Annotated in this window: 87 protein-coding genes, 3 tRNA genes, 1 rRNA gene, 1 other RNA gene and 1 pseudogene; 71 read left to right on the top strand and 22 right to left on the bottom strand. The window is 54.3% G+C overall.

Annotated features, from left to right (window positions below):
• Positions 1–388: 388 nt before the first annotated feature.
• Positions 389–1738 (top strand): DNA (cytosine-5-)-methyltransferase, encoded by a 1350-nt coding sequence (dcm, locus tag ALMA_RS05815; RefSeq protein WP_094726776.1) that lies wholly within the window; start codon positions 389–391, stop codon positions 1736–1738.
• Positions 1739–1795: 57 nt separating this feature from the next.
• The gene (locus tag ALMA_RS05810) at positions 1796–3220 is read left to right on the top strand and encodes an MvaI/BcnI family restriction endonuclease (RefSeq protein ID WP_244568893.1); all 1425 of its coding nucleotides are present in this window, start codon (positions 1796–1798) and stop codon (positions 3218–3220) included.
• Between the two features lie 72 nt (positions 3221–3292).
• On the opposite strand, the gene dcm (ALMA_RS05805) is transcribed toward ALMA_RS05810, so the two are convergent.
• Positions 3293–4558 (bottom strand): DNA (cytosine-5-)-methyltransferase, encoded by a 1266-nt coding sequence (dcm, locus tag ALMA_RS05805; protein ID WP_094726775.1) that lies wholly within the window; start codon positions 4556–4558, stop codon positions 3293–3295.
• Positions 4559–4628: 70 nt separating this feature from the next.
• Positions 4629–6146, bottom strand: coding sequence for a MutH/Sau3AI family endonuclease (locus ALMA_RS05800; protein WP_094726774.1), 1518 nt, complete (start codon positions 6144–6146; stop codon positions 4629–4631).
• 640 nt (positions 6147–6786) lie between these two features.
• Between ALMA_RS05800 and ALMA_RS05795 the strand changes: the two genes are divergently transcribed.
• The 3 genes from ALMA_RS05795 to ALMA_RS05785 all read left to right on the top strand — a co-directional run bounded on the left by ALMA_RS05795 (position 6787) and on the right by ALMA_RS05785 (position 16112).
• Complete coding sequence (locus ALMA_RS05795) at positions 6787–13005, top strand: beta-sandwich domain-containing protein (RefSeq protein ID WP_094726773.1); 6219 nt, start codon at positions 6787–6789, stop codon at positions 13003–13005.
• Between the two features lie 948 nt (positions 13006–13953).
• Complete coding sequence (locus tag ALMA_RS05790) at positions 13954–15480, top strand: APC family permease (RefSeq protein ID WP_094726772.1); 1527 nt, start codon at positions 13954–13956, stop codon at positions 15478–15480.
• Positions 15477–16112: a trimeric intracellular cation channel family protein gene (locus ALMA_RS05785; protein WP_094726771.1), complete on the top strand. Its 636-nt coding sequence runs from the start codon at positions 15477–15479 to the stop codon at positions 16110–16112. Before ALMA_RS05790 ends, ALMA_RS05785 begins: the two co-directional genes overlap by 4 nt.
• Here the strand turns inward: ALMA_RS05785 and ALMA_RS05780 are convergent, their stop codons facing one another.
• Together ALMA_RS05780 and ALMA_RS05775 are read right to left on the bottom strand one after the other, a co-directional pair.
• A complete protein-coding gene (locus ALMA_RS05780) occupies positions 16113–16934 on the bottom strand; it encodes an alpha/beta hydrolase (protein ID WP_094726770.1) in 822 nt (273 codons plus the stop codon).
• 7 nt (positions 16935–16941) lie between these two features.
• Entirely contained in the window at positions 16942–17961 is a 1020-nt protein-coding gene (locus ALMA_RS05775; RefSeq protein ID WP_158520670.1) for a LacI family DNA-binding transcriptional regulator, read from the bottom strand.
• Positions 17962–18174: 213 nt separating this feature from the next.
• Between ALMA_RS05775 and ALMA_RS05770 the strand changes: the two genes are divergently transcribed.
• From ALMA_RS05770 to ALMA_RS05725, 10 genes are all read left to right on the top strand, one after another.
• Complete coding sequence (locus ALMA_RS05770; RefSeq protein WP_094726768.1) at positions 18175–19500, top strand: ABC transporter substrate-binding protein; 1326 nt, start codon at positions 18175–18177, stop codon at positions 19498–19500.
• A gap of 82 nt (positions 19501–19582) precedes the next feature.
• Positions 19583–20473, top strand: a complete 891-nt coding sequence (locus ALMA_RS05765; RefSeq protein ID WP_244568892.1) for a carbohydrate ABC transporter permease — start codon at positions 19583–19585, stop codon at positions 20471–20473.
• A gap of 1 nt (position 20474) precedes the next feature.
• Entirely contained in the window at positions 20475–21299 is an 825-nt protein-coding gene (locus ALMA_RS05760) for a carbohydrate ABC transporter permease (protein WP_094726766.1), read from the top strand.
• A 3-nt stretch (positions 21300–21302) separates the two neighbouring features.
• Complete coding sequence (locus ALMA_RS05755) at positions 21303–22970, top strand: glycoside hydrolase family 13 protein (protein WP_094726765.1); 1668 nt, start codon at positions 21303–21305, stop codon at positions 22968–22970.
• 90 nt (positions 22971–23060) lie between these two features.
• Positions 23061–24122, top strand: a complete 1062-nt coding sequence (locus tag ALMA_RS05750; RefSeq protein WP_338023192.1) for a LacI family DNA-binding transcriptional regulator — start codon at positions 23061–23063, stop codon at positions 24120–24122.
• Between the two features lie 158 nt (positions 24123–24280).
• Entirely contained in the window at positions 24281–25585 is a 1305-nt protein-coding gene (locus ALMA_RS05745; protein WP_094726763.1) for an ABC transporter substrate-binding protein, read from the top strand.
• Between the two features lie 100 nt (positions 25586–25685).
• Entirely contained in the window at positions 25686–26636 is a 951-nt protein-coding gene (locus ALMA_RS05740) for a carbohydrate ABC transporter permease (protein WP_094726762.1), read from the top strand.
• A 2-nt stretch (positions 26637–26638) separates the two neighbouring features.
• Complete coding sequence (locus ALMA_RS05735; protein ID WP_094726761.1) at positions 26639–27514, top strand: carbohydrate ABC transporter permease; 876 nt, start codon at positions 26639–26641, stop codon at positions 27512–27514.
• Between the two features lie 127 nt (positions 27515–27641).
• Positions 27642–30071 carry an alpha-xylosidase gene (yicI, locus tag ALMA_RS05730; protein ID WP_094726760.1) on the top strand — a complete coding sequence of 810 codons (2430 nt, stop codon included), beginning with the start codon at positions 27642–27644 and terminating at the stop codon, positions 30069–30071.
• A 282-nt stretch (positions 30072–30353) separates the two neighbouring features.
• Positions 30354–31820 carry a GH1 family beta-glucosidase gene (locus tag ALMA_RS05725; RefSeq protein ID WP_244568891.1) on the top strand — a complete coding sequence of 489 codons (1467 nt, stop codon included), beginning with the start codon at positions 30354–30356 and terminating at the stop codon, positions 31818–31820.
• A gap of 462 nt (positions 31821–32282) precedes the next feature.
• Here the strand turns inward: ALMA_RS05725 and ALMA_RS05720 are convergent, their stop codons facing one another.
• On the bottom strand, positions 32283–33050 hold the full coding sequence (locus ALMA_RS05720; protein ID WP_158520669.1) for a hypothetical protein: 768 nt from the start codon (positions 33048–33050) through the stop codon (positions 32283–32285).
• A 690-nt stretch (positions 33051–33740) separates the two neighbouring features.
• Between ALMA_RS05720 and ALMA_RS05710 the strand changes: the two genes are divergently transcribed.
• From ALMA_RS05710 to ALMA_RS05675, 8 genes are all read left to right on the top strand, one after another.
• Positions 33741–34529 (top strand): sulfite exporter TauE/SafE family protein, encoded by a 789-nt coding sequence (locus ALMA_RS05710; protein WP_158520668.1) that lies wholly within the window; start codon positions 33741–33743, stop codon positions 34527–34529.
• A gap of 254 nt (positions 34530–34783) precedes the next feature.
• Complete coding sequence (locus ALMA_RS05705) at positions 34784–35845, top strand: uroporphyrinogen decarboxylase family protein (protein WP_094726756.1); 1062 nt, start codon at positions 34784–34786, stop codon at positions 35843–35845.
• A gap of 17 nt (positions 35846–35862) precedes the next feature.
• Positions 35863–37056, top strand: a complete 1194-nt coding sequence (locus tag ALMA_RS05700) for an ABC transporter substrate-binding protein (protein ID WP_094726755.1) — start codon at positions 35863–35865, stop codon at positions 37054–37056.
• A gap of 12 nt (positions 37057–37068) precedes the next feature.
• Entirely contained in the window at positions 37069–38967 is a 1899-nt protein-coding gene (locus ALMA_RS05695; RefSeq protein WP_094726754.1) for an ABC transporter permease, read from the top strand.
• Positions 38967–40706 carry an ATP-binding cassette domain-containing protein gene (locus ALMA_RS05690; protein WP_094726753.1) on the top strand — a complete coding sequence of 580 codons (1740 nt, stop codon included), beginning with the start codon at positions 38967–38969 and terminating at the stop codon, positions 40704–40706. The genes ALMA_RS05695 and ALMA_RS05690 overlap by 1 nt, the downstream gene beginning before the upstream one ends.
• A 186-nt stretch (positions 40707–40892) precedes the next feature.
• A tRNA-Lys gene (locus tag ALMA_RS05685) sits at positions 40893–40965 on the top strand.
• Positions 40966–41144: 179 nt separating this feature from the next.
• Positions 41145–41798 (top strand): hypothetical protein, encoded by a 654-nt coding sequence (locus ALMA_RS08090; RefSeq protein ID WP_148140272.1) that lies wholly within the window; start codon positions 41145–41147, stop codon positions 41796–41798.
• Between the two features lie 157 nt (positions 41799–41955).
• Positions 41956–42032: transfer RNA gene (locus ALMA_RS05675), tRNA-Met, on the top strand.
• Positions 42033–42091: 59 nt separating this feature from the next.
• On the opposite strand, the gene ALMA_RS05670 is transcribed toward ALMA_RS05675, so the two are convergent.
• A complete protein-coding gene (locus tag ALMA_RS05670; RefSeq protein WP_244568890.1) occupies positions 42092–42427 on the bottom strand; it encodes an addiction module antidote protein in 336 nt (111 codons plus the stop codon).
• Positions 42424–42738 (bottom strand): type II toxin-antitoxin system RelE/ParE family toxin, encoded by a 315-nt coding sequence (locus ALMA_RS05665; RefSeq protein WP_094726750.1) that lies wholly within the window; start codon positions 42736–42738, stop codon positions 42424–42426. Before ALMA_RS05665 ends, ALMA_RS05670 begins: the two co-directional genes overlap by 4 nt.
• 308 nt (positions 42739–43046) lie before the next feature.
• Between ALMA_RS05665 and ALMA_RS05660 the strand changes: the two genes are divergently transcribed.
• The 5 genes from ALMA_RS05660 to ALMA_RS05640 all read left to right on the top strand — a co-directional run bounded on the left by ALMA_RS05660 (position 43047) and on the right by ALMA_RS05640 (position 49119).
• Complete coding sequence (locus ALMA_RS05660; RefSeq protein WP_094726783.1) at positions 43047–44246, top strand: tRNA-dihydrouridine synthase; 1200 nt, start codon at positions 43047–43049, stop codon at positions 44244–44246.
• A gap of 272 nt (positions 44247–44518) precedes the next feature.
• Positions 44519–45841 carry a UDP-N-acetylglucosamine 1-carboxyvinyltransferase gene (gene murA, locus ALMA_RS05655; protein WP_094726749.1) on the top strand — a complete coding sequence of 441 codons (1323 nt, stop codon included), beginning with the start codon at positions 44519–44521 and terminating at the stop codon, positions 45839–45841.
• A 119-nt stretch (positions 45842–45960) separates the two neighbouring features.
• Complete coding sequence (locus ALMA_RS05650) at positions 45961–46926, top strand: lysophospholipid acyltransferase family protein (RefSeq protein ID WP_094726748.1); 966 nt, start codon at positions 45961–45963, stop codon at positions 46924–46926.
• A gap of 3 nt (positions 46927–46929) precedes the next feature.
• The gene (locus tag ALMA_RS05645; RefSeq protein WP_094726747.1) at positions 46930–47928 is read left to right on the top strand and encodes an NAD(P)H-dependent glycerol-3-phosphate dehydrogenase; all 999 of its coding nucleotides are present in this window, start codon (positions 46930–46932) and stop codon (positions 47926–47928) included.
• 18 nt (positions 47929–47946) lie between these two features.
• Positions 47947–49119, top strand: coding sequence for a D-alanine--D-alanine ligase family protein (locus ALMA_RS05640; protein ID WP_094726746.1), 1173 nt, complete (start codon positions 47947–47949; stop codon positions 49117–49119).
• 364 nt (positions 49120–49483) lie between these two features.
• On the opposite strand, the gene ALMA_RS05635 is transcribed toward ALMA_RS05640, so the two are convergent.
• The 8 genes from ALMA_RS05635 to ALMA_RS05600 all read right to left on the bottom strand — a co-directional run bounded on the left by ALMA_RS05635 (position 49484) and on the right by ALMA_RS05600 (position 63202).
• A complete protein-coding gene (locus ALMA_RS05635) occupies positions 49484–52366 on the bottom strand; it encodes an SNF2-related protein (protein WP_094726745.1) in 2883 nt (960 codons plus the stop codon).
• A 7-nt stretch (positions 52367–52373) separates the two neighbouring features.
• Positions 52374–55322 carry a restriction endonuclease gene (locus ALMA_RS05630; protein WP_094726744.1) on the bottom strand — a complete coding sequence of 983 codons (2949 nt, stop codon included), beginning with the start codon at positions 55320–55322 and terminating at the stop codon, positions 52374–52376.
• A gap of 11 nt (positions 55323–55333) precedes the next feature.
• Positions 55334–57205 carry a site-specific DNA-methyltransferase gene (locus ALMA_RS05625; protein ID WP_094726743.1) on the bottom strand — a complete coding sequence of 624 codons (1872 nt, stop codon included), beginning with the start codon at positions 57203–57205 and terminating at the stop codon, positions 55334–55336.
• A 68-nt stretch (positions 57206–57273) separates the two neighbouring features.
• On the bottom strand, positions 57274–58497 hold the full coding sequence (locus tag ALMA_RS05620; RefSeq protein WP_094726742.1) for a Fic family protein: 1224 nt from the start codon (positions 58495–58497) through the stop codon (positions 57274–57276).
• Positions 58498–58809: 312 nt separating this feature from the next.
• Positions 58810–59724: an Abi family protein gene (locus ALMA_RS05615; protein ID WP_148140271.1), complete on the bottom strand. Its 915-nt coding sequence runs from the start codon at positions 59722–59724 to the stop codon at positions 58810–58812.
• A 326-nt stretch (positions 59725–60050) separates the two neighbouring features.
• On the bottom strand, positions 60051–60881 hold the full coding sequence (locus ALMA_RS05610; protein WP_244568894.1) for a carbohydrate ABC transporter permease: 831 nt from the start codon (positions 60879–60881) through the stop codon (positions 60051–60053).
• Positions 60882–61009: 128 nt separating this feature from the next.
• Complete coding sequence (locus ALMA_RS05605) at positions 61010–61906, bottom strand: carbohydrate ABC transporter permease (RefSeq protein ID WP_244568889.1); 897 nt, start codon at positions 61904–61906, stop codon at positions 61010–61012.
• Positions 61907–61918: 12 nt separating this feature from the next.
• Entirely contained in the window at positions 61919–63202 is a 1284-nt protein-coding gene (locus ALMA_RS05600) for an ABC transporter substrate-binding protein (protein WP_094726740.1), read from the bottom strand.
• A gap of 259 nt (positions 63203–63461) precedes the next feature.
• Here ALMA_RS05600 and ALMA_RS05595 point away from each other — a divergent pair, with 259 nt between their 5' ends.
• The 11 genes from ALMA_RS05595 to nrdH all read left to right on the top strand — a co-directional run bounded on the left by ALMA_RS05595 (position 63462) and on the right by nrdH (position 72959).
• Positions 63462–64505, top strand: coding sequence for a homoserine O-succinyltransferase (locus tag ALMA_RS05595; RefSeq protein ID WP_094726739.1), 1044 nt, complete (start codon positions 63462–63464; stop codon positions 64503–64505).
• Between the two features lie 109 nt (positions 64506–64614).
• The gene (atpB, locus tag ALMA_RS05590) at positions 64615–65439 is read left to right on the top strand and encodes a F0F1 ATP synthase subunit A (protein WP_094726738.1); all 825 of its coding nucleotides are present in this window, start codon (positions 64615–64617) and stop codon (positions 65437–65439) included.
• A gap of 193 nt (positions 65440–65632) precedes the next feature.
• Entirely contained in the window at positions 65633–65863 is a 231-nt protein-coding gene (atpE, locus tag ALMA_RS05585) for an ATP synthase F0 subunit C (RefSeq protein WP_086106133.1), read from the top strand.
• Positions 65864–65950: 87 nt separating this feature from the next.
• Positions 65951–66469: a F0F1 ATP synthase subunit B gene (locus ALMA_RS05580; RefSeq protein WP_086106132.1), complete on the top strand. Its 519-nt coding sequence runs from the start codon at positions 65951–65953 to the stop codon at positions 66467–66469.
• Positions 66470–66481: 12 nt separating this feature from the next.
• Positions 66482–67300, top strand: coding sequence for a F0F1 ATP synthase subunit delta (locus tag ALMA_RS05575; protein ID WP_094726737.1), 819 nt, complete (start codon positions 66482–66484; stop codon positions 67298–67300).
• 50 nt (positions 67301–67350) lie between these two features.
• Positions 67351–69021: a F0F1 ATP synthase subunit alpha gene (atpA, locus tag ALMA_RS05570; protein WP_094726736.1), complete on the top strand. Its 1671-nt coding sequence runs from the start codon at positions 67351–67353 to the stop codon at positions 69019–69021.
• The gene (locus ALMA_RS05565; RefSeq protein ID WP_094726735.1) at positions 69021–69968 is read left to right on the top strand and encodes a F0F1 ATP synthase subunit gamma; all 948 of its coding nucleotides are present in this window, start codon (positions 69021–69023) and stop codon (positions 69966–69968) included. Before atpA ends, ALMA_RS05565 begins: the two co-directional genes overlap by 1 nt.
• An 11-nt stretch (positions 69969–69979) precedes the next feature.
• Entirely contained in the window at positions 69980–71434 is a 1455-nt protein-coding gene (atpD, locus tag ALMA_RS05560; protein ID WP_086106128.1) for a F0F1 ATP synthase subunit beta, read from the top strand.
• Positions 71434–71703: a F0F1 ATP synthase subunit epsilon gene (locus ALMA_RS05555; protein WP_086106127.1), complete on the top strand. Its 270-nt coding sequence runs from the start codon at positions 71434–71436 to the stop codon at positions 71701–71703. The genes atpD and ALMA_RS05555 overlap by 1 nt, the downstream gene beginning before the upstream one ends.
• Before the next feature lie 121 nt (positions 71704–71824).
• The gene (nucS, locus tag ALMA_RS05550; RefSeq protein ID WP_094726734.1) at positions 71825–72544 is read left to right on the top strand and encodes an endonuclease NucS; all 720 of its coding nucleotides are present in this window, start codon (positions 71825–71827) and stop codon (positions 72542–72544) included.
• 178 nt (positions 72545–72722) lie between these two features.
• Entirely contained in the window at positions 72723–72959 is a 237-nt protein-coding gene (gene nrdH / locus ALMA_RS05545) for a glutaredoxin-like protein NrdH (RefSeq protein ID WP_169712320.1), read from the top strand.
• 48 nt (positions 72960–73007) lie between these two features.
• Here nrdH and ALMA_RS05540 read toward each other — a convergent pair whose 3' ends face one another.
• From ALMA_RS05540 to ALMA_RS05520, 5 genes are all read right to left on the bottom strand, one after another.
• The gene (locus tag ALMA_RS05540) at positions 73008–73883 is read right to left on the bottom strand and encodes a hypothetical protein (RefSeq protein WP_094726733.1); all 876 of its coding nucleotides are present in this window, start codon (positions 73881–73883) and stop codon (positions 73008–73010) included.
• A gap of 209 nt (positions 73884–74092) precedes the next feature.
• Positions 74093–75289, bottom strand: a complete 1197-nt coding sequence (locus tag ALMA_RS05535) for a cobalamin-independent methionine synthase II family protein (RefSeq protein WP_094726732.1) — start codon at positions 75287–75289, stop codon at positions 74093–74095.
• A gap of 332 nt (positions 75290–75621) precedes the next feature.
• Positions 75622–76302: a thymidine phosphorylase gene (locus tag ALMA_RS05530; RefSeq protein ID WP_094726731.1), complete on the bottom strand. Its 681-nt coding sequence runs from the start codon at positions 76300–76302 to the stop codon at positions 75622–75624.
• Positions 76292–77362, bottom strand: a complete 1071-nt coding sequence (locus ALMA_RS05525; RefSeq protein WP_094726730.1) for an NUDIX domain-containing protein — start codon at positions 77360–77362, stop codon at positions 76292–76294. The genes ALMA_RS05530 and ALMA_RS05525 overlap by 11 nt, the downstream gene beginning before the upstream one ends.
• Positions 77363–79615, bottom strand: a complete 2253-nt coding sequence (locus ALMA_RS05520; protein ID WP_086106120.1) for an RNA degradosome polyphosphate kinase — start codon at positions 79613–79615, stop codon at positions 77363–77365. It lies immediately after the preceding gene.
• 516 nt (positions 79616–80131) lie between these two features.
• On the opposite strand from ALMA_RS05520, the gene ALMA_RS05515 reads away from it, so the two are divergent.
• From ALMA_RS05515 to leuA, 14 genes are all read left to right on the top strand, one after another.
• Positions 80132–81220 (top strand): CpaE-like family protein, encoded by a 1089-nt coding sequence (locus tag ALMA_RS05515; RefSeq protein ID WP_094726729.1) that lies wholly within the window; start codon positions 80132–80134, stop codon positions 81218–81220.
• Positions 81217–82368 (top strand): TadA family conjugal transfer-associated ATPase, encoded by a 1152-nt coding sequence (locus ALMA_RS05510; protein WP_094726728.1) that lies wholly within the window; start codon positions 81217–81219, stop codon positions 82366–82368. Before ALMA_RS05515 ends, ALMA_RS05510 begins: the two co-directional genes overlap by 4 nt.
• Positions 82365–83003 (top strand): type II secretion system F family protein, encoded by a 639-nt coding sequence (locus ALMA_RS05505; protein ID WP_148140270.1) that lies wholly within the window; start codon positions 82365–82367, stop codon positions 83001–83003. Before ALMA_RS05510 ends, ALMA_RS05505 begins: the two co-directional genes overlap by 4 nt.
• A 56-nt stretch (positions 83004–83059) precedes the next feature.
• Entirely contained in the window at positions 83060–83614 is a 555-nt protein-coding gene (locus ALMA_RS05500) for a type II secretion system F family protein (protein WP_094726726.1), read from the top strand.
• Between the two features lie 77 nt (positions 83615–83691).
• Positions 83692–83949, top strand: a complete 258-nt coding sequence (locus tag ALMA_RS05495) for a DUF4244 domain-containing protein (RefSeq protein ID WP_094726725.1) — start codon at positions 83692–83694, stop codon at positions 83947–83949.
• The gene (locus ALMA_RS05490) at positions 83927–84382 is read left to right on the top strand and encodes a TadE/TadG family type IV pilus assembly protein (RefSeq protein WP_094726724.1); all 456 of its coding nucleotides are present in this window, start codon (positions 83927–83929) and stop codon (positions 84380–84382) included. The genes ALMA_RS05495 and ALMA_RS05490 overlap by 23 nt, the downstream gene beginning before the upstream one ends.
• Positions 84366–84749, top strand: a complete 384-nt coding sequence (locus tag ALMA_RS05485) for an Rv3654c family TadE-like protein (protein ID WP_158520667.1) — start codon at positions 84366–84368, stop codon at positions 84747–84749. The genes ALMA_RS05490 and ALMA_RS05485 overlap by 17 nt, the downstream gene beginning before the upstream one ends.
• 9 nt (positions 84750–84758) lie before the next feature.
• Positions 84759–87011 (top strand): DNA polymerase III subunit gamma and tau, encoded by a 2253-nt coding sequence (locus ALMA_RS05480; protein ID WP_094726722.1) that lies wholly within the window; start codon positions 84759–84761, stop codon positions 87009–87011.
• A 2-nt stretch (positions 87012–87013) separates the two neighbouring features.
• Positions 87014–87637, top strand: coding sequence for a recombination mediator RecR (gene recR / locus ALMA_RS05475; protein WP_086106111.1), 624 nt, complete (start codon positions 87014–87016; stop codon positions 87635–87637).
• A 114-nt stretch (positions 87638–87751) separates the two neighbouring features.
• The gene (locus ALMA_RS05470; RefSeq protein ID WP_086106110.1) at positions 87752–88516 is read left to right on the top strand and encodes an aspartate kinase; all 765 of its coding nucleotides are present in this window, start codon (positions 87752–87754) and stop codon (positions 88514–88516) included.
• A 52-nt stretch (positions 88517–88568) separates the two neighbouring features.
• Entirely contained in the window at positions 88569–89141 is a 573-nt protein-coding gene (locus ALMA_RS05465) for an ACT domain-containing protein (protein WP_086106109.1), read from the top strand.
• The gene (locus tag ALMA_RS05460; protein ID WP_094726721.1) at positions 89141–90211 is read left to right on the top strand and encodes an aspartate-semialdehyde dehydrogenase; all 1071 of its coding nucleotides are present in this window, start codon (positions 89141–89143) and stop codon (positions 90209–90211) included. The genes ALMA_RS05465 and ALMA_RS05460 overlap by 1 nt, the downstream gene beginning before the upstream one ends.
• A 27-nt stretch (positions 90212–90238) precedes the next feature.
• Positions 90239–90877, top strand: coding sequence for a DUF5701 family protein (locus ALMA_RS05455; RefSeq protein ID WP_094726720.1), 639 nt, complete (start codon positions 90239–90241; stop codon positions 90875–90877).
• Positions 90878–91024: 147 nt separating this feature from the next.
• A complete protein-coding gene (gene leuA / locus ALMA_RS05450; protein ID WP_094726719.1) occupies positions 91025–93031 on the top strand; it encodes a 2-isopropylmalate synthase in 2007 nt (668 codons plus the stop codon).
• 158 nt (positions 93032–93189) lie between these two features.
• Here the strand turns inward: leuA and ALMA_RS05445 are convergent, their stop codons facing one another.
• Positions 93190–95487: a transglycosylase domain-containing protein gene (locus tag ALMA_RS05445; RefSeq protein ID WP_094726718.1), complete on the bottom strand. Its 2298-nt coding sequence runs from the start codon at positions 95485–95487 to the stop codon at positions 93190–93192.
• A 194-nt stretch (positions 95488–95681) separates the two neighbouring features.
• On the opposite strand from ALMA_RS05445, the gene ALMA_RS05440 reads away from it, so the two are divergent.
• The 17 genes and pseudogenes from ALMA_RS05440 (at position 95682) to ALMA_RS08315 (ending at position 113386) form a co-directional block, all read left to right on the top strand.
• Positions 95682–96824 carry an inositol-3-phosphate synthase gene (locus ALMA_RS05440; protein WP_094726717.1) on the top strand — a complete coding sequence of 381 codons (1143 nt, stop codon included), beginning with the start codon at positions 95682–95684 and terminating at the stop codon, positions 96822–96824.
• A gap of 90 nt (positions 96825–96914) precedes the next feature.
• Positions 96915–98936: an LTA synthase family protein gene (locus ALMA_RS05435; RefSeq protein ID WP_094726716.1), complete on the top strand. Its 2022-nt coding sequence runs from the start codon at positions 96915–96917 to the stop codon at positions 98934–98936.
• A gap of 72 nt (positions 98937–99008) precedes the next feature.
• Positions 99009–99105, top strand: an RNA gene (gene ffs, locus ALMA_RS05430) — signal recognition particle sRNA small type.
• A gap of 389 nt (positions 99106–99494) precedes the next feature.
• The gene (locus ALMA_RS05425) at positions 99495–100682 is read left to right on the top strand and encodes a phosphatase PAP2 family protein (RefSeq protein WP_094726715.1); all 1188 of its coding nucleotides are present in this window, start codon (positions 99495–99497) and stop codon (positions 100680–100682) included.
• 75 nt (positions 100683–100757) lie between these two features.
• Entirely contained in the window at positions 100758–103598 is a 2841-nt protein-coding gene (gene topA, locus ALMA_RS05420; protein WP_094726714.1) for a type I DNA topoisomerase, read from the top strand.
• 5 nt (positions 103599–103603) lie between these two features.
• Positions 103604–104236, top strand: coding sequence for a dTMP kinase (gene tmk / locus ALMA_RS05415; protein WP_094726713.1), 633 nt, complete (start codon positions 103604–103606; stop codon positions 104234–104236).
• Positions 104233–105390 carry a DNA polymerase III subunit delta' gene (locus ALMA_RS05410; RefSeq protein WP_094726712.1) on the top strand — a complete coding sequence of 386 codons (1158 nt, stop codon included), beginning with the start codon at positions 104233–104235 and terminating at the stop codon, positions 105388–105390. The genes tmk and ALMA_RS05410 overlap by 4 nt, the downstream gene beginning before the upstream one ends.
• Positions 105391–105426: 36 nt before the next feature.
• Positions 105427–105981, top strand: coding sequence for a YbhB/YbcL family Raf kinase inhibitor-like protein (locus ALMA_RS05405; protein ID WP_094726711.1), 555 nt, complete (start codon positions 105427–105429; stop codon positions 105979–105981).
• Between the two features lie 38 nt (positions 105982–106019).
• Entirely contained in the window at positions 106020–107552 is a 1533-nt protein-coding gene (locus ALMA_RS05400) for a C69 family dipeptidase (RefSeq protein WP_094726710.1), read from the top strand.
• A 334-nt stretch (positions 107553–107886) separates the two neighbouring features.
• Positions 107887–109443, top strand: a complete 1557-nt coding sequence (locus ALMA_RS05395) for a formate--tetrahydrofolate ligase (protein ID WP_094726709.1) — start codon at positions 107887–107889, stop codon at positions 109441–109443.
• 133 nt (positions 109444–109576) lie between these two features.
• Positions 109577–109650: transfer RNA gene (locus ALMA_RS05390), tRNA-Lys, on the top strand.
• A 108-nt stretch (positions 109651–109758) separates the two neighbouring features.
• Positions 109759–112455, top strand: coding sequence for an InlB B-repeat-containing protein (locus ALMA_RS05385; protein WP_158520666.1), 2697 nt, complete (start codon positions 109759–109761; stop codon positions 112453–112455).
• 74 nt (positions 112456–112529) lie between these two features.
• Positions 112530–112652: pseudogene (locus ALMA_RS08375) on the top strand (PLP-dependent transferase); the annotation flags it as partial.
• 54 nt (positions 112653–112706) lie between these two features.
• Positions 112707–112868, top strand: a complete 162-nt coding sequence (locus ALMA_RS08150) for a hypothetical protein (RefSeq protein WP_158520665.1) — start codon at positions 112707–112709, stop codon at positions 112866–112868.
• Positions 112865–113125, top strand: coding sequence for a PLP-dependent transferase (locus ALMA_RS08320; protein WP_158520664.1), 261 nt, complete (start codon positions 112865–112867; stop codon positions 113123–113125). The genes ALMA_RS08150 and ALMA_RS08320 overlap by 4 nt, the downstream gene beginning before the upstream one ends.
• Positions 113126–113151: 26 nt before the next feature.
• Positions 113152–113265 carry a hypothetical protein gene (locus ALMA_RS08370; protein ID WP_158520663.1) on the top strand — a complete coding sequence of 38 codons (114 nt, stop codon included), beginning with the start codon at positions 113152–113154 and terminating at the stop codon, positions 113263–113265.
• Positions 113240–113386: a PLP-dependent transferase gene (locus ALMA_RS08315; protein ID WP_148140268.1), complete on the top strand. Its 147-nt coding sequence runs from the start codon at positions 113240–113242 to the stop codon at positions 113384–113386. The genes ALMA_RS08370 and ALMA_RS08315 overlap by 26 nt, the downstream gene beginning before the upstream one ends.
• Before the next feature lie 698 nt (positions 113387–114084).
• Here the strand turns inward: ALMA_RS08315 and ALMA_RS05360 are convergent.
• Positions 114085–114258, bottom strand: coding sequence for a PLP-dependent transferase (locus ALMA_RS05360; RefSeq protein ID WP_244568888.1), 174 nt, complete (start codon positions 114256–114258; stop codon positions 114085–114087).
• A gap of 486 nt (positions 114259–114744) precedes the next feature.
• Between ALMA_RS05360 and ALMA_RS05355 the strand changes: the two genes are divergently transcribed.
• Positions 114745–115343: ribosomal RNA gene (locus ALMA_RS05355) — 16S ribosomal RNA — on the top strand; the annotation flags it as partial.

Raw genomic sequence — 115343 nt, 5'->3', positions numbered from 1 at the left:
TTACCAGTCAATCAATCAATAAACTGGGTGAAATACGCTCGTCGAGTATCGTAGACTACAGTACGAAAAACTCGACACGTAAAACATTTTCATTGCTTGGCTGCACGAGCCACAGTTGAGTATTTTCCTACAAACGAGCATACCCATACCATACTCGCAGATTTAAACCAGCTCTCACACCAGTAAACACAATGCCTCACGAGGGTTATATACACACATACTGTCCAAAGTTTAAAAACCCATCACCGATTTAAAAACCCGACACGCCACGAAAAAACACGCCAAAACAAGAAAACTATACACACAAAATGTCCTATAGGCCTGCTCCTACTTTACAAATTCAATTACTCTGGGAATTTTAGTCATCATATTGATATATAATATTTCCATGAATATTGAGGTTGAAGCTAGAAGAAATGCAGTTCGAGATATTAAAGATCCCCTTGAACTTATTGCGTTGCTAAGAGAAGCTATGACGCGTAAGCAGCTTGCAGAAGCATTGCATCTCTCTACGTCTACCATAGAGCGTTGGGAAACAGGAAAAGTGGAATGTAAGCAGGCTTATATACCAGCGTTACGGGAGCTTTATGTGGGAACTACACATGAAGATGGTGCAGATTTCCGCGTAGTAGATTTATTTGCTGGTATTGGCGGTATACGTCGTGGTTTTGCTTCAGCTGGAGGACATGCAGTATTCTCGTCCGAATGGAATGAATATTCTGCAAGGACATATAGGGTTAATTATGGATTTGCAGAAGAAGTAGCGGGGGATATTACTCAGGTATCTGTAGAGGATATACCTGACTGTGATGTTCTTTTGGCAGGGTTTCCATGTCAGCCTTTTAGTCTTGCGGGTGTTTCGAAGAAAAAGAGTCTCGGTCGGGAAACGGGTTTTCGAGATAAAACACAAGGTACGTTATTTTTTGATGTAGCACGCATTATAGCTGCTAAACGTCCTGCTGCATTCCTGCTAGAAAACGTTAAGAACTTGACTTCTCATGATAAAGGAAAAACATTTAAGGTAATTCTTGATACGCTTCAGGATGAACTTGGCTATGAGGTTCATTGGAAAGTAATCGATGGGCAGAATTTCGTTCCTCAGCATCGAGAGAGAATCTATATAGTAGGTTTCCGCTCAAAGACAGACTTTACATGGGATGATTTGCAGTATCCTGCGCATAATCCGGTGCTATCTGATATCCTTCATAAGGAGGATGGTAGTGAGCCGTATCTTCCGTGGGATGGAGATAAGTATTTTAACTTTGAAGAAAATAAAGTACAAGATAAATACACTTTAACACCGCGCTTGTGGCAGTATCTACAGGATTATAAGGTAAAGCATGAAAAGCTCGGTCATGGTTTTGGCTATGGTCTGGTAACGCCAGATATGGTAGCTAGAACGTTATCTGCTCGATACCACAAAGATGGTTCAGAGATTCTCGTACGGCAAGAGGGTAAGAGGCCTCGTAGGTTGACTCCTCGTGAATGTGCTCGGCTGATGGGGTATCCAGATGAATTTAGGATACCGGTATCAGATACGCAAGCATATAGGCAGTTTGGTAATTCAGTAGTAGTTCCAGCGATTGCTGAAATATCAAGGATTATGAAGCCTCATATTCTTGCAGTAATGTCTAAGAGGGAGCTAGATACCAATAATGGTTTTTCCCAAATAGATACTGCTCTTCATGAGGTAAAAACTAATGCCATAGAAAATGCGGGAAGTATAAAACAAGAATAATGGAATAATAGCATGGCACGCGTTATAAAGTATGTAAAAAGTATGTAAGGTAGACATATGGATAGTGTGGATAATACGCAAAATATGACGAGGGCTGTTGCTTGGTACGACACTATAGATATCCAAGGCGTGTCGGATATTCTTAGGCGTGCAGGGGTAGAGACTATATGGGTTAAACGACTTGTCCCAAATAATAACTCTAAGCAGCAAATTTATTTGGGTAGTGATCCGTCTGATTTAGGTTTTCTTCCGCTAGGAGTGCCGGTATATACTGAGGCAAAATCTCAGAAAAAACGTGCTGGTGCACCCGTGATACAGATACCAGTGCCATGGTACTGGGCTGCGCCACATGGAGTGTTTGAAGCTCCGTTTGCGAAAATGTGTTTTTATCCGCAGTATCCGGAAGTGCGATTCTCGGGATTTCTAAGGGGCTGTAAAGAATCGCCGAAGGTATTGTTGAGTGAAACGCAACGTGGTCATGAATTAAATCGGTGCATGTTCTTTGGTACTGCTCCAAATGTAGATGGTCAGAAGGAACGTGTAATTAGCCTCGTGGTGGGGGCAAAATCTCCTGCTGCAGAGTATGTATTAAAATCGACGAACTTTGAAGAGGGGAGAGTTTTTCCTCTCATCATTGATGATGCGCAGACTGTAGGAGAGTTTAGTTCACTTGAGCGTGCACTTCAGAAAATTATATTGCGGAAGATACTACCGTGGAGACTTAAGAATGATGGTGAAGTGGTCCGTCCATACACTGCTCCTAATGCTCCTGGGCTTACATTAGAAGCTGAATTAGGAGTAGGGGAAAATGCTATTCCAGGTCCAGACTTTGATATTTGGGAAGTGAAGGCTGTTAAGCAGAATTCATTAAGAAAGAGGAATAATCATAAGATTACGCTCTTCACTCCACAGCCAGATATGGGGTGGGTGACAAGCGTTAAACAGGTAGATTTTGTCCTTAAGTATGGGCATGTGAGTAAAAAAGATTCTACAGGAAAACCAGTAGAGTATTATTTTACTTCCACCGATATTTCTACCGATTCTATTGTGAAAGAAAATGCTAAACTAGCTCTAAAGTTAGAAGGTTTTACAGATTCTAAGCATTTTGATCCGAATGGATATATTGCACTGATTGATAAGGAAACTAAAGAATTAGTTGCAGGCTGGTCATATTTGAAGCTCCTTAATCATTGGCAGAGAAAGCACAATCGCGCAGTTTATGTACCATACCAACGAGGTAAAGAAAATGAAGTTCCTTTTGTGGAATTTGGTGGTCTTGTTACTTTAGGATTATCTACGAGTTTTGGCCTCTTCTTGCAAAGTTTTAATGATGGAAGTACAGTGTATGATCCGGGCGATAAGGCTTCTCTTGTGGACGGTCAATGGAAACCGCACTCGCGTAGCCAGTTCCGCATCGGCTTCCTTGATTTAAAATCTATTTATATAGATGTGGAAGAGCGGGAGATACATAGGTTAGACTAGGGTATGTTTTGTTCCTGATGTTAAAAAGAATCAGGAACAAAACATGAAATTACAAGAGAGATATGTTGAGGACTATATCCCATACAGCTTCACCATAGCTATCCCTATGCGATGCGGCACTGTCGTTACGAGAGCATTTCCCATGCAGAAGGCACGGTGGCCGTCAGTCATGCCGGTATTTGTCCAGCCGCGAGGGAAGCCCTGGAGCTGGTCGAGTTCGTCGGGGACGAGACGGCGGTAGCGGTCACCTACTTTGATGACGTGCTTGAAACGCGATGCTCCACGTCCACCTTCGCCCGTAAGTATGGTGCGAGACGGCTTTTCTAGGGAATCAGGGAATGCCATCTTACCCTCGGAGTAGTGGTAGGTAAAGCCTGTAGCTTTATTTACGCGCTCTTCGCTCTTACTACCTTTCAGATACTCCCATTTAGGAAGGTCTGCAGCATCGATATAGAACTCTTCCGGTACCTCGTCTTCAGGGATGAGAACATCGCCTAAAGTACGGCGTTCCCCCTCATAGTTCTCTGCGATAGCGCAAGTCACCACAGAGAAGTTCTGCATCACGCCAGCTACTTCGAATGGAGACTTTTTCATCCCCTTACCGAAGTCTTGAGTGGCCTCATAAGGATCAGTAGGTACGGAAAACTCTGTGAGGTTTTCAGGTGTATGAATGGGGAAGGCTTCATACATGACTCCGCTCGTCATACGTTCACGAAGATTCCACGTGTCACTTGTCTTCTCGGCAAAGATGTACACGCGCTTGCGGCGCTGAGAGCAGCCGTATTCTGCGCTGTTTACCACACGCCACTCCACAGCGTATCCGAGGGAAGCGAAGCATGAGAGGATAATGGCGAAGTCGCGTCCTCGCTGTGCCGCAGGACTCTTCAGAAGTCTGTCTACGTTCTCGAGCAGAACAAAGCGTGGTGACTTATGCTGAAGGAAGCGGTAGATGTCCCACCAGAGGACTCCCTTTTTTCCTTCTATTCCGCCAGCTTTTGAGAGAGGTTTTGCCACAGAGTAGTCCTGGCAGGGGAATCCTCCCACGACCATGTCTACGTCTGGTATGGTTCTTTCTCCCGCTTCAAACTCGTCCATAACTTTATGGATGTCTTCGTTTACTATACTTCCTTCACCGAAACGAGTTTCGTAGCAGCGTGCAGCAAACTGACGGGACGCTGTCCCAGGTGGCTCCCAGTTATTCGCCCATATGGTCGTGAAAGGGCCGGCTGCTGGCATCTCGAACTCAGGAAAGGCATCATTATGATACCCATCTAAGCCGAGACGGAAGCCGCCCACTCCTGCAAAGAGTTCGGCTATCCGAATCTGTGATGTAGACACGTTTCTCCTATCGCTGCTGTGTCATCTGTGATAGTGATCTTAGCACATTTGTTCGAACATCGACACGCTGTTAGCGTGGAGAGGAAGAGCTGATGAGTTGCTGAATGTACTGCTTCTTCATCCAGAAATACTGAGGGATCATACGGATTCCATTCACCTCTTCTGTTTTCGCGGAATCGTCAGAGTTCGCAGCTGATCCGCGGATAAAGAGAGGGTTCTGAGATGACTTCATGAAGTTCGGGGCAGTACTGTCGCCAGAAGTCTTCTTTCGTGTTCCTGTAGGTACATCTTCGAGAGAATCTGTCATGATGAGAGTACGCGTATGATTCCAGAGCTTCTCACCATATTTCTCGATATCTTCATCAGGAATGGTGATGCGTCGAAACCCGCGGAATACACTTGTCCCATCCTCCTTACGCTGCTTCGGATCAGTGAACTGGAAGAGAGTGAAGAAGAAGGACTGTTCATGAAGGTACGCATAGAGCTCAGAATCGGAGAATGTGTACGCGCGCGAGATGATAGTCTCATCGGTGTCGGTATCGTCGATGCTCTCCTGAGTGAAGTCGCTGAAGTCGATGTGGTAGAACTTCGTGTCTTCCTTCGGAAGACCATTTGCAAGCAGAGGGATAGTCTTCGCTATCAGTCCAGTGCGTGCGAAAAGCTCGAGACTGTTGAGTTTCGACTTTGGACTTCCGAGCATAGCGGTAGTAATCTGCTCGTGAACGTTCTTTGGTAGTTTTCCTGTGGAGTTCAGGGGTATGCCGAATTCTTCCATGAGCTCGAGAGTGGTCTTTCCTGAGTAACGTGCAGTAAGGTGGTCACAGAGTTTGTCGAGAGACTCGAGGTCGTTCACATCATTTGGAAGTATGGTGAACTCAGTGCCGAGGTACTTCTGATACATAGTGTCCACCACACTGCGCTTGAGACGGAAGCGTGGAGGGTGAGGATACTTCGGGGCAGTATCTATCATGTTAAGCTTGCTGCGCAGCTCAGAAGAAAGGCGAGGATACTCAGCCTCAGGATTTTCTGAGTTCTCATTAATGTCTGTGAGGAAGTCATGAACGAGCTGCCAGTCCTTGCGTAAATCACGCAGTTCATCCTCGTCAAACCGGTGGAACTGGTATCCGAGGATAACGAAATCCGCATAGTCTGCTGCCTGAACCGTCGTGGCAGAGTCATACAGGTAGTACACGATGAGCATTTGCGAGACTTTATGCCAGAATGGCGAAGTCTCGAATGTCTGACTGCTTATCTTATCTGGCTGCACGGCTGTAATGCTCATCGGTTCTTTCGCGTGGAAGGTGTCACCCTTCTTCTTTGTACGCTTGAGACCGGTTACCTTCAGCTCTGTGGGTGTGCCATCGACGTTCAGGTCAGGAGCCTGTTTAGAATCTGGCGGATACCGGAGTAAAGACTGCTCGACTACATCACCTGCTATTCCCGTAATCTTAGGGTTCGTGAGCGTCTTCGAGAACACATGTGCCGAGTCTACTTCGCCGAGAGTCTTTCCTGTGGCATGGGTGAATATCTCGTCGAGTTCTGCTCGCGTGAAGGAGTGGTTGCCTTCATAAACCGGGTCGCATCCCATACTCTCTCCTTAGTGTCAGACGGTATGCACCAGTATAAAACACATGAGGCCCCACCTCGAAAGGTAGGGCCTCACATTCAGAGAGAAAGAGAGAAGAAAGAGATTAAGTTTTCTTGGGGAAGTGGCCTGCTCAGCGTCTGACAAAGTTCCTGTGCGGTGTGTTCCTTGCGGTAGTTATTATGTAACCGCACGAACCTGAGTAACACTCCAGAAGAAAGCTGGGAGAATTCTGAGAACGGCGCGCGACGGATAGGCTCTATACGCAGAATGTTACGGATATGTTAGGGATATAGACGAAATCTCAGCCTCGCCACGGAGCGTGTCGAGCCTAGAATAAGGCGTGCGGAGTCGCCCTAAAAAAGTGAGTTGCATTACATTTGTAAGAGAAGTAAACTATTTATCACGGTACATGGCAGATTATGCGTTTAACCTAGCGGCAGTACGCTCTGTGAGCGTTTCTGAAGGCGGAAGAGCAGAAGTGCTCCCTGCGCGAAGACCGAGAAAGGGAAACCGCACAGTCTGAAGGCTTGCACGATGTGGCGAGGGTGTCACCTCGAGCAAGCCGCCACGAACCTCATCCTCCTCACGAGGGTATAACTGAATAGGCATAGACACGAGAATAGAGAGACGAGGGAGTCTCATGGATAGGAAAAAACCAGTACTGGGCACCTTAGCGACCACGCTGACGGTCTCCATGCTCTCGGCAGGGCTTTTCGCCCTTCCGAACAGCGCCACGCCGGCCTGGGCTGCAGAGGCAGCGCCTCCAGCCGCGGCGGCAGCGGCGGCCCCAGCTCCAGCGGCCTCAGCCGAAGCCACAGAGCCATACACCCCATGGGTGTGGACTCTGGACCCGACCACGGCGAAGGGCGGAGAGCAGCTGCAGGACGTGGATGGCTGGACGTACTTTAAGGCGAGCAGCCGAAATGGTAACGACCCGAATAAGCCAGCGAGCTACCCAGCAGTGGCAGTAAAAGACGGCACGTATGATTTCACGAAGCCGGGCGAATTCAGCGCTACTATAGCCTCTCCGCAGGAGGGCGCGAAGAACCGCTTCGGGTTCTACCTGGGATATAAGAATCCAGGCCATGGCCTGTTCATCGGCTTTGATAAGGATGGCTGGTTCTGGCAGCGCTATGGCGCAGACGGCCAGTGGTACAGCGACAGTCGCGTGGCAGCGCCTGAGGCGAACGTGGACACGCAGGTGAAGATCAGCTGGACGGGCTCGGTGGCTACGCTCACGGTGGACGGTCAGAAGGCCTTCGACGTGGACTATAGCGCGTATGCGGGAGATAAGGCTCTGACAGATAAATTGGCCATGAAGGCAAGCGGATACAGTACAGAGCTCACGCAAATGTTCGTGCGCGACCCGAAAGCGCCTATCCCTACGTATGCCGTCACGGGAAGCGTGGTCAGCGCGCAGAACGAGCCGCTCGCGGGCGCGACCGTCCGCGCGGGCGAGGTCAGCGCGACCACCGAAACGGACGGCACCTTCCGCCTCGAGGGCCTCGAGTCCGGCGAGTATACGCTGAACGTGAGTAAGGCGGGCTACGAGGACGAGACGGTGAGCGTCACGGTCAGCGGCGCGGATGCGAAGGCCGGCGCCATTACGCTCAGCCCACAGGTGGACGTGCAGACCGAAACGCTGAGCACGCCGGATATGGACGTGGCGGTGAAGACGAATTTCCCGTCGGTCTACCAGTACACCATGAAGAAGCTGGACGGACGCGTGCTGTACGGGCAGACGAAAGACGTGCGGACCGTGAACATAAACGGAACGGACGTCACACTGACAGAGAACGACGTGAAGTTTACGAAGGTCAGCGAGACGAAAGCCACGTATGAACTCACCGTACAGAACGCGGCGAAGCACGTGGACGCCGTCGTCACGGTGGACCTGACCGTCGAGGCGAATAAGCTCCACCTGAACGTGACGAAGATAGAAAACAAGCTGGGTGACGAGCAGTACCCAGTCCAGACGCTCGCCTTCCCGAACCACAGCATCATCTCCATGCGCAGCAGCCAGGAGGGAGCGCAGTTTACGGGCGCGGTCATCTCTTCGGACACGAATAAGGTGGGAGACACGAATTTCGCCATCGAACGCGGGATGAAGGCGCTGCCAGAAAGCAAGAGCGACTTCATGTACGCCTTCCTCTCGGGCGGCCAGCTCAGCGCGAGCATGTGGAGTAACTCCGAGCATGAAGGCCGCGTGGTGGCAGCTCCAGTGCGTGGTGGAAGCCATAACACGCGCATTCTCACCACCCTGCAGACAGTGAAGGGCGAGGCATCGCTCGGACTGGCCAGTGCGCCGTGGTACTACCACCGCGTCGTCACGGACTCGAAGGGGAAGAGCTATACCGTTCCTGAGACCGAGATGCCGAAGATGAGCGTGGTCATCACCGGAGACGCAAACGAGGATAAAACCGTGAACTGGCAGGATGGCGCGCTCGCCTTCCGCGAGATCATGAATAACCCGTATAAGTCCGAGGAAGTGCCAGAGCTCGTGGCATGGCGCATCGCCATGAATTTCGGCTCGCAGGCGCAGAATCCATTCCTCACCACGCTGGATAACGTGAAGAAGGTGGCTCTGCACACGGACGGCCTCGGTCAGTCGGTGCTGCTGAAGGGCTACGGCAGCGAAGGCCATGACTCGGGTCACCCGGATTACGGGGACATCGGCACGCGCATCGGCGGAGCGAAGGACTTTAACACCCTCATGACGGAGGGCTCGAAGCTCGGCGCTCGCTTCGGCGTGCATGTGAATGCATCTGAGATGTATCCGGAGGCGAAGGCCTTCAGCGAGGATACCGTACGGCGTAATGCCTCGGGAGGCCTGAGCTATGGCTGGAACTGGCTGGACCAGGGCGTGGGCATCGACGGCATTTATGACCTGGCCACGGGTGCGCGCGTGAAGCGTTTCGCAGACCTGAAGAAGCAGGTGGGCGAGAACATGGACTTCATCTACCTCGACGTCTGGGGTAACCTCACGTCTTCGGGCTCCGAAGACTCGTGGGAGACGCGCAAGATGTCGAAGATGATAAACGAGAACGGCTGGCGTATGACCACCGAGTGGGGCTCGGGGAACGAGTATGATTCCACCTTCCAGCACTGGGCGGCGGACTTGACGTACGGCGGCTCCACCTCGAAGGGTGAGAATTCGCAGGTCATCCGCTTCCTGAGGAACCACCAGAAGGACAGCTGGGTGGGTGACTACCCGAGCTACGGCGGGGCTGCGAATGCACCTCTGCTCGGCGGCTATAACATGAAGGATTTCGAGGGCTGGCAGGGTCGAAACGACTACGACGCCTACATCCGGAACCTCTTCACTCACGACGTGTCCACGAAGTTCCTGCAGCATTTTAAGGTCGTGCGCTGGGTGAATAACCCGCTCGACCCGACTAGCGTGCAGGATCCGTCTACGAATGGCGGGAACGAGCAGATAGTGCTGAAGGATGCGGCTGGGAATGAAGTAGTAGTCTCGCGTGAGTCCAATTCTTCCTCTACTGCTGCCTACCGCAACCGTACCATCACGCTGAATGGGCGCGTCATCGCTGCGGGAGCAGTCTCCCGCGGAGATAATGGTGCGAACGGCACAGAATCCTACCTGCTGCCATGGCTGTGGGATGCGCAGAGTGGCCAGAAGGTGGGCGCTTCGGACGAAAAGCTCTACCACTGGAACACGAAGGGTGGCTCGAGTACGTGGACTCTTCCAGCAGGCTGGGAGAATCTCGCTTCGGTGAAGATTTATAAGCTCACGGACCTCGGAAAGACTGAAGAAAAGGTGGTGCCAGTCAGCGGTGGCCAGGTGACTCTCACGGCTGATGCGCAGACGCCTTATGTGGTCTATAAGGGTGAGGCTTCGCCTCGCCAGCTGAGCGTGGTCTGGAGCCAGGGCATGCACCTCGTGGATGCTGGTTTTAATGGTGGTGAGGAGAGTCTGAGGAAGAATTGGGCTATATCAGCAGAAAACGGAGCCAGCGCGAGCGTGCAGAAGAGCCAGCACAGTAACCCTATGCTGAAGCTCACCGGCGAGGTGCGCGCCCAGCAGAAGCTCACGGACCTGACGGCCGGAAAGAGGTACGCGCTCTACGTGGGCGTGGATAACCGCAGCCTCGCGGACGCGCGCATGACGGTCACTGCGGCGGACGGCACGGTGCTCGCCACGAATTCGTCGGGACGCTCTGTAGCGCGAAACTTCGTGAAGGCGTACTCGCATAACACGAACTCGTCCACCGTGGGCGGCAGCAGCTACTTCCAGAACATGTACGTCTTCTTCACAGCGCCAGCGTCGGGTGACGTTACGCTCACGCTTTCGCACGAGGGCGCGGGAGACGTGTACTTCGACGACGTACGCGTGGTGGAGAATGACTTCGACGGCCTGAAGACGGACGCACGTGGCTACGTGACCTCGTTCACGAATAACTTCGAAAAGAACGTGCAGGGTATCTGGCCATTCGTCATCTCCGGCGCAGAAGGCGTGGAAGATAACCGCATCCACCTGTCTGAAAAGCATGCGCCATACACGCAGGCAGGCTGGGACGTGAAGAAGATGGATGACGTGCTCGAGGGCACGTGGTCGGTGAAGGTGAACGGCGTGGCCGGCGGGAACACTCTCGTCTACCAGACCATTCCGCAGAACCTGAAGTTCGAAGCGGGCCGCAAGTACCGCGTCTCCTTCGACTACCAGTCGGGCACGGATAACATCTACGCCGTGGCACTGGGCGCGGGCGAGTACTCGCCGAGCTCTGTGCAGCTGACGAACCTGCCGATGGCACTGGGGACGACGCGGCACTATGAGTTTGAGTTCACCGGTGGGGTGAATGACGACTCGTGGTTCGGCATCGCATCGACTTCGGCTCAGCCGGATACGCAGGGCACGCGGAACTCGGCCGCAGCCTTCGGAGGGTATAAGGACTTCGTGCTGGATAACCTGAAGGTGGAGCGCGTCTCGGATGCTGCTTCGGGTGCGAAGCCGGGTGCGGGCGGTACGGAGCCGGGTGCTGAGCCGGGCGCTGAGCCGGGCGCGAACGCCGGACACACGCTGAAGGACGCTCAGGCGAAGATAGCAGAGGTAGCCGCTCTGTATGACGGCCGTCGCGCGGACTTCGCGGACGAGGCATGGTCGTCCTACACGCACGCCATGGCCATGGCACGCACTCTCGTGAATAAGAACGGCGCTACAGCTGACGATGCTGAGCATGCGTATGGCCTTATGGTCGCGCTCGCCGAGTTCATGAGCACTGCTCCTGGAAATGAAGCCTCGGATAAGTACGACGTTTCGGGTGAGGATGTGCGCGCTGGTACGGCGGGAAGTTCGCAGCCGAACTATGGAGACATAGAAGGCCCGGCGGACTTCGCCCAGGATACTGATCCGGGGACTTACTGGCATACCGCTTGGGGTGAGAACGCTCTGCGTCTCGGAAAGGCGTGGTACCGCATCGACTTCGCGAAGCCTACTACGGTAAATGGCGTGCGCTACCTTCCTCGTCCAGGTGCGGCAAACGCGAATGGTAAGCTGAAGAAGGTGAAGGTCGAGGTCATTACGGAAGACCGCGCTGTGCAGGTGGTGGCTGAGGCTGCTGAGCTGTCCACGAATACGGTCTGGCAGAAGATATCCTTCCCGGCTGTGGAAGGCGTGCGGTCTGTGAAGATCACTGCGCTGGAGACGGCTGGTCAGACGGCTTCTCGGGCGAATACTTTCGCGTCTGCGGCTGAGCTGCGTGCGACCACGCCGCTGGATGCGGGGGCTGGTGCTGGTACTGGTGCGGCTGCGGAGCCTACGGAGGCAGACGTGGCGCACATGACCGCGGCGAAGAAGAACCTCGCCATGTGGCTGGGTGCTATTCACGAGATCGAGGAAGGGCACGTGCCGGACGGGCTTTCGGCTTCTGCTCTGGCGGCGCTGAAGAAGCGCGTGGCTGATGCTTCTGCTGCTGCTCGTGAGGTGTCCGCGAAGGCTGAGGCTGGGACGGCGTCGGAGTACGAGGTGGCGCTGGCTGCCGCGAACCTCGAGTCTGCGTGGCGTGGGCTTGCTGTCAATGGTTCCGGTACTTCGGCTGAGGCTCTGCCGGTAGCGCCATTCGACATGGGGGATGCTGCTGTAGCTGAGGCTCTGCCGGAGGGCGTGCCTTTCGAGAAGGGCGAGCCTGCTACTGCTGAGAAGCCGTCTCGCGAACCGTTCGCCTTTGGTGAGCCGCTGGTGGAGATGAAGCCAGAGTTCATGTTCAACCATGGCGTTCCAGAAACTGCTTCTCGCGAGGAGGGCGTACCTCCTGCGGCTGAAGCTACCGAGTTCCTCGCTGCGAAGCAGAATCTCGCGAAGTGGCTGGAGACGGCTGCTGAGCTGGATACGGCGAAGTTTGATCCTGCTGAGATCTCCGAGGCAAGCGTGGCAGCGATGAAGGCTCGCCTGGCGCCTGCGCTGGCGGCTGCACGTGCTGCAGCTGCTCAGGAGACGGCCACAGTTTCTGAACTGAATGAGGCAGCCGCTGCTCTCGAGAAGGCGTGGAAGTCTCTCGGGGCTAATCCTGCCTTCGCAGTCCTCGCGGGTGAGAATGAAAAGCCAGAGTTCCAGTGGTCTCTCGGCGAGCCAGCTACGGCTGAGGCTCTGCCAGAAGGCCAGCCACCTGCGCTCGTCGTTCCGGTGACACCGCAGCCCAATACTGCGATGCCTACGGTGCCTCCGGCGCCTATGGGTAAGCAGGGTAAGCTCGGAAAGCTCGGAAAGCTCGCAGCGACGGGCGTCACCATCAAAGGCATAGCAGCAGTACTCCTGCTGTGTGCTGCAGGTGCTGCAGCAGCCTTCCAGACGCGCAAGCGCAAGCAGGTTGACTCGGAGAATGAAGAAAATAAAGAAAGCTGAGGGTAACACCAGATAGAGGATAGTGTGCCGAGCCGGTGCGCGCTCGCGAAGAAAATAAGGGAACTCAGGCAGTGCTCTGCTGGGCTTACAGAGCACTGATCCCGAGGAGGTGGTCTTCGTGGGCGGCGCCAGGCTCGGCACACGTTATTTTCGAGGGAGAAATCGAGGGAGAAATCAAGGGAGAAAAAGAAGGCCCGCTTCGTAACCGACAGTGTGTGGTCGAAGCGGGCCTTCTTCAGAGAGAAAGAGAAGAAAGGAGTTTAAGTTATCTCGGGGAAGGCTGTGATGTATGCTACCTTCCTTGCGTTAGCATCTATATAACACTACGAACCTGAATGACACCCCCAGTAAAACCTGAAAGAAAGCTGGGAATGGCTGTGGGGTGGGTGGGGAGGATGGGGTGGGGATGGGGAGGTCCAGATACCCGCGCTGTGCAATGAGAATTTTTCCGCGGAAATGGCCTGTTTGTAGTCACGAATGACCGTTCGATTCATAAACTCAAGACAAGCTTTCGCAGAATCCCGCCGATTTTCGCTTTTCGGGCAGTGTCATTCGTGACTACAAACAGGCCATATTCACACCGCGCACACAAATGGGGTGGAAACCTCGTCACAGAGATTCCCACCCCGAATGCTTTAGGTTAGTCTATGAGCACAGGGTGTGCTGTGTAGTACTCGCGCATGCTTTCCTTGGAGATAATGTGGTCAGAGTTCTGTCCAGGCTCCAAGCCCACGCGCATGTTTTTCCAGGGGTCTTCGGCGTGTGTGCGTTCGCTGAGCTGGTTACTTGTCAGAGAAGAAAGAAGCTGCCGAGTGGATGCCCTGTAAGCGTCGCATTCCACACTCTACGCGGCTTGACTCGCCTCGTCTCACGCTTCCCCGCACCGTGTTTTCCTCGCTCAGGCTCCCGCGCCCCTACGCGTACGGGGTCTCCGATACAGTAAGACTCGTGAATCTATTTAGAGTTAAATCCATAGAAACTGCACTGGAGCAGACGCACTCCGAAGGCCACTCCCTGAAGCGCGGACTCGGTGTGTGGGACATGGCCACTCTCGCTGTAGCGGTGGCCGTGGGCGCCGGTATCTTCTCCGTGGGAGCACAGGCTATAGCCTCCCATGCGGGGCCGGGAGCCATCCTCAGCTTTATCATCGCAGGGGCAGTGTGTGCAGGTGTGGCACTGTGTTATGCAGAGTTTGCCTCCATGGTGCCAGCCGCCGGCTCGGCATATACGTTTACGTATACTACGCTCGGCGAGTTCATAGCCTGGATTATAGGCTGGGATCTTATCCTCGAGATGCTCATGGCTGCCTCGGTTATAGCGAAGTACTGGGGACTGTACCTCAGGGACTTCTTCCATCTTATGGGTGTAGATCTCGTGACGCAGTGGCAGATTCCTGGAGGTCTTACCATAGACTTCGCGCCGGTGGTCATCGTAGCCTTCTTCACAGCCCTGCTCGTGGTGGGCACGAAGATATCCAGCCGTTTCGACGCCATACTCACTGTGGTGAAAGTGGGCGTAGTGCTCTTCATCATCGTGGCAGGCTTCTTCTACTTTAAACCGGAGAACCTCGTGCCGCTCGTTCCGGACGCCCAGCCTGTGGCGGCATCTGCGTCATCTGCGGCGGCGGGATCTGGAGCTTCTGGAGCGTTAGCTACTCTCGAACAGCCTCTCCTCCAGTGGCTCACGGCCAGCCAGGCCACCATGTATGGATGGAGTGGAGTGCTTTCTGGTGCAGCTCTCGTTTTCTTCGCCTTCGTAGGATTCGACATCATCGCTACGGCTTCGGAAGAAGCGAAGGATCCGAAGCGCACGGTACCACGCGGAATCATGCTGGGCCTGGGCATCGTGGTTCTGCTCTATGTGCTCGTTACGCTCGTCACTTCCGGCATGGTGTCCTACACGCAGCTGGCCGCTGTAAAGAACCCATCTCTGTCTACCGCTTTCGAGCTCGTGGGGGCGAGCTGGGCGGCGAAGATCATCTCCTTCGGCATCCTCGTGGGCCTTACCACGGTAGTGATGGTGCTTCTGCTGGGTCTTACTCGCGTGGTCTTCGCTATGAGCCGCGACCACCTGCTTCCAGAGAAGATCTCGCGCACGAATGAGCATGGCGTGCCGGTGAAGCTGCAGATAGTCTCGAGCATCGTGGTGGCTCTCATCGCCTCCACGCTGGACCTGAGTGTGCTCGCGGACATGGTGAATATAGGTACGCTGTCTGCCTTCGTTCTCGTGTGTGTGGGAGTGCCTATCATGAGGCGTAAGCGTCCGGACCTCGAGCGTGCGTTTAAGGCGCCTGGCTCGCCATGGTTCCCGGTGCTCATAGCGCTCGCCTGCCTGTTCGTTATGATGTACCTGTCCGTGCTCACCTGGATCCGCTTCCTCGTGTGGCTGGCTGTGGGCATAGTCATCTACTTCGCGTACTCGTACCGGCATTCGCTGCTCGAAGGAAACTTCGAAGGAGGTGCTGAAAAAGCATGAATCAGTCCATCTTCGCCCTCGAAATGATAGGCACTGTAGCTTTCGCCATTTCGGGTGCCCTCGTGGCCATGAAGTCGAAGATGGATTTCTTCGGAGTGGTGGTCATAGGCGTAGTCACGGCCACGTTTGGCGGCATGATTCGCGATGTGATGTTGGGCAGCTTCCCGCTCGGAGCGTTCGTGAATCCCGCGTATGTGGTCGTCTCGGCACTGACGTCTGTCATCATTTTTGCTATCGCGTATTTCGACGTGAACACAGACATCATTAAGCGCCGCGTGGCGTACAGTAAGCTGCTACTCGTAGCCGATGCCATAGGTCTGGGCATTTTTACTGCTGTAGGCATCCGCGTGGCGTACGCGCTGTATCCGCAGAACATCTTCCTTCTCGTCTTCTGTGGCGTGATGACGGGCGTGGGAGGTGGCCTCGCTCGCGACATTTTCGTAAACCAACTTCCGCAGATCTTTCATACGGACATTTACGCGGTGGCATCACTCGTGGGGGCGGTGCCGTGTGCTTACCTGATGAGTGCAGGCTACGTGGCCTGGGGCATATGGGTGGGTATGCTCGTGGTCATCCTCGTGCGCGGCATAGCCGTGTATAGGAAGTGGAATCTGCCGGTGGCGAGAAGCTAGCTAAGCGAACTCTCTCTGAAACCATGCAAGTGCTAGGTTTATCCATGATTTCACGCTTGGCTCTGCATCTGCGGGATCGCCCCTGCGAGCAGTTTCCACGCTCCCTAATGACTGGCCGTGGCCGCCGCGTGGATAGAGGTGCGCTTCCACTTCTACGCCAGCTGCCTTACACGCCTGAATAAAGAAAAGGGAATTTTCCACAGGCACTGTCTCGTCTGGCATGGTGTGCCAGAGGAAAGTCGGTGGAGTCTTCGCATCGACGTGATGTTCGAGGCTGAGCTTCTCGAGCATCTTCGAATCGTCTGCGCGCTCGCCGAGGAGAGCTGCGAAGCTGCCGCGGTGTGCATACTCGCCGGAAGATATCACTGGATAGGCGAGCAGAAGGCCGTTTGGACGTACAGCATCAGGGTCGAGACCGTGAGCGCGAATATCCTCATCTCCGGCACTCGTCGCGAGATTCGCAGCGAGGTGACCGCCAGCAGAAAAGCCCAGAACAGCCACCTTCTGGGGATCGACATGGTACTCGGTGGCGCGCTCGCGGATGAGCTGCATGGCGGTGGCAGCCTGTACGAGAGCCGTAGGGTAGAGCGATGGCTTCACGCTATAGCGCAGGACGAACGCCTGGTATCCTGCTGCGAGGAACTGCATGGCTATAGGCTCTGCTTCGCGGTCCGAGGTCATCTCGTATCCGCCTCCCGGAAGGATGAGAACTGCGGGACGCGTGCGGTCGAGGGATATTTCGGAAGAATTGTCCAGAATATAGGCGAAAAGCGTGCCGTTTGTGCCGTCGATGCCGGCGATGGACTCAGAAAGATACTGCATGACACTCCTAGCGGGTCGGGGGAAGGCATGTGCTGGTCGTATCTAATGGTATAACACGTGTAGGGAGAATGAGATGATTCTCGGTTACGTCCTTCTTATTAAATAAATCAAGCGCTATCTGAGCTGCTTGAGCTCCTATTTCGCGTGCAGGCTGCTGGACCGTAGATAAACCAGCGTCCAGAGCGGCAGGTTGCCCATCGAAGCCTATGACAGAAATATCTTCAGGACAGCGTATGCCCATCCGGCGAAGTTCATGAACGGCTTTTAAAGCGTATGTGTCTGACCAAATGCACAGTGCTGTAGGCGGATCTGGCATAGCTATGATTTCCGCTATAATACTGCGCATATTTTCGGCGCTTTCTTCATTAAGTTCGAAAGTTCCGCGATTATTCAGGTGTAGTTCGGATACTGCGTTCTGATAACCGAGTAAGCGCTCATCGTCTCCCCAGGTGTATGTGCGGTTTGCGCGTCCTATGTAGGCGAAACGAGTATGACCTAATGCCGCAAGGTACCGCACTGCGGATTCTTCCCCTGCGATGTCATGTATGGATACTGATGCATGTGCATATTCTGCGTGTGAAGCATTAATAGATACTATGGGCATGTCGAGTTTAGCGAGGGCATCGCGTTCTTCTTCATTCGGTCCGAAGCCCGAGATAATGAGCGCATCTGCATTCTGATTAGCTCTGCGCCTGCGGAAGAATTCACTACGTTCGTTCTCGTTACCGGCACGGTAGAGTATGAGGTCATATTCCTGGGGGAATAAGGTGTCGTATATTCCCTCTGTTATCTCACCCGTGAACCACCCACTGAGATTTTCACGGACGAGGAGTGCTATACGGTTCGTACGTCCTGTGGCGAGGGCTGCAGCGGTAGGCGATGCTGAATAGTTCAGCTTCTTTGCGGCCTCGAGGACTTTCTTTCTGGTCTCTTCGTTAACATGCTTGAGTCCTCGTAATGCTCTCGAAACGGTATAGGTGGATACTCCGGCAGCTTCTGCTACATCGGCTATGGTGGCTTTTTTCATGTATCCTCCTTGATGATGGGTCATCATGATTATACCAAGTCTGAGATGAGTGCTTTCTCTATCTACCGTATCATAAGGCTAAACGCTTATGAAATATTTTGGATAATTTTTTCTTTAAAACTTGCGCATTAAGAAATATATGGTGTATATTGATACCTAAGCGCTTAGCTAAAAAGTTAAGTGTGGAACAAATCGGTGTTAAGGAGAGAATCAATGACGATTAGTCGTATAAGTAAAGTGGCTATCAGTGCACTGTCTGCATTAGCGTTTATAGGATCCGTGGCTGCGTGTGCTCCTGGTGGCACGGCCAGCTCGTCGAATGTGAAGTCCGAAGCAGCGAGCAAAGATCTTGGCTCAGAGAAAATCACTCTTACTCTCTGGAATGGTGCTGGTTTGAAGAGTTTTGATGAAGATCTCATTAAGGCATTCGAAGCGAAGTATCCGAATATTACAGTTAAAGGAACGTGGGATCCGGATAATGTTTCTGCTCAGAATGGTCCACGTGTCATCTCGTCTGCTGATTCTCCTGATGTGGCGGCGATTACAGATATTACGTCAGCGGTACGGGGCAAGCATGTGATCAGTCTCGAGGAATATGCGAAGCTGTATGGATGGGATATCCCTGAATCTCAGACGGTGTACTACCGTGCCTCCAGTGATGGAAAGGTAGGGGCCGGCGATCTCTATGCTGTTCCAGATGCTGTGTCCATGACTGGTATGTACTGGAATACGAAAGTAGCTGCACAGCTGGGTATTACGGAAGCACCGAAGTCTGTAGAAGAGCTCGAGGCTGATATGAAGCTTGCGAAGGACGCTGGCATTACCCCTATGATTATGCCGGCGAAAGAAGGTGGAACATCCTTTATTTATCAGGCTTTGTGGACGAATAACTCGGGTAAAGATGTTATAAATAACTGGATCCTTCAGAAGAGTGGGTCGAGCATAGATGAAAATGGCGCTGTGAAGGCTGCGGAAAAGATTCAGGAGTGGGCTAAAGCGGGGTACTTCAGTTCTGATGCCGTAGCACTGGATGGTACTACTGCTCTCGGTCGTTTTAATAAGGGGGAAGGCTTGTTCTTCCCTTCAGGAAGCTGGTTCTCCTCGAGCATTAATGAAGGTCTTGGTGCAGATGCAGGATTCTTCGCATATCCGGGAAACACGACTGACCAAGCTGGTTCGGCTGCTTCGAATGCAGTAACGCCATATGGTATTCCTGCGAACTCGAAACATAAGAATGCGGCAGCTGCTTTCATAGATTTTACCCTTAGTGATGAGGCTCAGCAGCTCGCAGTTAAGCATGGATATCCTGCCATCATGGAAGGTGCATGGAAGTCCGATAACCCTGTACTGAATCAGATTCTCGAGGCGGAGTCTGGTCTTGTTAAGGCTAATAACACGACGAATTACATTAATAACGCGACTGCTGCTATGCAGGCAAGTGGTATTATACCGAACTTCCAGACCCTGATCGATGGTTCACAGGCTCCTGCTCAGTTTGTTCAGGCGATTCAGAAGCAGTGGGATTCTGAAGTAAAGTAATTCTTCCTCGGTCTTCGAAAAAGATTGTGGGGAAGCTGAGAAATAGCTTCCCCACAATAGAGGAACTCACAGTGTAAGGATAATGATGAAACAGCGACGTGTCCGACCGCGGCTTCTTATGGTCAGTCTTCTTTTCCTTTTGCCAGCTTTCCTATTTTATGCAGTCTTCGTACTCTGGCCGATCATTCAGACCATGTGGTACTCGCTCTATGATTGGAATGGCATCGATGTAGCCACGTGGGTTGGTTTAGGAAATTACGTACAGATTTTTACAGATTCTAACCTGTATGGCTCGATTCTGCATTCGTTCTTCCTTATTATCTTCTTCTCCATAATGCCTATCATCGTAGGTCTGATAGTGGCTGTTCTGATTAAGGATATTAAGCTGAAGAGCGTCAGCTCGTTCGTCCAGGTCTGCCTATTTCTTCCGCGAGTTATACCGGGAGCTGCTGCAGGCGTCGCGTGGACATGGATGCTGGCCGATCATGGCGCGATTAACCAGATTTTGCGTTCGCTTGGTTTAGGTCAATTTACACACGTCTGGCTGGGCGAGCAGAGCGTAGCACTGGGAGCTGTCGGAATTATAGGATTCTGGTTACAGCTCGGATTCTGCATAGTACTTCTTCTCTCGGGGATAGGTGGAATAGATGCATCTCTTTATGAAGCGGCATCTCTAGACGGGGCAGGATGGTGGCGTCAGCTCTTCGCTATAACTCTTCCTGGCCTCCGAGGCCAGATAGGTGTGTGCTTAACTCTCACCATAGTTTCTGCGCTTGCCAGCTTTGACATCGTCTATATGTCTACTCAGGGTGGGCCTGGAACCTCGACTATGGTTCCTGGAGTACAGGTATATCGACTCGCTTTTACTCAGCAGTCTGTAGGTCTTGCATCTGCTCTCGCTGTCACGCTGATGGTTCTCGTACTGCTTGTCGTGGGCCCACTGCAGTCATTGGTTAATAAGAAGGAAGATTAATATGCAGCAGTCTCGTACTACACGGTATATAGGTTATGGTGTGCTGTTTCTTACCATAGCATTTACTATCCTTCCTTTTCTGAGCATGCTTTCGGCTGCTCTTCAGCCGCAAGGAAGTACTCCTGAGGGAATAGATTTTAGTGGTCAGCTCCACTGGGAGAACTTTATAGCAGCATGGAATGTGGCGAATATAACTCCTCTTCTTCGGTCCAGCGTTATACTCGTCATAGGAGTAGTGCCAGCGGTTATTATCTTTTCTGCGCTAGCAGGATATGCTTTTGCGTCATTGCGCATCCCATTCGCCTCCGTATTCTACCTTCTGTTCCTCGTGGGGCTGACTATTCCTTTTGAGACCTTGGTGACGCCCCTCTATTATGAAATCAGTGCGATGGGCATACTGAATACTCGGCTAGCACTGATTCTGCCGATGATAGGTTTGAACATGCCATTCGCAGTCATGTGGATGCGGTCATCCTTCGAACAAATGCCTCGAGACCTGATAGAGGCCGCTGAAATAGATGGTGCTGGGCACTTCCGCACATTTATGCATGTGGAGCTCCCGTTAGCGCTTCCAGCTCTGAGCTCACTGGGTATTCTAACCTTCCTTGCTACATGGAATCAGTTCCTTCTCGCGGTAGTGCTCATTAATGATCCCGATAAGCGTACTATGGCAGGTGCGCTGCAGGCTTTCGTAGGACAGTACCAAACAGACGTAGTTCTGCTGAATGCTGGAGCGTTACTTATTATGGCTCCTACGTTAGTTCTCTTCATCTTCCTCCAGCGATACTTCATTCGTGCGATGCTTGCCGGGTCGGTAAAAGGATAATTTATGAATACAGAAAAATGGTGGAGAAACGCTGTTATATACCAGATTTATCCACGCTCTTTTGCAGATGCAAATAATGATGGTATAGGAGATATAGCAGGTGTGACGAGTCGTATGGATTACCTCGAATCCTTGGGAGTGGATGCTATTTGGCTCTCTCCTTTTTATCCATCGCCTTTGAAGGATGGAGGATATGATGTGGTGGATTATCGTGATGTAGATCCGCGACTTGGAACTCTCGATGATTTTGATGAACTGGTAGTCCAGGCTCATGAACGAGGTATTCGTATCATCGTGGATATCGTTCCGAATCATACGAGTGATCAGCATGAATGGTTCCAGGAAGCTCTCGCTGCTGAGCCGGGCTCCCCAGAACGGGACAGATATGTCTTCAGAAAAGGAAAGGGGAACGATTTTTCAGAGCCCCCTTCGAACTGGATGAGCAACTTCGGAGGAAGTGCCTGGGAACCGTGTGGAGATGGGTGGTATTATCTTCATCTTTTTGCGGCTGAGCAGCCAGATTTGAACTGGGATAATCCAGAAGTGAGAGCGGAATTCCTTGATATTCTGCGATTCTGGGCTGATAGAGGGGTAGACGGATTTCGTATAGATGTCTCCCACGCTTTGACTAAAGATTTGAGGGAGCCATTGCGCGACCGTCGTGAGCCTTTAAGTCCAGTACCTGAAGATGCGGAGGGAAACGATCCGCTTTGGGATAGAGATGCAGTTCATGAAATATACCGCGAATGGAGGAAAGTACTCGATTCCTATAATCCTCCACGTTTTGCCATCGGGGAGACGTGGACTCCTATGACGCATCGAGTATTCCAGTATGCGCAGGAAGATGAGCTGGGGTCAGTTTTTGACTTCTCGCTTCTGAAGTCTGCTTTCCGTGCTGATGAGTATAGGTCTGTGATAGAACGCACTTATGAGGGGGCGGTGTCTGTCGGTGCTAGCCCTACATGGGTACTGGGGAACCATGATGTTCCACGAGTGGCGAGTCGGCTTGGTCTTGATACTGGAGATAATACTGCAGTGGAACACTGGGTGACGTCGAATAATACTCGACCTCAGATTAATCCTGATGTAGCTGTACGTAGAGCACGAGCGGCAGCTCTTATAGAGCTAGGTCTTCCTGGTACGGCTTTTATTTATCAAGGTGAGGAGCTGGGGCTTCCGGAAGACTTTGACTTGACTGAAGAAGACATTCAGGACCCTATATGGGAGCGAAGCTCACATACCTTTAAGGGAAGAGATGGATGCCGTGTGCCACTTCCGTGGTCAGCCGATAAAGCTGCATTCGGTTTTAATGAGAGTGGCAAGTCATGGCTTCTGCAGCCCGAATGGTTCGAACAGTATGCGGTAGATAAACAGGGGCGTCCAGGGGATGGCTCTGTTCTGAGCCTCTATCGGTCAGCTTTGAAGCTGCGCGAAACGTATATGACGGAAGACGCTTTAACCTCAGGAATACAGTGGGAGGATACATACCTCAGTCAGGATGTTCTCGAGTGGAGCTTATCTTCGGGTCTTTGTGTCATAGCGAATTGCTCTGGTACATGCGCTTTCCGAATACCAGAAGACTATACCGTCCTTATAGCTTCGAATTCGGAATATAAAGACAATGAGATACCGCCTATGACGACGGTCTGGTGTGTAAAGGAGGTACAGTAGTTTCTCTCAGGTAATGGAATATACGGAGAATGGGTTTTGCTTCGCCTGTTCTCCGTATATATTTTAAGAGGGAACGTCGTAACGAAGGAGATGCATATGGTACGAAAGAAAGCTACCATCACAGATGTGGCACGCGAAAGCGGAGTGTCCATTAGTACCGTCTCTTACGTTATGAATGGGAAACGCAGTATTAGTGAAGAGACGTGTGAAAAAGTCCTCGAAGTAGCTCGGCGGCTTCACTATGTGCCGCGAGATAAGGTGCTAGCGCAAGAATTGGGACTTCTACCCGGACGCAAACATGCACCTACCAAAGTTATAGCGCTCAGCTCTCCCGTGCATCGATACACAGACTATACGAACTATGCATCGTTCTTCTTCGCGCTCGCACAGCGCGCTCGCAGACGAGGATATGACATACTTTTACTTATGCATGAAAAAGGGGATGAGGAGCTCATTCGGGTAGTAGACAGGCACATGGTAGATGGGATACTTCTCCTCGATGTTCTTCTCGAAGATTCTCGTGCCGACGTGGCGAAGGAACTTTCGCTACCTGTGGTGAGTGTAGGATATCCGATTAATACATCAGGCCTGTGGGCAGTGGATCTAGATTTTGCCGGTATGGGACGAGAGTCCATAGATAAATTACGGGAATATGGACATGAAAATGTGCTCATAATAGGTGGTATAGATACAGCGTATCATGATGAGGCAAATTACTTGATGCGGTATAGAGATAGTGCCATAGATTATGCGCGGTGTAAGGGGATTACTACTCAGTTTGCTACCCTTTCGGAATATAACCGTGAGTCGATGGAGCGGACACTCGATGATGCATTCTCGCGGAAGAATTCACCTACGGCGCTTATTTGGATGGGTAGTTCGGCCGGAGCTACGATACTCATGGAGATTCTCCATGATAGAAAGATGAATGTCCCTGAAGATATCTCTGTGCTTGCTGCGTGCACTTACGGGGTATCTCATCTTGCGCATCCTATGGATGAGATACCTATGGACCCATCGAAGACATGCAAACGGGCAGTAGATGTGATCGTCGATGTGCTTGAGGGGAAAAGAACCGACAAGGGAACCGTAGAGCTTTTACCAAGTGCGTATATCTCGCGTGGAACTGTGGGGAAAGTGGTGCATAGATGAGATAATGAATATGCCTTGAAAGAGTCGAAATCTTTCGAAATACTTTGCTTTCCATGGGGAGCTCTCGGTACTGTTAATAACACGAGATATGTTCAGTTTCGTAGCAGATTCTGGATGAATTTCGTGATAATTCAGCAAAGAAGTTGAAGGAGACAGGAATGAAGGGCTTACACAAGGTTCTAGCTGCAGGAGTAGCAGTAGCGACACTTTTCGCTATGGGGGCATGCGGAGCATCTTCTTCTGAACAGGAGAAGGACCCGAAGACTTTGAAAATCTGGCACTATGAAGAAGCAAGTGGTGCACAGGGCAAGGCATGGGATAAGGCTATAGAACTCTTCGAAAAGAAGTATGGTGTAAAGGTTCAGTTTGAGAAGAAGTCATTCGAACAGATTCGCCAGAATGCTTCGCAGATTTTAAACTCTGATCAGGCTCCAGACGTCATGGAGTATAACAAGGGTAATGCTACTGCTGGTTTGCTTGCTAGCCAAGGTCTCCTGACAAATCTTGATGAATATGTGAAGCAGTATAACTGGGATAAGAAGATTAGCGGAAGCCTCGCTGCTACTGGTCAGTATAACGATAAGGGCATCATGGGCTCTGGAAACTGGTACGGTATCACGAACTACGGTGAAGACGTCGTCATGTACTATAACAAGGACATGTTCGATAAGAACGGAATCGCTATTCCTACGACCTATGCAGAACTTGAATCTGCTATGCAGCAGTTTGTCGATAAGGGTATCACTCCTCTATCGGAAGGTGTAGCGGAATACCCACTTCAGCACCTGTGGTGGCAGCTGGCTCTTAGCAAGTCTGATGAGAAGTTCATCGACGCATATGAGATGTATAAGGGTGACGTAGACTGGCAGGGCAAGGAACTGACTTACGCTACCCAGACCATTCAGGACTGGGTGAAGAAGGGTTACATCTCGAAGGACTCTACAGGTGTGAAGGCCGAGGATGCTGGACAGGCCTTCATGAATGGTACGTACCCTATGTTCTTCTCGGGTACATGGTGGTTCGGGCGATTCCAGAGTGATATGCCGAATGTGAACTGGACGTTCTCTACCTTCCCAGAGAGCAAGAAGGTAGTAGGCTCCTCGGGTAATATCTGGGTCGTTCCAGACCGTTCGAAGAGGAAGGATCTCGCTGCGAAGTTTATCGACATGACTTTGAGCCCTGAAGTGCAGAATCTTATGGGTAACTCTGGTGGTCTTCCTATCGCTGCTGATCCAACTGCTATTACTGATGAGAAGTCGAAGGAACTCATCGAATCCTTTAACGCTGTGCTGAAGGATAATGGTCTAGGCTTCTATCCAGACTGGCCTACCTCGACATTCTACGATGAGCTTAACGCTTCCCTGCAGGAGTTGGTGAATGGTACCCAGGATGTGAAGGGTACTCTCGACCAGATGAAGGCGAATTATGATAAAGGTGTCGAAACTGCTGGAGTAAAGCAGTAGTTTCTATGGCTGAGGCTAATGGTGGCCTCATCATTACACAACTATGAGGCCACCAGGAACCTCTGTTCAAGTGAAGCTAATTCGAAGTGGAAGTGATATTATGAGCAAGCCGAAGAGTAAGAATTCTTCTCGAGTAGAAGAATCTTCACGAATTCCAGGAAATCCATCACGCAGATTCTGGCCGTATCTTATACCAGGATTCTTTATGCTGATGTGGATTATTATCATTCCAGCATGCTGGAATATTTACCTCAGTTTTACGGACTATCGTGGTATTAAGCCACCTGTGTGGTCAGGGCTCAAGAACTGGGCGAAACTGATGTCTGATGTGACATTCTGGGTGTCGTTTAGAAACTCTATCTGGATGATCATCGCCATGGTGATAGTACCTATCCTTATCGGCCTTGTCTTATCATCACTGATGTTTGACGTAGTGCAGAAGAGGTTTGGTGCTAAAGCAGCTTCGACCATGCGTGCTATATACTACTTCCCACAGCTTCTTCCTATCTCTGTGGCAGCCCTCGTTATGGGATGGATATTCCGTCCGGAAAATGGTGCGTTGAATGCAGTTCTTAAAGCTGTGGGTCTTGGTAACCTCCAGCACGACTGGCTCGGAAAGCCGGACACTGCACTTATCTTCCTCATGCTCATAATGATATGGATTCAGATAGGTTATCCGCTTGTTATCTTCATGTCTGGTCTGCAGCGTGTGGATCCAGAACTGTATGAAGCAGCAAGCCTCGATGGAGCGAACTGGTGGCAGCGCTTCCTTGCTATCACACTTCCATCTATTCGTCCGGAAATCTTCGTCGTAGCATTGACGTGCACCATCGCTGCGCTGAAAGTCTTCGGTCCTGTCTATATGCTGACTCGTGGTGGTCCTGGAACTTCTACTATCGTTCCGTCGTACTATTCGTATACCCAGTTCTTCCAGTCTCAGCAGGTAGGGTACGGTGCTGCTATTTCTACAGCACTGACCATCGTGGTCGTCATCGTATCGATAGTCTTTACCACGGTTCAGGAAAAGACTGCTAAGGAGGATGAGGAGTAATCATGGCAGCATTAACTAAGTCGGCACAGAATGCTCGTATAGCGCGAGGGCATAAGAATCGTACGGCAGGGGACTGGGCAGCACTTATACTTCTCATTATCGGTGGATTGGTGATGCTTTTCCCATTCATAGTGCTTCTGCTGAATGCGTTTAAGACGACTGCACAGTATAACAGTTCTGGTCCTTTGAGCCTTCCTACGCATCTCCAGTTTGATGGTTTGATGAAGTTCTGGGATCGTGTGAACTATCCAGAAAAGCTCTGGAACAGCGTATGGACGTCGGGGCTTGTGGCAGTTCTTGCTGTAATCCTTTCGATGTTTAATGCATTTGCACTGGGCATAGGCCGAGTAAAGGGACGTCGCTGGATAGTGCTTCTCATCATGCTCGCGAATATGCTTCCGCAGGAAGCCATGCTGTATCCTCTGTACATTATGTTCAAGCAGATAGGTCTGTATAACTCTCCATGGGCTATCGTGATTATTTTTACTGTCATCCAAAGTGCATTTGGTACGTACTTGCTGTCAAGCGTGTATGGAACCTTCCCTAAGGCCATTCTGGAAGCTGCTACCATAGATGGGGCATCACGCTGGACCATCTTTACGAAGATAGTCTTCCCTATCTCTCGTCCTACGCTTTCGGTTATGCTCGTGTTCTTCTTCATCTGGACATGGAATGAGTACATGATTCCTATGGCATTCCTCATAGATAACTCGACGCAGACCATTCCTATAGCGGTGGCATCGCTGTCTGGTGACAGGCTCATGGATGTGACGACTATCGCAGCAGCATCGCTGATTAGTATCGTACCTACACTGGTCTTCTATCTGATCTTCCAGCGTACTCTCGCACGTGGTATTACCACGGGTGCAGTGAAGTAAAAGAAATCGATATTCTCAGCATGGCTTCGCTCGATACGTAAGCCAAGGCGAAGCCATGCTCATATAAAGGATATACAAGCGGAGTATCATCATAGTTGATGACGCTCCATGGAGAAAAGGACATACGATGAAGTTTACAAATGGATACTGGCTCCTCCGTGATGGTGTAGAGGCACTGTACGCGCGTGAGGCATATGAGCTTCGAGCGAATGATGAAAAGGAAGAGTTGGACATACTTGCTACGTGCAGAAATGTCACAAACCGAGCTGATACCTTGAACCTGCCTACGTTTAATCTTACAGTATCTACACCTGCTGAGGGAGTGATACGTGTGCGCGCGCAGCACTGGAAGGGTGCTACTCCTCAGCCTGGATTCCCGCTTCACTACGATGAGCCAGGACAAAGAGATTATGTGACTGTGACAGCTGAAGGAGAAGGAGATGGCGAGGTAGGTGAAAAGGGTGCTACTGTAGCCCTTACTTCGGGAAAGCTCACTGCGAAGGTAGTGAAGGGATCCCCATGGAATCTCACCTTCGAGGCAGAAGGGAAGGAGCTTACCCAGTCCTTCGGGAAATCTCTCGCGCGTTTTAAGCTCAGCCCAGCTGCTGCTGTATCCGCACAGCCTGTCGGAGAATTTGGCGTCTCTCTGAACGGTCAGGCATATGATGAGTCCGACGTTTTTACTGCTATACAGCTTCATCTCGGAGTAGGAGAGCAGGTTTATGGGTTCGGTGAACGCTTTGGAACGTATGTAAAGAACGGGCAGAGCATAGACATCTGGAATGAAGATGGTGGTACCGCCTCTGAGCAGGGATATAAAGACATCCCATTCTATATGACGTCTCAAGGATACGGTGTGCTCGTGAATAACCGAGGTCATGTATCCTACGAAGTGGGCAGCGAGAATACAGAAGCCGTCCAGTTCTCTGTGCCGGGTGAAGAGCTCGACTTCTGTGTGATTTATGGTCCTGAACCTAAAGAGATTCTGCGCCGTTATACTGCTCTAGTAGGGCGTCCAGCAAATGTACCCGCATGGACATATGGACTGTGGCTCACCACATCTTTCACCACGAAGTATGACGAGAAGACTATTACATCCTTCGTAGATGGAATGTCTGAGCGAGATATTCCACTGAGTGCTTTCCATTATGACTGCTACTGGATGCGTGAGTTCCACTGGACAGACTTTGAATTCGATAAGCGGTTCTTCGGAACTATCGATGATGTAGAAAAGACTCTGAAGACATTCCATGAGGAGAAGGGGTTACATATCTGTGCATGGATTAACCCTTATCTCGGCCAAGCAGGCTCTGCTTTTGAGGAAGCTCGTAAGAATGGTTATCTCGTGAAGAAAGCGAATGGTGAAGTATGGCAGACTGACCTCTGGCAGGCTGGCATGGGGCTGGTGGACTTTACGAATCCTTTGGCGCGCGAGTGGTTTAAAGATAAGGTGAAAGGCCTTCTCGCGCATGGTATAGATGCCATTAAGACGGACTTTGGTGAACGTATTCCGCGGGATGTGGTCTGGTGCGATGGTTCTCCTACACTGTCCATGCATAACTGGTACACGCAGCTGTATAACCAGACTGTCTTTGAAGCTCTCGAGGAGACCTATGGTAAAGGGAATGCTTGCCTGTATGCACGTTCGGCAACTGTGGGTGGTCAGCAGCAACCAGTGCACTGGGGTGGAGACTGCGAGTCTACCTTTAATGGCATGGCGCAGACTTTGCGTGCAGGTCTGTCTCTGACGAGTTCAGGCTTCGGCTTCTGGAGTCATGACATCGGTGGGTTTGAAGGTGCTTTTCCAGATCCTGCAGTGTATAAGCGCTGGGTAGCATTCGGCATGCTCGGATCACACTCGCGTTTGCATGGCTCTACAGTCTACCGTGTTCCATGGCTGTTTGATGAAGAGGATGAGAAGAACGGTGTAGTGAATGCTCCTGGACAGACTGCTGTGGATGTCCTCAGAAAGTTCACGCTCCTGAAGCTTTCACTGATGCCATATGTGTATGAAATGGGGCTCAAGCCACATGCAGAGGGTACTCCAGTCATGCGTTCTATGTTCCTTGAATTCCCGGATGATCCTACGGCACGCACGCTGGACCGGCAGTATATGTTCGGACAGTCATTCCTTGTGGCACCGGTATTCACCTATAGTGGTGATGTCGAATATTACCTGCCTGCTGGAACGTGGGTAAACTGGTTTACTGGTGAAAAGGTAACGAGCGCGAGCGGTGTGTGGCGCCGCGAAAAGCATGATTTCGATTCTGTTCCGCTGTGGGTACGTGATAACTCCATTATCGTATCGCATGAGGGAGCTCAGAAGCCTGAATATGCATACGGCGAGAATGCTCTCGTATCTGTGTTCCTCGAAGATGGTGAAGAAGCGCATGCACATGTGAGCGAGATAGATGGTACTGGTGTGGAATTCGTAGCTCGAAAGGATGCGGAAGGACGCATTACGGTAGAAAGCTCTGATGGACGAGAGTTCACAGCACGACTCACAGTCTCTGACGAACTAGTGAAGTCTAGTAATGGGGTAGCAGTACTGAACTAGGCCACTGTCCCACCTATAAATCTGTGCACGGGCACATACTCGTGCACTGTGTGGAAGAGGCCAGAAGGGTCTGCGAGGATATCGCAGGCCCTTCTGCGCATATGGCGCGTGTGACGGGTGTGGTGCATGGGCGCACTCGAGCCAAGCATGTGGTGCATTCTGCTCGGTGGAGAAGAAAACGCAGCACATATTTCGTCGAAATTCGAAAACAGTCGAAAAAGATGCCGCGCGCCCGCGCACAGATATACACTAAAGATAGTTGCAAAGAAGGAGCAGAACACGATGACACGTATGACAGACGCCCAGCGCGCGCTCGCCCACGCGTTCCCGAAGGACTTCATCTGGGGAAGTGCCACGGCCAGCTACCAGGTGGAAGGCTTCGTAGACGAGGAATCGAAGGCGGAAGGACGCGCCACCTCTATCTGGGACACGTATGCACACGTTCCGGGGAACATCGCGGACGGCTCGGATGGATCGCGCGCCTGCGAGCAGTACACGCGCTACCCAGAGGATATCGCCCTCATGAAAGAACTGGGCCTGGACGCCTACCGCATGTCCATCGCCTGGCCGCGCATTTTCACCTCGCTGGAGGATATGCGCGCGGGCCGTGTGAACCGGAAGGCGCTGGATCATTATACGTGCATGCTCGATGCTCTGCGTGAGGCAGATATAAAGCCTATCGTCACGCTCTACCACTGGGATCTTCCTCAGTATCTGCAGGATGAGGTGGGGTCGTACGGTGGCGGCTGGGCGAACCGCGAGACGGCATTGCGCTTCGGAGATTATGCAGCCGCGCTTGCGAAGGGCTTTGGAGATCGCGTGGAGACGTGGACCACGCTGAACGAGCCGTGGTGCGCGGCTTACCTCGGTTATGCGCAGGGGCGTCATGCCCCAGGTGTTCGTGATGATGCGCAGGCCCTCGCAGCCGTCCATCATCTGAATCTCGCGCATGGTCTCGGCGTTGCAGCGGTAAAGGCAGAATTGGGCGAAAAAGCGCAGACATCCGTTACGCTGAACCTGCAGGTAAACCGCGCGGCTACAGACTCGCTGGACGACCGCGCGGCGAAAGCGCAGGCGGACCGCATCGCGAACGAGGTCTGGCTCGGGCCGATGCTCGACGGCGCGTACGATCCGCAGATTTTCGAGGATACGCGCGCCGTGACGGAGTGGAGTTTCATCCAGCCGGGCGACCTCGAGCAGATCCATCAGCCGCTGAATTCGCTCGGCATTAACTATTACTGCACGCAGACCGTCCGCCGCGCGCCGGCACAGGTGCATCCGCAGAACGCGCGCGAAGATCCGATCGTGGGCGGAACGAACATCGACATTCTGCCGCCTGAGGGCCCGCTTACTGCGATGGGCTGGAATCAGGAGCCGGGGGGTCTGCGCGATATCGTCCTCGAGATGAGCGCGCGCTACCCTGAGCTGGACATCATGATTACCGAAAACGGGTCCGCGTGGGAGGACGAGCTGGTGCCGGATGAGGCAGGCGAGGGCGAGCTGACCGTGCATGACCCGGACCGCGTGCACTACCTGAGCGAGCATTTGCGCGCGCTGAACGAGGCGCGTGAGCAGGGCGCCCGCGTGACCGGATACTTCGCGTGGTCGCTGATGGACAATTACGAGTGGGCGCTCGGCTACTCGAAGCGCTTCGGCATCGTCTATGTGGATTATCCGACGCAGCGGCGTATCTGGAAGGATACAGCGCGCTGGTACCGCGAGTTTATTCGCGAGAGCCGCGCTGCGTAAGAGTAGCGCTGTGCTGCGCTCGCGTGTGCTGCGCTGCGCCGCGTGTGCTACGCCGCGCCGGGTGCGCTCCCGTGTATGCCGTGCTGCGCGTCGCGAAAAGCGTGACCGCCCCTGAGCTGTTCTCCTTTGTGGCTCAGGGGTGGCCTTTTTACTTTTTATGTGTGCGTGGGGGCGTGTGGGCGGGGGAGCCGGCACTAATGCAGTTTTGGGCTAAAATCGACGCGTGTGGATACGGCGTTCGGCACTTTAGGGCTAATTTCGACGTCGGTTTTTGGCGCGGACATAAGGCGGGGCCTGAAGTCTCGCATTGAAGCCAGTCTGTGGAGCCTGGAGCCTGCCTATCTGGAGAGCGCGCGTCGAGATTAGCCCTAAAGTGCAGAACGGCACAAACGTGGGCGTCGGGATTAGCCCACAAGTGCATGATTCGCGCATATGAGAGAGCTTCGCACCTGCCGAGGGCAGCTACCTATACAGCGGATCCATAGAGACATGCGATGGCGAGGTTCCGTTATATCCTGCGATAAGCCGTGCAAGCTCTGTGGAGACAGGGATAGTGCGCAGAAGAGTGAGCGTATGCGCATCGAGTATGTTTATGGTGGCGGAGTTTCCGAAGTTTCTGCCGTAGGATATAGCGACGATTCTGTCCTTCGTCTGGCCGAAGAGATACAGGAGACAGTACTGGTTGCTCAGAGAGCAGCGCGCATGTCCTACAGAATACTGGCGAAGCTCTCGTCCGGTGTGCATGTCGAACTGGTGGATGATGCCAGTGGTTCTGCTGAAGAATGTAAACGTAGTACCGCGTACTGATTCAGGTCCATATGCAGCAAGTGCTTCGGAGTCTTCCTCGAAAGGGTGTCCGTCTTTGTCGAGAAGTGGACGATACGAGACTGTGCCTGTGTGAGTATCCCACTGGCCGAGAGTATACCTATTTCGGTAATCTCCCGCACTTGTGGATGTGAGGAAGGTGACCACGCTGCCGGTGGGTCCATCCGTGCAGGGTGCTCCTTCGGATATATCCTCTATGCTCATGTGAGTACCGTGTTCATCAGCATCCTGAAAAGGAATGGGAAAATCAGGCTTTTGTGCATCTGCGCTGAGCGCGTCGAATGCGTAACCATAGATGTCTGGAGACTCAGGAGATGCGGTATCGGTGATGCTATAGAGTCCAGTAGGACAGGAGGCGACGATGTGAGGAACGAAAGAGGCGACACGTTCTGTGCGTCCTTCCACGGGTCTCTCGAGAATGATCTCGTTCTGAGTGTGCTGTGTGAAGCCTAAGTCTTCTATATACAGAGGTGTGCCATGCGGGCTTAGAAGAGCGAAGGATAGGACGTATTCATGCTGCACATTATGAGAACTCGTCATAGATATGCCGGACGAGGTAGCCCGCGGAAAGTAGAAATTTTCTCGAAATCCAGGACTATAGAGTCCGCTTTCCGACCATACTGTCATATGGGTGAAGACGGGGCCTACGGGAAGTATGGCATACTGGCCTTTTTTAGAGATGAACAGAACATAGCTCTCTGTGCTGGATAGGTCGCGTAGCTGCGGATACAGGGAGACAGCCAGGACGTAATCTCGAATATGTATGTCAGTATAAGACGCCATCCGTGGAGGGCGACCGCCCAGGCCGAGAAGCAGTGCTATGAGAAGTATGGAGCATAGTATTCTATGAGCGGTTTTGCGTATCGATGATGTTCGATGGCATGGAGCGGTGTGTGTCGTATGCATCTGCTGCTCCTTACCTCGTTGTGTCATACTTTCTCAGTACGAAAAGTACTCTCATTGTAGTCTTCTTCGCTCCGCACCACGCGGACATCCTCCCCAGACATTCCGCGTCGTTCGCGCTCGCGGCGAAGAATGCCGAAAATCCTCGCCACGCGCTCATCCTGAGATAAAAAGAGGCGTAGAATGCTCCGTATGACGACTGAGACGACTGAGACGAAAAACATGAACGCTTCGACGAAATTCCTCCTTCTCGCCCTCGTAGGCCTCGCCGCGGGCCTGCTGTCCGGCCTGTTCGGCGTGGGCGGCGGCACCATCATGGTCCCGGGCTTGCTGCTCGTGGGCCTGAGCCAGCGCGAAGCGTCCGCGACCTCGCTCGCCGCGATGCCCATCGCCGGTCTCGGCGGCGTCGTGACGTACGCACTCGCGGGGAACGTGCATTGGGGGATGGGCGCGCTCGTCATCCTCGGCTCCATCTCGGGCGCGCTTATCGGCGCTCGGCTTTTGCGCTCGCTGCCCGAAAAGCTGCTGCGCTGGGCTTTCGTGGTCTTCGTTTTCGGCATCGCCGTCGAGCAGTTTTTCGAGGTGCCGTCGCGTGTATCGTCAGTTTCTGTCAATCTTCCCTCTGCCTTCGGTATGGTCGCCCTCGGACTGGTGGCGGGAATCTTATCAGCACTACTCGGAGTAGGTGGGGGAGCTATCCTCGTGCCGGGAATGAGTGGGCTTTTCGGGGCGAGTGACCTCGTGGCGCGGGGGACGTCGCTACTGGCCATTATGCCGGGAGCAGTCTCGGGGACGGTGGCGAATCTGAAGGCAGGACTCGTGGATGTGAAAGCTGCGGGTCTTATCGGCGCAGTAGCGCTGGTATCCACTCCGCTTGGTGGACTGCTGGCTGCCTTCCTCTCACCTCAGGTGAACCAATGGGTGTTTATGAGCTTCCTCGTTCTTCTTATCGTCAAGAGCATTCGCGATGCGCTCAAATAGTGAGACACGCCGCTAGCATTTTTCCTGGCCTGCGCTTATAGTGGGGGCTATGACGAATTTGACATACACCTCTCAGCACAGCGCATCGGTCGCGCTGCGTATGAGCATGTGTAGCTGTCAGTCCCTCTAAACTCTGCGACGTTAAGAGTTTATGGGGATTTTTTCGTTCATCCCTAGTCTTTTGATGACCTTAAAATCTCCGTGCTTAACATCGTATCTTCATACCTTATATCTCACAGCACAGGAGAACTATCATGACATATACAGCACGTCGCCAGGCATTCTATGACATCGCACACGGCACAGCAGATCCAGAAAAGACCCCGTACCTCGTAGCCGCATGGCAGCACATCGTGGGCCATGAATATGGCGCAGAAGAATTCGCCACGGCATACGTGGACTTCGTGAAAAAGTGGGACTGGGACTGGGTGAAGATAAACCCTCGCGCAGTCTACTACTCCGAGGCCTGGGGCAGTACCTATGACCCTGAGCATTATGACGGGTACGTCATCCCACGCAAGGTCTCGGATGCGCTCCAGCACCCTGAAGACCTCGACCACATTGTGAGACTGAGCGTCGAGGACGAGAACACGTTCCACGAGTCTTACGAAGCAGCGAAGCTCATCCGCGAGCAGCTGCAGGACCGTGGCGTCATCCAGACTGTCTTCTCTCCACTCTCTGTCCTTCTCCAGCTCGGAGACCTGCCACTCTATCCAGGTGACGAGTATGCCACTCCTACCACCACGCGTGAAGAAGTCTTCTCTGATCCTGCTCGTGTGAAGACGGCTCTGCAGAACATCGCCGAGACCCTCGCAGACTATGCAGCGCGCCTCGACACCCCAGTAGAGCAGGGTGGTGCCGGACTCGATGGCATCTTCTATGCAGTGACTGGAACGGTATCCCATGGTTTCTTTACGCGCGAGCAGTATAACGAGTACTCGAAGCCATATGACGAGCTCATCATCCGCGCCATCCGTGAGGCAAATCCAGATGCTGTAGTCCTCCTGCATACCTGCCGCGAAGACTCGCACCCAGACTGGTTCGCAGACCTCGCAGACGTCATCCACTGGGATCAGTTCCTTCCAGGAAATCCACAGGTGGATGAGCACATCGGTGCTGTACCAGTGGGTGGAGCGAACTTCACGAAGTTCGCAGGAGATGACCGCGTCGATGTGGAGGGCGTGCGCGAGCAGCTGGCTGAGACCATCGCCGCGCGTCAGGGTCATCCATTCCTGCTCGCCCCGAGCTGCACCGTGCCGACGCCAGCGACCGATGCGGCATTGGAAGAATTGACTAAAGTACAGCGCGTTAAGTAAGAAAAAGAGGAGAAAGAATGAAGAACGCACAGAAGATCCGCCGAGCACTCGTCGCAGCAGCAGCTGCCGCCACCGTCTTCGTCACGTCCGCCTGCTCCTTCGGACTCGGCGGGGAAAGCGCATCCAGCGCAGCCTCCGGCGACACGGTAAACATAGCAGCCATCTACCCAGAAACCGGACAGTATGCCGAATATGGAAAGCTCTTCAAGCGCGGCTTCGACCTCGCGCTCGAGGAGGTAAACGCAGACGGCGGCGTGCAGGGAAAGAAGCTCGGTATCCAGTATTATGACACGCAGTCCGACGCCAAGCAGGACGCGTCCGTAGCGCCGAAGATAGCCGCGGACAGCTCCGTGGTCGCCGTGGTGGGAGACTACGCGTCCTCCGCCTCGGCAGCAGCCTCGCCGACCTTTAATCAGGCGAAACTCGTACACTACGGTTTTAATAACTCCGCCACGAACTTCACGGATACCGGCGAGTATGTGTGGTCTCCGCAGATCACGCAGAACACTTACCAGACGCTGAACGCGCAGACCGTGGCGAAGGCCGTGGGCGCGTCTGCTGGGGCGACGAAGAAGATCTCGGTGGTGTACATCGAGAACGACTGGGGTAAGGAAGCGTATAAGGAATTCGCCGCAGAAGCAGCGCGCGTGGGGCTCGACATCGCCTACGAATCCTCGTACCTCGCAGACTCGACGGATCTGTCACCTATCCTCATTAAGGCACGCGATGCTCAGCCGGAAGCTGTGGTGAACATCGGCTACGGTCCAGACGGCGCTCTCGTGCTGAACACTCTGCGGAACAAACTCAGCTGGACTGGCCCATTCTTCGGAGGCCAGGAAACAGCAGAATTCCTCGATAACGCGGGAAAGAATGCAGAAGGCACTATCATTACGGGCATCTTCAGTGCGACGGGCGTGAAGACCGACGAGCAGAAGCGCTTCGTGTCTGCTTTCGAGAAGAAGTACGGACATAAGCCGGGTAACTTCGAAGTAGTGTCGTACCAGGCCATCAAGGACCTCGCTTACGGTATGAATAAGACGAATGCCACGCGTGAAGGCGTGCAGAAGGCTCTGCAGACCGTGACGGACTTCCCGCTCTATCAGGGCGATGGCGGCACTTTCGCCTTCGACACGGCGACGCGCCGCGCGAAGAACATCGACCCTATCCTGCTCATCGTGAAGGATGGCGCCTTCGTGCGCTATGAGGAGTAGGGCGAGCGCAGAATGATAGACACACTTTTCTCTGGACTCATTCACGGCAGCGTGTATGCCATCGCTGCTGTGGGTATGTCCCTCATCTTCGGCGTCACGAACGTGGCGAACTTCGCTCAGGGCTCGCTCGTCGCCGTGGGCATGATGACCGCATGGTGGATAGGCACGAGCTTCGGCGCGGCTCTCGGCTGGAGTGCAGCTGTGACGCTCACTGTGACTCTGCTGGTCGTTATCCTCGTCACCGGCATACTCGGCTTCATCATGAACGCCGTGGTCATCACTCCACTCGAAGGGCGAAAGCCCATAGCAGCACTGCTCGCCACCATCGGCGTGGGGCAAGTGCTGGATAACTCACTGCAGCTCATCTTCGGCACACAGACCCGTCAGTTCCCGCAGATTCTGCCCACGCATAACCTGCAGATAGCAGGCCTGCGCTTCGGAACATCGGACATCGTGGCACTGATTGTCACCATCCTCCTCATGGCAGCGCTGTGGGCCTTCCTCACGTACGGAAAGACTGGCCAGGCCATCCGCGCCACGAGCCAGGACCCGGAAGCTGCACGCCAGATGGGCATCCCCGTGAAGACCATCCGCCACATCTCCTTCGTCATCGGCGCAGTACTCGCGGGCATAGCGGGCATCTTCGTGGGACTGGCGAATGGGAACATTAACCCGACGAACGGAGCCAGCATAGGCATGACGGCCTTCGTGGCAGCGACCATAGGCGGACTGGGTTCCATACCAGGAGCAGTGCTCGGTGGTCTCGCGCTCGGCATCATCGAGGCGCTCGGCGTCTCCTGGCTCGGCGATGGAGCACATGACCTCATCACCTTCGGCGCTCTCCTGCTCATCCTCATCTTCCGTCCACAGGGCTTGCTCTTCAGCACGAAGAGTGGCACGGGAGCCGTGCGCTCCGAACCGATGACGGGCACCTTCCTCGAAAATGCACGCGCCATCCGCCTGCCACGCTGGGCGAACCTAGTTCTGGCCGTGCTCGCGCTCCTGCTGCCTTTCGTCTCGAATAACGCTCTGGCTGGTGCAGGCACACAGGTGGTCATCTACGCGCTCGCCGCTGTGGGGCTTACTCTTATCTCTGGCTCGGCAGGCCAGACGGTGCTCGGCATGGCGGGACCTTTCGCTACGGGTGCGTATACGAGCGCCATTCTCGTTACGCAGTATGGCTGGTCCTTCTTCGCAGGCTTCCTCGCCGGTGGCGTGGTGGCAGCCGTGACGGCCAGCATCCTCACATTCCCTGTGTGGAAGCTTTCGGGACACTATGTGGCCATAGCCACCATCGGTGTGGGTGCGGTCACCGTGGCCATCATCCGCTTGTGGGAGCCGGTCACGCATGGCTCGCTGGGCATTCAGGGTATTCCGTTCCCGCGTATCTTCGGGCAGGTGCTCGATACGCAGCAGAAGATGTTCCTCCTGGACATCGTGGTGCTGCTCGTGGCACTGTGGGTGGTCTCGCGCATTCAGCGCGCTCACCTCGGCCACGTCTTCGCCGCAGTGGGGGCGGATCAGGAAGCGGCAGAAGCGCTCGGCATTCGGACGAATGCGTATAAGGCGCTCGCCTATGCCATCGCTGGGCTTTTCGCAGGTCTCGCGGGAGCGCTGCTCGCACACCAGTACACGTACATCGACCCGACTATCTTCACGTCCACCATGTCTACGCTGTTCCTCACTATCATCGTGCTGGGCGGCATGAATTCGCCGCTGGGCGCTGTGCTCGGTTCGGCGCTTTTGATAGGTCTTCCTGAGGTGCTGCGCTTCGCATCCACGTGGCGTGGCATCCTGTATGGCATTCTCCTCGTGGTCATCATCCTGCTGCGTCCGCAGGGACTGTGGTCGCGCACCGTGAATGGGAAGAACGTGACTGGGAAGAACGTGACCGGAAAGAAGGCGGCATAATGCAGACTCAGCAGACTCAGACTCTACAGAAAAAGGCACAGAAGGCACAGGCGCTCCTGCGCGTGCGCGACCTGACGAAATCCTTTAACGGCCTGCGCGCAGTGGACGGCATCTCCTTCGACCTCCACCGCGGAGAAGTCCTGTCCATCATCGGTCCGAATGGGTCGGGAAAATCCACCACCATTAACCTCCTCTCGGGATTTCTCGAACCGGATAGCGGCCTCATCGACATCGATGACACGGCCATAGCCGGGCGCTCGGCTGCTGAAGTGGCCGAGAGAGGCCTGGCGCGCACTTTCCAGAATGGTCGCGTCTTCGGATCGCTTACGGTGCGTGAGAACATAGCCCTCGGCTACCATAAGAAGCTCGGCGCCACGCGTCCCCTGAGCGCCCTGCAGAATATGCCGGTGCTGCGCTGGCTCTCGCTGCTCGGTGAGACGGGAGCGGCCCTCTTCGGCGGCCCAGCGGTGAAGCGCGAAGAAAAGGATGTGGCACAGCGCATCGAGCGCGAAGTGGATTACTACCGCGAGCGCCTGGGCTCGCGCGAAGATGATGCCACGTATACGCTGTCCTATGCGAATCGCCGCCGCACGGAGATAGCCCGCGCGCACATCTCGGAGCCGGAGATTCTCCTGCTCGACGAGCCAACTGCAGGCATGAATCAGTCCGAGACAGCCGAAGTGATTCAGCAGCTGCTCTACCTCAAGGAACAGGGCCACACCATCCTACTCGTGGAGCATAAGATGGACCTCGTGGCAGCGGTCTCGGATACGGTCATAGCCATGGATGGCGGGCGCATTATCGCCTCGGGAGATCCAGACGCCGTGCGCACAGATCCTGTGGTGGTCGAGGCCTATCTCGGCAAGCGCGTGGGGTCGGACGCAGATGTGGCGCGGGTGAAAGGGGAGGGGAAATTGGCCTCGCAGACGAACGTCCTCACCCAGCAGAACGCGCTCGACGACGCCGCGACGAGCATCAGCAGCGAACGTCCGGCGCTGCTGACCATGCAGGATGTGAACGTGTATTACGGGCAGGTGCACGCGCTCGAGGACGTGAGCCTGACGGTGCCGGAGGGCGCCATCGTCTCGCTGCTCGGCGGTAACGCATCCGGAAAGTCCACGACCATGAAGACGCTGCTCGGGCTGAATAAGGTGACGTCCGGCGCGCTGCTGTACGGCGGCGAGGACATCACGCATCTCAGCTCGCGCGACCGTGTGCAGCGCGGGATAGCAGCCGTGCCAGAAGCGCGGCGCATCTTCCCGCAGATGAGCGTGTACGAGAACCTGCTGACCGGCGCATACACGCGCGACACGCGGACGTCTGCCGGGCGCGCGGCAGTGGCGGCAGACGTTCAGGCCATGTACGAGCGCTTCCCGCGTCTGGCCGAACGTCGTACTCAGCTCGCTGGCACCATGTCCGGCGGCGAACAGCAGATGCTCGCTTTCGCCCGCGCGCTCATGAGCCATCCGCGCCTCATCTGCATGGATGAGCCGACGATGGGCCTCTCGCCGCGGCTCGTGGAGGACGTGCTCGCGCAGATAGTCGCCCTGCGTGACGAGCTCGGCGTGTCCGTGCTGATGGTCGAGCAGCAGGCGGAGCTCGCGCTGTCCGTGGCCGATTACGGGTACGTGCTGCAGTCCGGCCGCATACGCCTGGCCGGCACGGGGCGCTCGCTTTTGAACGATCCGCGCGTGCAGGAGGCGTATCTGGGCGGCGCGTCGGGTGCTGCGGCGGTTTAGGCTGCGGCTGCGGCTGCGGCGGTTTAGGCTACGGCTTAGGCTGCGGTTTAGGCTGCGGGCTGAGGTCAATTTTTCCTCGAGCGGTGGCGGTGGTGACGGTGCTGTCGCTGCTGTGACGGCGCTCCGACACCGCTCGATTCGAAAGCCTTTGCAGTCATGCGCGTCGTGTGTTAGACTGTGAAAGTTGCCCCTCTAGCTCAATGGTTAGAGCAGCGTCCTTTTAAGTCGTGGGTTGTGGGTTCGAGTCCCACGGGGGGCACTTGGTTTTTTTCTTCTCTTTTCCTTGTGTTTATGCGGGTTTGTGCCGTTTTTCGGGTTCTGTGTTTCAGTGGATATGTCTGGTTTTTCGTATGTGCGATAAGACATGTGATAGCGGTATAATAAGATGGTGCTTTCTGTTCTGAACATGCGAATAGAGAACTTCATGAAGGAGTGAAGATGGGCGAAATGGACTGGACGACTATAACGGAGGAAGAGGTCATAAATAAAGTCGTTGGGTGGCAGGACTTAGATAACTCGTATCGGAGACGGGGAAAGAGCCCATTTTTGGCTCGATACCAGCTGGAGAGTGTAGCGTTTGTGGCAAGTGAGGAAGTGCGATGCTGGAAGTGTGGAGCTAGTGTTCGTGAGTATGGAGTGGGTTTTCATCTGATTCCAGAGGATTCCGGGAAGAATGAGATATGGAGAATAATGTCATTTGCTGAAGTGAATGAAACGGCTGTGTTTACAGAGGTTTTTCTTGAATATCTCAAAGATAATTACTCTATAAAACCTCGGTATTCTAAAACTATGAGAGCAGAGTATCTCTCTTTAGGATGTGCTTACTGTGATGCTCTATTTGGTGATGCGATTGTGTACTGCAATGTCGATAATCGCGGGAAAGGAATATCGGGGCGGGGAGCTGAGGAAAATAAGCTACTACTATGGTTTGATCTTCCGCGTCTCGCAGATAGGAAATATCGAACTTTTGATGAGCTTTGTAATAAAACATTTTATGCCGATGTGCATCCTCACAGAATACGACGAGAGGGTGAACACCCAGTAGGGAAGAGTATGCCTGTCTGGGGAGCTATACCGCGGTCAATGGCATAGAAAGAGAGAATCTAGCTGGGGATTCAGTATCTTTTGTACTATTTTCGGATATGCGAAAGAGAGAAGACAAGTTTGATGCGACACGCCGAAGAAAGTAATCCTTGACTTCATGCATTCAGCCTGTAAACTATATAGAGCTGTCTTAAAGACAAGCCGACGCGGGGTGGAGCAGCTCGGTAGCTCGCTGGGCTCATAACCCAGAGGTCCAAGGTTCAAATCCTTGCCCCGCTACCAGTGCCGTCGCATTCACATCGAAGAATGCGGCGGCTTTTTCTATCTGTGATTCCGAGGGTTTAGGCGTAGGTGAGCTCTTGGTGTTCGTGTTCCGTGCTGTTTTCTTCTTGCGTATTATGAGCAGTAGCGGTCACGCTTATGGTCATGTCGAGAGCGCTGAGGATTTTCATAATGGTGTGAATGCTTGGGTTTGCATTATCTGAGAGACTCTTATATAAGCTTTCACGGCCCACTCCTGCTTTTTTAGCAAGCTGTGTCATTCCTTGGGCCCTTGCTATGGTTCTTAATGCGGCCACGAGAGCGTGCGAATCGTTCATCGAAAGAATTTCATCAAGATAGACGGCTACATCTTCTGGAGTGTCTAGATAACGGCTGGCGTCAAATTTACGAATCATGACCATTCTCCTTTTTTCGTGAGGTCGTGTAAAAGATCTTGTGCTTTCTTGATGTCTTTACTCTGGCTGGATTTGTCTCCTCCTATGAGGAGAAGGATAATCGTGTTTTGTTTATGCGCGTAGTACACTCGGTAGCCTGGTCCGAAAGTGAAGCGGGCTTCATACACTCCATTTTTGATGGGTTTAATGTCTCCGGAGATTCTTCCGCTTGCTTGCCAAGCGTCGAAACGCGCGATGATACGGGCTCTCGCTTTCCGGTCTTTGAGCTTAGTAAGCCATGAGGTAAACTCATCCGTTTCGAATATCTCCATAAAAGAATTGTATCCGATTAGATACGATGATGCAAGATAAGAAAACCAGAGAAGTTTATTACCGAGAAGCTCTATTTGTTAGTGCTGTCCTTCAGCTAGGATAGTTATCGGTAAAAGGGTATTCTGCTGTAAGGTTTTGCATGAGAAAGTTTAGCTTGCGTCACCACTTGACGTCGCTAGAAGCTATGAAGGCACATATGCCAGCAACGTTTGAGATGAATGATAATGAGGCATGCCTTTCGGCGTGGAACGATATTAATCAAGCTCAGAAGGCTCTTGGCTTGAATTTTGAAGAGAAAGACTTAGTAATGGTACCAGATTCCACTCCTATTTATGACGTTCACCGCACCTACGAAGAAAACTACGCAGAAGGTCCGTTCGGCGAGTTCGCCGCGCTCGGAGCACAGGCTTCCGCGCTCGGAGCACGGACTGCACCGCTTGAGGCCACCGCGACCTCCGCGCTCGGGTCTCAGGTTTCCCCGCTCGAGACACCGACTCCGTTCGACACCGACACCCGGCACTACTCCTTCTTCGGCCAGAGCGTGCGCACTCCCTTCGGCATCCCGGCCGGCCCACTGCTGAACGAGCGTTTTACTACGGCAGCTTTCCGTGCTGGCTTCGACATCGCCACGTATAAGACGGTGCGTTCGCGCGCCTGGGCGTGTAATCCTTTTCCGAATGTGCTCAGCGTTCATCCGGCATCCGGCGAGCTGACAGCAGGCGCGCCAGAGACCGTAGACGGCGTTCTCGCTGACGACCAGTTCGGCTCTCCAGAGACCATCTCCATCTCGAACTCCTTCGGAGTGCCGAGTCAGTCTCCAGACGTGTGGCAGCCAGACATGCAGCGCGCCATCCAGAACGCCGGACCAGGCCAGCTTCTTCTCGCGAGTTTCCAGGGCTCGCGTACTCCAGAGATGAGTGAAGAGCAGTACATCGCCGATCACGTAACTACCGCGCGTCTCGCTCTGGAGACAGGCGCTAAAGTCCTCGAGATGAATACGAGCTGCCCGAACGAAGGGAAAGGCCGGCTTCTGTGCCATAATCCTGAGCTCGTAGGCCGCATCACTGAAGCGGTGAAGAACGAGATAGGGGACACGCCGCTGATTATAAAATTGGCCTTCATGCCGGACGATGCAGACGTCGAACGCATGATGCAGAACACGGTGCTGCGTCAGAGCGTGCAGGGCTTCGCGACCATTAATACTATCTCCGCGCGGCTCGTGAACGCGCGCGGCGAGCAGGCGCTGCCGGGCGAGGGGCGCGAGACGTCCGGCGTGTGCGGCGCGGCCATCCGGCACGCGGGACTCGAGATGGTCGAGCGCGTTATCCGCGTGCAGCGAAATCTGGGTATAGCGGATGACGATTTCGCGGTTATAGGCGTAGGTGGCGTCACGTCGGCGCGCGATGTGCAGGATTATCTGAGCCTGGGCGCGCGGGCCGTCATGAGCGCGACCGGAGCCATGTGGAATGCGCGGCTAGGGCAGGACGTCCGTGCGGCGCTACGCTAAACGCGCGCGGCGCTGCACACGCGCGAACGCAGACGCGTGCGAACGGCACACGGGCGACGGCACACGGGCGAACGCGGGCACGTGCGCGAACGTGACGGCGCGCGCGGGTCGTGCCGCCGCCGCCGCGACCGGCTTTTCACGCGTCGCGCATAATACGCATGGCACACTAGAATAAGCTAGAATAAAATACAGAAAACCGGACACGTATCCCGAGAGGCTGAGGATCTCACGCTGAGGGACTCACACGAGGGACTCGGATAGGAAGTACAGATATGACACGCGAGAATGACGTTTTGCACGTAGTGGGCGGAAAGCCACTCGGCGGCGAGATTAAGGTGCGAGGTGCGAAGAACCTCGTGTCGAAGGCTATGGTGGCGGCACTGCTTGCGCCAGGCACATCTGTGCTGAAGAACGTGCCGGAGATTCGGGACGTTCAGGTGGTGTCGGACCTGCTGCGTCTGCATGGTGTATCCACGAACGTGGACGGAAAGACCGGCGTGGTTACCATCGACGCCAGCCATGTGGAGATGCCAGCCGTGGCAGATGTGGAGACGCTTTCGGGCTCGTCTCGCATCCCTATTCTTTTCTCGGGGCCGCTGCTCCACCGTCTCGGCGAGGCTTTTATTCCTACGCTCGGCGGCTGCCGCATCGGCGACCGACCTATCGACTACCACCTCGAGACTCTCCGGAAGCTCGGTGCGGAAGTGGATAAGGAGCATGAGGATGGCATTCACATCACTGCTCCAAACGGCTTGCGCGGTACGAAGATTCACCTGCCATACCCATCCGTGGGCGCTACTGAGCAGACTCTGCTCGCCGCTGTACTCGCGGAGGGTAAGACGGAGCTGTCCGGAGCGGCCATAGAGCCAGAAATCATGGATCTTATAGCCATTTTGCAGAAGATGGGCGCGGTCATCTCGGTGGATGTGGACCGCACTATCCGCATCGAGGGCGTCAAGGAGCTGAAGGGATATACCCACACGGCTCTGACTGACCGCATCGAGGCAGCATCGTGGGCGGCTGCGGCACTCGCCACGCGCGGAGACATCTTCGTCAAGGGCGCTACGCAGCCGGAGATGATGACCTTCCTGAACGTCTACCGGAAGATAGGCGGCGAGTTTGATGTGACGGATGAGGGTATCCGCTTCTGGCATCCAGGCGGGGACTTGAAGCCTGTGGCCATCGAGACGGACGTGCATCCTGGCTTCATGACGGACTGGCAGCAGCCGCTCGTCGTGGCGCTCACGCAGGCGAAGGGCCTGTCCATCGTGCACGAGACCGTGTACGAGAACCGTTTCGGCTTTACTGAGCCGCTCGTGAAGATGGGCGCTACCGTGCAGCTGTATAAGGAGTGCCTCGGCTCGCTGCCGTGCCGCTTCGAGCAGCATAATTTCGAGCATTCGGCCGTGATTTTCGGTCAGACGCCTCTGACTGGCCGCGACATCGACGTGCCGGATCTGCGCGGCGGCTTCTCGCACCTCATCGCGGCGCTGACGGCCACCGGTGAGTCGAACGTGCGCGGCATCTCGCTCATCGACCGCGGGTACGCAGACTTCCGCGGGAAGCTGGCGGCTCTCGGCGCGGACTTTGACTAGTTTTTCTGTCAATTTTCCCTCTTCTTTCGCCCGGCGTTTTCGCGTGTCGTTACGACACCTTCGCGAACGCCGGGCGTTTTGCTGCGCGTTAATAGACCGTCCGCTTTAGAATAGAGCCTATGGTATCTCGCGGAAAACCTAGTCCAGGTAAATCAGTTCCTGCACTGTCCACAGTGCAGGTGGAAAAACTCGCACGCGCACATCATCTCAGTAATCCACTCGAGTATCTGCCTACGGGCACTCCTCGAGCGAATAATGAGGCAGAGATAAACGCCCAGAATCCAGCGAAGACGAAGAAACTGCTCGACATGATCTCGTGGGTGGCGAAGACGCGGATGAAGGCCCTGTCGTGGGGACTCGAAAATGTACCAGAGACCGGTGTCTTTATCACGGCTGCTACGCATGTGACACAGTTCGACGTCTTCGTGCCTATGACGGGCCTGTTCCACCAGGGACGCCGTCCTCGCTATATGGCGAAGGCTGAGATGGGCACGTGGCCCATCATAGGAGACTGGTTTAAAGCTGTGGGTATGCAGCCTGTGCCGCGCCGCAGTGGAAAAGCCTCGGACATCATCCATGAATCTGTCCGTATCCTCGTCGAGGATGGGCGTCCTCTGACCATCTGGCCTGAAGGAACAGTAACGCGTGATCCACTCAAATGGCCTATGAGCCTCAAGCCGGGCATGGCCATCATAGCGCTCGAAGCCTCACGCGCCCTGGGGTACCAGGTTCCGCTCTATGTCTCGGTCACGTGGGGAGCGGCCAGTATAAACCATTTCTTCCCATGGCCTCGTAAAAATGTGGTCATGGCCTATGACATGGCGCTGGATTATTCTGACTTACTCGAAGGCTCGGAGAGCTGGGAGGAGTATGGCGCTCCTTCTGAAGCAGTGGACGAGCTCACGGAGCGTGTAGCGCTGCGCATGGAAGAACTCATGGAAGAAATTCGCGGCGAAAAGCGACCAGAAGAGGGGCGCTGGGACTTTAGGATGATGCGCCGCACGCCACGCGGTGTGAAGGCTGGTGTGGACATCACCGAGACAGCCGCCGTGGACACCGCACAGACAAGCGAAAAAGGGGAGTAACTCATGACGAACATAACCGTACTCGGAGCTGGAGCGTGGGGTACTGCCTTCGGACAGGTCCTCGCAGATGCTGGTAACGATGTGACCATGTGGGCCATCGAGCCAGACATCGTGGCAGATATAAACGAGAACCGCCGTAACTCTGCACGTCTGCCTATCGTGGATCAGCTTCCTGAGCGTATGCATGCCACGGGAGACCGCGCCGAAGCAGTGCGCGATGCTGAGATAGTGGTGGTCGCTATAGCTGCCCAGTTTGCCCGCGTAGCACTCGAAGAATTCCGCGGCCTCATCCCATCCGACGCCGTGGTGGTCTCTCTTATGAAGGGCATCGAGCGTAGCACAGATAAGCGCATGGATGAAGTGGTGACGGAGGCTCTCGAGCTACCACTCGAGCGCTTTGCTGCCGTGTCTGGACCAAACCTGTCGAAGGAAGTGGCCCAGCGCCAGCCAGCCGCAGCAGTGGCAGCATCGGTGAGCCGCGAAGTGGCAGAAAAGGTGGCTGCAGCGGCGACGAATGCGTACTTTAAGATGTTTGTCTCCTCGGACGTGGTGGGCGTGGAGATGTGTGGCTCGCTGAAGAACGTGACCGCGCTCGCTGTAGGCATGGCGCGTGGTGCTGGCTATGGCGAGAATACTGCTGCTATGATTCAGACGCGCGGCCTGCGTGAGCTGACTGTGCTCGGCAGTGCTCTCGGTGCTCAGAAAGAGACTTTCTTCGGCATGGCTGGCGTGGGAGACCTCATCACCACGTGTGGTTCACCGCTCAGCCGAAACTACACTTTCGGCGCAAACCTCGGCAAGGGCATGAGCGTGGAGGAAGCCACAGCTGCGTCGAATGGTGTGGCGGAAGGCGTGCCGACGGTATCGGCTGTAGTGGCGCTGGGCGAAAAGTATGGCGTGCCTACTCCTCTGGCATCCGCCATGCAGCACGTGCTTGAGGATGGCATCTCCTGCGCCCAGATGCTCAGCGAACTCTTCGCTGATGGGGACGTGGACGAGTAAAGGAAGAATTGACAGAAAATGAAGAAAAATATCATCGTACTCTACGGCGGAAAAGCAGACGAGCACTCTATCTCCTGCATCTCGACGAGCGGCGTGCTGAACGCGCTGGATACCAGCCGCTATAACGCCATTCCGGTGGGCATCACGAAGAGCGGCGAGTGGGTCGTGGGCGGCGAGGACCCGCGCAGTTGGTCGCTCGACGCGGCGAAGGCGAGCGGGCAGATGCCGGAAGTGCGCGGCGTTTCGGCGCGTGAAGACGGCGAGGGTGGCGCGGACGAGGCGAGCTCTGCGCGTTCCGTTATCCTCGATATCTCGCAGGGCGCCGACGGTTTCCTCGCCGTGGACGACGAAACGGGCGAAGTGGAGTCCCTCGGACACATCGACGCGGTCTTCCCGGTACTGCACGGCCCGTTCGGCGAGGACGGCACGGTGCAGGGTCTGCTCGAGATGATGGGCGTGCCATACGTGGGCTGCGGCGTGCTCGCGTCGGCGGCGTGCATGGATAAGCACTATACGAAGGAGCTGCTGCGCGAGGCTGGCATTCCGGTGGCTGCGGGCATTACTATCGATGCGCGCGTCGAGCAGCAACGTTCGGGTGAGTGGCTGGCTGCGCGCGTGGCTGAGGCTGGGCTGGAGCTGCCGCTGTTCGTGAAGCCGTCGCGTGCGGGCTCGTCGTTTGGTGTGACGCGTGTGGATGAGGTGTCTGCTGATGGCGCGGAGCTGGAGGCTGCTGTGGCTGTGGCGGCTGAGCATGACTGGCGCGTGCTCATCGAGCAGGGCGTGAATGCTCGCGAGATAGAGTGCGCGGTGCTCGCGCCGCGTGCGGGTGGCGAGGTGCGCGCCTCGCTGCCAGGCGAGGTGGTCATCGATTCGGCTGGTTCTGGCGATTTTTACGACTTCGACAGCAAATACATGGACGAGACGGCGTCTCACGTCGAGGTGCCGGCCGCGCTGCCTGACGAGCTGCTGGAAAAGGTGCGCGACGTGGCGGTGCGCGCTTTCCGGGCTGTGGATGGCGCTGGCTTGAGCCGCGTGGATACGTTCGTGACGGCGTCTGGCGAGGTTTTGGTTAATGAGATCAACACCATGCCTGGCTTCACCCCGATATCCATGTATTCGAAGGCCTGGGAGGCCACGGGACTGAGCTATTCGGATCTCATCACGGAGCTTATCGAGGGCGTGACGGAGTAGGGGCTGCACGTCTGTACTCACAAACTTCCTCCAGGTTTTTCCCATCCGCACAGGGCTGTGAACGTTCACAGTGAGAAAATCCTGGAGGAAGTTTTTTGCCACAGGCTCACATGTGATGAAAGTGTGAAGCTCCCGGGGAATTCTCAAACTTTGCCCCGAGCTTTAACCGTTTTTCTTGCTCTAAGGCTCTCAGAATGGTTAAAGCTCGGGGTAAAGTTTTTTTCGTGAAGAAAACGTGAAGACGTACTGCAGAATACTCTCCAGTACAGAGTGTTTCAACGACCACTAGAACTCAAGTATTTTTGTTATAGGAAATAATGCGACACGGTGTCAAATTAAAGTGTCGTGGTGTTTCCTATGCGTGTTAGAGGATTTCCCATCGTATCGTATAGAGATGTGTGCGATGAATCTCCGTATGCAGAGCGTCGCTAATCTTCTCGAGATAGGATGACGACTTTTCTCTGAGCAGTTTCCTCTGTGCTCTGTAGTCGTCCTCCATATCTTCAGCTGCGTTTCTGAGTTTTCGAGATTCTTTGAGTAGTTTTAGACGTTCCATTTGATCAGAGGAACGACGAGATGCCTTTTCAAGGGACTCAGACTGGGCTTGGGCCTCTCTTATTTTTGCATCATACGTGGCTCGTAAATCGGCTAGACGTGAGTCTATGAGCATTTCCTGCTCGTAGAGGTACGAAGCATTCTTTTCTTGAATGCGCATGTGAAGCTCATTAATTTGTTCGGTGATGCTTTGATCACACGCATCTGATGTGATGCGCTCTTCTGTCGCTGCTATGGCATGAAGATCGAGAAGGTCATGTATGAGCTCCGCATCGAGAGGAGAACCAGATTCTGTGTATGCAGATGCGACGAGGTGGGACTCAGTAGGTACTGCAGTATTCTGTTCAGAAGAAGGCGCGGTAAAGGAGACTGAGTCTATACTCAGTATTCCAGACGTATGACGGAGCTTCTTCAGGGGAGCAGATGCTCGGTCAGAATCATCTATGCTAAACGTGACATGGGCTGAAGGCGTAGAAGAGTTTTGAGCACATGATATAACCCACTGACACAAATCGCTGGCATATCTGTACTGATGAGCACCTTTCTCTGGTGATTTCTTAAAATAGTATTCTCCCAGTGGAACCTTTTCCTGTGGGGCAGTACGCAGATAAAAATGAAGTGCATCATCTGAAAAATCAGCATAATTTCGAAGCTCATAGCGGGTTAGCTTGAGGAGAAGGCGCTCGAAGGAGTTTAGTACCACAGATGTCTGTGTATCGTAACTCTTCAGCTTATCTCGTACATGAGGGTCGAGATTATCAAAGACTTTTGCGCGGGTCTTTTTCATCTCTTTACTAATCTGGGTAGCATAGCGCGTTTCAAACTCGTCGAATGCCTTGTCTATCTCCTCAGCTGTTTTACATTTATCGAGAATAGAGAGGATAGAGCGTTCGAAGTCTACACCATCCTCGATGCTGCCGAGTACCTCATCTGATGCTCCGAAAATAGATGTGAAAAGCTGGAATTTCTCTGTAAGAAGTTCGAGAATACGTTCTTCAGCTCTATTCCCCTTATTTGAGAAGTTCACTATGATGACATTATGTTTCTGCCCGAATCGATGGATGCGGCCTATCCGCTGCTCGACGCGCTGCGGATTCCATGGTAAGTCGTAATTAACGAGCATCGAGCAGAACTGAAGATTTATGCCCTCTGCTGCAGCTTCTGTAGCTATCATAATCCGTCCATTTTCGCGGAACTCATCCACAAGAGCTTTACGACGGTCTGCTGCTGGAACGCCTGTAATAATATCCGAACCATCATTTTCTTTCAGCCATCGTGTATAAATGTGCTGAGCCTCTTCAGAGGTATTCGTTCCATTAAATAGTACGAGACCTTCCTTCCAGCCTTCTTTTCTGAGTAACTCAGCAAGGTACTGCTGAGTTACTGTAGAGTCAGTAAAGATGATGGCTTTCTGTGGAGCGCCTATATCGCGAAGTCTACTGAAGCCTTGCTCAAGGGCTTCGAGAAGCTTAGTAGCTTTCGCATTTTGTGTGATGGTTCGCGCTAAAGCTGCATACTCACGGAGCTCAGCTATCTCATCTTCCATACCTAAACGGTCTTCGTGGCTAAAGGATCCATGCGATGGCTCGTTATCCCCGTCTGGAGAGATTTCTTTAAACTCATCGAGAATGTCAGCATCATCAAGGAAACTCCCTGCATTATTTCTTCTACGGCCTGAGCGTAGTTCGGACTCAAGGCGATGAGATATCTTTTCGAGAGTCGTAGCTAAAGCAAGTGGAGAAGACCCTAACCGTTTACGGATAATAATCGATGAGAGAAATCGCTGTGACTGAGGAAAAGCATAGAGAAATGGCCTCTGCAAGTAGTTATTTATGAGATCATATATCTTCTGCTCAGCCTCGCTAGGGGTGAACGCAAACGTCAGAGGTATGCGATTCGTATAACGAATATACTTTTGTGCATCCTTTCTCAGTGTACGCTTCGCGATGAGGGATACTCTCTGAGCAAGATCGTCATTCCCCAAATCATCTGGATGGTTTACGTAGCGTTCCTTAAAAGCATCAAAAGACTGGAAAAAGTCCGGATCAAAGACGCTGACTATACCGTAAAGTTCTTCTAAACGATTCTGGAGTGGTGTAGCAGTGAGCATAATGCATCGTGATGCATCTGAGCAGATAGAGGATACTGCTTGCGCTATCTTCGCGCGCTGGGTCCAGTGCGCGCGAAGACGATGAGCCTCATCGCAGACGACGAGATCCCACGGAATAGCGAGATCGAGCGTGTGTGCGTTAGCAAACTCATAGGAACATATAAAGATGCGTGGGGACTTCACTCTTTCTGCGGGTGGAGAAGAAAGAACATCTAACTGGAATCTATCTAAGACGAGCGACGGTAATGCAAACTTTTCACTGAGCTCCTGCTGCCACTGCTGGCGCAGAGAAGATGGAGAAATAATCAGGATATTTCTCTTCCTCTCTGCCCAGAACTGGCTTATAACGATTCCTGCTTCTATGGTTTTCCCCAGGCCTACTTCATCCGCGAGGATTACTCCCTTACGGAAAGGAGAATGAAGCGCGAATAACGCAGCATCTATCTGATGTGGTTTAGGCTCGACTTGTGCGTCGAAGAGTAAACCAGCGAGCGGTCCTACAGAATCTTCGGGACTGGAGGTGTACGTGCGCTCTAACTGATAAGCGTGATATTTCGCTGCATAATCCTCTGGATAAAGCATAGCTGTTTTAGACCTCCCACTTCTGAGGTTCGCTTACCTTATAATCGACATCCAAAGCCTTGAAATGCTGACGAGCAGCTTTAATCTTCGCAGCTTCAGAGGGGCGAAGCATGGATAAGTCATTCGTACCTTTAGTCTCACGAATCATGTAAAGGCGTTCTATACCATCGTCGTCCTTCTTCACTATGGCCCAGTCCGGGTTATAGTTTCCTACAGGTGTAGGAATATGGAACTTCTCCGGCAGCTTCATGAAGAGGGAGATGTCCTCACGAGTGTCGAGGAATCGTGCAAACTGTCGTTCTACTTCAGAATCGAGAAGGATATAGTCGAAGTCTGTCTTCTCAGGATTCTGAACTTTATACAGGTTATCCTCGAAATATTCTTTGATGAGTTTACCGTCGGCCTTCAGCTCACGAAGTTCGTATACAGAGCCCCCGAGAGGCTCATACTGGATTCCATCGACGATAACGCGATAGAGTTCCTCCTGAATACGTTTCTTTACCATGGTCATGAACTCAGTAGGATTCGCGAGGAAGTCCTTTAGTCGTCCAGATTCTTGAAGAATGCGGACGATACTTCGCCTCGTGAGACTGGTATCCTTCTGAAGCTCTGAGATAATATCGGGGAGAGTATAGCTTTCTTTTACTTCCGCTATACGTTCTCCCTTCACGCTATCACGTGTGCCTCCGCGTTCGAGTGTCATACCCGTTCTAGTGACTACTATACGGATAGGCTCTATGGCTGGAGCATCCTGAATAGCCTTCACACAGTTCTGGATGACCTTTTCCTGGTCGAAAGACACATGATATGTAGTCCTCTGAGAAATCTTTTCCCAAAAATCCTCGAACTCTGGAGTAATGTAGAGATTTCTGTTCAGAGTACGTACTTTGCGCTTTCTTTTTTGCTTGATGATGCGTTCCACATAGCAGTTCATTACTATATCTATGATAGACGTACGTAATGAGTCATACATAGCCGGAAGCTCGAGCTCGAAATCTGGCGTTCTCGGCTCAAACTGAGGAGTTACACGTCCGTCATCATCGAGATAACCCTGATCGTGAAGAGTATCCCAAATCTCCTGAGAGCGCTCTACTCCAAGTGCTTGAGTAGTATCAGAATGGTCATCAGGATGGGCAAAATGTAACTTTGCGAATTCAGTAGTACGCACAAAGCCTATGGCTATACCTGCATTCTGGTATTCCTCCTGAAGTGCCTTCGCGAACTGAGCATACGACTCATTCGCTATTACAGTAAGCTGAGCGAGGCTTCTGTCATGAACACGATGACCCTCACTATCCACAGGGAGACGAAGACCGCGTCCTATGGTCTGACGGCGTTCAGTCTCAGAAGACATATCGCGCAGAGTGCAGATCTGGAATACATTAGGGTTATCCCATCCTTCACGTAGAGCAGAGTGTGAAAAGATAAAACGCACTGGCTCATCTTCAGAGAGAAGACGTTCTTTATCTTTCATAATGAGTTCATAGGCATCATCATCTGCCTTTGTCGTTCCACTGCTATCCTTAAAAGTGGTGACTTTCTGCGCCCCGCGTCCTTTCGTCATTTGCGCGAAGTATCCTGAGCGTGCTTCTACGGGATTCTCAGGAAGGTGTGCTAATAAATGACGCTGAGCACGTTCCTCACGATAAATCTCGTCAAACCATACTGCAAACTGACCATCCGCATCGAGATTATTCGACCCATCACCAAGATAGGAAGCGACATGGTCTATGAAGAAGAGCGAGAGAACTTTTACATGTCTACTGTGAAGCAGCTCTTCGCGCCGGAAATGCTCACGAATAGTTTCGCGAATCATCTCTTTAAAGAGAGCCCTTTGCTGTCCGCCTATCTGCTCATCGAGAGAAATTTTTCCGTGATGAGATAACTCCACATATTCTGGGTCAGCGCTTATCTCTGATATGCGCCAGTTATCTGCATACGTTTCATTACCACCAGATAGAACTTCTAAATCTGCTCCTTGCTTAGCAGTGACTGTCTTCTTCGCTATCTTGCCATCTTTCTTACGCGCTAGAATCTCTATACGAGCTGCAAGAGGGTCTCGTTTTATCTCTACTAAGCGCACATAGGGCTGGGTAGTTTCACCTTCCTGAACGGCATCAGCTATGACGATTTGTTTTACGAGTCCTAGCTGGTGTGCATCGATAGGGTCGAGTCGGTAGACGAGGTTACGTAGCACACGATGGGTAGCTGAATAACGGAGCATGCACAGTGGCGAGAGGTCCTGAATAGCGGACTGCGCTAGCTGTGTCTCCATGTTTTGAGGTTCGTCGATGATGACGATAGGATGAGTGGACCTCAGATAATCTAGGGGGCGAAGACCGCTCAAGCGGTCTCGCTTCTGATGCATAACACGAGTATTTTTATCTCCACGCAGAGAGTCTATGGTCATGATCATAAACTGAAGAGACGTCGCTGTAGCGAAACCACGCACCTCTTCTGAACGATCACCTGAATACACAGTGACATCTGACTGGATATCTGGATAAAGTTCACGGAAATGCTCCGCCATCAGAGATAGAGATGTCCTCACGCCTTCACGAATAGCTACGGAAGGCACGAGGATAATGTACTTCATAAAACCATACGTGCGTGCAAGCTCGAAAGCAGTGCGCAGATATACGTATGTTTTTCCGGTACCCGTCTCCATCTCGATATCAAACTGAAGTCCTTCATCGAGTTCCTGACTGAGCTCTACAGCATTACGATTCTGTATATCCTGAAGATTCTTAAGGATAGTAGCATCACTGAGAAGAAGATTATTCCCATGAACGCCTAAGTATTCAGGCGTATCGATGAGCATGGAGTCTTCTGCAGGAAGACTTAATAAGCTTCGGGTGAGTGAGCTGCTTCCTTTCGGCTGTCCCTTAAACAGGTCTGTTACTGAGCTGATGGCATCTTCCTGATACCCCTGGTGTGGGTTAAACTGTATCTTCATGGCCTGTCACCTTATGCTATGTAGAGTTCGATGTCGTGTGCCTTGCATTCTTGGACGATGTTAGTTTTTAGCTCGTCGTCAGCGTGACCGCTTCCGTCTGTGAAGCAGTCTTCCAGAAGAATAAGGCGACCTGGCATGCATGTTTTAATGAGATGACGTATCTGGTCGAGCGTCGGAGCGTGTGCAGCATCGAGATATGCATACATGGTTCCTTCGGCTATGGAATATACGTCGAGTCCAGAAATCGTTTCCTGAGAAATCTGTTCCGTGAGTGATACTCCCATCTTCAGGAGTATTTCTGTAAGGAGATCATACTGAGATGAATGGCTGTCAGCTGAATTCAGAGCGAAATTTAGAGCGCCTTGAAGTTCTTCTGTGGTGAGATCAGTAGTGGCCTGCCACTTGGCGAAATGCGTATCGGTTAGTTTATAAGCGCGGAAGCCGGTGTCGAGGGCATGGTCAGACTGAGAGGAGCTGTTCTCTCTCTCTTCTAAGATTTTTGTTCCTGCACGGCGGATACGCTCTCGGGATATGTCTGCGATGGTCTGGAATCCTGCTTTATGCGCTTCTGAGTTTTCTGGGGTAGGTTCAGGTAGCTGTACAGAGATACAGCGACGGTGTCCACCATCCTCAGCGTTTAACTGCATGACAGCATGAGCAGTCGTCCCTGAACCCGCGAAGAAATCAAGGATGAGGCTGTTCTCCTGTGTCGCTTGATTGATGAGAAAAGCGATTAAATCTAGCGGTTTTGGAAAATCGAATATTTTCCTATTGCTGAACATGCTCATCAGTGTTTTGGTTGCATTCTCGGTTGAGAACCACCCGAGATTAGTTACGAAAGCCTTTCGGTCATTAATGTAACTGTCAATAAATTTCTTCTGGCGCGGTGTGTGTGTCTCATCATCTGGGAAAATGATTAAATTCTTTTTAATCATCTGGTTTAATGATTCTTCTGAAAAAGCCCAGTTAGCGTAAAATTTATTCCCGGTTTCTGGATCAACTATAGAAAAATAGTTATTCTGTTTTCCTGTAGCCTTTAGGCTTTCCGAACGCCATAAGCCTCTTGGGTCATTATCGGGATTGCCAAAATCGCTTTCATCTCGGTTGAGTCCTTTAAACGTAACTTGATTGATATCACGGCCAAAAGCTAATACATATTCTTGATTTGACATGAGCATTGTCCGCGGCGGAACCCCACGCGCTGCATTCTTTGTAGTCCAGACGAATTGTCCTAAGAAATTGTGGCTACCGAAAATTTCGTCGAGTAGTGCACGTAATGCTGCAGCTTCATTATCATCAATGGAAATAAAAATGACGCCATCCCGCGTTAGCAAGTTACGCGCGAGCACGAGGCGTGGGTACATCATGTTAAGCCACTTGGAGTGGAAACGGCCGTCGGATTCGCTGTTTGTGGTGATTTTGCCTTCGCTGTCACGCTGCCCGGTGATGTCCAGGTAGTTCGTGATGGAGTCACTGTAGTTATCTGGGTATACGAAATCTTTACCCGTGTTATACGGAGGGTCGATGTAAATGCACTTAATCTTACCGTAGTAGTGCTTCTGAAGAATCTTCAAAACTTCGAGGTTATCCCCCTCGATGAAGATGTTCTCAGTAGTGTCCCAGTGTACAGAGTGGTCGAGGTCTGGGCTGAGGGTGGCTGTGGTAGGGATTTGGGCTGCGTGTATAGCGTCGGCTTTTCCTGGCCAGAAAAGTCCGAAGCGTTCACGTTCTGGTGCTGTGTCTTCGCCGAGGAGAGTTTTGATGACGTTGAGGTCTATTTTCCCATCGCTCATAGCTTGTGGGAATAGACGCGCGAGGTCGTGTGCTGCTTGGGTGTGGTAGTTTGGCGTGGTGGCTTCTACCTGGTGTATGGTTTCCTCCATGGTGGCTCCTATATCAGTATAGATGAGTGTATAGTATGGTTATTTTACTCGAAAGATGAACTTTATAATCATGATATTCTCAGCTCGTCTCGTAGCTTAGTGCTCGCGCTATAGCGTATCGGGCGCTTCCCTTCTATGGTGATGTAGCCTAAGGCTGCTAGGTGATCGAGAGTATTTTTTACTTTCTTGTGTCCCACGTCGAGAGCATTCATTATGTCGGTACGTGTAAGGCCGGATGTATACCGGTTAAAGAGATGCTCCTGTAGAAGTATCTCTAAGGTGTTCCGTTCGGTCGTGTTCAGGTCTGTAAAGTGCTGGGTCATAAACTGTGTGGCGGACTCAAGTATGCTGAGTTTTTCCCGTAGCTGCAGAATAAGTGATGTCTGAGCGGTCTCTATGAACGTGCCGATGCGTAAGCAGAAAGTGGTGGCATCCTGGCAGTTCAGAGGGTGCTGAACTTCATCGAAGGCATGTGCATACTGGCTCTTCGCATCTGCTATCACGGTGCTGAGAGACAGGGCTGTGCCGAGAGAGAAAAACTGCGTGAGCTGGAGAGCCATAAGATAGCGTCCAGTACGGCCATTTCCGTCGTAGAACGGGTGAATATATTCGAAAATATAATGGCTGAGCGCTATCTGGATAAGTGGTGGAATGTCATCGCGATGAATGAAATGCAGCCACTGAGTGAGTGCTTCGTGGATACGGGGCTCAGGGTACAGTCCACTGTGGAGCTGAGTGCCCTTACTGTCATCCCATACACTCACTTTTTGTGCGCGGAAAAGCTCTCCATCCAGGATATTTTCTGGAGATAATTCCCCCTGAATGACGTGGTCGTACAGAGAACGAACATCTGTCAGCGAAGCGGGGAGAATGGAGTGGGACTCGATGTTCAGGAGAAGATGCGCGAACTCGCTAAAACGCGTATGGTCGTCTGGAATCCGCGCTTTTTCTAGTGCGCTCGCTATCTCCTGGTGAGTGCTGTGCACTCCTTCTATGGCATTCGTAGTCTGAAGCTCGGAGCCTATAAGATCATAGAGATACGAATGTGCTGCTATGGTCGGTAAAGTACTCCATAGCTGATGAATCTCTAACTCATTCTTTTCTAATGTCACATGAAGATTCTGAATCTCTGCTGTACCTATGGCGAAGACTTCGTGATCAGCGAAAGTGATGCCACTACGAAAAGAAGCGAAATTCTCGAGCCTACGCGTGTATTCCTCTTCTGCTTGTTCTGCTGGCATGCGTGTGGAGGTGCTCATAGCGACGTATTTGCGTATGGTCTGGTACTGCATAATGGTCTTTTACCTCCGAAAGGCGTGTAAGAGAAAAATAATACCTACTATTTTACACTACAAAAGTGCAAAAAATTATAAAAGACACTTATAGTATCTAAACTTGGACTTCTCAGTATGTACTAAAGTGTCTTTTTGACTAAAAGACACTTTTACATAACGCGCGGCTGCTTTCCTTTATCTCATAGAGCGACGAAGGAAAGCAGTCAAAGAGATAGTTCTCAACTTGTGCGTGGGGTAGAAGTGAGCATTTCTTGACTGATATTCCGGATGCGAAGAGACTCGCGAAGAGTGTCGCCACGGCAGGCGCGCTCATTCCTTACTCTTCTGGTCTAAAAGATACTGACGGTATTTTTTAGATTCTCGTGCTATCTCCTGCCACCACAAATAGTCATCCATATTAGGTATGCCCATTGCTTGGATGATTTCTCTGGAATGGGTAGGAACTCCAGACTCTATTTTGTGGAGCAGTATTTCTATCTTTTTAAGAAGTTCGAGGTACTCTGATTTAGGTATGACTAACGCTAAGTCTTTAATGAGCTGAAACACGGTAGCGTTATTATTATGTGGTCGTGCGCAGTACAGTCTTTCATCATGTGCACAGATGTTTCGGAACTCCTTGATTCTACGGTAGATAGAGTCGAGCTTTTTCGCTGATATCGTACGGTGAATTTTATGGGATGAGTTATAGACGTGCGTATAAAGCTGGGCTACAGCTCCTCTTACCTCTGGTTTTTGTGTTTGAAAGAACCAGAACATCTGTCCGAGTGTGAGGTCATTTGAGAGAACCCACAGTGGGACTTCGCCATTATGCATTTCGATGCAGTGGCGGATATAAGGCTTTGTCCTATTACCTACTGATTCAGGTGAACTATTATTCTGGATGATCTTTTTTAGTTCATGTAAAAGTAAGCTTACTTGATGCGACATAGAAGAGTTGTAATGTTCGGCACGGAGATATGCATTTGGCTCATTTTGATGATACTCAGTAAAACAGTAGGCACATGAGGTTCGTAGAAAAGCTTCTGCTCGAATAATAGCAGAGAAAATGAGACATCTTAAGTCACGATCGAAGGTGAACAATTGATAGAGATGGTCAAATGTGGTTCCATTTACAAACGTATCCGCATGAGGCGACTCAAGAAAAGGCGTTTTGTAGCCATTAATGATGCTGTAGTATCCTTCGCGCTGAAGAATTTCGCCAGTTTTAGAGTTTGCTATAATCATTCCGCGTGACTCGAGGAGTTTTATTTGCTGCTGTATGGTCAGGAATGGCTTGTGCACTGTAACCTCCTCGTTTCCCTAATGCACGAAACCCATCCACTGATCAACTCTCAGCGGATGGGTTTCGCGAACTGGACACTGCCCAGCTTCATCACACTTCTATTCTATAATGAGTATGAATTCTAGTCAATAAGCGCGGGTTTCGTATAAGAAATTACGGTGGATTACCTAAGTATTTTATACCTAATTACAAAAGCGCCCTCCTCGACCTCATACACGAGAGATCGAGAAGGGCGCCTGTAGTGGATGAATTGACAGCCGAAAAAAGCTTACTTCACCGCACCGCGCATTACGCCAGAAACCACCCAGCGCTGAGCCAGGATATACACGACCAGAACAGGCGCCATGGCCATGAGGTAGGACGCGAAGGCCACAGGGTAGTTCGTCGTAAACTGCGAGGAGAAGACGTACTGCGACAGCTGCAGGGTAGCAGAAGACTGATCGGTCAGGATGATCAGAGGCAGCATAAAGTCATTCCATACCCACAGAACGGTCATCACGGCGATGGTCGCGTTTATAGGCCCCATGAGCGGGAAGATGATGGTCCAGAAGACGCGCCATGTGGACGCGCCGTCGATGCGGGCCGCCTCTTCGAGCGATACCGGGATGGAACGGATGAAGCCGATTCCTATGAACAGATTCGTGCCCAAGCCCAGAACGATGTACAGGATGATCAGCCCCATCTGGTTATCCAGTCCGAGCCAGCCCATCTCGCGCGCCAGAGGCAGCATGATGACGGTGAACGGCACGAACATAGCGGCCACGAAGAAGTAGTACATGAACTTAAAGAACGGACGGTCCATGTTTCGCGCCACAGCATAGGCCACGAAAGTATTCGTGAGCAGAGTGAGTACGGTGGCAGCTACTGTGATGATAAGCGTGTTCCACACTGCACGCGGGTAGTTTACGAGGTCCCATGCCTGCGCGTAGTTCGACCAGTTCCAGATGGATGGAAGCTCGAGGCCGCCTATGGACGCGTTATCCTTCAGGGAGGAGACGAACGCGAAGTACAGCGGTACGAGCACGGTCAGAGACAGCACTGCAGTGAGAGCTGTCAGAGGCCAGTTCACGCGGTTTTCTTTCGACAGGCGCAGCTTCATGCCGTCCTTGCTCCCGGCTTTTCCGGAAGCCGAGCCGGACTTAGCGGCGCCGCCCGCGTTCAGCGAGTTACGGCCCTGACGTGCCATGGAGCCGAGCTGTGTTTTATTCGTAGTATTCGTAGCACTCATTAGATCTGCTCCCTCTTCGAGAAGAATGTCAGCTGTACGAAACCGATGAGCGCCAGCAGGATGAAGTACACCACTGCGTCAGCGGTCTGGTAGGCATACTCGCCACCGGTCAAGCCGTTCGAGTAAATAAGGTACGACACCGTTTCGGTGGCCTCCGATGGGCCGCCGCCGGTTAATGCCACGATCTGGTCGAAGGCACCGAGCGCGCCCTTCAGCGACAGTACTGCATTAATGGTCACGAACGGTCCGAGCAGTGGGAAGGTGATCTTCCAGAAGCCCTGCCAGGCATTCGCGCCGTCTATCTCGGCAGCTTCGTACACTTCCTGGTCTATGGTCTGCAGGCCCGCGAGGTAGAGCAGTGTGTTATATGCCACGGACTGCCATACGCTCACGAAGACGATAGGAATCCAGGCGAGCTGTGCATTCGTGAGCATGGATTCGCTCAGCCAGTCGATGCCGAGCGCCTGCCCCAGAGCTGGCAGAGGATTCATGAAGATGTAGCGGAATACATAACCGATGATGAGCACTGCCAGGGTGTATGGGATGAAGAAGATGGCACGGAAGCCACCCTTAAAGGCGATGTGCGAGTTCAGCAGCACCGCCAGGAACATGGCGATGAGGTTCACCAGCACAGCGATGAGTACTGCGATGAAGATGGTAAAGCCATACGCATGCCACACGCGCTCGTCCTGGAACAGCGCGATGTAGTTACTGAAGCCTATCCACTTCGAGTCTCCGAATCCCTGTGAATTCGTAAACGAGTACATAATGCCCTGAATGAACGGGACATACAGGAAGAATGCGAAGATGATGGCTGCTGGAATGGTCATCCAGTAGTATGCGCGGTCCACTTTTGCGCGGATATTTGTGTGTGTCGTTTTCACTGAGTCTTTCACGTCCACGCCTCCTTAGTTAAAGTTCCTCGACTGGACCTTATCGTAGGAATTCTGCATGTTCGAGATGAACTGGTCCACGTTACCCGTGGTAACGAGGCCCTGCAGATATCCCGCGAGGTCTACGGATGATGGAATCTGATGATCAGAGAAGTCCACGATGCGGTTTTCGCGGAAGAATGGCAGAACGGACTTAATTTCGTCCGCGCCGGCTTCCGTGTTCTTCAGCGGCGTGAAGGCGAAGTTATCCTTCGCATACTGCATCACGTTTTCTTCATCGAGCAGGAACTCGATGAACTGACGTGCTTCCTTCTCGTGCTTCGTCGTCGCGCTCATGGTCAGGACCACGTCGTCGCCGGCTGTGAGCTTCTGCTCGCTGGCGTCGTTCGTGGCAGGCATCTGTGCAAACGTAAGCTTAATGTCTGGTTTTACGCTCGTCACCTGTGGGATGGCGTACGTGCCGAGCGGCAGCATGGCGGCTTTTCCGTTCGCGAAGTCCTGAGTGGCCTGCTGGTACGTGACGCCTTTATTCTTCTGTGCGTACTTGAAGAGTTCAATTTCTTTCTGCGCCACATCAGTCCACAGCTTCGAGAAGGTGGTCTCCTTCGTGCGCAGCTTCGCATAGTCCTCCAGAGGAACCATGGTGCCCGTCAGGGACCCGAGAGGTGCCTGCAGGGTCCAGGTATCTGCCCAGGATGCTTCCACTGGGGTGATGCCAGCATCCTGAATCTGCTTCAGTGCAGCGATGAACTCATCCCAGGTCTGAGGAGGATTATCTGGGTCGAGGCCAGCCTGAGTCCACAGGTCGCGGTTTATGATGTACCCGGATGCATTACCTGCGTATGGCAGAGCGTAGAGCTTCTTCTTCGAGGTGTCTGACGACTGGATGAGCTCACGAGAAATCTGCATCATGCCCTCGTTCAGCTTCTTCGTAATAGGGTCGCCTTCCCAGTTATGGTAGACGCCAGCTGCTGCGAACATACCGTAGTTCGCGTCCCCATTCAGGGTGAGGACGTCTGGCACGCGGCCCTTCACCAAACGGGTGCGCATATCCGTGGACGCATTCGCTGTGTTATTAATGTTTATCTTAATGTTCGGATGCTTCTGCTCGAATTCACGTGCTTTCTTCGTGAACCAGCCAGCAGCTTCGGCCTTAAACTGGAAGAAGTCGAGCGTGACAGTGCTCGAGTTCGTGGCGCCGCACGCACTGAGGGCAGAGCCGGCTAAAGCCAGTGTTACTGCGGCTGCAGTGACTCGCCCCGCCATCTTCTTCAGTCTCAGGATGCCATGGTTTTTCATAATGACTCCTTTGTGTGTAACCAGTCGTCGTGAGCGGTCGTCGGACACGTCGGCTGATCCTCTCCTGTGAAGCACTACTATACTCCGAGAAACCAGAATTTGTGAGATTTTGTTCGTTACGGCGTGTTGCACACGTTTTCATGTGGGGTATATGTTCGTTTATGTTCATTAGACCCGTTCGCTGCGCGATGGAGTGAGCGCTTTTTTCACGCGGTGAGGAGTTAAGCAGGATATACCCGCATTCCGGCATAATGGAACTATGCCGGTAAAGTTTCCTGAAGGCCTTCCAGCCCAGAAGATCCTGAATGAAGAACGCATCTTCGCTATGAGTGAGCGCGATGCGCAGGAACAGCATGTGCGCCCTCTGCGCATCTGCATTCTGAACCTCATGCCGAAGAAGATAGAGACGGAGACGCAGATCCTACGCCTCATCTCGAAGTCTCCACTTCAGGTAGATGTGGACTTTATGCGTGTGGACTCTCATGCGTCCACACATACGAGTGCCGACCATCTCATTAAGTTCTATGAGACTTTCGAAGACCTGAAAGAGAATTATTACGACGGCTTCATCATCACAGGCGCTCCCGTGGAACACCTGGACTTCGAGGATGTGGATTACTGGGATGAGCTCACACGCATTATAGACTGGGCGCAGAGTCACGTTTTTTCTGTGGTGTATCTGTGCTGGGGAGCTATGGCAGGACTGCACTATAGATATGGTATCGATAAGCACGTCGAGGATCATAAAGTCTTCGGTGTTTTCAGCCAGTATCTGCAGGACGAGTATAACTTCCTCACGAATGGCTTCGACGAAATCTGTCTACAGCCCCACTCGCGCGTGGCGAGCATGGATGAAGAGCAGATAGCGCATCGCTCCGAGCTCCAGGTGCTTACGCAGGGACCTCAGTCCGGTTCGGGACTCATCGCCACGAGAGACCTGTCCGAAGTCTTCATCCTCGGCCACTGGGAGTATGTGCGCGACACGCTGGCAGCTGAGTATGAACGTGACCTCGCACGCGGACTAACGAACGTGCCCTTCCCGGTAAACTACTACCCGCATGATGATGCACAGCTGGCCCCACTGTTCTCCTGGCGTGCTCACGCGAACCTTCTGTGGAGGAACTGGCTGAACTGGGTCTACCAGACCACACCGTATGACCTCGCTGAAGTTCCTCAGCTGAAAGAAAAGGGAGAATTGGGCACAGATAGGAACATCACGCACGAACCGGCGCCCGCTCGCACGGACGGCTACACGCCATTCGCCGGCACGCGGTACGGGGTAAGCGCGGTGTCCACACGGTGAGTCGCGGGTAGGCGGATGTCTTTTCGCCGAGTAAACTAGTGTGAGTTTGCATAGACGTGCAGGGAGCATACAGCCCACAGCACATAGCTATGCAGGGAGGAGATGACAGATGAATGGTGCAGTAAGTACAGCGCTCGCAGCGGGCTTCGTCACGCGTGCCGCTGATACCCAGGGTCCAGAGCTTCCGTCTCTGAACGAATTCCTGCCTCCGGAGATCATCTTCGCGGGCACGCCTTTCGCGATAAACCGCATCATCCTCGTACGCATGGTAGCCACCGCGGTCATCCTTCTCGTACTGGGGCTGACGGCGAAGCGCGCGAAGCTCGTGCCGGGGCGCTGGCAGGGTTTCGTGGAGTTTCTCCTCGAGTTCGTCCGTAATAACATCGTCTACACGGTTATCGGTGAGCTGCGCGGAAAAAAGTACATCCCTATGATCACCACCATGTTCCTGACCATTCTGGTCTTTAACCTGTGCGGTGTCATCCCGGGTGCGAACATCGCGGCCACGGCCACCATAGCCATGCCGCTGGTCTTCGCGGTATGGACTCTCGTGCAGTACTGGGCAGCAGGCATCGCGTCGCACGGACTGGGCGGCTTCCTGAAGGAAGAGCTTTTCCCAGCAGGCGTGCCATGGCCGGTGTATATTCTGCTCACGCCTATCCAGCTTCTGGAGATAGTGATCATCCGACCATTCTCCCTTACGCTTCGACTCTTCGCGAACATGCTGTCTGGTCACCTTCTCGTGGCCATCATGCTGGCTATGTCGAACTACTTTATCCTCGAAGCTCAGGGAGCCTTGAAGGGCGTGGGCGTCCTCTGGTTCCTCGGAAGCTTCGCACTGACTGGCTTCGAGATATTCGTGGCAGGGCTGCAGGCATTCATCTTCTGCATCCTCTCCTGCGTATACATCAGCCAGAGCCTCGGCGAGGAGTAGACCGCGCGCTCGTGTGAGGGCGCTCATATGGGGGCGCTGTGTGCACTCGCACGCACGCACTCGCACTCGCGTACGAGCACGCACGCACTCGCAAGCACACCCGTACACTCGCCACATTAAGACTTTGTGGGGTGCCATGAAAGGGTTTAGCCCGGAAGTGACATCGCACATAAAAACAAACGAAAGGATTACCATGGATCTCGTAACTCTCGCAGCTATCGCAGGTAACATCTCTGTTCTGGGCTACGGCCTGGCTGCTCTCGGCCCTGGCATAGGCCTGGGCATCATGTTCGGTAAGGCTCTCGAGTCCACCGCACGCCAGCCAGAAGCTTCCGGTAAGCTGAACGTGATCATGTACATCGGCCTGGCCATCATCGAAGTTCTGGCACTGCTCGGCTTCGTGGCCTTCATGATGGCTCAGTAAGAACAGCGCTCGACATCATACGGTATACGAGAACTCCATTAGGACTACGTTCTCGTTCATTTTTCGACGTAAAGGAAAGGAGGAAGCATGCCATTAGCTGAAGAAGCAAGCGGTCTCGCACTGTTCCTTCCAGAAAGCTATGACCTCTTCTGGTCTGCTGTTATCCTCGTCATCCTCGCAGCGTTCTTCTACTTCTTCTTCATGCCGAAGTTTAACCAGATCTTCGACGAGCGGGCTGATAAGATTCAGGGCGGTTTCGACCGCGCTGCTCAGGCTCAGGCCGAAGCTGAAGAGACGAAGAAGCAGTACGAAGATCAGCTCAGGAGCGCTCGTACTGATGCTTCGAAGATTCGTGAAGATGCTCGCAGTGAAGCTGCACGTATCGTCGCTGATGCGAAGAAGCGTGCAGAAGCGGAGGCTGAGCAGGTCTCTGCTGCAGCACAGAAGTCCATCGAGGCTCAGCGTGCTCAGGCTCTCGTGAGCTTGAAGGGCGAGGTGGGCGCCATCGCTACGGCTCTGGCTGGAAAGATTCTGGGCAGTAAGCTCGACAGCGCTGACGTTCAGTCTTCGATGATAGATGACGCTATTAGCGAGCTCGAACGCTAGAGGAGGTGACCTATGCACGGTGAAGCATCATTAGCATCCGAAAAGCGCGTGCGCGAAGAGTTTTCCGCTCAGCTGCGCGCGGAGGGTGAGCATGCTTTAGAGATAGCACGTCAACTCCTCGATACCACGGCTGTCCTCGACGCGAACGCCCGTCTCCAGCGTGCTTTAACCGACCCAGGTCGAAGCGCTGACGAACGTGTAGCTCTCGCAGATACGCTTTTCGGTGGCAGAGTGGATGCTCTCACAGACAGCATCCTGTCGTCTCTGGCAGCTAAGCGCTGGAGTAAGGCCATGCACATCGTGAATTCCCTTGAGGATATCGCTGTGGATGCCGTCTTCTTCGCGGCAGATGCACAGGGCGTCACCTCCCAGGTGTCTGCGGAGCTGTCTCGCGTGCATTCCGCTCTTCTGAATCTCCCAGAAGTTCTTTCGGGACTTTCGGATACGCGTGCCTCGTGGGATGCGCGTGCGCGTCTGCTGAACTCAGTCATCCGCACGGATGAGCTGCACCCCCTCACGAAGTTCCTCATCGACCACGTGGCTCACCAGCCACGCCGCCGTCGCTTCCTGTCTGCCTTAAACTGGCTGACGGGTCGCATCTCGGAACACGAGGGAGAGCGTGTGGTGACCGTGACTACAGCGGTACCTCTGAGTGACGACCAGCGTTCGCGCATTCATGATGCGTATGCGAAAAAGCTCGGCACGAGCGTGTACATCGACTCTATCGTGGACCCGCGCGTGCTCGGTGGAATGCGCATTCAGCACGGACCGAACGTGACAGACACTACAGTAGTAGCGCAATTACAGACTTTACAGCGCGCACTCGCGTAAGCTTTCGGGCTCACAGCGCATGCTGCATAAAGACAAACTAAGGAGTGAAAATGGCAGATTTGACCATTGATCCCGCCGCTATTCGTCAGGCATTAGACGAATTCGTCGAGTCCTACACTCCGTCAAACACGCCGACTCAAGAAGTCGGATATGTAAAGACGGCGGGCGATGGAATCGCCCACGTGGAAGGCCTTCCAGGCTGCATGGCGAATGAGCTTCTCACCTTCGCCGATGGCACTCTGGGACTGGCCTTTAACCTGGACCCACGAGAAATCGGTGTGGTAGTCCTGGGCGACTTCGAGGGAATCGAGGAAGGCCAGGAAGTCCGCCGAACCGGCGAAGTTCTGTCCGTCCCAGTAGGCGACGGATATCTCGGCCGCGTGGTGGACCCACTGGGTCGCCCTATCGACGGCATGGGCGAGATTCCTAGTGAAGGACGCCGCATTCTGGAAGCTCAGGCTCCAGATGTGATGCATCGTCACCCAGTGGATGAGCCTATGGCCACCGGTATTAAGGCTATCGATGCTATGACGCCTATCGGCCGCGGCCAGCGTCAGCTCATCATCGGTGACCGCCAGACCGGTAAGACGGCCATAGCCATCGATACCATCATTAACCAGAAGGCGAACTGGGAGTCTGGTGACCCGAAGAAGCAGGTACGCTGCATCTACGTAGCCATCGGTCAGAAGGGATCCACCATCGCATCCGTGCGCGGTGCTCTCGAAGATGCTGGAGCTATGGAGTACACCACCATCGTGGCATCCCCAGCGTCGGATTCTGCAGGTTTTAAGTACATCGCTCCGTACACCGGTTCGGCCATCGGTCAGCACTGGATGTATAACGGCAAGCATGTGCTCATCGTCTTCGATGACCTGAGCAAGCAGGCAGAAGCGTACCGCTCCATCTCCCTGCTGCTGCGCCGCCCACCTGGGCGTGAAGCGTACCCTGGTGACGTCTTCTACCTCCATTCGCGTCTGCTCGAACGCTGCGCGAAGGTGTCTGATGACCTGGGTGGCGGTTCCATGACCGGCCTTCCTATCATCGAGACGAAGGCGAACGACGTCTCCGCGTACATTCCTACGAACGTCATCTCCATCACGGATGGTCAGATCTTCCTCCAGTCGGACCTCTTTAACGCAAACCAGCGTCCAGCAGTGGACGTAGGTATCTCTGTGTCCCGCGTAGGCGGTGCTGCACAGACGAAGGCACTGAAGAAGGTCTCTGGTACGCTGAAGATCTCGCTGGCACAGTACCGTTCGCTCGAGTCCTTCGCTATGTTCGCATCCGACCTGGATGCGGCCTCGAAGGCACAGCTGACGCGTGGTGCACGCCTGACCGAGCTCTTGAAGCAGCCACAGTACACTCCATACTCCTCGGAGCAGGAAGTGGTATCTGTGTGGACGGGTACGCATGGAAAGCTCGACGATCTCGAGATAGCAGACGTCCTGCCATTCGAAAAGGGACTGCTCGACTACGTGGCGCATAACACGGACATCCTCGACGTCATCCGTGAAACCGGTGACTTCACTGCTGAGACCGAAGCTAAGCTCAGCGAGGCAGTGGATGCCTACCGTGACACGTATGTGAAGGTGGACGGTACTCCGCTCATCGACCACACGGCGGATCCTGGCTTCGTCCCAGCTGAGGTGGAGCAGGAGACGCTCGTGGCGCGTAAGTCGAAGAAGCAGACGGCTCAGAAAGCAGATAAGGCAGATAAGTAATGGCCTCTCAGCTCGCATTTAAATCACGCATAGCATCGACCGAGTCGCTGGAGAAGATCTTTAACGCTCAGGAGATGATAGCGTCTTCGCGCATCGCTAAGGCACGTGACGTGGCCTTAGCCGCGAAGCCGTATTCGGATGCGATATTTCATGCTGTGAAAGCTATGGCTTCCCACACCGTGCTGAACCACCCTATTTTGGGTAAGAACGAAAAGAATAACCGTGTGGCTGTGCTGGCACTGACCTCGGACCGCGGTATGGCAGGGGCGTATACCTCTTCCATTATCCGTGAGACCGAGGCTCTGCTTCAGCGCCTCGAATCAGATGGAAAGCACCCTGAGCTTTTCGTCTACGGCCGCCGTGGAGTCTCGTACTATAAGTACCGTAACCGCGACGTAGCAGCCACATGGGAAGGCAGCACGGACGCCCCAGGAGTGGATATCGCTGAGAAAATCGGTACCGCACTTTATGAGGCATACATGAAGCCAGCGAAGGAAGGCGGCGTCAGCGAGTTCTACATCGTCTTCACTGAGTTCATTAACATGGTGACGCAGAAAGTACGCATTATCCGTATGCTTCCTGTGGAAGTGGAGCTTGTGGATGACTCGTACGAGGGGCACGTGCAGAAGGATAAGCGCTCTTCTGCTTCTGTGACCACTTTCGGGCACACATCGTACCCACTGTACAGCTTCGAGCCGAGCCCAGAGAAGGTTCTGGACTACATCCTGCCGAAGTATGTGCAGTCTCGCATTCACGAATGCCTGCTCACTGCTGCAGCATCCGAAACCGCGAGCCGTCAGAATGCTATGCACACGGCCACGGATAACGCACGAAGCCTCGTAGAGGAGCTGACTCGTAAGCTGAATGCTTCTCGTCAGGCTTCGATTACTCAGGAACTTACCGAAATCATCGGCAGTGCGGATGCACTGAATAACGAGGAAGAATAGGAGGCCGCCACATGGCAGAAGAAACTAATAAGCCTGCACAAGGCCGCATTATTCGCGTCCAGGGCTCGGTTATCGACATCGAGTTCCCGTTCGGACACTTGCCAGAGATTTATAACGCTCTGACCACCACTATCGAGGGTGTGCAGGGTGAAGAAGGCACGAGTTCCACCACCATTACTCTGGAAGTGGAGCAGCACCTCGGCGATTCCATCGTGCGCGCTGTGGCTCTGAAGCCTACCGATGGTTTGGTGCGAGGCTCTCTGGTCACGGATACTGGTGGCCCTATCGAGGTGCCTGTGGGAGATGTGACGAAGGGTCACGTCTTCGACGTATCCGGTAACATTCTGAACGCCCGCGACGACGAGCATATCGAGATTAAGGAACGCTGGTCCATTCACCGTAGCGCTCCAGCCTTCGACCAGCTCGAGTCGAAGACGGAGATGTTCGAGACGGGTATTAAGGTCATCGACCTGCTCACCCCATACGTTCAGGGCGGTAAAATCGGCCTGTTCGGTGGTGCTGGTGTGGGTAAGACCGTGCTCATCCAGGAGATGATTCAGCGCGTGGCACAGAACCACGGCGGTGTGTCCGTCTTCGCTGGTGTGGGTGAGCGTACCCGTGAGGGTAATGACCTCATCGGTGAGATGGATGAAGCAGGCGTGCTCGAGAAGACCGCTCTGGTCTTCGGCCAGATGGATGAGCAGCCAGGTACGCGTCTGCGCGTGCCGCTGACCGCTCTGACCATGGCAGAGTACTTCCGTGATGTGCAGAACCAGGACGTGCTCCTGTTCATCGATAACATCTTCCGCTTCACGCAGGCAGGTTCTGAGGTGTCCACACTTCTGGGCCGTATGCCATCGGCAGTGGGTTACCAGCCTAACCTGGCCGATGAGATGGGTTCGCTTCAGGAGCGTATTACTTCGACGCGTGGTCATTCCATTACGTCGCTGCAGGCTATCTACGTTCCTGCAGATGATTACACGGATCCAGCTCCTGCGACCACCTTCGCGCATCTGGACGCCACCACCGAGCTCGCGCGTGACATCGCTGCGAAGGGTATCTACCCAGCAGTAGATCCACTGAGCTCCACTTCGCGTATTCTGGACCCTCGTTACGTCGGCCAGGCACACTACGAGACGGCGAACCGCGTGAAGGCTATCCTCCAGCGTAATAAGGAGCTGCAGGACATCATCGCGCTCATCGGTATCGATGAACTGTCCGAAGAAGATAAGACCACGGTGGCGCGTGCTCGTCGCATCGAGCAGTTCCTCGGTCAGAACTTCTACGTGGCAGAAAAGTTCACCGGCCGCCCTGGTTCGTATGTGTCCGCTGACGAGACTGTGGAAGCCTTCAAGCGCATCTGCGACGGTGTGTATGACCACATTCCAGAGCAGGCGTTTACTGGCATCGGCGGTATCGAGGACCTCGAGCGCAAGTGGCATGACATGCAGAAGGATCTCGCATAATGGCTCAGACAGCAGGACGTACCATGGATGTGAACATCGTGGCAGAAGACCGTCCGCTCTGGTCTGGTCAGGCGACGTCCGTAGTCGTTCCCGCTCTGGGCGGCTACATGGGCATTCTGCCAGACCATGAGCCTGTGCTCGCCATCGTAGGCGCGGGGACTATCTCTGTGACCTGCGTGGATGAGGAGAAGTCCTTCCCGGTGGAAGGCGGCTTCATCTCGTTCGAGGAGAATACGCTGACCATAGGCGTGGATAAGGCCTTCTGCTAGGCTCGATGCATCCGTATCTGTCCGCGTAGCGTTCGTTTTTTGAGCGCTGCGCGGACTTTTTTCTGCCAATTTTCCCTCGAGCATATCCGCCTGTACCCGCATTCGGTTAGGCTAGGACATCATGAGAATACTAGTGGCTGACTGCTCCGCTCAGTACACGGGCAGGCTGAATGCATCCCTTCCTCGCGCGACACGCGTTATCTTGATAAAGGCAGACCAGTCCTGCCTCATCTTTTCCGAACTCGGGAACTATAAACCTCTGAACTGGATGCTCTCTCCGTGTACTTTGCGGGAGATAGTGCCTGGTAGCTCGCGCTATGCAGCTGTGGCGGAATCCCTCGGATACGAGGATGTGCCGAAGTATCTTCAGATTACCTCGGATAAAACGAATGATGTGCTCACCATAGCACTCTGGGAGATTCATTCGGATACGGCATATGACCTCGGCGAAGATCCTGGTATCGATAAGGACGGGGTGGAGGCACACCTGCAGAAGTACCTCGCCGAGCAGATTAACCGCGCGGGCGTGGGGATGCGTCTCGTACGGCGCGAGTATCCTACCGCTATAGGTCCGGTGGATATCATGGCTGTGGATGGCGATGGTACCCACGTGGCCATAGAGATAAAACGTCATGGAGGCATAGGGGGAGTGGAGCAGCTCACACGCTACTGCGAGTTACTGAACCGTGACCCGCTGCTCGCTCCTGTGCGTGGTATCTTTGCTGCTCAGACCATCACTCCACAGGCACGCACGCTGGCTGAAGACCGTGGATTCGAGTGTCTTTTGCTGGATTATGATGACATGAAAGGCACCGAATCTGACGAGCTCATGCTCTTCTAAGAGGCTCGAAAAGCAGGCAGATTTCTCTGTGATACATCCCACACAAAACACGATATCTAGGGGTAAGCCTAGAGAAAATATGGCGTGTCTAGTGGTGTCGGATATTTGCCTTCTGGAGAGGGGCGCGCTAAGATAATCACTTAGTTTTGATTTTTCGTCACGTTTATGAAGAAGGTTTATGATGGTTACCGTGTACTCGAAGAGCCACTGCGTCCAGTGTAATGCTACGAAGCGTCAGCTCGCGAAGCTCGGCGTAGAATACACCGAGATTAACCTCGAGCAGGATGCTGAAGCTCTCGAGAAGTTTAAGGCTGCAGGCTTCATGCAGGCACCTATCGTGGTCGCTGGTGACGAGACCTGGAGCGGATACCGTCCAGACCTTCTGAAGAAGGTCGCTGCAGAGGTGAACGCATAAGACGCTTAGCGAGTAAGGCAGGAGCCCGGGGATTCCCGGGCTTTTCTTTTACCCGAGCATCATGCGGTGGAGCCGCTCATCATCGCTGACACGGGGTACCTTGACTCTCTCCAGCTTCGCTATAAAGTTCCCCTCTGAGTTCGGGGTAGGAATGAAGTCCTTATCCGTGAGCTTTGCCTTATGGATTTTACGCATAAAGAGTCGTTCGGAGAGCGTGGCGCGCTCGAGCAGGCGGCCGAACTCGTCGTGGTCACGCACGGTGGGGTCCAGAGTGGGCACCTCGAATCCAGCGGTGATAATGTGCGCGCGGATACGGGAGTCGAGGTAGCTTCCCGTTCTCAGATCTGTAAAAAGCAGACGGTCGAAGGCCAGCTGGCCGTGTTCGCAGTCTGTCCACGCGCGTGCTTCGTCGAGAATCTGGCCGAGAGTGAGGTCGCTGAGACCGAGAAGCTGGTCGCACAGGGCGAGTCCGTGCTCGAAGGGGAGTACACGCATACAGTCGAACATGGTACGAGGCAGGGATGTGGTGATGGCTCCATGCTGAAGGCCGATGACGTCATTAATCTTTACATAGAGGCAGCTGAGCCAGTCGCGCGTGGTACACGCCTCGAGCACGTGGTCGATGAGCTCGGTGGGGCAGGAGTCCTCGATGTGGTGGAAGCACACGCGCTGCTCTGAGGCTTCGCGTACTTTGAGTATCTCGTCTGGAGGAGGACCGAGGACGTCGCCTTCGGCGCGGGTCTGTGTGGCCACGTGGACGTATTCATGGAGCTCTATGGACGGATAGGCGCCATAGAGCATGGCAGCGGAGACGCAGCTTAAAGGCCACTGAGGGTGGTTTCGTACGCAGATGGCTATGTTCATGGCCATGATGATGTGTTCGAGGGAGGTAAACTGCTCGAAGAAGGAGGAGTGCAGAGTCATATCAGGTGTCTTTCTCGTCGTGAAGTGGGATCTCGTGTACACCAGTATGAGGCTCAGAACCCCAGGAATCAAGCCAGAAAGAGCACTGTTAGCAGATGTGAATATCCGTGTCGCGAAGGGGAGTTATCTACCGAAAAACGTGTGAAAAAGTGGTGGGTTATTCACATATGTGAATAACCCACCACTGAAAGAAACAGGGAAAATTGACCTTAAGCCAGACGCTCGGACGCGAGCTGAGCGCCCTTCGCGAGCGTCTCGAGCTTCGCCCACGCGATGTGCGAGTGGCAGCGGCCGCCCAGACCGCAGTCCGTAGACGCCACGACGCGGTCCGCACCTACGATGGAGGCGAAGCGCTCGATGCGGTCGGCCACGAGCTCAGGATGCTCCACGATGTTCGTCACGTGCGAAACGACGCCAGGAATGAGGTACTTCTCTGCAGGCAGCTCGATGTCCTTCCAGATCTTCCACTCGTGCTCGTGGCGAGCATTTGCAGCTTCGAAGGTCAGACCGTTCGCGTTCACGGACAGAGCCAGGTCCACCACGTTCTTAAACTCGAGATCCGTGGAGTGTGGGCCATGCCAGGAGCCCCAGCACACGTGGTAGCGCACGAGGTCAGGGTCGATGCCGTCCAGAGCGTAGTTCAGAGCTTCGATGCGCACGCGGGAGAACTCGCGGTACTTTTCCAGAGGCGGCTCGACCTTAAACTGATCCCAGGATTCAGTCAGGTCTGGAGCGTCTATCTGCACCGTCAGGCCCGCGTCCGTAATGGTCTTATATTCTTCGCGCAGAGCCTTCGCCCATGCCCATACAGCAGCTTCATCATCCTCGTAGTACGTGTTCCCCACACGTGCTGCAGATGCTGGGGACAGGCTCGCCACGAAGCCGTCGGAGACTGGCTTTCCAGCCTTCTCGAGAGCTTCCTTCAGAGCTGCGATGTCGCGCTGAACGACGGCCTGGCCGGTGTAGGTAATCTCGCCGGTGACCGTAGGGAAGATCCATGGCTTGCGGTCTGCCAGGTGAATGCCGGAGGTAGGATCTGCATACGCGTCTGCGAAGGCGACCCAGTCGCGACGGTCGGTCATCGCATCCAGCTCGAGCTTTCCTTCTGGAGTAGGCTTATGCTCAGGAACGTGGTCGAGGACTTCGAGGCCGCTGAAACGGGTGAAGGAGTAGCTCCACCACGCGCCGTAGTCCACCTTCTCGGTCATGGCATGACCGTACTCGCCGTCGTTTACGATGTCGATGCCGAGCGCCTTTTGCTTTGCGACGACGGCGTCCGTTTCCGTGGTGACGATTTCGGCGAGCTGCTCGTCCGAGATTTCGCCTGCCTGGTGCTGTGCGTTCGCCTTCAGCAGCGCGTCCGTACGTGGGAGGGAACCGACGTGCGTAGTGCGTATCTGTGCCATGTTTTTTACTCCAATTTTCTAGTATTTTTCAGGTGATGTCCTTCATGCTACAGGATGTGACGCGCTCGGGGAGGGGTTTTGCGTGAATTCGGTATATGTGTATCTTATAGCGCGTGTGGAAAACGGCGGAATGATGCGGTTTAGAGTATGAAAAAAGCACCAAACCGCGAAAGCGCCTGTCGGCGCGCAGGCCGCTCGCAGCGGCAAAAAATGAAGCCCGGGGCTTAAGCACGGTTCAGTGCTGAAAACTAGTCTAGCGTGTGCCGTGGAACGTGTCGAGTAGAAAACGCTACCGTTCGCGCACAGCCGGAATGAAGTAGAAAATTGACCTTCTAGTAGAGCTCTCCGCGACGCCACAGCGCCGCTCCAGCAGAAAAATCTTTCGCGGTGCTCACGAGGTGACGCGCATTCGCCACGATAGCATCACGATGCGCTCCAGCAGGGCGCGTTTTTGCTCGCTCTACGAGGGCACGAGCCACCACATGGCAGAAGCTCGACGCGCGGTCCAGCGCTACAGCGAAGTCACCGCTGAACGCACCGGACAGAATAGAATCCGCGGTCGATGCCACGTCCTCAGCAGACACCGGGCTCGTCATCCCAGTAATGGCACTCGCGGCAGTGGGAGGAAGCTCACCTTCCGTCCACAGCACAGCTAGAGAACGCTGATTTTTCTGCATCCACATGCGCATGGTGTACAGGCGCCACAGAATCCCCGGAAGGCTCAGCGCATCGGCACTCGACCACAGCTCAGCTATAGGCTCTATGCCTTCGGTATCCACCACGGTAATGACGCGCTGGACTACCTGAGCATCCTGCGTGTGGTGCACGCGGTCGAGGAGCGCCGCAGCCGTGGAGTGTGCGAGCTCGCGCAGAGCTTCCGGGTCAGCGCCGCCGGCCATGTGGTCGAGGAGTGCCTCATCGAGCTGCATGGGGCGGCTGAAGCGTGCTGAACCGGTGCGCGTGGCGGCGAAAGCCGTACCCGCGTGAGATATGGATGGAGAATTAGAAGACAAGGGGTGTCACTTTCGTTACGTCGGTTATCTGCCAGCTGGTGGCCTGTGCGTGTACAGGTACGAGTGTAATGCTCACGCCACTTCCAGGAGTAAGATATTTCTTCACGCGTAATGCATCTTCGAGGGCGTGCTGCGTTTCCTCGTTCGCGCAGACGTCCGCGAGCAGCGTGTTCATGGTTTTGAGCTGCTGGGCGGACGCTAGGAGCGCGGCACAGCGAGGCTGTGATCCATCTGTGAGAAGATACTCGAGGACTGTGCTCAGTGCTTCGGATACTCTGCGTTCGGCTGCATTCTGTGGTGCGTTTGTATGCGTGCCGCGTGGCTGCTCGGCCTGTGGCAGTAGGATATGGGGATTCTGTCCGGCGAGTTCGGCCGTCTGGATGCAGCGCTGCTCAGTGAATGCATACGTGCGTTCGGGCAGGAAACAGCTGAGCTCGGCGCCGAGCGCGTAGGCTTGTGCCGCTCCTCGTGGGGTGAGTGGTCTGAGGTTTTCTTCTGGCCAATTCTTCTTTTCGGCTCCCTGTCCATTTCGCGCGAGAAGAAGTGTTCGTGCTTGTGTATATCCCTCGTTGAGCCGCTGAACGCAGGCGAAAGCGAGATTCTTATCGTCTGTACGCGTCAGGAGCTCGAGTGCTTCCTCGAGACTCACCCAGCGCATGCGGTCTGTCTCTTCCGGTGTGGACTGGAGAGGAGCCGCAAAGGTATTCTTGCGTTCCTGGATACGATTATGAGGGAGGACTTCGGCTATCCAGTAGAAGACATGCTTCGTAGATCCTGCATTTTTTATGCCGGCAGTAGGAACATCTTCATCCTGAGCTCCGAGGACATAGGATACTTCTGCGAGTGGTGCTGTGAGGCGGACATGGTATCCCGTTTCCTCAGCAGTCTCACGCACTGCCGCATGGGCGTGAGACTCATGAGCTGTCAGCTTCCCTTTCGGCCAGCTCCAGTCGTCATAGCGGGGGCGGTGAATAATGCACAGGCGAAGCTCGCCGGACTCTGTAAAACGATACGGTACAGTGCCGGCGGCTTCTATAATCCTGCGCTTCTTCGTGCTCATTTAGGACCTCTTACGCCTCGTATGACGAGCGATGAGCTCGAACTGGCTATCCATGAGTGGCTTGCCTTCAGCATCTGTGGAATGGCGCTCGTAGGAACCGTCTGGAAGCATATGCCAGGAGCTGGTCGTGTCTGCCATCTGCATGTCCACATAGTCGAGCAGGTCCTGCACCTGGTTCGGATCCGTGATGCGGACGAGTGCCTCCACACGGCGGTCGAGGTTTCTGTGCATGAGATCTGCTGAGCCTATCCACACTTCCGGACCGCTCATAGGCCCTTCGCCTATCTGTGGTCCCTGCGAGTTCGCGAAAGCAAAGATGCGACTGTGTTCGAGGAAGCGACCGAGGATAGAGCGTACACGGATATTCTCGCTCAGTCCTGGTACTCCAGGTTTCAGCGCACAGATACCGCGCTCGACGATGTCCACCTTCACTCCCGCCTGGCTAGCACGGTAGAGAGCATCGATGCACTTTTCATCGACTAAGGAGTTCACTTTTATCTTAATCCACGCTTCTTTACCGTCGCGAGCAGCCTGTTCCTCGCGGCGAATGCGCTCGATGAGGCCCGTGCGGATAGTGCGAGGAGCTACGAGTAAACGATGGAAGCTGGACTTCGGGGCATATCCAGACAGCTGGTTAAACAGGCGTGTGAGGTCCTGGCCCACCACAGGGTCGCAGGTGAGCAGACCCATATCCGTGTACACGCGTGCGGTCTTCGGGTTATAGTTCCCCGTTCCGATGTGGCAGTAACGGCGAAGGCCATCATTCTCACTGCGCACCACCATGGAGAGCTTCGAATGCGTCTTTAGCCCCACGATGCCATACACGACGTGAACTCCAGCACGCTCGAGCTTTCGAGCCCATGCGATGTTCGCCTCTTCATCAAACCTTGCCTTAATCTCCACCAGCGCGAGTACCTGCTTACCCGCGTGAGCAGCGTCGATAAGTGCATCGATAATTGGCGAATTTCCAGACGTACGATACAGCGTCTGCTTAATGGCCAGAACTTTCGGGTCGCTCGCCGCCTGCTCGAGGAACGCCTGAACGGACGTGGAGAACGAATCATACGGATGATGCAGCAGGATGTCATTCTCACGGATAGCAGCGAAAATGTCCTGCGCACGGCTCGTCTCCACCTCCGCTATCTGACGGTTCGTGGTCGGAATGAAGGACTTATACTTCAGGTCCGGACGGTCTATCCCATGAAGCTCGAACAGGCACGTCAGGTCCAGAGGAGCTGGAAGACGGTACACTTCCGACTCATCCACGCCCAGCTGCGTGGTCAGCACCTTACTGAGGTACGGGCTGGTCACATCGGAAAGCTCGAGACGGATAGGTGGCCCGAAGCGGCGACGCAGAAGCTCGCGCTCCATAGCGTTCAGCAGATTCTCTGCATCATCCTCTTCCACATCGATATCTTCATTACGCGTCAGACGGAAAGCGCGCGCTTCCTTAATGGTCATGCCTGGGAAGAGCGTCTCGATGTGACTCAAGACGAGGTTCTCCATGGTGATGAAGCCGTGGCGGCGCTGCGCGCTCTCAGCGGCAGAATTCAGTGCTTCATCCGTCACATCATCCACAGGGTAAAGGCGTGGGAGATTATCCGGAATCTTCACACGAGCGAAGTGCGTCTTCCCGCTGGCAGCATTTTCCACGAGAACAGCGAGATTCAGAGACTTGCCGGAAATGTACGGGAACGGATGTGCAGGGTCCACAGCCAGAGGAGTGAGCACAGGGAAGATGTAACGACGGTACACCTTCGTAAGGCGCTCCTGCTCTGTAGGAGTGAGGTCTGCCCAGCGCAGAAGCACGATGTTCTGCTGGGCGAGGGCTGGGATGAGCGTATTCGTAAAGTAATGGGCATGCTCATCCTGAAGGCGGTGCGCTTCTTCAGCAAGTTCGCGAAGCTGCTGGCGGGCGCTCAGACCGCTGGCACTCGGAACAGCGATGCCCGAGTTTATGCGGCGCTTAAGGCCGGCTACTCGCACCATGAAGAACTCGTCGAGATTACTGGCGAAAATGGCTTCGAAATTCGTACGCTCTAGGAGAGGAAGAGACTCGTCCTGAGCGAGCTCAAAGACGCGCTGGTTAAACTTTAGCCAGCTGAGCTCACGGTCATAAAACCTGTCTGAAGGCAGGGGTTCGTAGTTCGCCGTGAGAGCTGAATATTTGTCATCTTTCTCAGTCTCGGCGATGTGCTCCGCGATCTGGTTGCGGAGGATTTCTTTGCTGGGTCCTGTGAATTGCTGCGCCATAACTCTAGTTTATGAGCACCGGTGACTTTTCGAGGGTGCGCGTGGCGAGGTGTCCGAGGGGTGAGAAAAAGAAAAAAGCCGGTTCCGAAGAACCGGCTTCCTAAGAATCCAGTGGCATGTCTGCACAACGTCATTGTTTTGGCGGTAAAGTCTTTCATCCGCCCAACGAGCTTGGCTTATATAGCTGCCTATTACTTTTGTGGGCTCCACTGTGAAGTTCTTAGTAGTTCTATTATGCGCGTAGCACACTACTCGGGGCAAGCTCGTGAGCGCATATTTTCGCGGAAAACAGGGAATCTTCACATTTGTGCAGATGGTATCGAATGTGAGCGAATAAGAGGCTGTTTGTGTCAGTTTCTCAGCCAGAGTGAACAGCTTTTGTTCGAGATGTGTGCGCTCGCGGAAAAATTGTGAATAACTTCGCGCGCTGTGGATAACTTACGGCGTGTTTCCACATCCGATAACATATGCCGTTTACGCTAGACAGAAGCAGAACGCGCACTTCAGAATGGAAGCATGACGAATACGACACAGCATATCTACACCTATCCGGATGAAGCTGACGAAGCTTTCGGTGCGCGTTCCGGTGGGCCATATGCAGACAGCAGCGCCCCCTATGCAGCAGAGCATGAACGCAGACGGCACATTACGCTCGTCCCAGTCCTCGGCGCATCCGGGGGATACGGCGCGAGTACTTTCGCGCTGCATCTCACGCGCACTTTTAATTCCTGGCTCTATAGAGTCTGCATCGTCGACGCGGACTTCGCTAAAGGCGGGCTCGATGTCCTCGCGGGCTGTGAGGAGAGTGAGGGCTTGCGCTGGCATAACGTGAAAGCGCCGCTCGGACGGATCGACGCACCGGACATAGGAAAAGACCTTGTGCAGTGGGAAGAAGTACCACTGCTGGCCTACCATGCCTGGGAGGTGGCGCCACCGCGCTGGTGGGAGATGAAAGCCGTGCTCGACGCGCTCGCGCTGAAGCATGACGTCATCATTCTCGACTGTGGACAGAGCATTCACCCGGACATGGTGCGTGCCTGGGAATCCATGAATGCGGCCGTGGATGTGCAGCCACTCCTTCTTTTCCAGCTCGGTGCACTCGGCATTACGCGGTGCTACTCGGCACTGAGGAATTGGACGGATGCTACAGCTGGAAAGGGATTCAAGACGCAGACGCCTGTACTGTTCATCGCGCCTGCACGCAGTGCGCAGATGGCGAAAAAGCGTGTGGGGCCGATGACAGAGAAGGAAGCGGAAGAGTACTTCGAGACCGTCATTCTCGGGCGAATCCCCTATAAGGTGGCGAACGAACGCCACGAGAAAAACGGGTGGGGAGTAGCGCCTACGGATTATGACTATAGGACCATGATCGGGGTCCTCATCCGTGCGATGGCTCAGATGTGTATCTATAACTGGGAGAAGCCTGATGAATATGACGAGGAAAGGTACGGTCAGTGGGATCCGTACGATAACTATGATTCGTATAGCGCTTTTATGGAGAAAGAGTATCTCAAAGAATTAGCTCGTCAGGAGACAGAAGAGCAGAACGCTGCTCTCGCTGAGGATGACTCGGGGGAACCGATGATTCAGGAGAGTGCGCCATGAGTACGAGCGTCAGCACGAATGTACGTGTACGTGCGAACGCCGGTGCGAGCACGAGCGTCAGCGCGCGGCCGCGGACACTACTCGGTCCGCTCAGCTCCTTGTCTGCCGAGCCAGGCGTGACGGACATCGCTGTGACGAGTGATGGAAAAGTGTGGGCGGATAGCGGTCACGGCATGGTGGAGCGCTCCCTGGACATAGGTCAGCTCGCGCCGGATACTGTGCGCGACTTCGCCATCCAGCTGTGCGCGAGCCTCGGAAAGAGGCTGGATGACGCCTGCCCTCTCGCTGATGCCTCCTCGCCAGAGGGAGTGCGCGTCCATGCGGTTCTCGCTCCTCTCGTCAGACAAGGAGCTTCCTTATCGATACGTCTTCCTCACAGAAGCCTGTCCACTCTCGACCAGCTGTGCGCGAGGGCTATGTTCCCCCGTGCATGGAAAGTCATTCTCGACGCGGCTATCCGCGAGAGACTTTCCATCCTTATCTGTGGAGGCACAGGTGCTGGGAAAACCACGATGGTGAAGGCGCTTCTCAGCGCTGTACCCGAGGATGAGCGTGTGCTGCTCATCGAAGAGACGCGTGAACTCGATCAGAGCAGGCATGCGAATGGCGAGTCTCTCGTGGTGCGTGAAGCGAATGTGGAAGGTGTGGGTGCAGTCACGCTCAGCGACCTCGTCCGTGCCACGGTGCGCATGCGTCCAGACCGCATCGTGCTGGGGGAATGCCGCGGTGAGGAAGTGGCAGATCTCCTGCGCGCTCTGAACTCGGGGCATAAGGGCAGTGTGGCTACCATTCACGCGGATAGCATCGAGCGTGTACCGTCGAGACTGTGTGCTCTGGGTCTTCTCGCGCATATGGACCGCGCTGCAGTATCTATGCTCGCAGCTGGTGCGTTCGACCTCGTTCTGCACATCACCCATGATGCCAGCGGTCGCCGTCTGGCGCATATGGGCACGCTTCAGCTCAGTGATGAGGGAGTACTCACCGGCCAGACTCTGTGTTCCTGGGATGGACAGCGCCCGCCGCACTATGAGCCAGCGTATGACGCGTGGGCGAAGCACGCGCTCGGACTCGACTCTCTCCTCGAAGAGGACCGAGGTGAAGCGATGGACTCGACGGTAGAGTTCGCGCGGATACGGAGGACATCGTGAGTATTTTTCCGTCATCCCTCCGAACGCTACGTATACGGATGCTCCTCGGACGCCCCACGCGCTCGCAGCTTCCTCGCATGACGTGTGAGGAACTTGTCACCACGCTCATCACGCTTCTGCGCTCGGGTATGACGCTCGTGGATGCATGCGCGCAGATACGGCAGCAGAGCAGTGCGAGCGTAGTCCTGGACGACTATACCGTGCGTGCTCTGGTGCGAGACCGTGTGGAGGTAGAGACCGGCGCTGGACGTGTGAATCACTTCACGCCGCAACTTTCTGCGGTCTGTACACTCAGTGAGATCTCTGGCTGTTCTGCTGTGCACTGCTTAGAGATTCTCCATGAGGATGTGAAGCGGTCTCGTGTGCGCGCTCGCAGAAAAGCGGATGCCATAGCTGTGGCGGTGATGACGGTGCGTGTGCTGTGTGCGCTGCCCATTTTTACTCTTCTTCTGGGGGAACTGACGGGGACACATGCGCTGAGTTTTCTCCTGACCACACATGTGGGCTGGTGCTGTCTGGCCGTTACGTGTGCGTGTTACGTGTGTGGAGGACTCTGGACGCGTGCGCTTCTTCAGGCATTCGAGAAAGCGACGAAGCCGCGGCTGGGATATGGCAGCGGACGGTACCAGGACTAGCCATACGGTCACAGAACGATTATAGAACGGTCACAAACGACGACAGAAAGGAGACGATGATGCGACCTCGAGCGTATAGGATAACGCAGCTGCTCGGTACTGCTGAGAGCCACCAGAGTCTGCAGCTCGGCGCGAGCATGCCACGCGCGAGCCCCCAGTACGCAGCTGAGTATTCTGCACAGTATTCTGCGGAGCTCATCCTGGAGATGCTCGAAGTAACTCTGGCGAAAGGAGTCTCACTTCCGCGCGCGCTGAGTGTGCTGGGAAGCGTACTAAAGAGTGCAGAGGGAGAGTGTCTGTGTGATGTCGCTGAACGGCTGTCCTTTGGCACGAGCTGGGATAGTGCATGGAAGGATGCGCGTGCGGAAAGTGATCTGCTGGGCATCGTGCATGACGTGCTTGAGCCGGCGTATAAGCGCGGGGCGTCTCCCACCTTGCGTATAGAAAATGCCATCGAGCAGCTGCAGGATATCGAAAACTATGCACTGTCCTCGGCCACGCATGAGCTGTCGGTGCGCATTCTTATGCCACTGGGACTGTGCTTTTTGCCGGGATTTGTGGCACTGACTGTGGTGCCGCTGCTTTCGGCATGGTTTGGTGCGCTGGGGTAACGCTGTGGCCTCAGAGATTCGTACCGCGTATAAACCACAGAAAACAAAACACAGAAAAGAGAAAGAAGAGGGTTATCATGACCACCATACTGATGAAGTCCTACGTTCAGGTGCAGACCTGGCTGCAGACGTGGGCTGAGAAAACCGCGCAGAAGGCTGCTTTGCAGAGGGATGCGCTCCATACTGATGACGACGGCATGGCCACGGCGGAGTATGCCATAGTCCTCGTGGCAGCGACGAGTTTCGCAGGTCTCCTCGTGGTTCTGCTGAAGTCCGATGCTGTGCGGAACTTGCTCACGAAGCTCATTACCGATGCGCTGTCTGTGGTCGCGTAAGTGGAGACGTGAAGGAGCACATAGACTCAGGCAGATCCGTGCCGCCGTCGTTCGCGCACTGGCGCAGAATGACCGCGGTACGGTGACGGCCGAGTTCGCCATTATTTTCCCCACGGTCATCGCTGTGGCGGTGCTTATTCTGGGTCTGACTCGGGTTATCCTCGTGCAGCTGAACTGCCAGGATGCGGCTCGCCAGGCTGCTTATGCAGTGCGTCTCGTACAGCTCGAGGGCGTGAGCCAGGAGCGAAGCGTTCAGGAAGCTGTGCGCGTGGGGAAGAAAGTGGCGGGGGATACGGCCCGTGTAGACGTGCAGTGGCAGGCGGAGAGCTTTACTGTGCTCGCAGCCTGTCCGGTGCTGTCTGCACGAGGCTTCACGCTCCCCGTAACTGTGCATGCTCAGGCTAGAGGAGTGCGTCATGAGATTCCTGACTAAGATACTCGCGCGTTCTGATAAAGGCAGTGGCACTCTTCTAGGTGCCGTCCTCATCCTGCTCGTGGGGCTTGCTGCCTTCGCTGCTGTGTGCGCGGGTAGCTTTCTCACCTGCCGTGCTGAGGCGCAGAGTCTCGCAGAGAGTGCGGCTTCCGACCTCGCGTACACGCTACAGATAGAGGGTTCCTCGTCTGTGTGTGAACAGGCTCGTGAGCGCTTTTCTTCTGGTCAATTCATCCTCGACTCGTGCGTGGTCGATGGCGAAGACGTCCAGGTAAGTATACGTGGAATTCCCCGTCTATCTTTCCTTCCTCAGGTGCGTGAGACGGCACGCGCAGGACCTGTGGACTGTGTCTCAAGAAATGGGTAGCCTAGAACCATGGCATTAGCACTGTACAGACGTTACCGACCAGACACCTTCGACGGCGTGATAGGGCAGGATCATGTGACGAAACCGCTGTCTCGCGCGCTCGACGAAGGCAAGCTCACGCATGCCTATCTTTTCTCCGGGCCGCGTGGCTGTGGAAAAACGTCCTCAGCGCGCATTCTCGCACGCTGCATTAACTGCGTGAAGGGGCCTACCTCGCATCCGTGTGGCGAGTGTGCCAGCTGCCGAGACCTCGCCACGAATGGCCCAGGATCTATCGATGTCGTAGAGATAGATGCGGCGAGCCATGGAAGTGTGGATGATGCTCGAGAGCTCAGGGAGCGGGCAGGATTCGCTCCTGCGCGTGACCGTTATAAAATCTTCATCCTCGACGAAGCACACATGGTGACGAATAATGGCTTTAATGCTCTGCTGAAGACAGTGGAAGAGCCACCTGAGCATGTCATGTTCATCTTCGCGACGACAGAACCAGAAAAAGTACTGGGAACGATACGCTCGCGTACGCATCACTATCCTTTCCGCCTCGTGCCACCAGAAGTGATGCAGCCGTATCTCGAGGACATCTGTGAGAAAGAGTCCATCCATCCTGAGCCGGGTGTACTCAAGCTCGCTATGCGTGCTGGTGGTGGATCTATGCGCGATACACTCTCTGTGCTCGACCAGCTCATGATAGGTGCTGTAGACGGGACTATAACGTACGAAGATTCCGTGGCACTTCTCGGATTTACTCCAGATACGCTGATTCGTGAGGCCATCGATGCTGTCATAGCTCAGGATGGGGCTGCGCTCTATGGTGTCATCGAGCGTGTGGTCACAGGTGGATTCGACCCACGAAAGTTCGTGGAAGACCTTCTGGCATATGTGCGTGACCTTCTTATTCTGTCTCTAGCAGGACGAGAGGCACAGTCCGCTCTAAGCTCTGGTCAGTCTGCTCAAAGGCTTGAAGAGATGAATGAGCAGGCGGGTAAGCTTAGCCTTGCTCAGCTGAATGTGATGGCAGAACGCATTAATACGGCACTGGGATCCATGGTGGGCACGCTGTCTCCACGAATGCGTCTCGAACTGCTTGCAGCTCAGCTGCTGCTACCAGCAGTGCTTCCGGCATCTCCTGAAGTACAGACACAGGTGAGCGCTCCGGCACATACGTCAGCACAGGGAGCTTCTCCACGAGTATCTCTGAGGGAGAAAGCGCGCGCGGCGGCACAGCCTCAGCCTGCGGCTCCTGCACAGACTCCTGCTCCTGCACAGGTTTCCGCACAGCCTGCAGTCCAGCCAGTAGCTCAGAGCTCAGCGGTACCATCTGCTCCAGCGGTTCAGCTGAATCCTGCAGAAGCGAGCATCCACTGGAACCAGGTCATCGCAGCGCTTCCGGAGAAGATTCGTGACGTCGTGAACGCTCAGCACATTCCTCACGTGGAGCTTCAGAAGAGGAATGAACGCTACTTCATGATTCTCACCTTTGCAAATCCGCTCAGTCAGCATGCTTTTAGTTTATCCGTATCGACAGAAGCTGTGGATGGACAGACATCCCTCCAGAAGATTCTGAATGCGAAGCTCACCGACCACTACGGTCAGAATGTCGTGGTCGCTCCAGCACCTCGCACAGCTGATGGGCAGACAGTAGCACCACTGAGAAAGCTTCCACCAGATCAGCAAGCGAAAATAAAAGCACAGGTGGCACAGATGGCCATGAAGTCCGCGCTCGCAGCAGTACAGGCTCAGACGTCTGAACCATCGAGCGATGCGCAAGCATCGAGTAGCGAGACTGCTGATCATGCCGATGATACGGAGGCTCACCGAAGTCATGACCCGTGGGCTCAGCCTGCTTCTCAGTCACAGCCAGTCGAGAAGTCTCCAGAACATGAGCCAGAGAGTACACCTACTCCAGCACCGGAATCTCACGCTGCGGACTATGACCCGTGGGCGAAGCCCGCTCAAAATGAACAGGTGAATAGCTCGCAGCCTGCAGAAGTGCCACCTCAGGCTCAGGATGTCCACATCCAGACTGAGGATGTTCCTTCTTCGCTCTCTGAACGTCCAGAGCTTTCTGAGCAGACAGTGACGGCAGAGCCACACGAACCTCAGGCTCAGGTCGCTGCAGAAGAAGATACCTACTCTCTGGATGATGCGGACTTAACCAGTGGGCAGACCATGAGTATGGATGACCTCGCGCGGATGTTTAACGCGAAGAAAACAGAAGAGTATGCCGCAGATGATGACCGAAACCCTGCAAGGAGTGCATAGCTATGGCGAGTCTGTATGACGGATCGATTCAGCGCGTGATAGACGACTTTTCGAAGCTACCAGGAATTGGTCCGAAAGGAGCACAGCGCATAGCCTTCCACCTGCTCTCTGCAGCGCACGACGATGTTCAGGCTCTCGCTCAGGACATACTCGACATGCGCGAACGTGTGCGTTTCTGCAGTATCTGTGGGAACGTCTGCGAAGCAGATATCTGTCCTATCTGTGCCGACCCGCGACGCGACCATACGACCATCTGCGTCGTCCAGGAGCCGAAAGATGTGATGAGCATAGAACGCACGCACGAATACCGCGGCGTCTACCACGTACTCGGCGGCGCTATTAATCCTATGGCAAACGTCTCTCCTCAAGACCTGAACATCGCCTCGCTCGTGCGGCGCATGCAGAACGCGGAAAACGACGATAACGCAGACAGCATATCCGAGGTCATCCTCGCGCTGAACCCCGACATCGAGGGAGAAGCGACGACGACGTATTTGAGCCGTCTGCTCGCGCCGGTGGGCATAACTATAACGCGTCTGGCCAGCGGGCTGCCGGTGGGCGGAGACCTCGAGTATGCGGATGAGATTACGCTCGGAAGAGCCCTCTCGGGCAGGCGCGAAGTGTAGGTGCTGCTGGAAAGCGGCACACACAGTCTCACCCAGTGGTTTAGTAGTGCGGCGAAATCAAGGCGAACACTTAAGATAAAGAACACGGAAATACTTTACGAGAATAGGACAGATGTGGCTCTCATAGTACAGAAATATGGTGGTTCATCGGTAGCGGATGCAGAATCCATCAAGCGCGTAGCACGCCGCATTATCGAAACCCAGAAAAAGGGGAACGACGTGGCCGTGGTCGTCTCCGCTATGGGAGACACCACAGATGAACTCATCGACCAGGCGCTGAGCATAGACTCGAATCCATCTGCGCGTGAGATGGACATGCTCATGACGGCAGGTGAGCGCATCTCCATGTCCTTGCTCGCCATGGCCATCCATGCGCAGGGGGAAAAGGCTCATTCCTTTACTGGTTCTCAGGCAGGATTCATGACGGATACGCAGTATGGTGCTGCGCACATCCGCGCTGTGAAGCCAGAACGCGTGAAGAATGCCATACGAAATGGGGAGATAGCCATAGTGGCAGGCTTCCAGGGAGTGAACTCTCTAGGAGATGCGACCACACTCGGACGCGGAGGCTCAGATACTTCCGCAGTCGCGCTCGCAGTAGCCCTCGAGGCAGATGTGTGTGAGATTTATACGGATGTGGATGGCGTCTTCACTGCAGATCCGCGCATCGTGCCGACTGCGCAGCGCATCGAGTCCATTACCTACGACGCTATCCTCGAGATGGCTGCGAGCGGTTCGAAAGTACTGGCCTTGCGCTGCGTCGAGTATGCGCGCAGATTCCACATGCCTCTGCATGTGCGCAGTTCCTTCTCGAAGCGTAAAGGGACTATAGTGCTCGGGGCGGATGTGGACATAGCGTCCATCCCGAACCGCGACTAGGTGGGCGACTAGGCAGACGACTAGACAGACGACGAAAATAAAAGGAGTTCCCATGGCAGATACATCCATAGGAGACATCTTCCCAGATATGACAGGGCCTGAGGCTCCTATCATCTCGGGAGTGGCACATGACAGCAGCGAAGCGATGGTGACCCTGCGTGGCATCCCTGATATGCCGGGCCGTGTGACAGCTGTCTTTACAGGACTGGCAGAAGCAGGAATAAACATCGATATGATAGTGCAAGCGCTGGCTGGTACAGATCCAGAAAACCGCTTCGCAGACATATCCATTACCTTCCCAGAATCCCAGCTCAGAAAGGTCCAGCAGTTCGTAGAAGAAAATAAAGAACAGCTGGCATATAAGACTGCAGATGTGAATACGCAGATAGGAAAGATATCCCTCGTGGGAGTGGGAATGATGACGCACTCGGGCATTACTGCGCGCTTCTTCCAGGCACTCTCAGATGAAGAGATAAACGTGCTGATGATCTCCACTTCGGAGATCCGCATTTCCGCGGTCGTTCCGCTGGAGAACCTGAATACCGCAGTGCGTTCCGTACACACTGCATTCGGTCTCGATGCGAATACTATCGAAGCTGTAGTCTATGGAGGGACTGGTCGCTAATGGTACAGATAAACGATAAAGGTATAAACCTCGCGGTCTTGGGAGCTACAGGACAGGTGGGCATGGTTATGCGCTCCATCCTGGCAGAGCGTCACTTCCCAGTGAAGTCCATCCGTTTTATGGCCTCTGCGCGTTCAGCTGGACAGGTGCTGAACTTCGAAGGACACGACGTGGTCGTGGAAGATGTGGCCACTGCGGACCTGACCGGCATAGACATAGCCATCTTTTCTGCTGGCGGTGGTACGTCGAAAGTATGGGCTCCGCGCTTCGCTGAAGCAGGCGCCTACGTCATCGATAATTCCTCACAGTGGCGCATGCACGACGACGTGCCACTGGTCGTAGCAGAGGTAAATCCTGAAGACCTCGACGAGGTACCGAGCCACATCATAGCGAACCCGAACTGCACTACTATGGCAGCCATGCCTGCCGTCAAGGTTCTTCATGAGCACTTCGGCCTGACTCGTCTCGTCGCTTCTTCCTATCAGGCAGTGGCCGGAGCAGGCCGAGATGGCGTTCTCCAGCTGATGAATGAGGCGAAGGCAGCTCTAGACCAGGGAGCTGACCAGCTCGTCTTCGACGGAAGCGCAGTGCAGTTCCCAGAGCCGACGAAGATAGTAAAAACCATAGCGTTTAATGCTGTCCCATTCATCGGCGCGCTCGCAGATGATGGTAGCGAAGAGACGGATGAAGAGCAGAAGTGGCGTAATGAAAGCCGTAAGATCCTCCACATCCCAGGACTGCGCGCAGCATGCACCTGTGTGCGTGTGGGAGTCTTCACCGCTCACGGCATGAGCGTGCAGGCAGAGTTTGAGAAGGATGTTACCCCAGATATGGCGCGCGAAGTGCTGAAGGATGCTCCAGGAGTGGAACTCATGGATGTGCCGACTCCGCTGGAAGCAGCTGGAAAGGACCCGAGCTTCGTGGGACGTATCCGCCAGGACCAGTCTGTAGAAGGGCTGAAGGGACTGAGCTTCTTCATTACGAATGATAATCTGCGTAAGGGTGCAGCACTGAATGCTATCCAGATAGCGGAAGTAATGGTGAGCAAGCACTTCGCAGACCGCTTGTAAACACGATAGCGCTGTAAAGAACTCATTATGACAGTATTCACCACAGCAGCGAAAGAGGCGCTCGCTCAGCTGAACCGTCTCGTCGCACTCGGATATGCGGATGTGGCAGACCTCAGTGATGCGGAGTTCCGTGCACTGGCTCATCCGCTTATCCTCGAGCTGAACAGCGTGGAGTATAGCCACCTGAGCGAGAATATCCTGCTCGTGCCTACGCGTGAGCTTGTCTCGCCAGAGTCACTCATAGCCCGTACGGCCATAGGCCGGAATGCGGGTTTTACCACTATGCCCCCGCGGGATATAGCGAGCTTTATCCCGCAGGAAGGCTGTGAGCCTCCCGAGGGGCCCTTCTACGTGGTCATAGACCCCCACACGGGCACGAAGTACACGAACAGAGAGCCGGATATAGCTAGAAAGCTCATCGATTCGGATAATAAGCTACCTTTGACTCTCGAAGAAGGCATATCCATAGCCACGCAGCATCCGAACTGGCTGACGGATAAGAATGGTTTTAATCTTCCCGGCTCGCGCAGTGCAGACGGACGCGTACCGAGCGTCTGGGTAAGTCAGAACTCTCCGCGTCTGGGGGCAGTATGGCCGAACTCGCGCCACACGTGGCTGGGGAACGCGTTCTGCACGACGCGACTCGGCTGCCCGCTTACTGCGTAGAGGCTGCCCGCTGACGGCGTGAACGCGACCAGCTGAAAGGCGAGGGAGAATTGGCCGTCTGCATAGCGGAACGCAAACAGAAAACGAACGGCATATCTCGTACTATAACCACATAGGCACTTACGAAAGTACGAAAGGCAGGAAGCTATGACGGATAACTCGAGCTCAGTATTCGACCTCGCGCCACTGGCAGCAGCGTCGCACGGCGGGAATAACGATCCGCGACTTCCGAAGCCGCGCTACGTGGGCTGCCCGCAGAACGCCAGCCGTATGCCGTACACGAAGTACATAGCATACGACAAGCAGGTACCGTTCGAGTACCCACAGCGCACATGGCCGGATAAGAAGCTGCAGCGCGCGCCGAGGTGGTGCTCGGTAGATCTGCGCGACGGAAACCAGTCGCTCGTAAACCCTATGGATTCCGAACGCAAGCTGCGTTTCTGGAATCTGCTCGTCTCCATGGGATATAAGGAGATAGAGGTGGGATTCCCGTCCGCCTCCGAGACGGATTATGACTTTATCCGTATGCTCATCGAGCGCGAACTCATCCCAGACGATGTGACCATAGCTGTACTCACGCAGGCGCGCGAACACCTCATTAGAAAGACGTACGAAGCGCTCCGCGGATGCAAGCGCGCCATAGTACACTTCTATAACTCCACCTCCGTGCTGCAGCGTGAGGTCGTCTTCCGTAAAGGGAAAGACGGCATTAAGCAGCTGGCTGTGGATGCGGCGAAGCTGTGTAAAGAGCTCGAAGCAGAAGAGCTGGCAGGTGCGGGGCGCGGCATAGACATATCCTACGAGTACTCGCCGGAATCCTTCACGGGCACCGAGCCAGCATATGCACTCGAAGTGTGCGACGCGGTGACGGACATCATCCAGCCGACGCCCGAGCACCCTATGATCATAAACATCCCTGCCACGGTGGAGATGACCACGCCGAACGTGTTTGCCGACCAGATAGAGTTCCTCGACCAGAACCTCGCTCGTCGCGACTCTATAGTTCTGTCTCTGCACCCGCATAATGACGAAGGCATGGCAGTAGCAGCTACGGAGCTGGCACTGCTGGCAGGTGCAGACCGCGTGGAAGGCTGCCTCTTCGGAAACGGTGAGCGCACAGGTAATGTGGACCTGTGCACGGTGGGTCTGAATCTGCTCGTACAGGGCATCGACCCACAGATAGACTTCTCGAACCTGCATGAAGTGCGCAAAGTGGTGGAATACTGTAACCAGATCCGCCTGTCCGAGCGTCATCCGTACATCGGTAACTTCGTCTTTACCGCCTTCTCCGGCTCGCATCAGGATGCTATTAAGAAGGGCATGGAGGCGCGCGAGCTCGCGGCAGCTCAGCAGAATGCAGACCTCGACAGCTTCCTGTGGCAGGTGCCATATCTGCCTATCGACCCGAAGGATGTGGGCGGCACATACGAGGCTGTGATCCGCGTGAACTCGCAGTCGGGTAAGGGCGGCATGGCCTACCTGCTGAAGGTGAACCATAACCTCGACTTGCCGAAGCGACTGCAGGTGGAGTTTGATAAGGTGGTCCAGCGCTACGCTGATGAGACGAAGCGTGAAGTGAAGGATGAGGACATCTGGCGCCTCTTTAAGGACGAGTACCTGCCTGCTGAAGAGGCTGGAAAGCATGCGGCTTTGGCGGATACCGATACAGCTGCAGGCGCAGGCGAGGGGGCGCCGCTCGGCGTGAACGGGCAGCGCCTCGAACAGTGGGGGCGCTACCGTTTGCTCGGCGCGAATATCATGTCTGACGAATCTGGCTCGGATACCGTGATTAAGGTGAAGATTCAGGATAACGGCGCGAGCGCTGCTGGTGCGGCGGGCGCTGCGACTGGCTCTGCGGGCTCGGTGCGTACGGGCGCGAAGGATCCGGTCGTGCGTACGCTGTCTGGCGTAGGTAATGGTCCAATTGCCGCGTTTGTGAATGCCATTTCTGTGCTCGGGGTGACCGTTTCGGTGCTGGACTACGCTGAGCATGCGCTGAGTGCTGGTGGAGACGCTGTGGCAGCTTCGTATGTGGAATGCCAGGTAGGAGACGAACCGGAAACGCAGATCATCTGGGGTGTGGGCATCGACTCGTCCATTACGACGAGCTCGCTGAAGGCTATTCTCTCCGCAGTGAACCGGACCCTGCGGTAGGGAGAGTGGGCGGATAGATCCCCTAATGAAGACTCACGATATAGCCCTCATGACGATATAGATAATGACGATATAGATATAAGGAAGGCCCTCGCGACAAACCCCGCGAGGGCCTTCCTTATGAGGGCGAGCCGGCGCCTAGCTGCTGCGCCTAGCTGCTAGTTCCCGCTCGTCGCGGCACCACCACCAGACTGAGAGGATGATGAGGAGTCATTCGTGGTCCCAGAGTTCCCAGAAGTGCTTCCGGAGGTTCCAGAAGTGCTTCCAGATGTGCCGGAGTTCGAGCCAGAACTCGACGACGAGGACGAGGATCCCGAGCTTTGCGACTGGCTTTGAGAACTCTGCGAGTTCTGCGTGCTTTGAGACTGCGAGTTCTGAGACTGTGTGCCCTGCGACTGGCTCTGCGACTGGCTCTGCGAGTTCTGAGACTGCGTTTCGCGCTGCTGAGTATTCTCACTATCTGAACGTGATTCATTTGAAGAGTCTGAGCGATCACCGCCCAGCCCCCATGATCCACCATTACCTCCCACAGTTCCAGACCCCTTCGCAGTAGGGAAGGCTTCATCCTGTACACCAGCGAGTGCTTGCTTCATATACTGAGTAAAGAGGTACGTCGGGTATCCGCCACCGTTCGTATATCCGCCGAAGGTAGGGACCACATCGTTCGTAGAGCCATCATCACTAGGGTTCCACGTGGCGAAGGCGGTAACGATGTGGCGGCTAAAACCGACGAAGCTGACGGCAGAATTGTCATTAGCAGTGCCGGACTTTCCTCCCACGGTCTTTCCTATGCTCTGCGCCACGCGGCCGGTACCCTGCGTCACGACCGCACGCAGAGCCACCATAGCGTTCGCGGTATCGTCCGAACTGAAGACCTGCGTACCGTTCGTATCCGCGGTATAGTAGGTCTGCGTGCCGTCTGCTGAACGCACGCTCTCTACGATGTGGAGCGTATTCTTCACGCCATCATGGGCTATGGTCTGGTACGCCTGCACTATCTCGCTGACGTGGACAGCGTCGATGCCGAGCGTGTTATAGAGCGAATCCTCCTGAATGGAGGACGTGATACCCGCCTGCTTCGCTATGGAAGCAGTCTTCTGTGGCGTCACCTTCTGGTTCAGCTGCATGAAAACTGTATTTACCGAGTTTGCCAGAGCATTCGTGAGCGTGATGTTCCCATAGCTGCGGTTCCCATAGTTCGACACCGAGCTGGCCAGTCCTGGGAAGGTCTGCGGCGAGTTACCGTTAAACATCGTATTCAGGCTGACACCATCCTGGATAGCGCCGAGCAGCGTGAACGTCTTCATGGTAGATCCAGCCTGGTAGATGGCCTGCGTAGCGTTATTCAGCTGCTTGGTGTTATAGTCCTTTCCGCCGTACACTGCGAGGATGGCTCCGGTATCCACGTCTGCACTCATGCCGCCATTTTCTATCGTGTCAGGCACGGCTACGCCACCGGCATCGGAACTCGAAGCCAGCTGCTGCATGGAGTCCTGCTTCGCCTTATCGATGGTGGTAACGATGGAGTATCCACCGGTGTAGAGCTGATCTTCAGTAAACTTCCCTGAGTTCACGAGCTCGTTTTTCACCATGGTGAGAAGGTAGCCCTTATCGCCCGCGTAGGAGTCTGTGGAGGACTGCTGGATGGTCTGTGGCAGGGTCGTCGAAGCAGCAGCCTGTTCAGACGTGATGTATTTTTCTTCCTTCATAATCTTGATAACGCGGTTATAGCGCTTCGTAGCAGCCGTCTGGTCTACTGCAGGGTCCCACACGGATGGTGCTGGGATGATGCCCGCAAGGAGTGCTGCTTCCTGGACGCTGAGGTCCTTCGCATCTTTTCCGAAGTACGCTTGTGCTGCTGCCTGAATACCGTAGGCGCCGCGTCCGAAGTAGATGGTGTTCATGTAGTTACACAGAACGGTGGATTTATCCTGAGTCTGCGCTATCTTCAGCGCGAGGATGGCCTCTTTAAGCTTTCCGAGGTACGTTTCGGTTTCGCCCAGATAGTAGCGTTCCGCGTACTGCTGGGTGATGGTGGAGCCGCCCTGGCGCGAGCCTGTAGTGATGTTATTCACCAGTGCGCGTGCGATTCCTCGCAGGTCTATGCCGCTGTCGCTCCAGAACGTGCGGTTTTCGGATGCGACGACTGCGTTTCCCACGTAGTCGGGAAGGGTAGAGCAGGAGATGATCTGCCTGTTTTGCTGCTGGAAGCTTCCTATGGCCGTTTTTCCGTCGTTATAGTAGACGGTGGTTTTCTGGCTGAGTGCCATGGATTCTGGAGAGGGGATTTCTATGGCCGCGTAGGCGATGCCGAGGCCTGCTATTCCGGCTATGATGAGGCCGAGGAGACTGAAAAGAATGTATTTTCCTACAGGACGTTTTTTCTTCTGTGCGTTCTGGCCGCGTAAAGCTGACTTTCCGCGCGCGTTTCGTCCGTTTGTTTTATGACTAGACATACTTTAAGGCTAGTGAATGCGTCGTGAAGATTCTATGGTTATCCGCTATAGGCACGCTTCTTTTACATGCTGAGAGTTTGCTGAATTTTTCCAATTTTCCCTTTTTTGTGCAGAATTGCTTATCGCATTGCCGAAATCACGCGGACAGAGTACCGTGGTAGTGGAAGATATACCGATGATATAAAGGACGGGCTATGGCCATACGCGTAGCGATCGCGGGCGTGGGAAACTGCGCTTCGTCTCTCGTACAGGGCGTTCAGTACTACCAGAACGCTGAGGATGGGGATAAAATCCCAGGCATTATGCATGCGAATTTCGGTGGATACCGCATTCGTGACATCGAGTTTGTGGCAGCATTCGACGTCGATGCTGCGAAAGTAGGAAAAGACCTGAGCGAAGCCATCTTCGCTTCACAGAATAATACGTATACGTTTAGTGAAGTGCCATCCCTCGGGGTAGAGGTCCAGCGTGGACCTACCTTCGATGGTCTCGGAACGTACTACCAGGAGATGATAGACGAGTCTGAAGATGAGCCAGTAGATGTGGCTGCTGTTCTGAAAGAAACCCGGGCAGATGTCCTCGTCTCGTACCTGCCAGTAGGCTCCGAAGAGGCAGATAAGTTCTACGCTACAGCTGCCATGGAAGCTGGATGTGGCTTTGTGAACTGCCTGCCAGTGTTCATCGCGTCTGACCCTGAGTGGGCGCAGAAGTTCCGTGAGGCTGGCGTACCTATAGTGGGGGATGACATTAAAAGCCAGGTGGGTGCCACTATTACACACCGCACTCTGGCGCGTCTGTTTGAAGACCGTGGCGTACGCGTAGAGCGCACCTACCAGCTGAATGTCGGTGGAAACATGGACTTTATGAACATGCTTCAGCGTAACCGCCTCGAGTCGAAGAAAATCTCGAAGACGCGTGCTGTCACTTCCATCGTTCCTCATGAGATGGAAGAGCGAAACGTCCATATAGGCCCATCTGACTATGTGGCCTGGCTGGACGACCGTAAGTTCGCCTTCGTGCGTCTGGAAGGCACCACTTTCGGAGATGTGCCACTGAGCCTCGAGTATAAGCTAGAAGTGTGGGACTCTCCGAACTCGGCGGGTGTGGTTATAGACGCTATCCGTGCGGCGAAGATAGCTCTGGACCGAGGTCTGGCTGGTCCTATCCTCGCTCCGAGCTCCTACTTCATGAAGTCCCCAGCTGTTCAGCATGAGGATAATGAAGCACGCCAGCTCGTAGAAAAGTTCATCCTCGGCGAAGTCGAGGCGAACGAGCAGCAGCTCGATGCAGATGTACAGTCTGCACGCGAGGCTGGAAAGGATGTGTGGCACGCCTAAGCTCGTGCTTCTCTAAAGTCAGAGAGCTGCTTATACGTCACGGCTCTCTGACTTTTTATCTCTTTGACGTGTGTAGTAGAGGAAAAACAGATGAGTGAAAACCGCTTCGCCTCTGGTGTCCGCACCGCGCTGAGCCGTCACGACTTTAGTACCTGGTCCTATGTGGCATGGTTCTGTGTGGTAAATATACTGTCCATCATCATCCTGCAGTGGGGTGTGAACTCGAAGAATCCTGTATGGAATTCTTTCGCTTTCGTCGGTCAGGTTTTTCAGGGACGTTTTATGGCCCTGAATGAATTCCTCCTGGTCGGCATCATGTACTTTATCCTCATTATGGTCACAAACCGCTTCTGGCTTGCATCACAGATTATGCTCGACCTGAGCGTCATCATTACAGTGATGGAGTATTTTAAGCTCGTTAGCCGCTCGGAGACCATAGTCCCAGCAGACCTGAATTTTATATCCGGAGGAAACACGGGGGACATAGCTGAGTGGCTACCGTCGGATGCGCTCTGGGTCATCACCTGTGCGCTGATAGTCATGATTATCACCACCGCGCTTATGATCATCGTGGGGCACAGAGATACGCGTAGGGGCGTAGTCTATGCGAAGAATGTGCTTATTCGCACGCTTTCGCGCTTCCTCGCTGCTATCCTCGCCTTTACTTTCCTCGCGTCCTTTATCTTCTCCATGTCCTCTATAGACTCGTGGTCGAATAACTGGATAACTACTTTCGGGGACTCTCCGAAACTGTGGGACTCGAAGGTAGACTCCTATGCGAACGGTACTGCTGTGGCCTTCTCCCGCCTGGTGAATCCGAAGATTATGGATGAGCCGAGTGGCTACTCGAAGCAAGCCATGGAGCAGATAGTCCAGAAGTATACGGAAGCTGCGACGCAGGTAAACTCCACGCGCTCTCGAAACCTCACGGACTCTACCGTCATCTACATTCTGTCCGAATCCTTCTCGGATCCTTCTCGCGTCCCAGGGCTGAAGCTGAATAAAGATGTGATGCCGAAGATTCGTGCTATAAAGGAGAATACGACCTCTGGACTTATGCTCTCCTCTGGCTATGGTGGAGGTACAGCAAACCTCGAGTATATGGCTCTGAGTGGCATGTCTATGGCGAACTTCGCCCCATCGCTCAGCTCGCCATACCAGCAGCTTATCCCGAATGCTTCCTGGACGCCGACGGTGAACCAGCTGTGGAAGTCTGGAAACTCGTATGCTTTCCATCCCTATGAGTCGAATATGTACTCGAGGAGCTCTAACTATAAGAAATTCGGCTTCTCCCAGTTCTGGACTCTGGATCCACCGGAGATTATAGAACCGCAGGACACCCTCGGAACCTCGAAGTATGTCTCAGATAAAGCCGCCTATACAGCAGTTCTGAACTCTCTGAAGAAGGATGCCGCTGGAGAAACCTACTTCTACCAGCTTGCTACCATGCAGAACCACATGCCGTATAAGAACTATTATGCGCATAATGAGATAGAAGCAGAAAGTACCACAGGAACTCCACTGGGGAAGAATGAACGCACATCCATAGAGACCTTCGCGAAGGGTGCCGAGTATACGGACGGCTACACGCAGGACTTCCTCGATGAGCTCGATAAGCTCGACCGTCCTGTCTCCGTGGTCTTCTATGGCGACCACCTGCCGGGCGCATACACGAGCGCAGCGAAGGAGGAGAAGAATTCCCTCGCACTGCATGAGACGGATTACTTCATCTGGTCGAATAAAGCATCCGGCATAGATAATAAGGCTGCTGGAGACTCTGCGACGAATAGCGCATATACCTCGCCGAACTTCTTTACCTCACAGCTGGCAGAGCACATGAATGCGAAGGTAAGCCCATACATGGCATTCCTCGAAGCGCTTCACGCGAAGGTGTCTGCTATGGAGCCGGCCGTGGTGAATAAGATCCAGGGCTGGACTCGCATTCCGGCAGGGCAGGGCCTGTATCTGGATAATGAGGGTAAACTCATTAACGTGGCCGATGCAGATGAGCAGACCAAGCAGCTTCTGGAAGACTATAAGCTCATCCAGTACGATGTGACAGCGGGGAACCATTACTTGAAGGATACAGCGTTTATGAGCATATCTCAGTGAAACGCGGTATTCGCAGTATTCGCGGTATTCGCGGCACGCGCTCGCGAAATTCTCTCGAGTAGTGTATAGTAAGTAAAGCTCTCACGTGGCGATATGTCACCGAACTCCCCCAGGGCAGGAATGCAGCAAGGGTAAGTGGCCTCTGTCGGGTACGTGAGAGTTTTTCTATGCTCTGCGGGCGAGAGGATGTCGAGCGGTATCTGTGTACGCTGTATGCTCGCGTGAGCACTCTCAGTTTTTCGGCGAAAAGTGCCTATTTGTAGTCACGTTTGACCGTTTTCGCCGAACCCGTTCGAGATGAAGAATGGCGGAATATAGCGGATTTGAGCGTACGAGGATGCATTCCGGACGGTCAAACGTGACTACAAACTGCCCATTTTCACATAAAAAGTTCCATTGCGTGACTCTATACTCTGGCTCTTCCCACTACCCAGTTCCTCGAATCGTGTTTGTTTGGGTTCGGTGCTGATTACCATAGAGCACACACGGTAGAAAAGTTTTTCGGGTATCCTCGAGGAACAGAAAGCGGATACATACTGCACAAGACAGCGAGGACAGATGGTAGATAACGTAGACCTGAACGACCTAGAGGATTTCGACGACCTGGATGACATCGACGAGGTCTTAAACCCACAGCGCGCTGCGCAGAAAAACGGCGGAGTGAAGCGACCGCGCCGTCTGAAGAGCCCTGTCCGCGCGAAAGAAGAGTCTTCTGCTCAGACTGCGGAAGCTGGAGAATCCACACCTGTGGAGTCTGCACCAGCACCGTCTGCACCCGCACCGGAGCAGTCTGCCCAGTCCGCCCAGCGTCTCGACCGAGGATCAGACGAGTACCTCGCCACGCATCCGCGCATCAGCTCTGTCATAGCATCAGCAGTACTCTCAGTTCTGGGGCTTCTCGCAGCAGCGAGTGTCTTCTACGTGGGCGTGTGGACGCTGACGGGACAGTATTTCGACAGCTGGATGTGGTCTCAGATGGCGCAGATTTATCCGAGCTTCGAGCGTTACGTGCCGGTTATATTCACCGATTCGCACTGGATTATAGGCGTGAGCGTGGGGATGATAGTGGCAGCGTTCGCCTTCGCCATCGCGCGTAAACGCTTCTGGACTGCAGGAACCATGATCGTGTTTATGATAGTAGCGTTTGGTTCGTCCTTCATCCTCAAGCGTGTGCTTCCACGTCCTGTGCTGGATTCCTTCATTCCAGATCCGGCGAATTCTGCTCCATCCGGGCATACGGCCTTCACTATGATAGCTGGTGTGCTTCTGGTCATGGCAGTACCTCGCGTGCTGCGCGCTCTGGCTACGCTGTGGGCCATGATTTTCAGTACTGCAGTGGGCGTAATGGTCATTTATGATGGCTGGCACAGGCCTACGGATGCCCTCACAGCTATCCTTCTCGTGGGAGCTCTCGGACTGCTTGCTATGGCGTTCACGCGTGCCAGTGGCATGGATGAGCCAGGCACACGAAAGTCCAGCGTCAGTGTGCAGATTACATCCACTGTGCTCATCGTGGCAGGTCTGTGCGCGTCCGCATATGGGACCTATATCGTCTCTCAGCTCTACTCGCTCGTCCAGTACCGTCCAGAAGCTCTCGCTGTCAGCGGTGTACAGGCTACTCTGGCTCTCATCCTCGGGCAGAGTGCAGCGGTCTTCGGATGCTTGCTCGCAGTACGGCATGCTACGGCTGCACCGCTGACGAGGCAGGGAGTGATGGGAGCTCCACCGGTGCCGCCACGACAGTAAAGTTCGGGGTCTGTGGATAATAAGGACTAGAAAGGTGTATGAGAGACCACGTACACGAAGGTAGGAGGGGTCACTATGGCAGAAGGAAGTAAGCTCGTCATCGTCGAGTCACCGACTAAGGCTAAGAAGATAGGTGGCTATCTCGGAAGTGAGTATACCGTTCTCGCATCCGTGGGACACATTCGTGACTTCGCGCAGCCGTCCCAGGTCCCAGCGAAGGATAAAGACGCCTTCGGAAAGTTCGGCGTGAATGTGGATGACGGCTTTAAGCCGTACTACATCGTGGATGCGGATAAGAAGAAAAAAGTCACCGAGCTGAAGTCCGCTCTGAAGAAGGCTGATGAAGTCTTCCTGGCTACCGATGAGGACCGCGAAGGGGAGGCCATCGCCTGGCACCTCGTGGAGACCTTGAAGCCGAAAGTGCCTGTCAAGCGCATGGTCTTCCATGAGATTACGAAAGCGGCTATCACTGAGTCCCTCACGAAGACGCGTGATGTGGATGCGCATATGGTCGATGCGCAGGAGACGCGTCGCGTGCTCGACCGCCTTTACGGATATGAGCTCTCGCCAGTGCTGTGGCGTAAGGTGGGTCCGGGCTTGTCCGCCGGGCGCGTGCAGTCTGTGGCCACACGCCTCATCGTGGAGCGTGAGCGCGAGCGCATGGCCTTCGTGAAGTCCGCGTACTGGGATGTGGATGCGGTTCTCAGCACTGACGGTCAGGAGGAGAATTCCTTTACTGCGCAGCTCACCCACCTTGGCGAAGCGCGCGTCGCTGGTTCGAAAGACTTTGACGACGCCGGTCAGCTCACTCCAGCCGCTCAGAAAGATAACGTCGTGATTATCGACGAGAAGGTGGCGGGTGCGCTGGCGGAAGAATTGACATCCGAAAGCTTTACTGTAGAAAGCCTCGGAACGCGGCCGTATACGCGCCGTCCGCTGCCGCCGTTCACCACGTCCACCATGCAGCAGGCCGCGGGTAACGTGCTCGGCATGTCGTCTCGCAGCACCATGCGCGCGGCGCAGGGGCTGTACGAGAACGGATACATTACGTATATGCGTACGGATTCCGTGACGCTGTCTCAGGAAGCTATTCGCGCGGCTCGCGAAAGCGTGACGCAGGAGTGGGGCGAGCGCTATCTGTCCGCGGCGCCGAAGCAGTACGCCACGCAGACGGCGGGTGCTCAGGAAGCGCACGAGGCCATCCGTCCGGCCGGCGCGCATTTCCAGAATCCGGCAGACCTCGCGTCCTCGCTTCCTCCTGACCAACTCAAGCTCTACACGCTCATCTGGCGCCGAACGCTGGCCTCGCAGATGGCGGACGCGACCGGCTCGACCGCTACTGTAAAGCTCACCGCATCTACGGCCACCCACGGCCAGGCTACTGTCCAGGCCAGCGGTACCGTCATCGAGTTCCCGGGCTGGCTCGTCACACAGGGCAAGCGCGCATCCGGAGCATCCGGAGCGAATGGGGCATCCGCGTCGAATGCGGAGAAAGATACCGTTCTGCCGCCTCTGCACGAGGGCGATGTGCTGAACGCGTTAAGCGTGACGCCACAGTCGCACGAGACGCAGCCGCCAGCGCGCTACACGGAAGCATCTCTCGTGCGCACGCTCGAAGCGAAGGAGATAGGCCGTCCGTCCACGTATGCGAGCATCATCTCCACCATCATCGACCGCGGATACGTGTATGAACGTGGTCGTGCGCTCATCCCATCCTGGCTGGCCTTCGCAGTGATTAAGCTGCTCGAGCAGAATTTCCCACAGTATGTGGACTACACGTTTACCGCGCAGATGGAAAACGGTCTCGACGACATCGCGCAGGGTAAAGATACGGGTCGCGACTGGCTGACGCGCTTCTACTTCGGTGACGCTGCTGATCCTTCGGCTGCACAGTCGGCTGAGCAGGTACATGCGGGCCTGCAGCAGCAGGTGGCGCAGCTCGGTGAGATAGACGCACGCGAGATTAACACCATCGAGATAGGCGAGGGGCTGGCTGTACGCGTGGGGCGCTATGGCCCGTACCTCGAAGACTCGGAGCATCTGGACGCAGAAGGCAAGCCAAAGCGTGCATCCCTTCCGGATACTATGGCTCCTGATGAGCTGACCGTGGAGGCAGGACGTGACCTCATAGAGAATCACTCCGATGGTCCGCGCGTACTCGGTGTTCATCCAGTCACCGGCGGCACCGTGGAAGTACGCAATGGCCGTTTCGGCCCGTACGTGGCTCTCGTAGCTCCACCTACCGGAGATGAGAAGGTGGATAAGGCTGCGAAGCCGAAGATGGCGTCTTTGTTTAAGTCCATGACGCCACAGAGCCTGACTCTCGAGGATGCCATCAAGCTCCTGGACCTGCCACGCGTGGTGGGTACTCTCGAGGAGACGAATGCCGAAACTGGCGAGATTACGACGTACGAGGTGGCTGCGAATAACGGCCGCTACGGTGCCTACATTACGAAGACGGGCCCGGATGGGAAGTCCGAGAACCGCTCGCTCGGCTCGGAAGAAGAGATTTTCACTGTGACTCTCGAGCAGGCGAAGGAACTTCTCGCCCAGCCGAAGTATGGTCGCCGCACGCGGGGAGCTGCGAAGCCACCACTGCGTGAGCTCGGACCAGACCCGGATAACGGGAAGAACGTGACCATTAAGGATGGGTTCTACGGTGCGTACATCACGGATGGCGAGACGAACCGCACTCTGCCGAAGCAGTACACTCCAGAAAGCATAGAGCCGGCAGAAGCATTCCGTCTGCTCGCGGAAAAGCGTGCGGCTGGACCTACGAAGCGTAAGCGCGCGACGAAGAAGAAGAGCACTGCGTCTACCGCGAAGAAGAGCACGACGAAGAAAACGACAGCGCGTAAGACTACTGCTCGCAAAACGACGACGCGCAAGACGACTGCGAAGAAGTCCGCGGAGTAACGGTCATGGAGACGCTGAAGCTGAATCACAAGCATCGAGGCCTCTTCCTCTCCCTTGAGGGAGTGGACGGCGTGGGGAAAAGCACCCAGGCCGAGCACCTGCGCGCCTTTTTCGAGGCACAGGACCGCACTGTCGTGATAACGCGTGAGCCGGGTGGGACCGCGCTCGGAGTGCAGATCCGCCGCATGCTCCTGCATGGAGACGATGTTTCGCCACGTGCGGAAGCTCTCCTCTATGCGGCCGACCGTGCACACCACGTGGCTACGGTGATTCGCCCCGCTCTCGAGGCTGGGCACGTGGTCATCTCTGACCGCTACATCGACTCTTCGCTGGCCTACCAGGCAGGTGGCCGTGAGCTGAGTCAGGCGGATATCCGCGAGCTTTCGGAGTTTGCTACGGGTGGGCTGTGGCCGCAGCGCACATATGTGCTGGATATGAGTTTCGAAGCGTCGCGTGCACGCCTGACGGGTGAGCCGGATCGTCTCGAGTCTGCTGGTTCGGCGTTCTTCGAACGTACGCGCGAGGCGTTCCTGCGCTTGGCTCGTCAGGATGCACGCCGCTGCCGCGTTATCGATGCCTCGCAGAGTGTGGAGGACGTGTGGGCGCAGATTCACGCAGATGTGGAGCAGCTCTCATGAGTGGCAGCATTCCTCCCGTCTGGGATTCCATCGTCGGCCAGAAGCCGGTGGTGGAGATGCTCAGTCGCGTCTCTCAGACCCCGAAGGACATCGCGCAGTCGTGGCTCATCTGTGGTCCGGCTGGTTCGGGCCGCTCGAATGTGGCGAAGGCTTTCGCTATGGCGCTGAACTGTCCGAATCATGGCGACGGGACGTGCGAGACGTGCCGGCACATTCAGGCGGGCACGCATCCGGATGTGACTGTGCTGAATACGGACGGCGTGACCATTACCATCAGCCAGGTGCGCGAGCTCATGGAGACGGCCGAGCAGATGCCCGTGACGGCGCCGTGGCGCGTTATCATCATCGAGGACGTGGACCGCATGACCGAACGGACGACGAACGTTCTGCTGAAAGACATCGAAGAGCCGAGCGCGCATACCATCTGGCTGCTGTGCGCCCCGTCCGCGCAGGACGTGCTGCCCACCATCCGTTCGCGCACCCGCATCGTGACGCTCGCTGTTCCGTCCCTTTCTTCCGTAGCCCAATTCCTCCTCGACACCACGCCTGTGGATGAGCATAAAGCTCGTCAGTATGCACGCTTAGCTCAAGGACACATCGGCATAGCGCGCATGTATGCCACGAACACAGAAGCCGTGCGCATGAGGAATAATCTCGTGGATAACCTCGTCTCCATGCGGCGTACGTCTGAGGCCGTTATGCTGGCGGAAGAATTGTACTCCTCGGCCCAAAAGCAGGCACAGCAGGACGTGGACGCTCAGGTGGAACGCGAGCAGGCGGAATTCCGTCGCGCGAACGGTCTCAAGCCGAAAGATCCCATCGATGCGCGGCTGCGCGGACAGTATAACGCCATAGGAAAGAAGGACGACGTCTCCAGGCGCGTCACGCGGCTGACGCGGGATATCATCGACCGCGCGCTGACCACCATAGCCAGCGTGTACCGGGACATCACCGTCATTCATAACGGTGCTGAGCTCGTCAGCGGACTCATAAACCAGGAGTTTTCCGAAGAGATAGCAGGACTAGCCGTTCGCGTCACGAATAGCCAGGCTCTGCAGGCTGTAGAACGCGTGGACGTCGCGAAAAGACGCATTCAGGGGAACACTCCCGTGGTTCTCGCACTCGAAGCGCTGCTGACCTCACTTATCTTTTAAGCGCGTACGCTCCCCGGCGCGTGGCATACTAGACGTATGAAGATATCAGCTGATTTCACGCAGATTCCGGACATATACGGGAAGTTCGCGCCCGCCGAGCATAGGACGGACGGATACCCGACCACGTCCTTCCCGTTCTACATCGACCGCATGAATCCTGCGGTGCGCTACCTGCACTGGGAGTTCGTGGACGACGACGCCATTCCTGTGTGTGGACACCAGTGGATTCACTGGGCTGTGGCGAATGTGCCGGTGGATGCGCTCATGTATGACTTTAATGACTCGCACGCGCTGCAGATTCCGGAGGATTTCTCGCGCCAGCTGCCATCGCTTATTCCTGAAGCCGTGCAGGGGCGGAACTCTGCTGGTGGAGCTGTAGCCGGCCAGACGAATCCTGCCGTTATCCTGCGGTATAACGGGCCGCAGCCACCGGATAAGGCGCATGATTATAAGCTGTGTGTCTACGGGACGGCTGAACCATTCGAGGGGCTGAAGGAAGGTTTTTACCTCAACGAGCTGCGAAACCTCGTCTTCCGCACGGACGCTGTGCTGGACTATGGGGAGATATACCTCAGCTCGCGCGCAGCGTAACGAGATTTTTTTAAGGACGGACAGAAAGGACATCACTTATGCCATGCACCACTATCCTCGTGGGTAAAGATGCGAGTTATGATGGCTCCACCATCATCGCGCGTAATGAAGACTCGTCGAACGGTGAGTTCACAGAGAAGGAATTTAAGGTCGTTCAGCCGGAAGACCAGCCACGCCACTATAAGAGTGTGATCAGCCATGTGGAGATAGAGCTTCCGGATAAGCCTATGCGCTACACCTCCGTGCCAGACGCGCTACTGAAGAACGGACTATGGGCGGAGCATGGCGTGAACACGCTGAACGTGGCCATGAGCGCCACCGAGACTCTCACGTCGAATGAGCGTGTGCTCGGCGCAGATCCACTCGTGGAGCTCATTCCAGCCTCGGCTGACGGGCAGACGCCTGAGGTGCCTGGCGGTATCGGTGAAGAAGACATGCTCACCATCGTTCTACCGTACATTACCTCGGCTCGAGATGGTGTGAAGCGTCTGGGTGCTCTCCTCGAAGAGTATGGCACCTATGAGATGAACGGCATCGCCTTCAGTGATGTGGACGAAATCTGGTGGCTGGAAACCATCGGTGGACACCACTGGATAGCGAAGCGCGTTCCGGACGACTCATATGTGGTCATGCCGAACCAGCTGGGCATCGACGAGTTCGACCTCGAGGATGCTTTCGGGGAGCAGGAGGAGCACATGTGCTCGGCTGACCTGCGCGAGTTCATCGAAGAAAACCACCTCGACCTCGCCGTGGAGAACGTGAGCGCCTTTAACCCGCGCCTCGCTTTCGGATCCCACTCGGATTCCGACCACGTATATAACACACCACGCGCCTGGTGGATACAGCGCTTCTTTAACCCATACGACGAGGACTGGGATAGTGTGAATGCCCTGCATTCTCCTGTGAGCGATGACATCCCATGGGCTCGACAGCCAGAGCGGAAGATCACCATCGAAGACATGAAGTATGCTCTCAGCGGGCACTACCAGGGCACGCCATATGATCCGTATGGGAAGAACGGGACTGCTGCTACGCGCGGCCAGTTCCGCGCCATCGGCATTAATCGCAACTGTGACCTGTGTGCCATCCAGATCCGCCCGTACGCTCCAGAAGCGTCCCGTTCCATCCAGTGGACTGCTTTCGGCTCGAATCCATTTAACACCTTCGTGCCATTCTTCACGAATGTGGATGCGGTTCCAGCGTATCTGACTGGCACCACCGAGACTGTGGATACCGCGCATAACTTCTACTGGGCGAACCGCGTCATCGGCGCGCTCGCGGATGCGCGCTATAACGATAACCGCGCACACATCGACCGTTATGTGCTGAAGACCGGTGCGGCTGGAGTAGCGGCGGTGAAGGATGCCGATGCGAAGATAGCAGCCTTCGCTGCTACCGAGGGAGATGCGGCCGTGGCTACGACGGAGGATAAGCGTGCGCGCACCATCCTCGAAGCAGCAAATGCTGCTGTGTGCGACCTCGTGCAGAAGGAGACGAATGACGTGCTCTCGAAGGTGCTGTACACCACGAGCATGAGCATGACGAATGCATTCTCGATGTCGGATAACTAAATATCTGTGTGAGATGTGAGGGGCGGGCGCTTTTCTCTTCGTGAAGAGAGGCGCCCGTCTTTTATGTTTTCTGCACTCTACTTTTTTTCACGCGAAACGCCGATTTTGTAGTCATGAATGACCGTCTTTATTTTCTTCTCTGCGCGTTAAAACGGCGGATTCACAGGGAATCGCAAATCGAACATGTTCGAGAAAACGGTCATTCGTGACTACAAACTGCCCAAAAACGGAAAAATTGACATACCGTATGAATGCACACCCGCGCGCGAACTCTCTCGCGGTACGTCGCGCCGTCTAGAATAGAGCTAAGACCATCTCTCGAGAAAGGCCGTTCATGATCACAGAAAAACTCGCACAGTATTCCACTCAGTTCGGTGAGCTGATGAAGATAGACGCGTTCGCGTTTCTGGAGCACGTCGCAGCGCACCCAGACGACTATAAAAAGGGGAAAGTGGTCCTCGTAACGGCAGCCACGCCGCTGAAAGCCTCGCGCGGTGAAGGAAAAACCACCACGACCATCGCGCTCATCGACGCACTTCGTCGTCGCGGCATCGACGCAGCTGCAGTACTGCGCCAGCCGAGCATGGGCATCACCGCAGCTGGCTCGAAGGGTGGTGCTTCAGGTGGTGGAAAGTCCACGCTGTCTCATCCAGAGATAGCAGACTGGGGTCTGAACGGCGAGATGTCACGCATCGCCGACGCGCAGAATCTGCTCGCGGCGTTCTGCGAAAAGGCAGTAGATGACGGCATTCTGAGCACCGTACTCATCCCACGCGTGTCCGAGTCTCCGAGCCGCTCGTTGCGCTCTGTACAGGTGGACGGTGGAAAGCTCGCCGAGCGTTTCGTGCTCACGCCTGCCAGCGAGATGATGCAGATAGTGACGCTGTCGCGCTCCCTGGAGGAGATTCGCGAGCGTGTGGGGAATATGATTGCTGGTCTTTCGGCGAACGGTGCGAACGGTGCGGATGGTGCGGACGCCGCCGCAACTGCGAAGCCAGTTCAGGTGAAGGACTTTGTGGACGTGGAGCGCATCATCCGCGTGCTGGGGAACGCCGTTCAGCAAGCGTACATGGAAAGCGGTGAGGGTGCGCCTGTATACATCCACTGCGGTCCGTTCGGGAACGTGTCTCTGGGTATCCCTGGCCTGACGGCTGTAGACCTCGCCTGCGCTCTGCACGACGTGGTCGTGGTCGAGGCTGGATATGGAGCGGATGCGGGCGGTCAGAAGTGGCTGGACATCGCCTCTCGCGAGTATGGCGCACAGTGGCCTGCAGCTGCTGTGGTAGTGACGCGTGCCACCACGTGGCGTGATGATCCTCAGTTGCAGTGGCGCTACCCATTTGCAGTGAACCGCCTCGAAAAGCTGGGCATCGCTTCCTTCCCTATGATTAACCTCTGGGAAGGGGAGGATGATGAGATTCCACAGCTGCGCTCTACCGCTGCTGAGCTCGGCTTCCGAGATCCTATAGCGGGGAACCTGTTCCGCGATGGGGGAGCGGGCCTCGTGGACCAGCTCGATGGCTTCGTGGCGGCGCTGGGTGAAGCGGATGCTCAGACTCGTCCGGAGAGTAAGCGTGGCGTGGACTTCCTTGAGAAGGTGCGCTGGGTTATCGAGAAGGCGTACGGCGTGCCGGCTGAGCGCGTGCTCGCTAAGGATGGGTTCGAGGATATTCTCGCGCAGGAGAAGGCGCGTGCGGCAGCGCTCGGCATCGCCTTCGACGACCTCGCCGTACTTCCAGTAAAGTCTCCGGCCACTATGACGGATAATGACGCTCTGCCTGAGCAGGAGCGTACGGTGACGCTGAAGAAGGTGGAGGTGCACGCGGGCGCGGGCGTCGTTCACATTAACCTCACGACCTCGCTGACTACGCCTATGCCGAAGATAGTGTAAGGCGTACGGCGTTCTGATGTGGTCCGGCACGTCGCGTTCTGGATTTTTTCTGTCAATTTTCCAGAATACGGCGTGTCGGATTTGCATTCGTGGCGAAAGGTGCGTATATTTATATCTCGTTGCGATGAGCAAAGCCCCTTTAGCTCAGCTGGTTAGAGCAGCGGACTCTTAATCCGCGTGTCCAGGGTTCGAATCCCTGAGGGGGCACAAATAAAGGCTTTCCGAGAAATCGGAAAGCCTTTCTCATTTTCTTCTTCCGGTGCGGTCATGCGTGTCTTCTACGCTAGAGGGGTCAGGAAAGAAGGAAACTTGAGAATGATGAAGAAGAAAACTCTACTCACAGCACTCATGCTCGTACTCGCACTACTCTTCGTACCGGGTCTTGCACGGACGGCTCAGGCAGCAGAAACGACGGGTGTAATCCACAGCATCTTCGCTGCAGATGGCTCGAGGGAGTCGGGGCGTGTCCTGCGTGGAAATCCCGGGGACTTTAGTCTCGACCGTGTCACGGGTCATGAGCCAGAAGACCAGATGGGCGAAGTGGTGGTGGAAGAAGGCCAGAGCGTGACAGATTCTGGCTTTTTTAACACCTTCGTCACGAATGAGATAATCAACGGCCAGAACGTGCGTTACGGTACGCAGGTCTTCTCTACCTCGCTGAGCTACTGGTACGATGGTACGACGCTGCACGATGCCACCACAGACGCGGGATACGTGCGGTATGTGAATCCAGACTACGAATCTGCCTACGCGGTAAACTACGACATAAACACCGGGGCGGGCGGTCGCCAGATAAGCTATAAGTTCACCGGTGTGCGCTCTACTGAAGGAAAGTACATCACTCTGTACTTCCACTACCACTTTAACGGCCGTGAGGCGCGTGGAAATGAGATAGCGCGCGAAGGCTGGCTCGCTTACCGTGTAAAGGTGATTCCGAAGCAGACCACGCCTCAGCCAGTAGAAGGAGAGTACGGAGCACACCTGCGCTATGACGCGAACGGCGGAACCATAAACGGGTCTACGGATATCTATGACGACATGGAGAACCGCCAGACCTCGGAGACGAAATATAAGTTCTTCGACCTGAAGATTACGAACGAGGTGCCTCGCCGAGACGGCTACACCTTCGCATTCTGGATAAATCCTCAGAACTATAAAGATAACCAGGGGATTTACGCTGCTCGCGAGTCTGACGTGGACCTGACTGCATATCCTGAAGTAGCTCAGTATGGTGTCTCTACGACGTCTTCCTCCTACGCGCTAAATCCGGATAACACGCGCCTCCTCCAGGCGGTATGGGATAAAGACTATTCGGTCACCTATCTCCCGAACGGCGGTTCGTCCACTCCTGACCCACAAACGGGAAACTTCGGCCTGACCATCACGAGAGAATCCGTCACTCCAGTAGAGGATGATAAGCATGTCTCCCTTCGTCCTGAGATTTCGCGTGAGGGGTATATGTTTACGGGCTGGAAGGACACCGCCACGGGTACGCTCTATCCAGCGGGTGCAGACTATGCAGTCACGTTCGAAGAGCCTCATCGTGTACTCGAAGCACAGTGGGAGCGCATTCCGCATTATGGTGCGTATGTGAAGTATGACGCGAACGGCGGTACCCTGAAGGGCAGTGCTACCTTCGACGACACTGAGCACCGTCAGGAATCTCCACAGAATCAGGGAGTCGTGAAGATTCCTGTCCTGCCAGACGCACCTACGCGCGAGGGCTACCGTTTCCTGTTCTGGGTGGATAAGGAGAACTATCCACAGAATCATCAGGTCTATCTCGCAGACGGCTCCACGCTGGACACGCGTACTTACACGACTATTCCAGCCTCCGCGGCCACGAGTTCAGTCCAGATACCAGCCTCAGATCCTGATGCCACGCGTACTCTGACCGCTGTGTGGGATAAGGATTACTCCGTGGTCTATGACGCAAATGGCGGTACCTCCACGCCAGACTCCCTCACCGGAGTCTTCGGACTGAACGTGACAGACACCTCCATCGCCGAGAACACAGACGATAAGAGCGTTACCCTCGCCTCGGCTATCACTCGTCCAGGCTACTTCTTCGCGGGCTGGAAGGATGACGCGACAGGTGTGATATATGGAGCAGACAGTGCATACACTGTTCCGTTCGCTGAGCCACACCGCAAGCTCATAGCACAGTGGACTCCAGAATACGCTGGGTATGTTCGCTATGATGCGAACGGCGGAAGTATCAAGGGCGGAGCGACATTCGAAGATACCGAGCATCGTCAGATTTCGAGGACAGATGGAGATGACCTCCGTATAGCTGTCATCCCGGATACTCCTGTACGCGAGGGATATACGTTCGTGGGCTGGGTGAACGCTCAGCCGGGCGCACAGGGAGATAAGCATCTTTACCTCAGCGATGCTACGAAGCTGAATACCACCATGTATCCGGATCTGAAGGATGTGTCCACTCAGGCGAGCGTGCGTGCGGCAAATCCAGATGGCGTAACCACTCTGCAGGCGCTCTGGGATAAGGATTATTCCGTGACATACCGGCCGAATGGTGGCTCGTCCACGCCTGATCCTCAGACCGGCATGTTCGGTACGAACGTGACGGATACGACCATCACGCCGAATACCGCGGATAAGCACGTCTCTCTGCGTCCTGAGATTACGCGTGAAGGATACCGCTTCCTCGGCTGGAAGGACACAGCTACGGGAACTCTCTATCCAGCAGCAGCACAGTATGCTGTCACGTACGCGGATCCGCACCGCATTCTCGAAGCACAGTGGGAGCGCATTCCGGATGAGCCAGAGGTTCCTGTCACTCCGGTAGTTCCAGTAGTGCCAGAAGTTCCTGTGACACCGCCTGCGCCATTTACGCCAGAAGTGCATCCTGTACCGCAGCCGCAGCAGACTGAGTCGCAGCCTGCGCACACGACTCTCGCACGTACAGGTGCAGATGTAATCGCGCTCGCAGTACTCGCTCTCGTAGCAGTGTTCGTAGGAGCGGGCATTCGACTTGTGACAGAGCACTAGCGCGCACGAGTGAAAATAGGCATACATGAGGAGGGGTTTCTGCATCCAGCAGAAGCCCCTCTGCCGTATCCGCGCTTGAGCACGCGCGTTACAGATACGCGTACGCCTCGGGACTCGCCGCTATTTACGCCACCTTATCTCTCTTCGCTCTTGGCGACCACATTCTGACCGGAGATAACATGTACGGCGGGACGTAGTCCATCATGCACAAGTATTTCGAGCGGGGGGGGCTGGAGTTTTCTGAATCGGATATGACGAGGTATGAGGCGCTGCGTGGGGCGTTCGAGTCGGGCCGCCGAGAGGGGCGTCCTATCCGTGCGCTGTACTTCGAAGTCCTGACGAATCCGCTGCTGAAAATCTCCTATGTGGAGCTCGTGGCCCACGAATCGTCATCATCGATAATACGTTCGTGACCCCGCTCAACCAGCAGTCAATCGACCTCGGCGCGGGCATCGTCGTGCATTCGGACATTATGGTGGGTGTGGTGGTTACGAATGCGCCGAATCTCGACGAAAAGCTGTACTTCGCGCTCAACCGTGTGGGTGGTGTGCTCACCCCACAGGATGCGAATTTGCTACGTAGTGGGCTGCAGACGCTCGATTTGCGCCTGGAGCATCAAGAGGAGAACGCCCTGACCGTCGCGTGCTGGCTAGACGTTAGCCGTTCGTGACTCATGTCAACTATCCTGCTCTTTCCATGAGTCCCTACCACGAGCTGGCATCCCGTACTCTGCGGGGAGTAGGATCAGTGCTCTCCTTCGAACTTGAGGACACGGCGGATCCAGATGACGCACTTCGAGCTACCACGTGAGGAACGGTTCAAGCATAGAATCACCGATGGCCTCGTGCGCCTGAGCATAGGCGTCGAAGATGTGCGTGACCTAAACTCGGGCCTCGACAAGGCAGTGCAGGTGGCACGACGGAAGAAATAGCGAAAAGCCTATCCCTATAGAGAGTATCACGTGCGTAATGTATGTGTGTAGTACGTCCGTGATACTTCTTAAGAGAAGAGTTATGAAAGAGAGGGTTAGTGCGTGTAGTTGTTTTAGATAGAGTCGTGGAGAGACACCCTGAGTTGTCTATGCGAGATGTGGCTACAGCTTTTAAGAGTATCTATATGGATGCACAGCGTGCAAATGGACACTGGATAGCGGTGGGAACAGATAGTCGTTTGAGAGACATCGAGATGATATACTTTCACGATTATAAAGCGAATAGTATAGTTATTTATCGTGCTTTTACTCCGCCTACGACAAAGTTTTTAACGGAAATACATAATTTGAAAAGGAGGAGAATATAACCGCACGTGATGAGCAGATTTTAGCTGCTGCTGGCTTATCCCTCGAGGAGATCGAGCGTCAGGCTATTATTGTCGAGAGCGAAGATATGGATGATGAGCTTACAGGCGTATTCTATACACATTATCATGCGCAGCCTTCGCCGCAGAGTATGACTACCATCAGTCTTCGCTTACCTGAGAGTCTTGTAGAAAGCATTACGGATACGGCTCATAGGCTTAATCTCACGCGTAGTGAGTATATTCGTCGTAAGCTCGCTGCTCAGAAAAAGAGGGTGTGCGTGGGAGGAAAAGGAAGGTATAGTCTTCTTTTCCCTCCACGCGTAGGTTGATTTAGCTTTCGAAAGCTGTATGGATGGCCTGGTCGAGATCAGCTATGAGGTCATCGGCATCTTCGAGGCCTATGCTTAGGCGGATGAGCTGAGGGATCAGACCGTCCTTCTCCCAGAATTCGAATGGCACTTCGCGGTGGGTGGTGCGCGCAGGATTAATGATGAGGCTGTGCACAAGAGTCTGGTCAATGACGCTAATCCTGGTATAGCTACAGTGATGAAGTTATGTGATGCTTTGGGGACTAAAGATGACTGTAGAGGCGGTTGAATCTTCAGATTAGGTGCGCAAAGAGATGGTGTATGCGTAAATAGATGTGTGCGACACGCCGGTGGGGCTAGTGTTTTGTAGGTGTGTGGGGGTGTGGGTTGCGTGGGGTGGGTGTGGTGGTGTATTGTTTTTATTCGCTGCCTGATACGGCATGAATCACTTTTTTCTTGGTTTTGTGGTTTGTGTGTGTTTGTGTTGTGGTGGTTTGAGAACTCAAGAGCGTGTTTTGTACTACTTTTTATGTTTTGATAATGCCAGTGATACTCGCCCGTGTATATGGGTACTTGGAAGAGTTTAATGAGTGTCTATTTTTGTGCGTTGAATGACTTTTTAGTTGTTTTTCGTTGATTTTCTTTTTTTATTGAGTCATTTGTTTGACTCTCTCACGATTTTTTTGTGGAGGGTTTGATTCTGGCTCAGGACGAACGCTGGCGGCGTGCTTAACACATGCAAGTCGAACGGGATCCATCTTAGCTTGCTAGGGTGGTGAGAGTGGCGAACGGGTGAGTAACGCGTGATCAACCTGCCGCATAGTGGGGAATAGCTCCTGGAAACGGGTGGTAATGCCCTATGCTCCAACTACTCGCATGGGTTGTTGGGAAAGCCTTGTGTGCTATGTGATGGGATCGCGTCCTATCAGCTTGTTGGTGGGGTAGTGGCCTACCAAGGCTTCGACGGGTAGCCGGCCTGAGAGGGCGACCGGCCACATTGGGACTGAGATACGGCCCAGACTCCTACGGGAGGCAGCAGTGGGGAATATTGCACAATGGGGGGAACCCTGATGCAGCGACGCCGCGTGCGGGATGACGGCCTTCGGGTTGTAAACCGCTTTTATTAAGGAGCAAGCGAGAGTGAGTGTACTTTTTGAATAAGCACCGGCTAACTACGTGCCAGCAGCCGCGGTAATACGTAGGGTGCAAGCGTTGTCCGGAATTATTGGGCGTAAAGAGCTCGTAGGCGGTTTGTCGCGTCTGGTGTGAAAGTCCATCGCT

Source organism: Alloscardovia macacae (assembly GCF_002259705.1).
GTDB lineage: Bacteria > Actinomycetota > Actinomycetes > Actinomycetales > Bifidobacteriaceae > Alloscardovia > Alloscardovia macacae.
The sequence above is the reverse complement of the archived record's forward strand: the minus strand, read 5'-3'. Positions and strand labels throughout refer to the sequence as shown.

Coding starts and splice junctions, on each gene's coding strand:
- dcm (WP_094726776.1), top strand. CDS start 389: ATGAATATTGAGGTTGAAGCTAGAAGAAATGCAGTTCGAGATATTAAA.
- ALMA_RS05810 (WP_244568893.1), top strand. CDS start 1,796: ATGGATAGTGTGGATAATACGCAAAATATGACGAGGGCTGTTGCTTGG.
- ALMA_RS05800 (WP_094726774.1), bottom strand. CDS start 6,146: ATGGGATGCGACCCGGTTTATGAAGGCAACCACTCCTTCACGCGAGCA.
- ALMA_RS05795 (WP_094726773.1), top strand. CDS start 6,787: ATGGATAGGAAAAAACCAGTACTGGGCACCTTAGCGACCACGCTGACG.
- ALMA_RS05785 (WP_094726771.1), top strand. CDS start 15,477: ATGAATCAGTCCATCTTCGCCCTCGAAATGATAGGCACTGTAGCTTTC.
- ALMA_RS05780 (WP_094726770.1), bottom strand. CDS start 16,934: ATGCAGTATCTTTCTGAGTCCATCGCCGGCATCGACGGCACAAACGGC.
- ALMA_RS05775 (WP_158520670.1), bottom strand. CDS start 17,961: ATGAAAAAAGCCACCATAGCCGATGTAGCAGAAGCTGCCGGAGTATCC.
- ALMA_RS05770 (WP_094726768.1), top strand. CDS start 18,175: ATGACGATTAGTCGTATAAGTAAAGTGGCTATCAGTGCACTGTCTGCA.
- ALMA_RS05765 (WP_244568892.1), top strand. CDS start 19,583: ATGATGAAACAGCGACGTGTCCGACCGCGGCTTCTTATGGTCAGTCTT.
- ALMA_RS05760 (WP_094726766.1), top strand. CDS start 20,475: ATGCAGCAGTCTCGTACTACACGGTATATAGGTTATGGTGTGCTGTTT.
- ALMA_RS05755 (WP_094726765.1), top strand. CDS start 21,303: ATGAATACAGAAAAATGGTGGAGAAACGCTGTTATATACCAGATTTAT.
- ALMA_RS05750 (WP_338023192.1), top strand. CDS start 23,061: ATGCATATGGTACGAAAGAAAGCTACCATCACAGATGTGGCACGCGAA.
- ALMA_RS05745 (WP_094726763.1), top strand. CDS start 24,281: ATGAAGGGCTTACACAAGGTTCTAGCTGCAGGAGTAGCAGTAGCGACA.
- ALMA_RS05740 (WP_094726762.1), top strand. CDS start 25,686: ATGAGCAAGCCGAAGAGTAAGAATTCTTCTCGAGTAGAAGAATCTTCA.
- ALMA_RS05735 (WP_094726761.1), top strand. CDS start 26,639: ATGGCAGCATTAACTAAGTCGGCACAGAATGCTCGTATAGCGCGAGGG.
- yicI (WP_094726760.1), top strand. CDS start 27,642: ATGAAGTTTACAAATGGATACTGGCTCCTCCGTGATGGTGTAGAGGCA.
- ALMA_RS05725 (WP_244568891.1), top strand. CDS start 30,354: ATGACACGTATGACAGACGCCCAGCGCGCGCTCGCCCACGCGTTCCCG.
- ALMA_RS05710 (WP_158520668.1), top strand. CDS start 33,741: ATGACGACTGAGACGACTGAGACGAAAAACATGAACGCTTCGACGAAA.
- ALMA_RS05705 (WP_094726756.1), top strand. CDS start 34,784: ATGACATATACAGCACGTCGCCAGGCATTCTATGACATCGCACACGGC.
- ALMA_RS05700 (WP_094726755.1), top strand. CDS start 35,863: ATGAAGAACGCACAGAAGATCCGCCGAGCACTCGTCGCAGCAGCAGCT.
- ALMA_RS05695 (WP_094726754.1), top strand. CDS start 37,069: ATGATAGACACACTTTTCTCTGGACTCATTCACGGCAGCGTGTATGCC.
- ALMA_RS05690 (WP_094726753.1), top strand. CDS start 38,967: ATGCAGACTCAGCAGACTCAGACTCTACAGAAAAAGGCACAGAAGGCA.
- ALMA_RS08090 (WP_148140272.1), top strand. CDS start 41,145: ATGGGCGAAATGGACTGGACGACTATAACGGAGGAAGAGGTCATAAAT.
- ALMA_RS05670 (WP_244568890.1), bottom strand. CDS start 42,427: ATGATTCGTAAATTTGACGCCAGCCGTTATCTAGACACTCCAGAAGAT.
- ALMA_RS05665 (WP_094726750.1), bottom strand. CDS start 42,738: ATGGAGATATTCGAAACGGATGAGTTTACCTCATGGCTTACTAAGCTC.
- ALMA_RS05660 (WP_094726783.1), top strand. CDS start 43,047: ATGGTACCAGATTCCACTCCTATTTATGACGTTCACCGCACCTACGAA.
- murA (WP_094726749.1), top strand. CDS start 44,519: ATGACACGCGAGAATGACGTTTTGCACGTAGTGGGCGGAAAGCCACTC.
- ALMA_RS05650 (WP_094726748.1), top strand. CDS start 45,961: ATGGTATCTCGCGGAAAACCTAGTCCAGGTAAATCAGTTCCTGCACTG.
- ALMA_RS05645 (WP_094726747.1), top strand. CDS start 46,930: ATGACGAACATAACCGTACTCGGAGCTGGAGCGTGGGGTACTGCCTTC.
- ALMA_RS05640 (WP_094726746.1), top strand. CDS start 47,947: ATGAAGAAAAATATCATCGTACTCTACGGCGGAAAAGCAGACGAGCAC.
- ALMA_RS05635 (WP_094726745.1), bottom strand. CDS start 52,366: ATGCTTTATCCAGAGGATTATGCAGCGAAATATCACGCTTATCAGTTA.
- ALMA_RS05630 (WP_094726744.1), bottom strand. CDS start 55,322: ATGAAGATACAGTTTAACCCACACCAGGGGTATCAGGAAGATGCCATC.
- ALMA_RS05625 (WP_094726743.1), bottom strand. CDS start 57,205: ATGGAGGAAACCATACACCAGGTAGAAGCCACCACGCCAAACTACCAC.
- ALMA_RS05620 (WP_094726742.1), bottom strand. CDS start 58,497: ATGCAGTACCAGACCATACGCAAATACGTCGCTATGAGCACCTCCACA.
- ALMA_RS05615 (WP_148140271.1), bottom strand. CDS start 59,724: ATGATTATAGCAAACTCTAAAACTGGCGAAATTCTTCAGCGCGAAGGA.
- ALMA_RS05610 (WP_244568894.1), bottom strand. CDS start 60,881: ATGAAGCTGCGCCTGTCGAAAGAAAACCGCGTGAACTGGCCTCTGACA.
- ALMA_RS05600 (WP_094726740.1), bottom strand. CDS start 63,202: ATGAAAAACCATGGCATCCTGAGACTGAAGAAGATGGCGGGGCGAGTC.
- ALMA_RS05595 (WP_094726739.1), top strand. CDS start 63,462: ATGCCGGTAAAGTTTCCTGAAGGCCTTCCAGCCCAGAAGATCCTGAAT.
- atpB (WP_094726738.1), top strand. CDS start 64,615: ATGAATGGTGCAGTAAGTACAGCGCTCGCAGCGGGCTTCGTCACGCGT.
- atpE (WP_086106133.1), top strand. CDS start 65,633: ATGGATCTCGTAACTCTCGCAGCTATCGCAGGTAACATCTCTGTTCTG.
- ALMA_RS05580 (WP_086106132.1), top strand. CDS start 65,951: ATGCCATTAGCTGAAGAAGCAAGCGGTCTCGCACTGTTCCTTCCAGAA.
- ALMA_RS05575 (WP_094726737.1), top strand. CDS start 66,482: ATGCACGGTGAAGCATCATTAGCATCCGAAAAGCGCGTGCGCGAAGAG.
- atpA (WP_094726736.1), top strand. CDS start 67,351: ATGGCAGATTTGACCATTGATCCCGCCGCTATTCGTCAGGCATTAGAC.
- ALMA_RS05565 (WP_094726735.1), top strand. CDS start 69,021: ATGGCCTCTCAGCTCGCATTTAAATCACGCATAGCATCGACCGAGTCG.
- atpD (WP_086106128.1), top strand. CDS start 69,980: ATGGCAGAAGAAACTAATAAGCCTGCACAAGGCCGCATTATTCGCGTC.
- ALMA_RS05555 (WP_086106127.1), top strand. CDS start 71,434: ATGGCTCAGACAGCAGGACGTACCATGGATGTGAACATCGTGGCAGAA.
- nucS (WP_094726734.1), top strand. CDS start 71,825: ATGAGAATACTAGTGGCTGACTGCTCCGCTCAGTACACGGGCAGGCTG.
- nrdH (WP_169712320.1), top strand. CDS start 72,723: ATGATGGTTACCGTGTACTCGAAGAGCCACTGCGTCCAGTGTAATGCT.
- ALMA_RS05540 (WP_094726733.1), bottom strand. CDS start 73,883: ATGACTCTGCACTCCTCCTTCTTCGAGCAGTTTACCTCCCTCGAACAC.
- ALMA_RS05535 (WP_094726732.1), bottom strand. CDS start 75,289: ATGGCACAGATACGCACTACGCACGTCGGTTCCCTCCCACGTACGGAC.
- ALMA_RS05525 (WP_094726730.1), bottom strand. CDS start 77,362: ATGAGCACGAAGAAGCGCAGGATTATAGAAGCCGCCGGCACTGTACCG.
- ALMA_RS05520 (WP_086106120.1), bottom strand. CDS start 79,615: ATGGCGCAGCAATTCACAGGACCCAGCAAAGAAATCCTCCGCAACCAG.
- ALMA_RS05515 (WP_094726729.1), top strand. CDS start 80,132: ATGACGAATACGACACAGCATATCTACACCTATCCGGATGAAGCTGAC.
- ALMA_RS05510 (WP_094726728.1), top strand. CDS start 81,217: ATGAGTACGAGCGTCAGCACGAATGTACGTGTACGTGCGAACGCCGGT.
- ALMA_RS05500 (WP_094726726.1), top strand. CDS start 83,060: ATGATGCGACCTCGAGCGTATAGGATAACGCAGCTGCTCGGTACTGCT.
- ALMA_RS05495 (WP_094726725.1), top strand. CDS start 83,692: ATGACCACCATACTGATGAAGTCCTACGTTCAGGTGCAGACCTGGCTG.
- ALMA_RS05490 (WP_094726724.1), top strand. CDS start 83,927: ATGCGCTGTCTGTGGTCGCGTAAGTGGAGACGTGAAGGAGCACATAGA.
- ALMA_RS05485 (WP_158520667.1), top strand. CDS start 84,366: ATGAGATTCCTGACTAAGATACTCGCGCGTTCTGATAAAGGCAGTGGC.
- ALMA_RS05480 (WP_094726722.1), top strand. CDS start 84,759: ATGGCATTAGCACTGTACAGACGTTACCGACCAGACACCTTCGACGGC.
- recR (WP_086106111.1), top strand. CDS start 87,014: ATGGCGAGTCTGTATGACGGATCGATTCAGCGCGTGATAGACGACTTT.
- ALMA_RS05465 (WP_086106109.1), top strand. CDS start 88,569: ATGGCAGATACATCCATAGGAGACATCTTCCCAGATATGACAGGGCCT.
- ALMA_RS05460 (WP_094726721.1), top strand. CDS start 89,141: ATGGTACAGATAAACGATAAAGGTATAAACCTCGCGGTCTTGGGAGCT.
- ALMA_RS05455 (WP_094726720.1), top strand. CDS start 90,239: ATGACAGTATTCACCACAGCAGCGAAAGAGGCGCTCGCTCAGCTGAAC.
- leuA (WP_094726719.1), top strand. CDS start 91,025: ATGACGGATAACTCGAGCTCAGTATTCGACCTCGCGCCACTGGCAGCA.
- ALMA_RS05445 (WP_094726718.1), bottom strand. CDS start 95,487: ATGTCTAGTCATAAAACAAACGGACGAAACGCGCGCGGAAAGTCAGCT.
- ALMA_RS05440 (WP_094726717.1), top strand. CDS start 95,682: ATGGCCATACGCGTAGCGATCGCGGGCGTGGGAAACTGCGCTTCGTCT.
- ALMA_RS05435 (WP_094726716.1), top strand. CDS start 96,915: ATGAGTGAAAACCGCTTCGCCTCTGGTGTCCGCACCGCGCTGAGCCGT.
- ALMA_RS05425 (WP_094726715.1), top strand. CDS start 99,495: ATGGTAGATAACGTAGACCTGAACGACCTAGAGGATTTCGACGACCTG.
- topA (WP_094726714.1), top strand. CDS start 100,758: ATGGCAGAAGGAAGTAAGCTCGTCATCGTCGAGTCACCGACTAAGGCT.
- tmk (WP_094726713.1), top strand. CDS start 103,604: ATGGAGACGCTGAAGCTGAATCACAAGCATCGAGGCCTCTTCCTCTCC.
- ALMA_RS05410 (WP_094726712.1), top strand. CDS start 104,233: ATGAGTGGCAGCATTCCTCCCGTCTGGGATTCCATCGTCGGCCAGAAG.
- ALMA_RS05405 (WP_094726711.1), top strand. CDS start 105,427: ATGAAGATATCAGCTGATTTCACGCAGATTCCGGACATATACGGGAAG.
- ALMA_RS05400 (WP_094726710.1), top strand. CDS start 106,020: ATGCCATGCACCACTATCCTCGTGGGTAAAGATGCGAGTTATGATGGC.
- ALMA_RS05395 (WP_094726709.1), top strand. CDS start 107,887: ATGATCACAGAAAAACTCGCACAGTATTCCACTCAGTTCGGTGAGCTG.
- ALMA_RS05385 (WP_158520666.1), top strand. CDS start 109,759: ATGATGAAGAAGAAAACTCTACTCACAGCACTCATGCTCGTACTCGCA.
- ALMA_RS08150 (WP_158520665.1), top strand. CDS start 112,707: ATGACGAGGTATGAGGCGCTGCGTGGGGCGTTCGAGTCGGGCCGCCGA.
- ALMA_RS08370 (WP_158520663.1), top strand. CDS start 113,152: ATGAGTCCCTACCACGAGCTGGCATCCCGTACTCTGCGGGGAGTAGGA.
- ALMA_RS08315 (WP_148140268.1), top strand. CDS start 113,240: ATGACGCACTTCGAGCTACCACGTGAGGAACGGTTCAAGCATAGAATC.